At 62.6% G+C, this 81,883-nt stretch carries 76 protein-coding genes and 1 pseudogene (1 of these 77 running past the window's edge); 21 read left to right on the forward strand and 56 right to left on the reverse strand.

The features are described from left to right. The 7 genes from Q0105_RS14070 to Q0105_RS14100 all read left to right on the forward strand — a co-directional run. Positions 1-24 carry the end of a tetratricopeptide repeat protein gene (locus Q0105_RS14070; RefSeq protein ID WP_298212760.1) on the forward strand. Its footprint begins 3,921 nt before the window's first position, so the window shows 24 of its 3,945 coding nt (coding positions 3,922-3,945); its start codon lies off the left edge, out of view; its stop codon occupies positions 22-24. A 25-nt stretch (positions 25-49) separates the two neighbouring features. Then, on the forward strand, positions 50-595 hold the full coding sequence (locus tag Q0105_RS14075) for a penicillin-binding protein activator LpoB (RefSeq protein WP_298212761.1): 546 nt from the start codon (positions 50-52) through the stop codon (positions 593-595). A 26-nt stretch (positions 596-621) separates the two neighbouring features. After that, a complete protein-coding gene (locus Q0105_RS14080) occupies positions 622-2,013 on the forward strand; it encodes a PelD GGDEF domain-containing protein (protein WP_298212762.1) in 1,392 nt (463 codons plus the stop codon). Continuing rightward, the gene (locus Q0105_RS14085; protein ID WP_298212763.1) at positions 2,006-3,025 is read left to right on the forward strand and encodes a hypothetical protein; all 1,020 of its coding nucleotides are present in this window, start codon (positions 2,006-2,008) and stop codon (positions 3,023-3,025) included. Before Q0105_RS14080 ends, Q0105_RS14085 begins: the two co-directional genes overlap by 8 nt. Beyond that, positions 3,022-4,554 carry a GT4 family glycosyltransferase PelF gene (gene pelF, locus Q0105_RS14090; protein ID WP_298212764.1) on the forward strand — a complete coding sequence of 511 codons (1,533 nt, stop codon included), beginning with the start codon at positions 3,022-3,024 and terminating at the stop codon, positions 4,552-4,554. Before Q0105_RS14085 ends, pelF begins: the two co-directional genes overlap by 4 nt. Continuing rightward, on the forward strand, positions 4,554-5,927 hold the full coding sequence (gene pelG, locus Q0105_RS14095; protein WP_298212765.1) for an exopolysaccharide Pel transporter PelG: 1,374 nt from the start codon (positions 4,554-4,556) through the stop codon (positions 5,925-5,927). Before pelF ends, pelG begins: the two co-directional genes overlap by 1 nt. 103 nt (positions 5,928-6,030) lie before the next feature. Beyond that, positions 6,031-7,224, forward strand: coding sequence for a spherulation-specific family 4 protein (locus Q0105_RS14100; protein WP_298212766.1), 1,194 nt, complete (start codon positions 6,031-6,033; stop codon positions 7,222-7,224). On the opposite strand, the gene Q0105_RS14105 is transcribed toward Q0105_RS14100, so the two are convergent. From Q0105_RS14105 to Q0105_RS14140, 8 genes are all read right to left on the reverse strand, one after another. Continuing rightward, positions 7,221-8,075, reverse strand: coding sequence for a D-hexose-6-phosphate mutarotase (locus Q0105_RS14105; protein ID WP_298212767.1), 855 nt, complete (start codon positions 8,073-8,075; stop codon positions 7,221-7,223). The two genes, Q0105_RS14100 and Q0105_RS14105, sit on opposite strands and share 4 nt — an antisense overlap. After that, positions 8,068-8,811: a 1-(5-phosphoribosyl)-5-[(5-phosphoribosylamino)methylideneamino]imidazole-4-carboxamide isomerase gene (gene hisA, locus Q0105_RS14110; protein ID WP_298212768.1), complete on the reverse strand. Its 744-nt coding sequence runs from the start codon at positions 8,809-8,811 to the stop codon at positions 8,068-8,070. Before hisA ends, Q0105_RS14105 begins: the two co-directional genes overlap by 8 nt. Positions 8,812-8,901: 90 nt before the next feature. Continuing rightward, positions 8,902-9,570, reverse strand: coding sequence for an imidazole glycerol phosphate synthase subunit HisH (gene hisH, locus Q0105_RS14115; RefSeq protein ID WP_298212769.1), 669 nt, complete (start codon positions 9,568-9,570; stop codon positions 8,902-8,904). A 52-nt stretch (positions 9,571-9,622) separates the two neighbouring features. Further along, positions 9,623-10,258, reverse strand: coding sequence for an imidazoleglycerol-phosphate dehydratase HisB (hisB, locus tag Q0105_RS14120; RefSeq protein WP_298212770.1), 636 nt, complete (start codon positions 10,256-10,258; stop codon positions 9,623-9,625). Further along, a complete protein-coding gene (locus tag Q0105_RS14125) occupies positions 10,255-11,376 on the reverse strand; it encodes an aminotransferase class I/II-fold pyridoxal phosphate-dependent enzyme (protein ID WP_298212771.1) in 1,122 nt (373 codons plus the stop codon). The genes hisB and Q0105_RS14125 overlap by 4 nt, the downstream gene beginning before the upstream one ends. Next, on the reverse strand, positions 11,373-11,825 hold the full coding sequence (locus Q0105_RS14130; protein WP_298212772.1) for a PIN domain-containing protein: 453 nt from the start codon (positions 11,823-11,825) through the stop codon (positions 11,373-11,375). The genes Q0105_RS14125 and Q0105_RS14130 overlap by 4 nt, the downstream gene beginning before the upstream one ends. Continuing rightward, positions 11,822-12,046: a hypothetical protein gene (locus tag Q0105_RS14135; RefSeq protein WP_063459809.1), complete on the reverse strand. Its 225-nt coding sequence runs from the start codon at positions 12,044-12,046 to the stop codon at positions 11,822-11,824. The genes Q0105_RS14130 and Q0105_RS14135 overlap by 4 nt, the downstream gene beginning before the upstream one ends. A 63-nt stretch (positions 12,047-12,109) precedes the next feature. Beyond that, the gene (locus Q0105_RS14140; protein WP_298212773.1) at positions 12,110-13,558 is read right to left on the reverse strand and encodes a PLP-dependent aminotransferase family protein; all 1,449 of its coding nucleotides are present in this window, start codon (positions 13,556-13,558) and stop codon (positions 12,110-12,112) included. Between the two features lie 151 nt (positions 13,559-13,709). On the opposite strand from Q0105_RS14140, the gene Q0105_RS14145 reads away from it, so the two are divergent. Continuing rightward, a complete protein-coding gene (locus Q0105_RS14145) occupies positions 13,710-14,138 on the forward strand; it encodes a DUF2917 domain-containing protein (RefSeq protein WP_298212774.1) in 429 nt (142 codons plus the stop codon). On the opposite strand, the gene hisD is transcribed toward Q0105_RS14145, so the two are convergent. The 25 genes from hisD to Q0105_RS14270 form a co-directional block, all read right to left on the reverse strand. Further along, complete coding sequence (hisD, locus tag Q0105_RS14150) at positions 14,122-15,510, reverse strand: histidinol dehydrogenase (protein ID WP_298212775.1); 1,389 nt, start codon at positions 15,508-15,510, stop codon at positions 14,122-14,124. The two genes, Q0105_RS14145 and hisD, sit on opposite strands and share 17 nt — an antisense overlap. A 21-nt stretch (positions 15,511-15,531) precedes the next feature. Then, on the reverse strand, positions 15,532-16,179 hold the full coding sequence (hisG, locus tag Q0105_RS14155) for an ATP phosphoribosyltransferase (RefSeq protein WP_298212831.1): 648 nt from the start codon (positions 16,177-16,179) through the stop codon (positions 15,532-15,534). 11 nt (positions 16,180-16,190) lie between these two features. Beyond that, positions 16,191-17,477: a UDP-N-acetylglucosamine 1-carboxyvinyltransferase gene (gene murA / locus Q0105_RS14160; RefSeq protein ID WP_298212776.1), complete on the reverse strand. Its 1,287-nt coding sequence runs from the start codon at positions 17,475-17,477 to the stop codon at positions 16,191-16,193. A gap of 92 nt (positions 17,478-17,569) precedes the next feature. Next, complete coding sequence (locus tag Q0105_RS14165; protein WP_124510385.1) at positions 17,570-17,812, reverse strand: BolA family protein; 243 nt, start codon at positions 17,810-17,812, stop codon at positions 17,570-17,572. Positions 17,813-17,828: 16 nt separating this feature from the next. Further along, entirely contained in the window at positions 17,829-18,584 is a 756-nt protein-coding gene (locus tag Q0105_RS14170) for an ABC transporter permease (protein WP_298212777.1), read from the reverse strand. Further along, positions 18,581-19,519 carry an ABC transporter ATP-binding protein gene (locus Q0105_RS14175; RefSeq protein WP_298212778.1) on the reverse strand — a complete coding sequence of 313 codons (939 nt, stop codon included), beginning with the start codon at positions 19,517-19,519 and terminating at the stop codon, positions 18,581-18,583. The genes Q0105_RS14170 and Q0105_RS14175 overlap by 4 nt, the downstream gene beginning before the upstream one ends. Positions 19,520-19,595: 76 nt before the next feature. Next, a complete protein-coding gene (locus Q0105_RS14180) occupies positions 19,596-19,868 on the reverse strand; it encodes an STAS domain-containing protein (RefSeq protein WP_298212832.1) in 273 nt (90 codons plus the stop codon). A 31-nt stretch (positions 19,869-19,899) separates the two neighbouring features. Further along, entirely contained in the window at positions 19,900-20,568 is a 669-nt protein-coding gene (locus tag Q0105_RS14185) for a phospholipid-binding protein MlaC (protein ID WP_298212779.1), read from the reverse strand. A gap of 114 nt (positions 20,569-20,682) precedes the next feature. Beyond that, positions 20,683-21,474: a VacJ family lipoprotein gene (locus Q0105_RS14190; RefSeq protein WP_298212780.1), complete on the reverse strand. Its 792-nt coding sequence runs from the start codon at positions 21,472-21,474 to the stop codon at positions 20,683-20,685. After that, a complete protein-coding gene (gene mlaD / locus Q0105_RS14195) occupies positions 21,471-21,959 on the reverse strand; it encodes an outer membrane lipid asymmetry maintenance protein MlaD (protein WP_298212781.1) in 489 nt (162 codons plus the stop codon). The genes Q0105_RS14190 and mlaD overlap by 4 nt, the downstream gene beginning before the upstream one ends. A 36-nt stretch (positions 21,960-21,995) precedes the next feature. Then, entirely contained in the window at positions 21,996-22,778 is a 783-nt protein-coding gene (gene mlaE, locus Q0105_RS14200; RefSeq protein ID WP_298212782.1) for a lipid asymmetry maintenance ABC transporter permease subunit MlaE, read from the reverse strand. Beyond that, entirely contained in the window at positions 22,775-23,593 is an 819-nt protein-coding gene (locus Q0105_RS14205; protein ID WP_298212783.1) for an ABC transporter ATP-binding protein, read from the reverse strand. Before Q0105_RS14205 ends, mlaE begins: the two co-directional genes overlap by 4 nt. Before the next feature lie 317 nt (positions 23,594-23,910). Further along, entirely contained in the window at positions 23,911-25,389 is a 1,479-nt protein-coding gene (locus tag Q0105_RS14210; protein WP_298212784.1) for a glutamate synthase subunit beta, read from the reverse strand. Positions 25,390-25,437: 48 nt separating this feature from the next. Further along, on the reverse strand, positions 25,438-30,171 hold the full coding sequence (locus Q0105_RS14215; protein WP_298212785.1) for a glutamate synthase-related protein: 4,734 nt from the start codon (positions 30,169-30,171) through the stop codon (positions 25,438-25,440). A gap of 176 nt (positions 30,172-30,347) precedes the next feature. Next, positions 30,348-31,052 (reverse strand): transposase, encoded by a 705-nt coding sequence (locus Q0105_RS14220; protein WP_298212786.1) that lies wholly within the window; start codon positions 31,050-31,052, stop codon positions 30,348-30,350. 100 nt (positions 31,053-31,152) lie between these two features. Then, entirely contained in the window at positions 31,153-32,052 is a 900-nt protein-coding gene (locus Q0105_RS14225; protein WP_298212787.1) for an SAM-dependent methyltransferase, read from the reverse strand. A gap of 35 nt (positions 32,053-32,087) precedes the next feature. Then, positions 32,088-32,726 carry a DUF1415 domain-containing protein gene (locus Q0105_RS14230; RefSeq protein WP_298212788.1) on the reverse strand — a complete coding sequence of 213 codons (639 nt, stop codon included), beginning with the start codon at positions 32,724-32,726 and terminating at the stop codon, positions 32,088-32,090. 82 nt (positions 32,727-32,808) lie between these two features. Then, a complete protein-coding gene (locus Q0105_RS14235; protein WP_298212789.1) occupies positions 32,809-34,005 on the reverse strand; it encodes a deoxyguanosinetriphosphate triphosphohydrolase in 1,197 nt (398 codons plus the stop codon). A gap of 40 nt (positions 34,006-34,045) precedes the next feature. Next, on the reverse strand, positions 34,046-35,173 hold the full coding sequence (aroB, locus tag Q0105_RS14240) for a 3-dehydroquinate synthase (RefSeq protein WP_298212790.1): 1,128 nt from the start codon (positions 35,171-35,173) through the stop codon (positions 34,046-34,048). A gap of 291 nt (positions 35,174-35,464) precedes the next feature. Beyond that, positions 35,465-36,976, reverse strand: a complete 1,512-nt coding sequence (locus Q0105_RS14245; RefSeq protein WP_298212791.1) for a putative Ig domain-containing protein — start codon at positions 36,974-36,976, stop codon at positions 35,465-35,467. 17 nt (positions 36,977-36,993) lie between these two features. After that, positions 36,994-39,108, reverse strand: a complete 2,115-nt coding sequence (locus tag Q0105_RS14250; protein WP_298212833.1) for a type IV pilus secretin PilQ — start codon at positions 39,106-39,108, stop codon at positions 36,994-36,996. A 20-nt stretch (positions 39,109-39,128) separates the two neighbouring features. Then, the gene (locus Q0105_RS14255) at positions 39,129-39,671 is read right to left on the reverse strand and encodes a pilus assembly protein PilP (protein WP_298212792.1); all 543 of its coding nucleotides are present in this window, start codon (positions 39,669-39,671) and stop codon (positions 39,129-39,131) included. Further along, entirely contained in the window at positions 39,668-40,333 is a 666-nt protein-coding gene (locus tag Q0105_RS14260) for a type 4a pilus biogenesis protein PilO (protein WP_298212793.1), read from the reverse strand. The genes Q0105_RS14255 and Q0105_RS14260 overlap by 4 nt, the downstream gene beginning before the upstream one ends. 1 nt (position 40,334) lies before the next feature. After that, complete coding sequence (locus Q0105_RS14265; RefSeq protein WP_298212794.1) at positions 40,335-40,955, reverse strand: PilN domain-containing protein; 621 nt, start codon at positions 40,953-40,955, stop codon at positions 40,335-40,337. Beyond that, a complete protein-coding gene (locus Q0105_RS14270) occupies positions 40,952-42,031 on the reverse strand; it encodes a pilus assembly protein PilM (RefSeq protein ID WP_298212795.1) in 1,080 nt (359 codons plus the stop codon). Before Q0105_RS14270 ends, Q0105_RS14265 begins: the two co-directional genes overlap by 4 nt. Before the next feature lie 269 nt (positions 42,032-42,300). Here Q0105_RS14270 and Q0105_RS14275 point away from each other — a divergent pair, with 269 nt between their 5' ends. Further along, positions 42,301-44,697 (forward strand): penicillin-binding protein 1A, encoded by a 2,397-nt coding sequence (locus Q0105_RS14275; RefSeq protein ID WP_298212796.1) that lies wholly within the window; start codon positions 42,301-42,303, stop codon positions 44,695-44,697. A 46-nt stretch (positions 44,698-44,743) separates the two neighbouring features. Here the strand turns inward: Q0105_RS14275 and cyaY are convergent, their stop codons facing one another. After that, entirely contained in the window at positions 44,744-45,073 is a 330-nt protein-coding gene (gene cyaY, locus Q0105_RS14280) for an iron donor protein CyaY (protein ID WP_298212797.1), read from the reverse strand. A gap of 15 nt (positions 45,074-45,088) precedes the next feature. On the opposite strand from cyaY, the gene Q0105_RS14285 reads away from it, so the two are divergent. Both Q0105_RS14285 and Q0105_RS14290 read left to right on the forward strand, forming a co-directional pair. After that, on the forward strand, positions 45,089-45,298 hold the full coding sequence (locus Q0105_RS14285; RefSeq protein ID WP_298212798.1) for a lipoprotein: 210 nt from the start codon (positions 45,089-45,091) through the stop codon (positions 45,296-45,298). A gap of 121 nt (positions 45,299-45,419) precedes the next feature. Next, positions 45,420-46,247 (forward strand): MBL fold metallo-hydrolase, encoded by an 828-nt coding sequence (locus Q0105_RS14290; RefSeq protein ID WP_298212799.1) that lies wholly within the window; start codon positions 45,420-45,422, stop codon positions 46,245-46,247. A gap of 68 nt (positions 46,248-46,315) precedes the next feature. On the opposite strand, the gene Q0105_RS14295 is transcribed toward Q0105_RS14290, so the two are convergent. From Q0105_RS14295 to Q0105_RS14315, 5 genes are all read right to left on the reverse strand, one after another. Beyond that, positions 46,316-46,963, reverse strand: coding sequence for a protein-methionine-sulfoxide reductase heme-binding subunit MsrQ (locus tag Q0105_RS14295; RefSeq protein ID WP_298212800.1), 648 nt, complete (start codon positions 46,961-46,963; stop codon positions 46,316-46,318). A 76-nt stretch (positions 46,964-47,039) separates the two neighbouring features. Further along, positions 47,040-48,044, reverse strand: coding sequence for a protein-methionine-sulfoxide reductase catalytic subunit MsrP (gene msrP / locus Q0105_RS14300; protein ID WP_298212801.1), 1,005 nt, complete (start codon positions 48,042-48,044; stop codon positions 47,040-47,042). A 132-nt stretch (positions 48,045-48,176) separates the two neighbouring features. Then, positions 48,177-49,517: a c-type cytochrome biogenesis protein CcsB gene (ccsB, locus tag Q0105_RS14305; protein ID WP_298212802.1), complete on the reverse strand. Its 1,341-nt coding sequence runs from the start codon at positions 49,515-49,517 to the stop codon at positions 48,177-48,179. Next, positions 49,514-51,676 (reverse strand): cytochrome c biogenesis protein ResB, encoded by a 2,163-nt coding sequence (locus Q0105_RS14310; protein WP_298212803.1) that lies wholly within the window; start codon positions 51,674-51,676, stop codon positions 49,514-49,516. Before Q0105_RS14310 ends, ccsB begins: the two co-directional genes overlap by 4 nt. Positions 51,677-51,822: 146 nt before the next feature. After that, the gene (locus tag Q0105_RS14315) at positions 51,823-52,452 is read right to left on the reverse strand and encodes a c-type cytochrome (RefSeq protein WP_298212804.1); all 630 of its coding nucleotides are present in this window, start codon (positions 52,450-52,452) and stop codon (positions 51,823-51,825) included. An 85-nt stretch (positions 52,453-52,537) separates the two neighbouring features. Between Q0105_RS14315 and yihA the strand changes: the two genes are divergently transcribed. Beyond that, on the forward strand, positions 52,538-53,275 hold the full coding sequence (gene yihA, locus Q0105_RS14320; RefSeq protein ID WP_298212805.1) for a ribosome biogenesis GTP-binding protein YihA/YsxC: 738 nt from the start codon (positions 52,538-52,540) through the stop codon (positions 53,273-53,275). 50 nt (positions 53,276-53,325) lie between these two features. Further along, positions 53,326-54,246: an alpha/beta fold hydrolase gene (locus Q0105_RS14325; protein WP_298212806.1), complete on the forward strand. Its 921-nt coding sequence runs from the start codon at positions 53,326-53,328 to the stop codon at positions 54,244-54,246. A 70-nt stretch (positions 54,247-54,316) separates the two neighbouring features. Here the strand turns inward: Q0105_RS14325 and Q0105_RS14330 are convergent, their stop codons facing one another. Beyond that, positions 54,317-55,183, reverse strand: a complete 867-nt coding sequence (locus Q0105_RS14330) for a lipid A biosynthesis acyltransferase (RefSeq protein WP_298212834.1) — start codon at positions 55,181-55,183, stop codon at positions 54,317-54,319. Positions 55,184-55,188: 5 nt separating this feature from the next. After that, complete coding sequence (locus Q0105_RS14335; protein ID WP_298212807.1) at positions 55,189-56,043, reverse strand: lysophospholipid acyltransferase family protein; 855 nt, start codon at positions 56,041-56,043, stop codon at positions 55,189-55,191. Positions 56,044-56,175: 132 nt separating this feature from the next. Between Q0105_RS14335 and metK the strand changes: the two genes are divergently transcribed. The 3 genes from metK (at position 56,176) to Q0105_RS14350 (ending at position 58,960) form a co-directional block, all read left to right on the forward strand. Beyond that, positions 56,176-57,357 carry a methionine adenosyltransferase gene (gene metK / locus Q0105_RS14340; protein WP_298212808.1) on the forward strand — a complete coding sequence of 394 codons (1,182 nt, stop codon included), beginning with the start codon at positions 56,176-56,178 and terminating at the stop codon, positions 57,355-57,357. Positions 57,358-57,405: 48 nt separating this feature from the next. Next, a complete protein-coding gene (locus Q0105_RS14345; RefSeq protein ID WP_298212809.1) occupies positions 57,406-58,209 on the forward strand; it encodes an AraC family transcriptional regulator in 804 nt (267 codons plus the stop codon). Between the two features lie 127 nt (positions 58,210-58,336). Next, positions 58,337-58,960: a LysE family translocator gene (locus tag Q0105_RS14350; protein WP_366145929.1), complete on the forward strand. Its 624-nt coding sequence runs from the start codon at positions 58,337-58,339 to the stop codon at positions 58,958-58,960. A 21-nt stretch (positions 58,961-58,981) separates the two neighbouring features. Here the strand turns inward: Q0105_RS14350 and Q0105_RS14355 are convergent, their stop codons facing one another. Together Q0105_RS14355 and Q0105_RS14360 are read right to left on the reverse strand one after the other, a co-directional pair. Further along, positions 58,982-60,226 carry a diguanylate cyclase gene (locus Q0105_RS14355; protein WP_298212810.1) on the reverse strand — a complete coding sequence of 415 codons (1,245 nt, stop codon included), beginning with the start codon at positions 60,224-60,226 and terminating at the stop codon, positions 58,982-58,984. Positions 60,227-60,379: 153 nt separating this feature from the next. Then, positions 60,380-61,051: an NUDIX hydrolase gene (locus Q0105_RS14360; protein WP_298212811.1), complete on the reverse strand. Its 672-nt coding sequence runs from the start codon at positions 61,049-61,051 to the stop codon at positions 60,380-60,382. 143 nt (positions 61,052-61,194) lie between these two features. On the opposite strand from Q0105_RS14360, the gene Q0105_RS14365 reads away from it, so the two are divergent. From Q0105_RS14365 to Q0105_RS14380, 4 genes are all read left to right on the forward strand, one after another. Next, positions 61,195-62,034, forward strand: a complete 840-nt coding sequence (locus Q0105_RS14365) for a cysteine hydrolase (protein ID WP_298212812.1) — start codon at positions 61,195-61,197, stop codon at positions 62,032-62,034. Positions 62,035-62,079: 45 nt separating this feature from the next. Next, positions 62,080-63,273: a nicotinate phosphoribosyltransferase gene (gene pncB, locus Q0105_RS14370; RefSeq protein WP_298212813.1), complete on the forward strand. Its 1,194-nt coding sequence runs from the start codon at positions 62,080-62,082 to the stop codon at positions 63,271-63,273. 4 nt (positions 63,274-63,277) lie between these two features. Beyond that, positions 63,278-64,978, forward strand: coding sequence for an NAD+ synthase (locus Q0105_RS14375; RefSeq protein ID WP_298212814.1), 1,701 nt, complete (start codon positions 63,278-63,280; stop codon positions 64,976-64,978). A gap of 105 nt (positions 64,979-65,083) precedes the next feature. Then, on the forward strand, positions 65,084-66,118 hold the full coding sequence (locus tag Q0105_RS14380; RefSeq protein WP_298212815.1) for a bifunctional nicotinamide-nucleotide adenylyltransferase/Nudix hydroxylase: 1,035 nt from the start codon (positions 65,084-65,086) through the stop codon (positions 66,116-66,118). A 30-nt stretch (positions 66,119-66,148) separates the two neighbouring features. Here Q0105_RS14380 and Q0105_RS14385 read toward each other — a convergent pair whose 3' ends face one another. Together Q0105_RS14385 and Q0105_RS14390 are read right to left on the reverse strand one after the other, a co-directional pair. Next, complete coding sequence (locus Q0105_RS14385) at positions 66,149-67,036, reverse strand: amino acid ABC transporter substrate-binding protein (RefSeq protein ID WP_298212816.1); 888 nt, start codon at positions 67,034-67,036, stop codon at positions 66,149-66,151. 75 nt (positions 67,037-67,111) lie between these two features. Beyond that, complete coding sequence (locus Q0105_RS14390; protein ID WP_298212817.1) at positions 67,112-68,452, reverse strand: aspartate aminotransferase family protein; 1,341 nt, start codon at positions 68,450-68,452, stop codon at positions 67,112-67,114. Positions 68,453-68,744: 292 nt separating this feature from the next. Between Q0105_RS14390 and Q0105_RS14395 the strand changes: the two genes are divergently transcribed. Next, on the forward strand, positions 68,745-69,641 hold the full coding sequence (locus tag Q0105_RS14395; RefSeq protein WP_298212818.1) for a LysR family transcriptional regulator: 897 nt from the start codon (positions 68,745-68,747) through the stop codon (positions 69,639-69,641). A gap of 122 nt (positions 69,642-69,763) precedes the next feature. Here Q0105_RS14395 and Q0105_RS14400 read toward each other — a convergent pair whose 3' ends face one another. The 11 genes and pseudogenes from Q0105_RS14400 to Q0105_RS14450 form a co-directional block, all read right to left on the reverse strand. Continuing rightward, positions 69,764-71,020, reverse strand: coding sequence for a Zn-dependent hydrolase (locus Q0105_RS14400; protein ID WP_298212819.1), 1,257 nt, complete (start codon positions 71,018-71,020; stop codon positions 69,764-69,766). A 23-nt stretch (positions 71,021-71,043) separates the two neighbouring features. Continuing rightward, the gene (locus Q0105_RS14405) at positions 71,044-72,534 is read right to left on the reverse strand and encodes a M81 family metallopeptidase (RefSeq protein ID WP_298212820.1); all 1,491 of its coding nucleotides are present in this window, start codon (positions 72,532-72,534) and stop codon (positions 71,044-71,046) included. Between the two features lie 40 nt (positions 72,535-72,574). After that, complete coding sequence (locus tag Q0105_RS14410) at positions 72,575-73,276, reverse strand: ABC transporter ATP-binding protein (RefSeq protein WP_298212821.1); 702 nt, start codon at positions 73,274-73,276, stop codon at positions 72,575-72,577. Then, complete coding sequence (locus tag Q0105_RS14415) at positions 73,273-74,049, reverse strand: ABC transporter ATP-binding protein (RefSeq protein WP_298212822.1); 777 nt, start codon at positions 74,047-74,049, stop codon at positions 73,273-73,275. Before Q0105_RS14415 ends, Q0105_RS14410 begins: the two co-directional genes overlap by 4 nt. After that, positions 74,046-75,029, reverse strand: coding sequence for a branched-chain amino acid ABC transporter permease (locus Q0105_RS14420; protein WP_298212823.1), 984 nt, complete (start codon positions 75,027-75,029; stop codon positions 74,046-74,048). Before Q0105_RS14420 ends, Q0105_RS14415 begins: the two co-directional genes overlap by 4 nt. Positions 75,030-75,034: 5 nt before the next feature. After that, positions 75,035-75,895 carry a branched-chain amino acid ABC transporter permease gene (locus tag Q0105_RS14425; RefSeq protein ID WP_298212824.1) on the reverse strand — a complete coding sequence of 287 codons (861 nt, stop codon included), beginning with the start codon at positions 75,893-75,895 and terminating at the stop codon, positions 75,035-75,037. A 119-nt stretch (positions 75,896-76,014) separates the two neighbouring features. Next, positions 76,015-77,220 carry an ABC transporter substrate-binding protein gene (locus Q0105_RS14430; protein ID WP_298212825.1) on the reverse strand — a complete coding sequence of 402 codons (1,206 nt, stop codon included), beginning with the start codon at positions 77,218-77,220 and terminating at the stop codon, positions 76,015-76,017. A gap of 174 nt (positions 77,221-77,394) precedes the next feature. Then, a complete protein-coding gene (locus tag Q0105_RS14435) occupies positions 77,395-78,153 on the reverse strand; it encodes a response regulator transcription factor (RefSeq protein WP_298212826.1) in 759 nt (252 codons plus the stop codon). A 38-nt stretch (positions 78,154-78,191) separates the two neighbouring features. Continuing rightward, positions 78,192-80,204, reverse strand: coding sequence for an ATP-binding protein (locus Q0105_RS14440; RefSeq protein WP_298212827.1), 2,013 nt, complete (start codon positions 80,202-80,204; stop codon positions 78,192-78,194). An 89-nt stretch (positions 80,205-80,293) separates the two neighbouring features. Beyond that, positions 80,294-81,553, reverse strand: a complete 1,260-nt coding sequence (locus Q0105_RS14445) for a Zn-dependent hydrolase (protein WP_298212828.1) — start codon at positions 81,551-81,553, stop codon at positions 80,294-80,296. 171 nt (positions 81,554-81,724) lie between these two features. After that, positions 81,725-81,883, reverse strand: a pseudogene (locus tag Q0105_RS14450) (dihydropyrimidinase); the annotation flags it as partial.

Genomic DNA, 81,883 nt, shown 5'->3' on the forward strand with positions numbered 1-81,883 from the left:
GTCTCCTATCGCCTTCACTTTTAACCATCCTCCCACCAAAGGACTTCCCATGCGCTCGTTCCCTGCCCTGTTGGGCCGCATCTTCCTGCTTTTCACGGCTGCCGCGCTGTTCACTGCCTGTGGCACCACCGACCGTGGACGTTCGCCCGCGCTGGAGCGCCAGGCCACCTGGGTGGTGTTGCCATTTGCCAACCACACCGAAACCCCCCTGGCAGGCAACCGCGCCCAGGCCATTGCCGAAGCCATCCTGCACGCGCAAGGCGTGGGCCGGGTACTGCGCTACCAGGCCAGCACACAACAAGAGGCCCTGTTCGACGCCAGCGACGTCAAGCGCCAACAAGAAGCATTGGAGTGGGCGCGCGCTCAGCAGGCCCGCTACGCACTCACGGGTGCCGTGGACGAATGGCGCTACAAGGTGGGGGTTGACGGCGAGCCCGCCGCAGGCGTGACCTTGAGCATCATCGACCTGGCCTCGGGCGACACGATCTGGAGCGGCGCAGGCGGCAAGAGCGGCTGGAGCCGCGAAGCGCTCTCTGCCGTGGCGCAGAAACTGATCCGTGACCTGCTGCAAACGGGCCTGTCCTCGGCCCGCTGAATTTTTCCGTGATCCGCCACACCGACATGTCCAGCCAAGAATCAACGCAGCTACCCGCACCCAAAAGGCGGAGCACGGCTGCGGCCCAGGCCAAAGCGTCCAAGCTCTCCTTCAGCCCCTCCATGCTATTGGGCAAGCTCGCCACCACAGACGCGCGCCCCATGGTCATCGTGGGCGAGACGGTGCTGCTGTCGGTGCTGGCCATTGGACTGGGCCTGCTCGTGCACCCCGGCGATCCGCTATGGACGCAGGCCGCGTTCCCGTGGGCCTGGCTGGCACCGGTGATCGTGGCGTTGCGTTATGGGCCGCTCGCGGGCGTGGGGGGCGCCATCTTGCTACTGCTGAGCTGGTTGGCCCTCAACCTGGGGCAACACGACCAGTTTCCGCAGATCTACTTCCTGGGCGGACTGATCCTCGTGCTGCTGGTAGGCGAGTTCTCCAGCTTGTGGCAGGCCCGCACGCGGCGTGCCGAGGTCATGCAGATCTACCTCGATCAGCGCCTTGAACATTTGGTGCGGCAGTACTACCTGCTACGGCTTTCGCACGACCGGCTTGAACAGGAGTTGATCGGGCGGCCCATGTCCATGCGCGACGCGCTGGGCACACTACAAACCGCCACCGATACGAAGGAAGGCGCCAGCACGCTGCTGCGCCTGCTGTCGCAGTACTGCCAGCTCGAATCCGCAGCGCTCTACGCCGCCTCCGAAGACGCTCTCAACGACCAGCCCATCGCTCAGATCGGCAAGACCCCGCCGCTGCGGCTGCAGGATCCGTTGCTCAAGCAGGCCCGGGAAACCCGCAAGCTCTGCCACATCAGCCAAACCTTGGCCAATCAGCCTCACAGCCAGTACCTGGTGGCCGCTCCGTTGCTGGACCTGGGCGGCACCATCTACGGCATGCTGGTTGTGGAAGAAATGCCCTTCTTCTCGCTGCAAGACGAGAATTTGCAAACGGTGAACCTGCTTCTGGGCTACTACACCGATGGCCTGGCCACGCAGACGCTGGCCCAGCCCATCCTGGCCAAGTTGCCAGAATGCCCTGCGGACTTCGCCTTCGAGGCCCAGCGCCTGGTGCATGTGTACCGCACCACCAAGGTCAGCAGCGTGATCGTGGCGCTGGAGTTTCTGCCACGCGCCATCGAGCGCGAGCTGCCCGCGCAAATCATGCGCCTCAAGCGAGAGCTGGACGAGATCTGGTGGTACAAGAGCCCCGAGCGCCACGTCATTGCGCTGCTGATGCCCCTGGGCAGCCAAAGCACGGCCGACGGCTACCTCAACCGCGTGGAGCTATGGTGCCAGCAATTCAGCGGCAACTCGCTGGCCCACGAGGGCATCTTTCCGCACATCATTTCACTGAGCGGCGACTCCCCGCTCGGTACCCTGGAACGCATCCCGAGGCTGGCGCAAAACCATGCTTAGCCTCAAGCTCGGCCTCAGCGCCCTACTGCTCGAGCTGGGCGCCTGGAGCGGTCCGGTACTGCTGGACGACCATTCAAACGCCGCGCTGACCGTTTATCTGGTCAGCCACGGCGGCGCCAGCCTGTTGCTGGCTGTGATGCTATGGCCGCTGCTGCGCGTGGCGCAGGTCCAGCCTCGCTGGGCAGCGCTGGCAATCATCACGCTATTCAGTTTCGCGATCCCCATCGTCGGATTTGTGGGCATGATATTGGCGGTCATCATGGTGCGCATCTATCGCACCACCCACACGCCAGAAGACTTTGAATCGCTGCAACTGCCTGAATTCGACCTGCACCAGCGCATGCAAGGCAGTTTTCGGCAGGCAGGGTTGCGCTCGTTTCTGGGCAACGCACGTGCGCCCGCCACGGCCCGCATGAGCGCCATGGTGGCACTGCAATTCGTCTCGGGCCGTGTCGCCTCGCCGCTGCTGCGCACTGTGCTCAGCGACCCCAGCGAGGACTTGCGTTTGCTCGCCTACGGCATGCTCGATGCACTGGAAAAGCGCATCAACCGCGCCATCGACTCCGAACTCAAGGCGCTGGAAACAGCACGAAAACAAGAAGGAGGCACCACCCCAGGCCCCTTGGCACAAGAAGCCTGCCAGCGCTTGTCCGACCTGTACTGGGAACTGGTGTACCAACAACTGGTGCAAGGCGATCTGCGTGATCACGCCATCAAGCAGTCGCTGCACTACTGCGACCTGGTGCTGCTCGGCACCCCCTCGCACCCCCAGCTCACACTGCGGCGCGGCCGCCTGCTGCACGAGCAGGGCCAACTGGACGAAGCTGCGGCCCTGTACGACAAGGCACAGGCACTGGGCCTGCCCGCTACCCGGGTATTGCCTTACCAGGCCGAGTTGGCTTTCGAACGCAAGGACTACCTGCTGGCCCAGCAATTGGTACACGAACTGGGCCAATGGGATGCCCTGCCCCGGCTGCGGCCTGTGATTGACTACTGGAGCCGCGCACGATGATGCACCCCAAGGCCCAAAAGGCGGATGTGGCGCTGGTGCTGGAAGGCACGTTCCCCTACGTGAGCGGAGGCGTCTCCAGCTGGATCAACCAGATCATCCGTGCGTACCCCGAATACAGCTTCGCCATCGTTTTCCTGGGCAGCCAGCGCTCGGACTATGGCGAATTCCGCTACACCCTGCCGCCCAACGTGGTGCACTTTGAGGAACATTTCCTCTATGGCCACCTGCATGCCTCGGGCGAGCCCACCCGTCGTGCAGGTGATCGCGAAGCCTTCGAGATGGTGCGCTCGCTCATGCAGAGTTTCGAGCACCATGTCGATCCTCAGCAGGCGCTCAACCTGCTGCAGGAGATCACGCGCCAGATGCAACCCGGCGGCAAGCTCCAACTGGAGGATTTTCTCTACAGCGAGCGCGCCTGGGAGCTGATTTGCGACACCTACCGCCGCCACTGCACCGACCCCTCCTTCGTGGACTATTTCTGGACCGTGCGCATCATGTACCAGCCTTTGTGGATGCTGGCGCGCGTGGCGCAGCAGATGATCCCGGTGCGCACGACGCACTGTGCATCCACCGGCTACGCGGGGTTTCTGGGCGGACTGCTGCACCAGTTACATGGCACGCCGCTGATCCTCTCCGAGCACGGTATCTACACCAAGGAACGCAAGATCGATCTGTTCAAGAGCGAATGGATCCGTGACAACCGCAACGTGTTTCAGCGCGACCCGACGGAGCTGTCGTACTTCCGGCAAATGTGGATCCAGTTCTTTGAATGGCTGGGCCAATATTGCTACGCAGCAGCCGATCCGATCATTGCGCTGTATGAAGCCAACCGGCAACGCCAGATTGCCGACGGCGCCATACCCGAGCGCACCTTCAATATTCCGAACGGCATCCAATTGGCCCGCTTCGCCCCCCTGCGCAGCCAACGCCCACCGGAGCCACCACCCGTTCTGTGCCTGATTGGCCGCGTCGTTCCCATCAAGGACATCAAGACTTTCATCCGCGCAATGCGCCGCGTGGTCAACCAACTCCCGGCAGCCGAGGGCTGGATCGCCGGTCCCGCGGACGAAGATCCCGCCTATGCCCAGGAATGCGAAAACCTGGTGACCAGCCTGGGCCTGCAGGAACATGTGCGTTTTCTCGGGTTCCAGAAGGTGGAAGACCTCATGCCGCGCATCGGCCTGGTGGTACTGTCTTCCATCAGCGAGGCGCTTCCACTGGTCGTGCTGGAGGGTTACGCTGCGGGCGTGCCCGTGGTGACGACCGACGTGGGCTCGTGCCGCCAGCTTGTGGACGGCCTGGACGAAGACGACCGCGCCCTGGGCTCGTCAGGCCGCGTAGTGCCCATTGCCGACCCCCAACGCCTGGCCGACGCATCGCTCGAACTGCTGAAAGACACCCCCGCGTGGAATGCCGCAAGCCAGGCCGCCATTGCGCGCGTGGAGCGCTACTACACCGACACCATGATGTTCGACCGCTACCGCCGCGTCTATGAAGGCGCCCTGAACAGCAGCAAGGAGAAGCGCTAATGGCCGGCATCGGGTTTGAGCTGCGCCGCATGCTGCGCAGAAACACCTTGGTCAGCCTGGTGCAGGCTTATGCCTATGCAGGCGTGATCGGCTCCGGCCCGTGGGTGTTCTCCATCGTCGGCATTTTGCTGGTGGGTATCTTCAGCGCCAGTGTGGTGGTGCCATCGTTCCTGGTCACACAGTTCCAGACCTCGGTGACCTACTTGGTGGCTGCCAGCCTGATCCTCACGGGCATGGTGCAGTTGGCGTTCACACGTTTCGTTTCCGACCGCCTGTTCGAAAAGCGCCGTGACCTCATTTTGCCCAACCTGCATGGCTTGCTGATCGTGGTGCTGGCAGCGGCGAGCGTGCTGGGCATCGTGGGTCTGTTCGCGCTGCTGCCAGGCCAGGGCCTGATATACCGGCTGCTGATGCTGGCGGGCTTTGCCATCATGTGCGGCGTATGGGTGCTCACCATCTTGCTGTCGGGCATGAAACGCTACAAGGTCATCGTGGCGCTGTTTGGCCTGGCGTATGGCCTCATCGTGGTGGTGTCGCTGCTGCTGCGCCCCTGGGGGCTGGTGGGGCTGCTGGCGGGTTTCGTGGCGGGCAACTATGTGCTGCTGGCGGGCATGTGGTACCTGGTCATGCGGGAGTTCAACCCCGAAGGCCGCCTCTTCGCCTTTGATTTTGCGCGGCGCGAACTGCTGTACCCCTCGCTCATGCTCATCGGGCTGCTCTACAACGCGGGGGTGTGGGCCGACAAGTTCATGTTCTGGTACTTCCAGCCCACCTCGCAGGAGATCATCGGCGGGCTGCGGGCGTCGCTGATCTATGACCTGCCGGTGTTCCTGTCCTACCTGTCCATCATCCCGGGCATGGCCGTGTTCCTGGTGCGCATCGAGACCGATTTTGCCGAGTACTACGACCGCTTCTACGACGCCGTGCGCAGCGGTGGATCGCTGGAATACATCGAATCCATGCGCGACGAAATGGTGTACTCCATCCAGCAGGGCCTGGCCGAGATCGGCAAGATCCAGACGCTGGCCGTGCTCATCACCTTCGTGGCCGGGCCGTCCATTTTGTCAGCCCTGGGCATCTCGCGCCTGTACCTGCCGCTGCTGCAGGTTCAGGTGATCGGCGCGGGCCTGCAGGTGGGGCTGATGGCAATTCTCAACGTGTTCTTCTACCTCGATCAGCGGCGCATCGTGCTGATGCTTTGCCTGCAGTTTGTGCTGCTCAACATTGCGCTCACCGGCGTATCGCTGTGGTTTGGTGCGGCGCTGTATGGCTACGGCTTTGCGGTGGCCACGCTGCTAACGCTTTGCACAGGCCTGCTGCTGCTGTCACGCCAGCTCAATCGACTGGAATACGAGACTTTCATGCTGCAGTAACTGGCCGAAAATTCACAAAAGTTCACACGCGTTCGTTACAGTCGGAAGCGATGGTGCGGGCAGGGATGCCCAGCGCATCTCTCACCATACAAGGTACCCATCCATGCCGACCAAACGCCTTCCTCGCTCAGCCCGTGCCCCCGCCCGCTGGAGCCTCCTTTCTCTTGCCGGACTGATTGCGGCCTGTGGTGGCGGAGGTGGCGGCGGCGACACGCCACCACCCGCCAACGTGGCGATCCAGTTCACAGCCCCTGCCGCCGAAGAGGCATACACCGCAGGCTCAGCATTGGCGTTGAGTGCACGCGTTACCGAGAACGGCGCCAACGTGGCCGACGGCACCAGCGTGCATTTCTCCACAGGCACCGGCCCTGCCACCACCGGCCGTACCGTGGCGGGCACGGCAGCGGCATCGCTGACGGGCGTGGGCACCGGGCGGCAGCAGGTGCAGGCCTCCACCACTGTGGCGGGCAGCACTGCATCTGCTGTACTTACCCTCTACTTGCGGCCCGTGCCTTCTTCCCTGGAGGTGCTGGTGCCCGCGTACTTTGCCCCCACCGGCGCGGGCGCACCACACTGGGCGGCAATGACCAGCGGTGCAGCGGCTACGCCCGCCGTCAAGATCACGGCCATCCTCAACCCCGCCGACGGCCCCTCGAACCAGGCGGACGCCAATACCCGCCTCGCCGCCACACAGTTCGTGGCCGCAGGCGGCAAACTGGTGGGTTATGTGTTCACGGGCTATGGCACAGGTGGCAAATCGCTGGCCGCCATCAAGGCCGAGATCGATGCCTATTTCACCTTTTATGGGCGCGATCTGATCAGCGGCATCTTCCTGGACGAGATGGCGGCTACGGACAACCGGTTGGACTTCTACCGCGAGCTGTACCGCTACATCAAGGCCAAGGACGCCAGCCTGCGTGTGATTGGCAACCCCGGCATGCTGCCCACGGCGGGCTATGCCACCGTAGCCGATGTGCTCACGGTGTTTGAGGGCAAGAGCTCGCAATACAGCAGCTACAACCCCCGCACCCCGGATGCCGAATGGACCTACGCCCGCCCTAACGGCAGCCTGGCCACGCTGGTGCACAACACCGCTACCTGCGCGGCCATGCAGACGGCCGTGCAGGCATCGGCATCAGCACGTTACAACATGGGCATGGTGTACGTGACGCACCGCGAGTACGAGTTCGTCACCAACACCGGTAACCCCTGGCTGACCCTGCCCACGTATTGGACGGACTTGCTGCAGACGGTGCGCGCCGTCAATGTCCAGCAAGCGCTGCCAGCCTGCTCTTAAGACGGGAGCCAAAGCTCCTGCCACCCGGCCCAATGCTGGCCGGGGGCCAAGGTCACGGGGCTGTCGATCTGCCCGGCCTCGATGCACAGCATATGCCGGTAACCGTCGGCGGGCATGTCGGCCAGGCGGGTGCACAAAGCGGCACCCGGGTTCCACACCACAGTGCTGGCCAGCGACGGGCTTTGGCGGATGCGCATGCGGGGCTGACCGGCCTCGCACAGCTCCAGCGCGTGCGCCGGGGCGGTGAAGACGCTGTCGTACTCGCCCGCAATGGCCACGGCGCCCTGCTGTGTGCTGTGGGCATCGGTCACGGCATCCCAGCGGGCCATGCCGTTCAGGCCGTCGATCGTTGCCTGGGCAATGTCTTCCACCCGCAGGTAGGTGTGCAGCAGGCTGGTGAAGGCCCAGGCCTGGGCCGATGGGTTGTGCACCTGCAGCCCCACGCGCAGGCTGCCGGGCGCCAGGTCCACGCTCAACTGCGCTTCAAACGCCTGGGGCCACCATTGGCGGCTGCGTTCGTCGTCGTGCAGGCGCAGGGTCAGGCTGGATGGACTGGCGCTGTCGGCAGGCTGCCAGGCCAGGTTGCGCGCAAAGCCGTGTTTGGGCAAGGGGCCGCGCTGGTTGAACTGCGGAAAACACACAGGAATGCCGCCACGGATGGGGCTGTGGCCGTCCAGCACGGCGTGGGGGCTGAGGTACAGGCGCTCGCGCCCCGCAGCCATCCAGGAAAGCACTTGCGCACCATGCAGGGCCACCACCACCTCGTCACCACATGCGTGGCGCAGGCGCAAGCAGGGCTGGCCTGCGATGGGGATGGATTCGACGGTACAGCGCGCGGTGGCGTCAGGCATCGCCGAGTTCGTCGGCACGCGCTTGCGCTGCTGCGAAGTCGAGGTCACCCGAGTAGATGGCGCGACCGCAGATCACGCCTTCGACACCTTCGCTCTCGACCGCACACAACTGCTCGATGTCGGCCATGTTCGACAGGCCGCCCGAGGCGATCACGGGGATGGACAGCGCCTGCGCCAGCTTCACCGTGGCGTCGATGTTGATGCCCGAGAGCATGCCGTCGCGGCCGATGTCGGTGTAGATGATGGATTCGACGCCCCAGTCCTCAAACTTCTTGGCCAGGTCCACCACCTCGTGGCCGGTGAGCTTGCTCCAGCCATCGGTGGCGACCTTGCCGTCCTTGGCGTCCAGGCCCACGATGATGTGGCCGCCGAAGGCGCTGCAGGCGTCCTTGAGGAAGCCGGGGTTCTTCACGGCTGCCGTGCCGATGATCACGTAGCGCAGGCCACCGTCGATGTATTTTTCGATGGTGTCCAGGTCGCGAATACCGCCGCCGAGCTGCACCGGGATGTCGTCGCCCACTTCTTTGAGGATGGACTTGATGGCGCCGTAGTTCTTGGGCACGCCCGCGAAGGCGCCATTGAGGTCCACCAGGTGCAGGCGGCGTGCGCCCGCATCCACCCATTTGCGCGCCATGGCAGCCGGGTCTTCACCAAAGGTGGTGGATTGGTCCATATCGCCTTGTTTGAGGCGTACGCAGTGGCCGTCCTTGAGGTCGATGGCGGGGATGAGCAGCATGGTGGTGGTGGGGTTCGGGAGAAAAGGCCAAGTCGCGGCTCGGCCCGAACGGGGTGGTTAAGGGGAAAGGGTGACTACAAGAAAAAAGAATCAGGGATTCCAGTGCAGAAAGTTGCGGTACAGGGCCAAGCCGTGCTCCGCGCTCTTTTCCGGGTGGAATTGCGTGGCGAAAATATTATCGCGCGCAATGGCCGCTGCGAACAAACCGCCGTAGTCGGCCTGCCCTGCGCAGTGGGCCGCTTGCTGCGGCACCGCGTAGAAACTGTGCACGAAATAGAAGTAACTGTTGTCGGGCACACCAGCCCACACGGGGTGCACGGCGCCACCGTGCGCCATCTGGCGCACCTGGTTCCAGCCCATCTGGGGCACCTTGTAGCGGCTGCCGTCTGGCTGGGTACGGCCCGCCAGGTCGAACTTGAGCACATCGCCATGGATCAGGGAGAGGCCGGGGGTGTCGCCCTCGGCGCTGTGGTCCAGCAGCATCTGCATGCCCACACACACGCCGAACATGGGCTTGCTGGCGGCGGCTTCGAGCACGGATTCCTGCAGGCCCGATTCGCGCAGCTCGCGCATGCAGTCGGGCATGGCGCCCTGCCCTGGCAGCACGATGCGCTGGGCAGCGCGCACGTCCTCGGGGCGCTGGGTGACCACCACGGTCCAGCCCGTACCCTCGGCGGCGGCCAACACGGCCTGCGACACCGAGCGCAAGTTGCCCATGCCGTAATCAACCACCGCAACGGTTTTTGCTTCTATATTCATAGCTGCTAGCGCTTATCCATCAAGCGCTAGCGCCCGATTTGATCTAAAAATTTCACAAAGAACCCTTGGTGGACGGGATGACGCCCGCAGAGCGCGGGTCGCGCTCCAGCGCCGCACGCAACGTGCGCCCGAAGGCCTTGAAGATGGTTTCGCACTGGTGGTGGGCATTGAAGCCCTTGAGGTTGTCGATGTGCAGCGTCACGCCCGCGTGGTTCACAAAACCCTGGAAGAACTCGAACACCAGTTGCGTATCGAGCTGACCGATGCTGCCAGAGGTGAACTTCACATCCATGTGCAAACCGGGGCGGCCCGAGAAATCGACCACCACGCGCGAGAGCGCTTCGTCGAGCGGCACATAGGCGTGGCCGTAGCGGCGAATGCCCTTTTTGTCGCCCACGGCGCGCGCAAACGCCTGGCCGAGGGTGATGCCCACGTCTTCCACGGTGTGGTGGCCGTCGATGTGCAGGTCGCCCTCGCAGTCGATGTCCAGGTCGATCAGCCCGTGGCGGGCGATCTGGTCGAGCATGTGGTCGAAGAAGCCGATGCCCGTGTGCAGCTTGGCCTGGCCGGTGCCGTCGAGATTGATGCGCACGCGGATGCGTGTCTCGGCGGTGTTGCGGTTGACCTCGGCGATGCGGTCGGCCATCGGGTCGGACGGGGTGGAAGGTACGAGTGCGGAGGAGGTCATAGGGAGGCCTGCAGGGCAGCCAGCATCTGCGTGTTGTCTTCGGTGCAGCCCACCGTGAGGCGCAGGCAGTTGACCAGCATGGGATGCATTGTAGAAACGTTCTTGACGAGAACCTTGCGGTTTTTCATACCCTCGTAGGCCTTGGCGGAATCCGCCACACGCACAAGCACCATGTTGGCCTCGCTGTCCCAGCATTTTTCAATGCCGGGCATCTGGCGCAGCGCTTCAACCAGTGTGGTGCGCGCGGCACGCAACTCGAAGGCCTGGGCGGCAAACACGTCGGCGTGCTCCAGCGCAAACAGCGCGGCTTCGCAGTTGAGCACGCTCACGTTGTAGGGCGGGCGCACCTTGTCAATCTCGCTCACAAAGGCGGCGGGGCCGATGAGGTAGCCCAGGCGCACACCCGCCAGGCCAAACTTGCTGAGCGTGCGCATAAGCAACACATGCGCGTTGCGTGCGGGCTCGGCGCGCATGCGGTCGATGAAGGTGCGGCTGGCAAAGGGCTGGTAGGCCTCATCCATCACCACGATGCCGCCTTGGGCACCTGCGGCGTCGATGATGCGCTGCACCGCGCCCTCGTCCCACAGCGTGGCCGTGGGGTTGTTGGGGTAGGCGATGTAGGTGATGGCAGGCTGGTGCTGGGCGATGGCGGCCAGCATGGCGGGCTCGTCCAGTTCGAAATCGGGCGTGAGCGGCACACCCACAAAGTCCAGGCCCTGCAGTTGCGCCGACAGCGGGTACATCACGAAGCCCGGCATGGGGGCGAGCATGGTGGCGCGCTGCCCGGTACCCGGCTGCGCGCAGGCCAGGGCCAGCAGGGTGATGAGTTCGTCCGACCCATTGCCCAGCACGATGCCGTAGCCCTCGGGCATGCCGGCGTACTTGGCGAGGGCAGCCTTCAGGTCCAACAACCGGTCACCCGGATAGCGATTGAGCGCCACTGCGCCCAGGCGCTGGCCCAGCGCAGCCTGCAGGTGCGCGGGCAGGCGGAACGGGTTCTCCATCGCATCCATCTTGAGCATGCCGGTGGAGGGCTGCACGCCGTAAGCGTGCATGGCGCGCACGTCGGGGCGGATGCGGGCCAGGGCCTGGAGGGGAGACGACGCAGGAGTAGTCATTCGGTGGTGTCCAGTTCGTTGGGGATGAGAAGAAAAGGGTTGATGGGCCGCACGGCGTCCAGCGGCTGGTCGTGCGGCAGCGCCTCGGTGAGCAAGTAGCGGCAGCCCTGCTGGTGGGCGGACGAGAGGATGAGTGCATCCCAGTAGCCCAGGCGGTAGCGGTCCTGCAGGTCCCAGGCGCCATCCACGGTGTACGCATCAAGGTGCGGCGGCAGCCACACGCGCAGGCGGCGCACCTGGGCGCGCACCTGCTGCAGCACCTGTGGGCCGTCAAAACGCTGGATCGCCTGGTTGTACAACTCGTTGAGCACTTGCGAGCTGATGCGGCCGCTGCGCGTCTGCCAGCAGAAGCTGACCCATTCGCGGGCGCGGGCCTGGCGGACCGGGTCACGGTCATCCACGCTGGCGAGCAGTATCTCGGTGTCGATAAAGATGGGGACGGTGCTCATCGCAAAAACAAGGTCTCGCGCGGAACGTATGGGCCACTCGATGCGCCCCAGGACTCAAAACCCAGCGCCTCGCGCATGGCCTGGGCGTAGGCGTCTTCCTGGCGCATTTTTTCAGCCAGCCATTCACCAAGCAAGCGCGACACGCTGCTGCCGCGTTTGGCGGCTTCCACGCGCACCCATTCGGCTACGGCGTCGTCCATGGTGACGGTGACGTTTTTCATGGGAGTCATATTACACGAACTTCGTGCAACACGAAGTTCGTGTTGTATTTATCGATACCTTGCCTACGCTGCCTGCCGCTGGCTTTGCAGCATGCGCGTGGCCATGTCGCCCACGGTGCGCAGCGCCGCCAGGTGCGCGGGTGACCAGTCACCACCCACCCCGATGCGCAGGCAATTGCGAAAGCGCCCGCTGGTGCTGAACACGGTGCCGGGTGCAATCAATATCTTTTTCTCCAGGCAGGCCTCGTGGAGCTGTACGGAGTCGAGCGCACGTGGCAGCTCCAGCCACAGCAGCAGGCCGCCGGGCGGGTCGCTCACGCGCGTGCCCTGCGGAAAATGCGCCGCAATGATGTGGCGCACCTCGTCCATGCGCGCCGCCACACCCGCGCGCAACTGGCGCATGGCCGCCGCGTGGCCCGCCTGGGTGATGAGGTCGGCCAGCGCCAGCTCCAGCACGGCCGACTGTCCGCCCGCCTGCAGGTCCTTGATGCCGCGCACCTTCTCGGTCCAGCGGCCCGCCTCCAGCCAGCCCAGGCGCAGGCCCGGCGCCAGCGTTTTGGAGAACGAATCGCACAGCATCACATGGCCCGTGGTGTCGTACGACTTGACGGTGCGGCGCATCTCATCCACCTCGACCAGGTCGTTGTAGATCGCGTCCTCGATCACCGCCATGCCGTGGCGCGCCGCCATCTGCGCCAGGCGTTTGCGCTCGGCCTGTGGCATGCAACTGCCCAGCGGGTTGCTCAGCGTGGGCACGGCCATCACGGCCTTGACGGGCTGAGTGTCCAGCGCGAGCTGCAGTGCGTCGAGCGACAGGCCGTGGCGCGGGTGGGTGGGGATCTCCAGCGCCTTGAGGTGCAGACCCTGCAGCACCTCCAGAAACGAGAAATGTGTGGGCGACTCCAGCGCCACCACGTCGCCCGGCTGGGTCACGGCGCGCAGGCACAGCGCAATGCTGTCCATGCAGCCGCCGGTGATCACGATGTTCTCGGGGTCCAGGCTGCAGCCCAGGCTGACGGCATAGCGCGCAAGCGCCCGGCGGGCGTCCTCGTGCCCGGCGGAGGTGGGGTAGGTGCACAGCAAATTGCGGTGGCGCTGCGCGGCGCGCACCACGGCGCGGCGCACGCGGTCGGGGTTGAACAGCTCGAAGCCCGGCGTGCCGCTGCTGAAGGAGATCATGTCCTCAGGCTGGTTGCGCCCCAGAATGCGCTGGCCCAGCCAGTCCACCGCCACCTCACGCGGACGGCGCAGGGCGCGCGGTGTGCTCGGCTCGGGCAGGCTCACGGGCCGCGCCGCCACAAAAAAGCCCGAGCGCGGGCGCGCGGTGATCAGGCGCGCATCCTCCAGCCAGTGGTAGGCCTGCACCACCGTGGTCTGCGCCACCGCATGCTGGCGCGCCAGCTCGCGCACCGACGGCAGCTTTTCGCCGCGCGCCAGGGTGCCATTACGGATCAGCTGCGCGAGCTGCTCGGCGATCTGCAGGTACAGCGGGGGTGCGTCATCGGTGGCCATGCCGCATTCTGTACTGGCACTTTGATTGATGGACAGTACAGAGGCACGCCAGTGCGTACAGTACAGATGGATCAGTTTGCGGTTCTGTACTGGCCCAAATGGTCCGTGCCTGTAGCTGGCGGTGCGCGGCAGGTGGCCGCACAGTGAAGGCATGAACTCGCTGCACACCCCCACCCCGCCGTCGCCCGCTCTGCCTACGCAGCCAGCGGTCCCCCTCACCCTGCAATGGAAGCGCCAGCCACTGCCACCCCTGCAGGCCGTCCAGGTGCTGGACTTCCGCGCGGGCGACATTGCCCTGCTCGAAGTGGAACAAGGCCGCGTCTGGGTGACCTGCGATGGCCTGCTGGAAGACTATTTTCTGGAGGCCGGCCAGCGCCTGTCGTTCACCGGCCCGGTGCGGCTGCGCGTAAGCGCCGAGGGCCATCGGCCCGCGCACCTGAACTGGGCAAAGCGCCGGGCGGAAAGTGCCGCCTACTCGCCAGCACCCGCAGGCGCATTGCAACCGAAAACCGCTGCGCCAACGCCCGCGCCGGGCGCCCTGCCCCACGGCGCAATGAACGCGATCAGCGGCGCGGCTTGACGGGGGTTTTGAGCCGCATCTCGGCGGCTTGCGCGTGGGCCTGCAGGCCCTCGCCATAGGCCAGCTCGGCGGCGATGGTACCCAGCACCTGGGCACCGGCCTCGCTCACCTCGATGAGGCTGCTGCGTTTTTGGAAGTCATACACACCCAGCGGCGAGCTGAAGCGTGCCGTGCCGCTGGTGGGCAGCACGTGGTTAGGGCCTGCGCAGTAGTCGCCCAGGCTCTCGGAGGTGTAGGCGCCCAGAAAGATCGCGCCCGCATGGCGCAGCAGAGGCTCCCAACGGTGCGGGTCGTTGCTGCTCACCTCCAGGTGTTCCGGCGCGATGCGGTTGCTGATGGCGCAGGCTTCTTCCATGTCCTTGGTGAGGATCAGCGCGCCCCGACCGGTGAGGCTCTTGGCGATGATCTCGGCACGAGGCATGGTGGGCAGCAGGCGGTCGATCTCGCGCTGCACGGCTTCGATATAGGCGGCGTCGGGGCACAGCAGGATGCTCTGGGCCAGTTCGTCGTGTTCGGCCTGGCTGAAGAGGTCCATCGCCACCCAGTCGGGCGGTGTGCTGCCGTCGGCCAGCACCAGAATTTCACTCGGGCCCGCGATCATGTCGATGCCCACGGTGCCGAACACGCGCTTCTTGGCGCTGGCCACATAGGCGTTGCCGGGGCCGGTGATTTTGTCCACCTTCGGAATCGTGGACGTGCCGTAGGCCAGCGCGGCCACAGCCTGCGCGCCGCCGATGGTGAAGGCACGGGTGACACCGGCCACATAGGCTGCGGCCAGCACCAGCTCGTTGCGCTCGCCCTTGCTGGATGCTGCCTGGTCGCCAGATCCACCGGTCGCCACGCTGCCGCGCACGGGCGTGGGCACAACCATGATGATTTCCTGCACGCCTGCCACATGGGCCGGGATGGCGTTCATCAGCAGGCTCGATGGGTAGGCGGCCTTGCCGCCGGGTACGTAGATGCCCACGCGGTCGAGCGGCGTGACCTTCTGGCCCAGCAGGGTGCCGTCTTCGTCGCGGTAGCTCCAGCTCTCGCCCGAGGCTTTTTTCTGCGCCTCGTGGTAGCTGCGCACGCGTTTGGCAGCCGCCTGCAGGGCGTCGCGCTGGGCCTGAGGAATGGCGTCGAATGCAGCCTTGAAGTCGGCCTGGGTCAGTTCCAGCGCCGCCATGTCAGGGGCCGCGAGGCCGTCGAAACGGGCGGTGTACTCCAGCACGGCGGCGTCGCCACGCTTTTGCACGTCGGCCAGGATGTCGGCCACTCGCTGCTCAATGGCCGCGTCGGTGTCGGCAGACCAATGCAGGCGGGCTGCAAAATCAGCCTCAAAAGTGGCCGCAGTGGTTGACAGACGGGCGGGAGCAGCTACCAAAGTCATAGTATCAATCGAAGAAAAAATTCAATTCTTGTTGGCCGGAATGGCCGCAGCAAACGCATCAATGATGCGGCGCAGCGGCGCCTGCTTGAGCTTGAGCGCGGCCTGGTTGACCACGAGGTAGGAGCTGATGTCCATGATGCGTTCGACCTCCACCAGGTGGTTGGCCTTGAGCGTGTTGCCGGTGGAAACCAGGTCGACGATGGCGTCGGCCAGGCCGGTCAGCGGCGCCAGCTCCATGCTGCCGTAGAGCTTGACCATGTCCACGTGCACGCCCTTGCTCGCGAAGAAGTCGCGGGCGATGCTGGTGTATTTAGTAGCCACGTTCAGGCGCGAGCCCTGCTTGACGGCGCGCTCGTAGTCGAAGTCGTTGCGCACAGCCACGCTCACACGGCACTTGGCGATTTGCAGGTCGAGCGGCTGGTACAGGCCCTGGCCACCGTGTTCGATAAGGGTGTCCTTGCCGGTCACGCCGATGTCGGCGCCGCCGTATTGCACGTAGGTGGGCACATCGGTGGCACGCACCAGCACCACACGCACGTTGGGTTGGTTGGTGGGCAGAATGAGTTTGCGCGATTTTTCGGGGTCTTCCAGCACCTCGATGCCAGCGGCGGCCAGCAGGGGCAGGGTTTCGTCGAAGATGCGGCCCTTGGAAAGCGCCAGGGTGATCATGTTGCTGCTGCTCATGCTTTTACTCGCTCGATGTCCGCGCCGATGCCGCGCAGTTTGGCTTCCATGCAGTCGTAGCCCCGATCCAGGTGGTAGATGCGGTCCACCACGGTTTCGCCGTCGGCCACCAGGCCCGCGATGACCAGGCTGGCCGAGGCGCGCAGGTCAGTGGCCATCACGCTGGCGCCCGACAGGCGGCTGGACGTGGTGCCCAGGCCTTCGATCACGGCCACCTTGCCATCGACCTGGATCTTGGCACCCAGGCGCACCAGCTCATTGACATGCATGAAGCGGTTTTCAAATATTGTTTCGGTCACCGTGGCCGTGCCCTGGGCGATGCAGTTGAGCGCCATGAACTGGGCCTGCATGTCAGTGGGGAAGCCTGGGTATTCGGTGGTGCGAAAGCCCTGAGCCTTGAGCGTGGCGCCGCCAGGGCTTTGCACGCGGATGCCACCTTCAACCGCCTGCACCTGGGCACCGGCCTCACGCAGCTTCTCGACCACGGCGTCGAGGTGGTCGGCGCGCCCGTGGCGCAGCAGCACGTCGCCACCCGCCGCAGCCACGGCGCACAAGAAAGTGCCTGCCTCAATGCGGTCGGCCACCACGCGGTGGGTGCAGCCGTGGAGCTTGTCCACGCCCTGGATGCGGATGCGGCTGGTGCCGTGGCCTTCGATCTTTGCGCCCATGGCGATCAGCATCTCGGCCAGGTCGGAAATCTCGGGCTCTTGCGCAGCGTTTTCGAGCACTGTCTCGCCCTCGGCCAAGGCGGCGGCCATGAGGAAGTTTTCGGTGCCCGTCACCGTGACCATGTCGGTGGTGATGCGCGCGCCCTTCAGGCGCGTCCAGCCTGCGGGCAGCTTGGCGATCATGTAGCCGTGCTCGACCACGATCTCGGCGCCCATGGCGGCCATGCCCTTGATGTGCTGGTCGACTGGGCGCGAGCCGATGGCGCAGCCGCCGGGCAGCGACACCGTGGCCTCGCCAAAACGCGCCAGCAGCGGGCCCAGCGCCAGCACCGAGGCGCGCATGGTCTTGACCAGCTCGTAGGGGGCCTCAGGCGTGTTCAGACCGCTGGCGTCAATGCGCACCGTGCCGTCGTCGGCGCGCTCTGCAGTCACGCCCATGTTGCGGATGAGCTTGAGCATGGTGCTCACATCCTGCAGCTGGGGCACGTTGAGCAGGGTCACGGGCTCGGCCGTGAGCAGCGCCGCGCACAACTCCGGCAAGGCGGCGTTCTTGGCGCCGGACACCAGCACCTCGCCTTGCAAGCTGCGTCCGCCGCGAATCAGGAGTTTGTCCATGTCAAGTCACCAGAATATGAATAAAAATCGGCTCTAGCGCTTATTCATAAAGCGCCAGTAGCTATCAATAAGTGAGTAAAAGGCTTGCCGCTTTATGGCGCCTGTGCCGCCCATTCGGCGGGGGTGAAGGTCTTCATCGACAGCGCATGCACTTCGTCGGTGTGCATTTTGGCGCCCAGCGTGGCGTACACACGCTGGTGGCGCTGGATGGCGCGCTTGCCTTCGAACTCGGCCGAGACGATGGTGGCGTACCAGTGGCGGCCGTCGCCTTCGAGCGTGATGTGTTCGCAGGCCAGGCCGGCGGCGATGAGGTCTTTGAGTTGGTCAGCGGTCATGGAGGGGCGCTCGGAATCAGTTTCGAATTTTGTAGCCGGTGCGCAGCAGGTGCACGGCGAGAAAGCTCACGCCCAGCCAGGCGATGCCCACGATGCCGAGGCTGAGCCAGGGCGAGGTATCGCTCTGGCCGAAGAAGCCATAGCGGAAACCGTCAATCATGTAGAAAAACGGGTTGAGGTGGCTCACGGCCTGCCAGAACGGCGGCAGCGACTGGATGGAATAGAACACGCCCGACAAGAAGGTCATGGGCACGATGATGAAGTTCTGGAACGCGGCCATCTGGTCGAACTTGTCGGCCCACAGCCCCGCGATCAGCCCCAGCGTGGCCAGCAAGGCCGCCCCGAGGAGGGCAAAGGCCAGTATCCACAGCGGCGCAGCAAACTCAGGCTGCGCAAACGCCAGGGTGACGATAAACACCCCGAGCCCCACCATCAGCCCGCGCACCACGGACGAGCCCACATAGGCCACGAACCAGGCCCAGTGCGACAACGGCGTGAGCAGCACAAACACCAGGCTGCCCATGATCTTGCTCTGGATCAGGCTCGACGAGCTGTTGGCGAACGCGTTTTGCAGCACGCTCATCATCACCAGGCCCGGCACCAAAAACGCGGTGTAGCTGATGCGGTCGTAGACCTTCACATGGTCTTCGAGCACATGGCCAAAGATCAGCAAATACAACACGGCCGTGAGCACGGGCGCGGCCACGGTCTGAAAGCCGACCTTCCAGAACCGCAAAATCTCTTTGTAAAACAGGGTTTGCCAGCCGGTCATAGCGCGACCTCCGACAGGGGAATGTTCGAAGCCGACGTGCCCGACATCACCTGCAGGAACACGTCTTCCAGGTCGGGGCGGCGGATTTCCATGTCCTGCACCTCGACGCCCGCCACGCGCAGCGCGGCCAGGTGGCTTTCAATCTCTGCGGCATCCTGCGCGGGCAGTTGCACGATGCGCCCGGTGACCCGCGCCAACACCGCCAAGGCCGGTGGCAGCGCGGCATCGGTCTTGAACTGCAGCACGCTGCCCGAGGCCGCCTTGAGCAGGTCGGAGGTGCGGTTGAGCGCCACCACCTGCCCCGCCTTGAGCATGGCGATGCGGTTGCACAGGGCTTCGGCCTCTTCGAGGTAATGGGTGGTGAGCAGCACGGTGTGCCCCTCCTTGTTCAGGCGGGCGACAAAATGCCACAGGGTCTGGCGCAGTTCCACATCGACACCCGCCGTGGGTTCGTCGAGCACGATGATGGGCGGCTTGTGCACCAGCGCCTGCGCCACCAGCACGCGGCGCTTCATGCCGCCCGACAGCTGGCGCATGTTGGCATTGGCCTTGTCGGCCAGGCCCAGGTTCTCCAGCAGTTCGTCGATCCAGGCGTCGTTGTTCTTCACGCCAAAGTAGCCGGACTGGATGCGCAGCGATTCGCGCACGTTGAAAAAGGGGTCGAACACCAGCTCTTGCGGCACGATGCCCAGCTTGCGGCGTGCATCGGCATACTGGGCCTGCACGTCGCTGCCCTGCACCAGCACTCTTCCGTGAGTCGCGCGCGCCAGGCCCGCCAGAATGCTGATGAGGGTGGTTTTACCGGCGCCGTTGGGGCCAAGGAGCCCGAAGAACTCGCCCTCTTCGATGTCCAGGTTGACCTGGTTCAGCGCCTGAAAAGGGCCTTTGGGCGTGGCAAAGGTCTTGGAGATGGCTTGGAATGAGACTGCGGGCATGAACCCCCGATTTTACGGCCTGGGGCACAAACGCGCTGCGGCGCGCCCTGCAATGCGCCGCCCTGCCGTACGTCAGTCAGTGCACTGCGGGCAGAAGATCGGCCACGCCGTACAGCCCCGCCATGCTCGCCAGCGCGGGCGGCAGGCCCTGCACGGCGAAGGTCTTGCGCTCAGACAGCGCCTCGCGCCGGCATTCCAGCAGCACGGCCAAGGCCGAGGTGTCGAACACGGCCAGGGCATGGGCATCCACCACCACCGCACTTTGGCGGTGCACCCGAAGCCCCTGCATCAGCATGCGCAGGCAGGCCGTGGCCTGACGGTGGGTGATTTCGGATGGCAGAACCAGCATGGACATGGGGTGTTCTCCGGCTTTGAACCTCTTAGCCCTTGGCGGCGTTGGTCTTGTTGCGCGACACCAGCGTGTCGATCAGGCCATCGATGCCCTTGGCGTTGATTTCCTGCGCGAACTGGCCCCGGTAGGTTTCCACCAACCACACACCGAGCACGTTCAGGTTGTAGATCTTCCAGCCTGCGCCGTCGCCGGGGGTTTTCTCCAGTCGGTAGTCGAGCTGGATGGGGTCACCCCGGCCCACGATCTCGGTGCGCACCAGCACGTCCTTGTCCTCTGCCGCCGCGCGCAGGGGTTTGACCTGGATGCTTTGGTCGTTGACCTGGGCCAGCGCACCCGCATAGGTGCGCACCAGCAGGATCTTGAACTCATCCTGCAGCCGCTTCTGCTGCTCTGGCGTGGCCTGGCGCCAGCCGGGGCCCACGGCAGCGGCCGTCATGCGGCGGAAATTGACGTTGGGCATCACCGTCTTGTCCACCAGCGCGATCACCTTGGCCAGATCACCGTTCTGGATGGATTTGTCGGCCTTGACGGTGTTGAGCACGTCGGCGGACAGGCGCTTGATCAGCGCATCGGGCGCCTCGTCGGCCGCCAGGGCCACCCCAGGCAGACCCAGCGACACACTGGCGGCCAGACCCAGGGACAGGGCGATGCGCCCCAGGATACGTCGGTTCATCATCATCATTTTTTTGGCTTTCATCGGCGCGGGCTTGTGCCCGTCAAATCATTGTGGCGGCCTTGTCCGGCCCGTGTGCGTCGCGGCGGTTGCGTATTGCAAGCAAGTGCAACAGCCCTGCCAGGCGGTCTGGATGCCTTATTGCGGTGGCTCTTCGGGCAGTATGCCGCCGCTGGAATTGCCGTCGTCGCCGTCATCCCCGTTGTTCGCATCTCCCGCCTGGTTGCGCACCTGCAAGTACACGTCGCGTGTAAAGCTGTATTTGTCCAGCGCCGCGCTGTCGAGCACCGCACCGGCGCGCAGCAGGTTGGAGCGCACATCCACCGCACGCAGGGCATACAGCGAATTGCGGGCCGACACCGGGTCCACATAGGACAACGGATTGCCATTGAAATCCACGAGCAGCGCGAACGCATCGCGCACGGTGGAGGGCCCCAGGACAGGCAGCACAAAATAGGGCCCCGTGTCCACGCCCCAGCGGCCCAGCGTCAGGCCAAAATCCTGCCGGTAGCGCTCAATGCCCAACTCGCTGGCAATGTCCAGCACGCCGCCCAGGCCCATGAAGGTGTTCACGTTCACGCGCATGAAGCTGGACGCAGCCGCCTCGCCGCGCAGTTGCAGCACGTTGTTCACGAACGACCAGACATCGCCGAGGTTGGCAAAGAAGTTGCTGACGCCCGTGCGCACAGGCGCTGGCGTGGCCTCCTTATAGGCAATCGCCACGGGTTTAAGCACCAGCGCATCGACATGTTCATTGAAGTTGGTCATGCTGCGGTTGTAGGACTCCAGCGGGTCACGCGGGTCGGGGTTCGCCACCGTGGCGCACCCTGTAAGCAGCAAAGCGCCCAGCAAAAGCCCCAGGTAAACCGCCCAGCGCGAAATCGGAGTGGCGCGGGAGGCCGCGCGCGTGCAATGTAGGTTGTTCGTCATTTTTTGCCACCTGTCCCAGCAGGTTTGCCGCCGTCTTCGGCCTTGCTGTAAAGAAACTGTCCAATGAGGTTTTCAAGCACCACGGCCGACTGGGTGGCGGTGACCGTGTCACCCTCCACCAGGTTTTTTTCGTCTGCACCGGCTTCGATGCCGATGTACTGCTCGCCCAGCAGGCCGCTGGTGAGTATCTTGAGCGAGCTATCTTTAGGAAAACCAAAGCGATTTTCCATCGCCAGGGTGACCCGCGCCTGGAAGATCTTGTCGTCGAAAGTGATGGACTCCACACGCCCGACCACGACGCCCGCGCTGCGCACCGCCGCCTGGGGCTTGAGCCCGCCGATGTTGTCAAAACGGGCCGTGATGCGATAGCCCGACTGGAAATTGAGGCTCAGCAGGTTGGCCGACTGCAGCGCCAGAAACACCAGCGCCACCGTGCCGAGCATGACGAAGAGCCCTACCCAGAGATCGTTTTTGGAGCGTTGCATTGTTGGAGATTCCTTCACCTACCGGCTTTGCCGGCGTCAGATACTGAACATCAGGGCCGTGAGCACGAAGTCCAGTGCCAGCACCGCCAGGGACGCCATGACCACCGTGCGCGTGGTGGCACGCGACACGCCCTCGGGCGTGGGTTTGGCCACATAGCCTTGCAACAGTGCCACAAAGGTCACGGTGAAACCGAAGACCACACTTTTGAGCACGCCGTTGCCCAGGTCTTTCCAGACATCGACGCCGCCCTGCATCTGGCTCCAGAAGGCCCCAGGGTCGATGCCAATCATGAGCACGCCCACCATCCATCCACCGATGATGCCCACCGCGCTGAACACCGCCGCCAGCAAAGGCATGGTGATCACCCCGGCCCAGAAGCGTGGGGCCAGAATGCGCCGCACCGGGTCCACCGCCATCATTTCCATCGCACTGAGCTGTTCGCCCGCGCGCATCAGGCCGATCTCGGCCGTGAGCGAGGTACCGGCGCGGCCCGCGAACAGCAGCGCCGTGACCACCGGCCCCAGCTCGCGCACCAGGCTCAGGGCCACGAGCAGGCCCAGGGCTTCCGACGAGCCATAACGTTGCAGTGTGTAGTAGCCCTGCAGCCCCAGCACAAAACCCACGAACAGGCCCGAAACCGCAATGATCGCCAGCGAGTAGTTGCCCAGAAAATGGATCTGATCGCGCACCAGCCCAGGCCGCAAAAAGGTCGCTCCGGCCAGTCGCACCAGTTGAAAAAACAGGCGCGCGCCCATGCCGATGTCCGCCAGCTTCTGGCGCACGGCAAAACCAACATCCGAGGGCTTGTACCAGCTCATGACACACGCCCCGCGATCGGACCGAAGTCCTCGGCCACCGCCGGGCCTGGGTAGTGGAATGGCACCGGCCCCGTGGGCAAGGCGTTCACGAACTGGTGCACCAGTGGGTCTTGGCTGGCACGCACTTCCTCGGGGGTGCCCTGGGCTGCCACCACGCCCTCGCCCAGGATGATCACGTGGTCCGCCAACCGGAAGGTTTCTTCCAGATCGTGCGAAACCACGATACTGGTCAGGCCCATGGCGTCGTTGAGCTGGCGGATCAGCTGCGCCGCCGTGCCCAGCGAAATCGGGTCCAGGCCCGCAAAGGGTTCGTCGTACATGACCAGCTCTGGGTCGAGCACGATCGCGCGCGCCAGCGCCACACGGCGCGCCATGCCGCCGGATATCTGACTGGGCGACAGGTCGCGGGCACCGCGCAGGCCCACCGCATGCAGTTTCATGAGCACCACGTCACGGATCAGGGCTTCGGACAAATCCGTGTGCTCGCGCAGCGGAAACGCCACGTTCTCGAACACGGACAGGTCGGTGAACAGCGCCCCGAACTGGAACAGCATGCCCATGCGTCGGCGCGCGGCATACAGGGCCTGGACATCCATGCCGCCCACGTCATGCCCGTCGAACAGCACCTGGCCGCTCTGGGCCTTCTGCTGCCCGCCGATCAGGCGCAGCACCGTGGTCTTGCCGCCGCCCGACGCCCCCATGAGCGCCGTGACCTTGCCACGCGGCACCGCCAGCGTGACGTCGCGCAGGATGACCCGGTCACCGTACGAGAAGGTGACGTTGCGCAGTTCGGCGAGAAAGGACGACTCGGGCATGCAAAGAAAAAGGGTTGTGAAAATCCAGGGCCCACCCGCATGGCACCGGCCCGCCCCCAGCGGGATCGAGCAAGAATGGTAGCCGAAAATACAAACATACATTCATGTATGTTTGTAAAGATTGATGTATGGATGCGGGCCTGCAATGCAGCAAGCACCGAGGCAACCCCGGATTGACAGGGTTCCCGATTGTGCCAACAAAGCACCAGAACCGCTGGCCCCGTGGTTTTCCCGCATCGGACGGGCACTTTGCAAGGCATGCCCCCAGAAGAAACGGCGCCCGAGGGCGCCGTTGAATGGACAAAACCTGCCTGCAATCAGCGGGGCAAATCCGAGTAGCCCATAAGGAACTCGTCCACCGCGCGGGCGGCCTGGCGGCCTTCGCGGATGGCCCAGACCACCAGCGACTGGCCCCGGCGAATGTCACCGGCCGCAAACACCTTGGGCACGTTGGTGGCGTAGCCGCCGTCGAACTCGGTGCTGGCGCGGGCGTTACCACGGGCGTCCTTGTCCACACCAAAGGCGTCGAGCACCGCGGCCACGGGGCTCACAAAGCCCATGGCCAGCAGCACCAGGTCGGCCTGGTAGTGTTTTTCGGTGCCGGGCACCTCGATCAGCTTGCCGTCCTTGAACTCGACCTGCACGGTGGTCAGGCTCTTGACCTTGCCCTTTTCGCCCGTGAACTCCTTGGTGGAGATGGCGAACTCGCGCACACAGCCTTCGTCGTGGCTGGAGCTGGTGCGCAGCTTGAGCGGCCAGTAAGGCCAGGTCAGCGGGCGGTTCTCCACCTCGGGGGGCTGGGGCATCACCTCGAACTGGGTCACGCTGGCCGCACCATGGCGGTTGCTGGTGCCCACGCAATCGCTGCCGGTGTCGCCGCCACCGATCACGATGACATGCTTGCCCGTGGCCAGGATCTGGCCCTTGAGCTTGTCGCCCGCGTTGACCTTGTTCTGCTGGGGCAAAAACTCCATCGCAAAGTGGATGCCATCGAGGTCTCGGCCAGGCACGGGCAGGTCGCGCGATTGCTCTGCGCCACCGGTCAGCAGCACGGCGTCGAACTCCTTGTTCAACTGCTCGGGCGTGATGGTTTCCTTGGCCCAGTTGGTGACCTTGGAGCCCTTGCCCAGGCCGTCCTTGGCCGCGCCCACAAACACGCTGGTGCGAATGACCACACCTTCGGCCTCGAGCTGCTTGGCGCGGCGGTCAATGTGCGACTTCTCCATCTTGAAGTCGGGAATGCCGTAGCGCAGCAGGCCGCCCACGCGGTCGTTCTTCTCAAACAGCGTGACGCTGTGGCCAGCACGTGCCAGTTGCTGGGCTGCGGCCAGGCCTGCGGGGCCAGAGCCCACCACGGCAACCTTCTTGCCCGTCTGGTGCTTGGCCGGGCGGGGCTTGACCCAGCCCTCTTCCCAGGCGCGATCGATGATCGCGTGCTCGATGGACTTGATGCCCACGGCGTCGTCGTTCACGTTGAGCACACAAGCCGCCTCGCAGGGCGCGGGGCAGATGCGGCCGGTGAACTCGGGGAAGTTGTTGGTGCTGTGCAGCACCTCGATCGCGCTCTTCCAGTCCTGGTGGTACACCAGGTCGTTGAAGTCCGGAATGATGTTGTTGACCGGGCAGCCGTTGTTGCAGAACGGCGTGCCGCAGTCCATGCAGCGCGCGCCCTGCACCTTGGCCTGGGCGCTGTCGAGCCCGATGACGAATTCCTTGTAGTGCTTCAAGCGCTCGGGCACGGGCTTGTAGCCCTCTTCGATGCGCTCGTATTCCATGAAGCCGGTAGTTTTTCCCATGACGGTGTCCTTGTTTATGAATGCTGTGCGAAGGTCTGCGGGGTCGCCTTATTTGGCTGGCACCGCTTCATTTTTGGGAGCAGCTACCGCTGGTGTAGCGGACTCCTCCAGCACTTTCCGTTCATAAATTTCAGACAACGCACGCTTGTACTCGGTCGGGAAGACCTTGACGAACTTGCCGCGCGATGCCGCCCAGTTGTCCAGCAGCTCGCGCGCGCGCTTGCTGCCCGTCCAGCGGTTGTGGTCTTCCAGCAGCTTCTTGAGCTGGGCTTCGTCGGTCTGGCCGTTGTGCCAGATGGCGCGTGGCACGGTGGCCTCTTGCTCCGAGCCCGGCAGGATGCGCTCGAGCGTAACCATGGACAGGTTGCAGCGCGTGTCGAACTGGCCGTCTTCATCGTAGACGTAGGCGACGCCGCCGCTCATGCCCGCCGCGAAGTTGCGGCCGGTCTTGCCCAGCACCAGCACGGTGCCACCGGTCATGTATTCACAACCGTGGTCGCCCGTGCCTTCCACCACAGCCGTGGCACCCGACAGGCGCACCGCAAAACGCTCACCCGCCACGCCGCTGAAGAAGGCTTCACCCGTGGTGGCGCCGTACATCACCGTGTTGCCCACGATGGTGTTGCGCACTGCGTCGCCACGGAAGTCGATGCTGGGGCGCACGATGACGCGGCCACCCGACAGGCCCTTGCCCGTGTAGTCGTTGGCATCGCCAATCAGGTACAGCGTGATGCCACGCGTGAGGAACGCGCCGAACGACTGGCCGCCCGTGCCTTCGAGCTGGATGCGGATGGTGTCGTCTGGCAGGCCTTCGGGGTGGGCACGTGTCACGGCACCCGAGAGCATGGCGCCCACAGAGCGGTTCACGTTGCGCGCCACTTCGATGAACTGCACGCGCTCGCCCTTGTCAATGGCGGGGCGGCTGCGCTCGATGAGCTTGCGGTCCAGCGTGTGCTCGATGTTGTGGTCTTGCACATCCACGTGGAAGCGTGGCACCTCGGCGGGCACATTGGGCTGGGCGAACAGGCGGCCAAAATCCAGGCCACGCGCCTTCCAGTGGGAGAGGCCAGCGCGCATGTCGAGCAGGTCGGTGCGGCCAATCAGATCGTCGAACTTCTTGATGCCCAGCTGGGCCATGATCTGGCGCACTTCTTCAGCGATGAAGAAGAAGTAGTTCACCACATGCTCGGGCTTGCCCGAGAATTTCTTGCGCAGCTCGGGGTCTTGCGTGGCCACGCCCACGGGGCAGGTGTTGAGGTGGCACTTGCGCATCATGATGCAGCCTTCCACCACCAGCGGTGCAGTGGCGAAGCCGAATTCATCGGCACCCAGCAGCGCGCCGATGGCGACGTCGCGGCCGGTCTTCATCTGGCCGTCGGCCTGCACCCGAATGCGGCCGCGCAGGCGGTTGAGCACCAGCGTTTGCTGGGTCTCGGCCAGGCCGATTTCCCAGGGGCCGCCGCAATGCTTGATGGACGACCAGGGCGATGCGCCCGTGCCGCCATCGTGCCCGGCGATCACGACATGGTCGCTCTTGCACTTGGCCACGCCTGCAGCGATGGTGCCCACACCCACTTCGGACACCAGCTTGACGCTGATACCGGCATGGGGTGCGACGTTCTTCAGATCGTGGATCAGTTGGGCCAAGTCCTCGATGGAGTAGATGTCGTGGTGGGGTGGTGGCGAGATCAGGCCCACACCGGGCACGCTGTGGCGCAGCTTGCCGATGTAGTTGGAGACCTTGCCGCCTGGCAGTTGGCCGCCCTCGCCGGGCTTGGCGCCCTGGGCCATCTTGATCTGGATCTGGTCAGCCGACGACAGGTATTCGGCGGTGACGCCAAAGCGACCCGAAGCCACCTGCTTGATGCGGCTGCGCAGCGAGTCGCCGTCCAGCAAAGGCAGATCGACTTCTACGTTCTCCACACCGATCACGCTCTTGAGCGTGTCGCCCTTCTTGATCGGGATGCCCTTGAGCTCGTTGCGGTAGCGCGCTGCGTCTTCGCCGCCCTCACCGGTGTTGCTCTTGCCGCCGATGCGGTTCATGGCCACGGCCAGCGTGGCATGGGCCTCGGTGGAGATGGAGCCGAGCGACATGGCGCCGGTTGCAAAACGCTTGACGATCTCCTTGGCGGGCTCGACTTCGTCGATGGAGATGGCCTTGGCGGGGTCGATCTTGAACTCGAACAGGCCGCGCAGCGTCATGTGGCGCTTGCTCTGGTCGTTGATCAGTTGGGCGTACTCTTTGTACGTGTTCCAGTTGTTGGCACGCGTGCTGTGCTGCAGCTTGGCAATCGCGTCAGGCGTCCACATGTGGTCTTCGCCGCGGGCGCGCCAGGCGTATTCGCCGCCCGCATCCAGCATGGTTTCGAGCACGGGGTCGTCACCAAAGGCCGCCTTGTGCATGCGGATGGCTTCTTCGGCGATTTCAAACACGCCGATGCCTTCCACGCGGCTGGCCGTGCCGGTGAAATACTTGCCCACGGTTTCCGTGTTCAAGCCGATGGCCTCGAACAGTTGGGCGCCGCAGTAGCTCATGTAGGTGCTCACGCCCATCTTGGACATGATCTTGGACAGGCCCTTGCCAATCGCCTTGACGTAGTTGTAGATGGCCTTGTCGGCCGACAGGTCGCCGCCCAGATCCTTGTGCATCTCGGCCAGGGTTTCCATGGCGAGGTAGGGGTGCACGGCCTCGGCGCCGTAGCCAGCCAACACGGCAAAGTGGTGCACTTCGCGCGCGGTACCGGTCTCGACCACCAAACCCGTTGTAGTGCGCAAGCCCGCACCCACCAGGTGCTGGTGAATGGCCGACAGCGCCAGCAGCGCGGGGATGGCCACTTGTGTGGCGCTCACGGCGCGGTCGCTGATGATCAGGATGTTGGCGCCGCCCTTGATGGCGTCCACAGCCTGCGCGCACAACGAGGCGAGCTTGGCTTCCACGCCTTCACGGCCCCAGTCCAGCGGGTAGGTGATATCGATGGTCGCGCTCTTGAACTTGCCCTGCGTGTAGCGCTCGATGTCGCGCAGCTTCGCCATGTCGGCAAAGTCGAGCACGGGTTGACTCACCTCGAGCCGCATCGGCGGGTTGACCTGGTTGATGTCCAGCAGGTTGGGTTTGGGGCCGATGAAGCTGTTGAGCGACATCACGATGGCCTCGCGGATCGGGTCGATCGGCGGGTTCGTCACTTGCGCAAACAACTGCTTGAAATAGTTGTACAGCGGCTTGTTTTTGCCCGACAGCACAGCCAGCGGGCTGTCGTTGCCCATGGAGCCAATGCCTTCTTCGCCGTTCTTGGCCATGGGGGCCATCAGGAACTTGATGTCTTCCTGCGTGTAGCCAAAGGCCTGCTGGCGGTCCAGCAAGGGCAGATCAGCGGCCTGGGGCGCAGCGGCCTCGGCACCGGCTTCGATGCTGTCGAGCTTGATGCGCAGGTTCTCGATCCACTGCTTGTAGGGCTTGGTGTTGACGACGTTGGCTTTCAGCTCGTCGTCATCGATCATGCGGCCTTGTTCCAGGTCGATCAGGAACATCTTGCCGGGCTGCAGGCGCCACTTGCGCACGATCTTGTTCTCAGGAATGGGCAGCACGCCCGATTCAGAGCCCATGATGACCAGGTCGTCGTCGGTGATGCAGTAGCGCGATGGGCGCAGGCCGTTGCGGTCCAGCGTGGCGCCGATCTGGCGGCCATCGGTGAACACGATGGAGGCAGGGCCGTCCCAGGGCTCCAGCATCGCGGCGTGGTACTCATAGAAGGCGCGGCGGCGCTCGTCCATGGTGGTGTGCTGCTCCCAGGGCTCGGGGATCATCATCATCACTGCCTGGCTGATGGGGTAGCCCGCCATGGTCAGCAGCTCCAGGCAGTTGTCGAACGTGGCGGTGTCGGACTGGTCGGCAAAGCTGATGGGGTAGAGCTTTTGCAGATCGGCCGCAAGCACGGGCGAGGCCATCACGCCTTCGCGCGCCTTCATCCAGTTGTAGTTGCCCTTGACGGTGTTGATTTCACCGTTGTGCGCCACATAGCGGTAGGGGTGGGCCAGCGGCCACTCGGGGAAGGTGTTGGTGGAAAAACGCTGGTGCACCAGGCCGATGGCCGAAATGCAACGCTCGTCCGACAGGTCCTTGTAGTACACGCCCACCTGGTCGGCCAGCAGCAGGCCCTTGTAAACCACGGTGCGGCTGGACATGGACGGAACGTAGTATTCCTTGCTGTGCTTGAGCTTGAGCGCCTGGATGTTGGCGCTGGCCGTCTTGCGGATCACGTACAGCTTGCGCTCCAGAGCATCCTGCACGATCACATCGTTGCCACGGCCGATGAACACCTGGCGCAGGATGGGCTCCTTCTTGCGTACGGTGGGGGACATGGGCATGTCCACATTCACCGGCACATCACGCCAGCCCAGCAGCACCTGGCCTTCGGCCTTGATGGCGCGCTCCATTTCCTGCTCGCAGGCCAGACGGGAGGCGTGCTCCTTGGGCAGGAAGATCATGCCGACGCCGTATTCACCAGCAGCGGGCAAGGTCACGCCTTGCTTGGCCATTTCTTCACGGTACAGCGCGTCAGGGATCTGGATCAGGATACCTGCGCCATCACCCATCAGCGGGTCGGCACCCACGGCGCCACGGTGGTCGATGTTTTCCAGGATCTTCAGGGCCTGCGTCACGATGTCGTGGCGCTTGATGCCCTTGATGTGGGCCACAAACCCGAGGCCGCAGGCGTCGTGTTCGTTACCCGATGAATACAAACCGTGTTGTTGCAGATGCTGGATCTCGGCAGCCGTGGTCATGGCGCACTCCTCATATTTTTTCGCAGGGAGTGGAAGATTAGTGCATTGCAACATGCTTTGGCAAGCATATTAATTAGGGTCGGATTCTATTTAATAACCAAGCAGCGCAGTTTGATATTTTATTAGGGACATATCTAAATTGATAGCAATCTAGCCAATAAAACAAAGCGCAAGGGCTAATTTTCTTCTGTATTTTTTGTACTCTTGGGGCGCCCCGCCTGCCCCTGCACAACCCGACGTGGTGTCTGTTTTTGCAAACCCTCGATGAATTCGGCATCGCCCAGGGCCCACCCGCTCAGGGCCGAAGCCGTGAGCGCCGTCTGCTCCAGCGACCCGATCCCCGTCTGCACCAGCGCCGCATAGGCCGCCTCGCGGGCAAACGGTGTATTGCCCAGCGCCCAGTACAAGGCGTGGGGAGTGAGCAGCCGATCGTTGCGCACGCCGCGCCAATGGGCATGGCTGGACCATGGGTAGTCCGCCGTATTCGCCACCAGCCCTGCCCTCACCGGGTTGAGATCCAGGTACACCATGCAAGGCAGCAGGTACTTGTCAGGCTGTAACACGGTGGACCGGTAGCGCCCCTCCCACAGGGTGCCGGTGCGCCCATGGCGGCGGTTGAAATACTGCACATAGCGCCGCCCCACAGCCTGCATCATCTGCGGCAGCGCCTCGGGAGCCGAAGGGGTGACCAGCAGGTGAAAGTGGTTGTCCATGAGTACATAGGCATGGACAGCCACCCCGTGCCGGAGCGCGTTGTCGGCCAGCAGGCCGAGCATGGCCTCGAAGTCTTCACCATCCTGAAAAATAGGCTGGCGGTTGTTGCCACGCTGGATCACGTGGTGCAAGTGGCCTGGCAGGGTCAGGCGTGGAAGGCGGGCCATGGGCGGTGGTCAATGAATGCGATGCGCGCCATCATAGACCCGTCCCCAATTTCAGAAATCAGCCCGGCACGGGGTCGCCCCTGAAGCACAAGCGAAGCCTTCAGCCAGCGACTACCTCTGCCACATCGGCAGCGCTCAGCCCAAAGCGGGGCCCCAAGGCGCTCTCCAGCCCAAACTCGACCAGGATGGCACGCAGCCGCTCGGCCGCGCTGCGCTTTTTCTGGCCGGTGTAGCGGGCAATGATGAGTTCGTTCTTCATGCTGTGCTCCCAGCCCACCAGCTCCGTCACCGTCACCTGGTAGCCGCTGGCCTCCAGGTACAGGCAGCGCAGCACATTGGTCACCTGGCTGCCCAGCTCGCGGGTGTGCAACGGGTGCCGCCACAGCTCTGCCAGGGGCGTGCGCGCCAGTTGCAAGGCCTTGCCTTGGCGCAGGCAGGCGGCCATTTCGGCCTGGCAGCAAGGCACCAACACCATGGCACGCGCCTTCTTTTGCAAGCCAAAGGCAATGGCATCGTCCGTGGCGGTATCGCAGGCGTGCAGGGCCGTAACCACGTCGATCTGCGCGGGCAGCTCGTCGGCATCCGAAGATTCGGCCACCGACAGATTGAGAAAAGACATGCGGCCAAAATCCAGCCGCTGCGCCAGTTGGCGGGATTTTTCCACCAGTTCGGCCCGGGTTTCGACGCCATAGATATGGCCACGGCCCAGGGCTTTGAAATAGAGGTCGTACAGGATGAACCCGAGGTACGACTTGCCAGCACCGTGATCGGCAAGGGTTGGCCCGCCGCTGCCTGACGAAAGCTCTGCCAGCAACGGCTCGATGAAGTTGAACAGGTGATACACCTGCTTGAGCTTGCGCCGCGAGTCCTGGTTCAGGCGCCCCTCGCGGGTGAGGATGTGCAGCTCCTTGAGCAGCTCGACCGACTGCCCCGGCCGCAGCTCCGACAGCTCTGGGGCCGGCGCTTTGACCGGGGCCGGGCTCTTTTGGCCGGAAACCATCGGTGGTGTACGGGCCGCTTTTGGCTTTTTCATCGTCATCGGTCGCTCCCACCGCTTGCGTCCGGGGCCTCCGTCGTCTGCACTGAGGACTCCGTCGCCCCCACATCCAGCGCCCGCCAGCCCTCCATGCCCAGCGCCTCCAGAACTTCCATGTTCCGCTCGAAAATCATCTCCGCCTCAGGAAACACTTCGACAGCCCGGTCGATGCTGTCCTCTCGCAGAAGGTGCAAGGTGGGATAGGGCGAGCGGTTCGTACAGTTGGTCACATCGTCTACTTCTGTGCCCGCAAACTGGAACTGGGGGTGAAAGCTTGCGATCTGCAGGGTGCCGCCCAGGTCCAGTTCGTCGAGCAGGTCTTCGGCGTCACCCAAGAAATCATTGAAATCCAGAAAATCCCGCAAGCAGTTCGGCGCAATCAGCAAGGTGGTGTCGCGCACCTCAGTGGAAGCTGCATGTAGTGCCAGCAGCTCCTCGCGCAACAACGCCAGCAGCACTGACGGATCTTCGGCGAGCGTCACCGCATAGTGGACCTGCCCTTTCACATGCACGCCCTTGGCAAAGGGGCACAGATTGAGCCCTATCACGGCCTTCTCCAGCCATCTGACGGTATCTTGCACGGACTGGGCTGCCAAGTCTGGTGCGCCCATGAGGGAACTGGAAAGAGGGGAAGTCATGGGGCGCGGGCGCAAAGGGGAGCAGGGGTTGATTTTACCGGGGCCGCTCAGAGCCACCCATGGTGCTCGGCGGATGGTCAGATCACCCGTCCAGCATGCGACGCCCCGTCAACCGTTCATGCTCTCGCGCAGCAAAACGATCGGTCATGCCCGCAATAAAGTCGGCCACAGCCCTGGCGCGCACCGAGGCATCCCCGGCCAGGGCCTGCTGCGCAAACGCAGCCTTCATCTCTTGCGGTGCCGCAAAATAGGCGGCGAAAAGGTCTCGCACGATTTCTTGGGCGCGGCCCGTGGTCTCCATCACCTGAGGGTGGCGGTACAGGTGCCTGAACAGAAACTGCTTGAGCGCCTTGGAATGCTCACGCATCGCATCGCTAAAAAGCACCAGCGGGGGCAATTGGCGCACCGCATCCGCGCTGGTCGGTGCATGCCGCAGTAAGGCCGACTGCGTCGCATCGATCACGTCGTATACCTGGGCGCTGAGCATCCGCCGGATCGCCTCGAACAACAGGCGCCTTTGCAACGACGGCTGCGCGAGATCGGGGTACTCGGCCTGCGCCGCAGCCCGGTACTGATCGAACAAGGGCACATCCTGCAACTGCGCCAAAGTGATCAACCCGGAGCGCACGCCATCATCAATGTCGTGTGCGTTATAGGCAATCTCATCGGCCAGGTTGCACAACTGCGCCTCCAGGCTGGGCTGCTCCCGGCGCAGAAACCGCCCCGCCACACCACCAGGCTCAGCCTCTTCCAGTTGCTGGGCATGCAAGCGAGAGCAGTGCTTGAGGACCCCCTCCCGCGTCTCGAACGTGAGATTGAGGCCGTCGTATTGGGGGTAACGTTCCTCCAACTGATCCACCACCCGCAGGCTTTGCAGATTGTGCTCAAACCCGCCGTACTGCGCCATGCAGCCATGCAAGGCATCCTGCCCCGCATGCCCAAACGGCGTGTGCCCCAGATCATGGGCCAGCGAAATCGCCTCCACCAGATCCTCGTTGATACGCAAGGAGCGGGCAATGGAACGCCCCAACTGCGCGACCTCTAGCGAGTGGGTCAACCGGGTCCGGAACAGGTCTCCTTCGTGGTTGAGAAACACCTGCGTCTTATAGACCAACCGTCGAAACGCCGTCGAATGCACGATCCGGTCACGGTCCCGCTGGTACTCGGTGCGCGTGGGCGCAGGGTGCTCGGGGTGCCGCCGCCCGCGAGTCTGCGCAGGGTCCGACGCACAGGGTGATAAGTCAGAACTTTGAATCAAAACAGTCGATTGCGCCCGCATAACAAGCGCAAACAGCTATAAATTTAATAGCAATTAATTGTCACTGACAGCAGGCATCAATGACCTCGCGCACCAGCGCATCCGGCGCGGCACGCACCACGGCCTTGCCCGGCCCATCAATCAATACAAAGCGGATTTCCCCACCTTCAGACTTTTTGTCGACACGCATCAACTCCAGATAGCGACCCGCATTGTCCGTTGTATCCAAAACAGGTCCCTTGATAGGCAAACCCGCCCGCTGGATCAAGACAGTCAACCGCTGGACAAACACCTCATCGACAAGGCCCAACCGGCGCGACAGTTCAGCCGCCATCACCATGCCCGCCGCAACCCCTTCGCCATGCAGCCAAACTCCATAACCCATGCCCGCCTCGATGGCATGGCCAAAGGTATGGCCGAAATTGAGAATGGCGCGCAGGCCGGTTTCTTTTTCGTCCTGGTTCACCACCCATGCCTTGATTTCGCAACTGCGCTGAACAACATGGGCAAGCGCCGTCCTGTCCTTTGCCAATACCGCATCCATGGACTCTTCAAGCCATTCCATGAACTGGACATCTGCAATAGGGCCGTATTTGATGACCTCGGCCAAACCCGCACTGAGTTCGCGGGCGGGCAAAGTGTCCAACGTGCTCAGGTCGCAAACCACCAACTGAGGCTGATAAAACGCCCCAATCATGTTTTTGCCCAATGGGTGGTTGATAGCTGTTTTACCGCCTACGGAGGAGTCCACCTGGGCGAGCAGCGTGGTGGGCACTTGCACGAAGGGAACTCCACGCATATAGCTAGCGGCGGCAAACCCCGTCATATCGCCTACAACCCCACCACCCAAGGCGAATAACACGACTTTGCGATCGCAGCCATTGGATAGCAACACATCAAAAATCAACTGCAGAGTTTGCCAATTCTTGTGCTCCTCGCCATCCGGCAACCTCACCTCATATATTGCAGAGAATCGACTCTGAAGTGTTGACCGCAACAACGTCGCATATAGCGGGGCCACAGTCGTGTTGGAAACGATGAGCGCGGAGTCAGAACCAGATAGCCCTTTATAGATTTCCGCACTCGAAAGCACCTTGTCGCCAATAACAACAGGGTAACTGCGCTCATCCAGATTGATCAGAACACTCCTCGCCAAGGAGGCGCTAAATGGACCCACGTCTATATTCATCTATAAAACCCCCTTCAACATACAGAATCATCTATTGCAAATCAACATTGAAAAACAAATAGTACTCAAACCTTTAAGACGAATCATTTCAAGTGAAATTTCAGCTGTCTAAATTATCAGCAAGCACACTTGAGAAGCTCCTAACAGAAAAATGTCTTTTGACAAAAAAACAAAATCCCCGATAAAAATCGAGGATTTATCAAAAAGAAGAACGAATGCATATCCCACATCCGCTCAGCCCTTCATTAAGTCCAAGCACCTGATAGACAGGCGCCTGGACGGCCTTTTACATCACGGGCATGTTATTACAGGGACGCTAGTAGCATCTCCCACCACCTCGACCGATACCTGGCGAGTAACAACCTTGGTGCCACGCGTTGCAGTCACTAGGAAAGTATGCTTACCGCAAGTAGCCGGCGTGCCCGTAACAAAGCCCGTATTTCCGGTGGTCGCTGAACTCAGCCATGCGGGCAAGAGCTGGAAATTCCAAGCAATAGCCACGGCCGGATCTCCACCACTTGCAGAGAACGAATAGAGATACGACCTGCTCTTTGTTGCATTAGGCAATGTGCACGCTGTATTAACGTCAGCTGAGCATCCATTGATGGTAAAGACAAATGGATCGAGCGGCAGCGCGCCAGTCACAGTTAACGTAACAGTGTTTGTCACCGTAGCACCTACTGCATCAGTCACGGTGGCTGCAACGGTATAAGAACCAGGAGCGGCAAGAGGCGTCCCGCTAATAACCCCAGAACTGCTTATACTCAAACCGGGCGGCAACCCTCCAACTGCAGACCAACTATATGGGGGCACCCCCCCCGAAGCCGACAAGACGGCGGCAAACGGCAGGCCATTAGGTACAGCGTAGGTTGCTGCAGCAAAGGCAAGTGGCGCCGATGCCACTGCATCCACAACATTTACAGCTGTTAATGAATACACAGGATCTTGAATACCATTTTGAACATTATTATCAAAACGATCTGTCACAAGCTCCAGCAGAATTACCCCAGCACTCGGGCCACTTGACAAAGAAAAAAGTCCGATACCACCTGAGGTACTAACCTGCACGACGCCACCGGATTGATTGCCGGCCAAAATTTTTGCCCCTGACGAAGCGCCAAATGATCGAATGCTCACTTGCAAATTTGCGGCATCTGAATTAGGCACAGGCTGATTGGCCTCATCCATCAAAAACGCCTGTAAACCAACATTATTCCGTATATCGGAAGTATTATTTTGCGAGCCCAAATACCCCGGAGCTTGCGCAGTTGCCCGCACACTAGCTGGCTTACCAGTTGCACCGCCTCCGACAAAAATATCAACGCTTGCGCTACGAATTTTTTTATCTCGAGGGTCGGTAACAGAGCAAGTTATCCGAGCCGTCCCAATTTGGTTGCCTGCATGAAAATGAAATGAGGCTGCACCACTGTTTGCGCCCAATGTCACTGAGCGGTATGCCAATGGATTTTTCTTTTCATCCTCATGCTCCGATTTTCCATCCAAATAATACAGAGCACCCGAATCCAAGCCAACGAGATTACAACCAAATATCTCTTCCCCTCCAGGGATTAAAGTGCTTCCTTGGCGCGCCTCTACATAGAGTACAGTGGTATACGCGGAATACGCTCCCATTCCGGCAGGTTGATTGGCAATATTTAAAGGCAACTGCGTCTTAGCAGCCCGCAATGTGATGGTATATGGCTCATTAGTAGTCCCAGAGCTGCCGCCGCCGCCGCCGCACGCAGCCAGCGCACTTGCCGCAGCCAGCAGAAGCAGATTTTTCAAAAGCTTATTCATTTCCATTCTATTCTCCAACCAATTTAACGTGCAGGTCCGCGATCCGAAATCACCTTCGGAGTAATAAAAACCAACATCTCACGTTTCGTGGACTCCTTCGTTCTACTTTTGAACAAATTCCCCACCACGGGAACATCACCCAAGAGAGGAATTTTATTCTCTTGATTCGTTTCTTCCATTTCAAAAATCCCACCAATTACAACTGTTCCACCATTTTCAACTAGAATCTGAGTTTTGACGTGTTTGGTATCAATAGCAACACCTTGCGTGGTCGTCTCACCTCGGCTGTCTTTGTTCACATCTAAATCCAGAATAATATTACCCTCTGGCGTGATCTGAGGCGTCACCTCAAGTTTGAGCACCGCTTTTTTGAATGCCAGAGTGGTTGCTCCATTTGGCGCAGTCACCGAATATGGATATTCGGTTCCTTGCTCAATCAATGCTTTGGTCTGGTCCGCAGTAATAATTCGCGGACTGGATACTATACGCCCCTTGCCATCGGCCTCCATGGCAGATAACTCCAATGTAAGGAATCTGTTGGCTGCCGAATTGAAAATCGAGAGGGCAAAACTACCCACGCTACTCACATTCGAAAGACTAGCAGGAAGATTGACAAAGTTTCCATTGCTACTTGTCGTCCCGCCTGCACCACTGGATGACACCGCATTTTCGTAAGAAGACCCGAATGCTACCCTGCTGCTTCCGCCGAGGCCATAACCACCATCACCGCCTCGATTGGCGCGAAGGTCAGCCCCTCCCAGCCTCACTCCGAGCGATCGACCAAAAGAATCTCGCGCCTCCACAATGCGCGCCTCAATGAGTACTTGGCGAACGGCAACATCCAAACTTGCCAGCAACAACCGTACCTCCTCCAATTTACTCGCTGTATCGGTTACAAAAAGTTGGTTGGTTCTAGGCTCTGAAATTGCGCTTCCACGCTCTGAGAGAAACCTGGTAGAAGGGCCTCCACTAGTGCTACCGGAAGAGGTCGTCAGCTGCGTAATAATATCGGACGCCTTTGCGTAGTTCATCTGAAAGGCTTGCGTCTTAAGCGGCTCTAACTTCTGTATCGCTTGCGCAGCCTCAAAGTCCTTTTTCGTACGCGCGTCTATTTCATCTTTCGGTGCTATCCACAAAACCGAGCCCGTTTTTCGCATACCAAGGCCCTTGGCATCCATAATAATTTGAAGGGCCTGATCCCAAGGTACATCTTTCAAACGCAAGGTAAGGGCTCCCGTCACGGTATCTGACGTCACGATATTAAAATTCGTGAAATCTGCAATGACTTGCAGCAAGGACCTCACTTCAATATTCTGGAAATTCAATGAGAGTTTTTCTCCAGAATATCCAGGACCTTGGGTCAACTTGCTGAGATCGACCTTCTTTTGCCGGACTTCCACGACGAACTGATTATCACTTTGGTACGCGCTGTGCTCCCAATCGCCCGTGGATTCAATCAACAGTCGCACACGCTCGCCTGATTGGGTGGCAGTGACCATTTGCACAGGTGTCCCAAAATCAGCCACATCAAGACGGCGACGCAACCCTTCCGGCAATGATGAACGCATAAAGTCCACAACAATGCCTTTTGATTGCTGCTGAAGATCGACGCCAACTTGATTATTGGCCAGATTCACCACTACCCGCCCAGATCCGTCTGCTCCACGACGGAAGTCGACATCCTTTAAGGGCAATACATCAGCGTTGTGACCATCAGCAAAGACAGTGGCAGAAGAAGTCGATACAGCAGATGCGCCCACTACGGAATCCAGCGACAAGATCAACGTTTTGCCTTGGATATCCGCCTTATAGGATGCAGCGGACTTTAGATTCAAGACGATGCGAGAACGCTCACCCGCTTGAACAATGTTGACAGATCTCAAATTGCCAAGATTGACCTCATACACCGACTTCCCGGTTGCGTTTGTTACACCTTGAAAATCAAGAGCAATTCGTGCAGGGGACTGCGTAGCGAATCCAGTGGGAACACCCGGCAGTGTGTCGGAGAAATCGATCCGCAAGACTTCAACCCCACTTTGCACGCTGGCGGAGACTGCATTAATTGCCCCCTGGGCAGCAGCCCCAAAGGAAAATACTGCGACAGAAAGACCGATAGCGGCACTGCGGCAATGATCCATAAAAAAACTACTAATGTATTTCATTTTTTACCCTCTTGCAGCTCAAGCGAGGTTGAGCGCTCCATCCAGTCCCCGGTTGCGTCCTGCGCTATTTCACGCAATTGAATCGAAGTTTCGTTAATTCGAACAATTTTCCCGTAGTTCTGCCCCAAGTAGTTTCCCACCTTGACCTGATAAATCAAGTTATCAACCTTCAACAATGCGGTAGGCGTTCCCGTTTTATTAAGACTTCCCACCATCACCATAGCATCCAGAGGGAACGACTCCAAAGGTTCCTTGCGGCGCGACATTTCAGGGGCGATCAATGCAGCGTTTGATGCTACCTGAGCTGAATCGCGACGCAATGCTTGTGTCAATTTAATCGGATTGAATGGCTCGATTGCCCCATCCTGAGAATAAGATTCCGGGATAAATTTTTTCGGTTCTATTATGGGAGTAATACTTGGTTTTGCATTGGCTCGCTGATCCGCCATCCAGAGTCGCAGTTCATCCTCCCCTGATGAAATACACCCAACCAAAGCCAAGGGATACAACACAAAGATCGCAGCACGCAGCAATTTCATTCTTTTGCTCCTCCTGCTTTTTTCTGCGCTTGAATCTCCTCAGGATCCAAGTACCTGAAAGTACGCGCAGTAGCATCCATTGTCAGTACGTCGCGAGCATTCGGCGAAATCGACATATTACTCAGCGTCACAATACGGGAAAGATGCGCAATATCAGAAGCGAAAGCTCCAATGTCATGATATCGACCTGTTACCCGAATCGATATAGGTAGCTCAGCATAATAATCTCGTGCGACTACTTGACCAGGCTTAAAAAGCTCAAACTGCAAACTCCTGCCTAAGCCAGACTGATTGATATCAGAAAGTAGCGCCGCCATTTCTGCCTTGCTTGGCAACTGCTTCTCCAATTGAATAACATACTGTTGAATCTGCTCTCGCTGCTTCTTCAACGCATCCAAGCTAACGGCTTTCACCAGTTTCTTTTGATAATCAGCGCGCAAAGCGACTTCTTTGTTGCGCTCCCCCTCTAACTCCACCTCATATTCTTTCAAGAAGGCAAACCATGAAACAGCCGCAACAGCCCCGGCAATGAAAATACACAATAACACCTTGGGCAAGACGGGCCAAAGAGAGGGGTCTTTGGTATCCAGATTTTTGAACTGCCGCTGAACAACATCTAGTTGCTGAGCGAAGTCAATCGACTTTTCTTTTTTTGTCGCCATCTCACTTCCCTCCGGCCGACGATGCCGCCGCATTGGCGGCCGCTATTGACTTCTGAGCATCGCTCGCGCGAACCAGCTGGAACCTGAGATTAAAAGAAGCCACTCGCCGTTGATCACGTTGGTTCAGAGATATCGTGCTGGCAGTAATTTCGCTCAATTCCGGTTTATCCAACCAAGGCGTGTTATTGGCAAGGTTGCGCAACAATTCAGAAATCCGCTCATTCGATTGCGCCATGCCCTGCATCGTAATTGTTTGATCCGCCTGTTTGATCGCGGTGATATACACACCATCCGGCAATTGCTTAACCAACTCGGTCAACAAGTGGACAGGTAGGTTTCTGTCTGACTGAAGATCTTCCACGGCCTTCTGACGAGCCCTCAGTGAAGCAATTTCGTCTTCGATGGTGGCAATTTCTTTGATTTGCCCTTCCAGAATCTTGATTTCTTGCTGAAGAAAACTATTCTTGCTCTGCTGATCGGTGATCATCATCTGAAACCACCAATAGATAGCACCAGCAATTACCAGCCCGATGAGGAGCGAGGCAAACATCGTGGCCTGAAAGGCCTCTTTGCGGCGCTTGCGGGCCTCCTCGCGGTGAGGTAGTAAGTTAATCAAAATCACTGCAAGAACCTCCGCATAGCCAGACCGCAAGAGGTCAAGTAAGACGGCGCCTCACGCACCATTTTTTTCAATCGGACGGAACTTCCGATTTCCATCCCATCAAACGGATTCACTGCGCTGCAAGCGAAACCTGTCTGTTGGGTGACCGCCTCGGTCAAACCAGGCAAAGGCGCCGATCCGCCCGCAAGCATGATGTGGTCCACGCGGTTGTGGGGCGTGCTGGTAAAGAAGAACTGCAATGCCCGGCCGATTTCCTGGGCCATGCTGTCCACAAATGGACGGAGTACCGCCGATTGATAGTCCTCTGGCAGATCCCCGCTGCGTTTTTTGCTTTCAGCCTCTTCCACCGAAAACCCATACTGGCGCACGATCAGTTGGGTCAGCTGAGCCCCGCCAAATGCTTGATCGCGGTCATAGAGAACTTCTTCGTTGCGAATGACCTGCATGCTGGTAGTCAACGCGCCCACTTCGAAAAGGGCCACCATGGCGTCCACGCCTTTGTTGGGCAGCGCTTCGATCAGTCGTCCCGCAGCCAGGCGCGATGCATGCGACTCGATATCGACAACCACGGGCTTCAAACCCGCAGCTTCAGCCAAGCCTTGCCGGTCCTGAACCTTTTCACGCCGCGAGGCCGCGATGAGCACATCTATATCACCGGGAGCACTCTTGCTCGGCCCGACCACGCAGAAGTCCAGACTCACTTCGTCCAGAGAAAACGGGATGTATTGATTGGCTTCAGACTCGACCTGTACCTCAAGCTCCTGCTCCGTCATGCCACCGGGCAACGTGATCTTCTTGGTGATCACGGCTGAAGGCGGCAGCGCCAGAGCGACGTTTTTGGTTCTAGTGCCGCTTTTTTTGACGAGCCGCCGCAAGGCATCCGCAACCTCGTCGAATTTTTCGATATTGCCGTCCGTGATCCAACCGCGTTCCAGCGGTTCGATGGCACAACGCTCCAGAACCAGGCCGCCTGCTTTATCACGCCCCAACTCCACCAGCTTGACGCTGGAAGAACTGATGTCGATTCCCAGCAGCGGAGCAGACTGGCGACTGAACAAAGACCCCATTGAGATCAAGATTGGTCCCCTGTAACTTGCCAAAATGAGGCAACAAAACTTAACACTTCACATGAATGCTATCAGTAAGATAGTTCTCCGGCAAAGATTTTTCCCGTTGTAACGTCTTTGGAGCGTTGCCAAAAGCAGACGAAATTTCGACCCTTGGCAATACCATTTGGCATGCGCGGAACGCCTTTCGGCGGCCCTGGCATACGCCGGATTTGAGATTTCCAGGAACCCCGGGGCAGACATTTTTATAATGAGCGGCCTTACCCATCCGGAGCGATATGCCGCCCTCTCCATCGAAGTCTTCCGACAAGTCGGACACATCCTCCGCTCGCACCCTGCCCACCTGGCTTCGCTGGTTGCTCCGTTTCACCCTGTGGATGGCCGGGCTTGCCGCGGCAGGCGCCATCGGGCTGGCACTGGTGATCGCAGTCGCCCTGTCGGTGGCCTATCCCAATCTTCCCGACATCTCCGACCTGGCGGACTATCGCCCCAAGCTCCCCCTGCGAGTCTATTCAGCGGAAGGAGCCCTGCTGGGCGAGTTCGGGGAAGAGCGCCGAAACCTCACGCCCATTGGAGAGATTCCAAAGGTCATGAAAGACGCCGTCCTGGCGATCGAAGACTCCCGCTTCTTTCAGCACGGCGGCGTGGACTACAAGGGTGTATTGCGCGCTGCGCTGGCCAATTTGGGCCGTGTAAAAAGCCAGGGGGCTTCGACCATCACAATGCAGGTAGCCCGAAATGTTTATCTGTCATCAGAGAAAACCTTTACGCGCAAAATTTACGAAATCTTACTGACATTCAAATTGGAGCACTTACTGACCAAGGATCAGATTCTTGAGATTTACATGAATCAGATTTACTTGGGCAATAGGGCCTATGGTTTTGCTGCGGCCTCTGAGGCTTATTTTGGTAAACCGCTGAAATCCCTGTCCATCGCAGAAGCCGCCATGCTGGCGGGCTTGCCCAAGGCACCATCGGCCTACAACCCCATCAGCAACCCCAAACGCGCCCGTGTCCGGCAACAGTACATCATCGAGCGCATGGAAGAGAACGGTTTCATCACCGCGGAGCAGGCAGCAGAGGCCAAAAAGGAAGAACTCAAGATCCGCACGGGCCCGGACAACACGCGCATCCACGCCGAGTACGTGGCCGAGATGGCGCGCCAACTGATCTTCACGCAGTACGGCAACGAGGCCTATACACGCGGCCTCAATGTCTACACCACCCTCAATGCAGCAGAGCAGGAAGCCGCCTATGCTGCCTTGCGCCGGGGGATCATGGATTACGAGCGGCGCCAGCACTACCGGGGGCCCGAGAAGTTCGTGAACCTGCCCACGGCACCACAGGAGGTGGAAGACGCCATTGACGACGCTCTGGCCAACCACCCCGACAACGGAGACGTGTTGTCTGCCGTGGTGCTGGAGGCGTCGGCGCGCAAGATCGTTGCCGCGCGCGCTAACGGAGACACGCTCGAGATCACCGGCGACGGCCTCAAGCCCGCGCAGTCCGGCCTGAGCGACAAGGCTCCGCCCAACATCAAGATTCGCCGGGGCGCCGTGATCCGTGTGGTGAAGATGCCCAAGAACACCTGGGAAATCACGCAATTGCCCGAGGTGGAAGGCGCCTTCGTCGCTCTCGACCCGCGCAACGGATCCATCCGCGCGCTGGTCGGCGGTTTTGACTTTGACAAGAACAAGTTCAACCACGCAGCGCAGGCCTGGCGCCAGCCCGGCTCCAGCTTCAAGCCGTTTATTTATTCTGCGGCCCTCGAAAAGGGCTTCACGCCCGCCACCGTCATCAACGATGCGCCGCTCTTCTTTGATGCAGGCGTCACCGGCGGCCAACCTTGGGAACCCAAGAACTATGACGGCAAATACGACGGCCCGATGAGCATGCGCACCGGGCTGGCCAAGTCCAAGAACATGATCTCGATCCGCATCTTGCAGGCCGTGGGCCCAAAAACGGCGCAGGAATGGGTCGGCCGCTTTGGCTTCGACCCCGAGAAACACCCCGCCTACCTGACCATGGCGCTGGGCGCGGGCTCCGTCACGCCGCTGCAGATGGCATCCGCCTACTCGGTGTTTGCCAATGGGGGCTACCGCGTGAACCCCTGGCTGATCGCCAAGGTCACCGACCACAAGGGCCGGGTGATCTCCGAGACCACGCCCCCCGTCACCAGCGAGCAGCCGCGCGCCATCGACGCCCGCAACGCCTTCATCATGAGCAGCCTTCTGCAGGAAGTGACGCGCTCCGGGACAGCCGCCCGCGCCCAGGCCACCCTCAAGCGCCCCGATTTGTACGGGAAAACCGGCACCACCAACGATTCGGTTGATGCCTGGTTTGCGGGCTTTCAGCCCAGCATCGCAGCCGTCACCTGGATTGGCTATGACACACCGCGCAACCTGGGCAGCCGCGAGACCGGCGGCGGGCTCAGCCTGCCCGTCTGGATCAGCTTCATGGAGCGGGCTCTCAAGGGCGTGCCCGTGATGGAGCCCACAGTGCCCGCCGGGGTCGTCAACGTGGGCGGGGAATGGTTCTACGACGAATACGCCCGCAGCGCAGGGGTGTCCAGCGTCGGGCTGGAGGACCACCGCTCCACCGCGCCTGCGGTAACACCCCAGGCGCCGCCACCCTCCGAAGAGCGCAGCCGCATTCTCGACCTGTTCCGCAACTGAGCATTGCCCTGCTGCGGGGCAGGGCGGCTATCCCGCCGCCCTGCTCTCAGGCGGAGAATGGCAAAGGCACGCCCGCCTGCTGCGTCGCGTCTCGGCTCAGGCATGCGAAGAACTCGCCTGCGCCCTTGGTGTCTTGCCACGCGCTGCCGTCAAAACGGTAGTGATATCCGCCCGAGCGCGCAGCCATCCAAACCTCGTGCAGCGGCTTTTGCAGATTGATGATGATCTGGCTGCGGTTGGGAAAAGTCAGCGTCACCATGCCCCCCGAGCGCTGGCTGTCCACATCGGCATCCGTGGTGTCATTGATGCGATCGCAACTGCGCTCTACGGCCGCCAGCAGTTGTTCGGAGTGGTCCATGAATTCGAGGTCGGTCATTATTACAATTTGCGCATGTTGAAAGCTCCCCAAATTCTAGTCAGGTCGCTTGTCCTTGCTGCCAGTGCGGCGGCCCTTCTGGGCTGCGGCCAGCGGGGTCCGCTGTACCTTCCGGCAGGGCCTGCAGCCGCCCAACGGGCCACCTTGCCCGAGACACTGAACCCCAGCGGCGGTAACAACAACGCCGTGCAGGCGCCTTCTCCCTCTGCGTCTCAGCCCCGCTGATACCGGGGCGCCCCCCATGGCTTGGGCATTGCGCAGGCAAGGCCATGTCGCTTGATATCTATCAAGCACAAGTTTGAAGGGCAATCGTACAGTCCATGTTTTATTGCACTGCAGCATTGACATGGCCATCGAACTCTACCGCGACAAGAATCACGCTTGCCTGATGTTCACCGACCTCATCGAGGAGGACGGCCAGGCCGTGCAGGCCAATCAGTTTTTGATCGTCGATGACGACACGGGCGCCATCATCGACCCCGGCGGCAACTTGGCATTCAACGAGCTGTTCATGGGGATGACCAAGCATTTCCCGCCCCACAAGCTCTCGTACCTGATCGCCTCGCACGCCGACCCCGACATCATTGCCTCGCTCGACCGGTGGATGACCAGCACCAAGGCAGATCTGGTGATCTCCCGCGTGTGGGAGCGCTTCGCGCCCCACTTCACCAAGGTGGGTAAAACGGAAAACCGCGTGATCGGTGTGCCGGACGGCGGTGGCCACCTGCCCCTGGGCCGCCACGAACTGGTGCTGCTGCCCGCGCACTTCATGCACTCCGAAGGCAACTTCCATTTCTACGACCCCGTCAGCCGCATCCTGTTCACGGGCGACCTTGCGGTGTCGATGATGTCGGGCGCCGAAGCCAGCGTGCCAGTGACAAACCTCAAGCCACACATCCCGCTCATGGAGGGCTTTCACCGCCGCTACATGGTGTCCAACAAAATCCTGCGCCTGTGGGTGCGCATGGCGCGGCAGCTCGACATCTCCATGCTGGTGCCGCAGCACGGGGCTCCGATCATGGGCAAGGAGGCCATCAATGACTTCTTTGAATGGATCGACAACCTGATGTGCGGTATCGACCTGTTCGATGACCGGGCCTACCAGATTCCCACGGAACGCATCGACCCCGTCACCCGGCAGATGCGTCCGGCATCGCGTGCCGCCAGCGCATAGGCATCAAATTAGCCCCTAGCGCTTGATGAATAAGCGCAACGAGCTACAAAATTTATAGCATTCGTGCATTAACGCGAACCCACAGGCGCGCGCCCAGTGGCGGCGGTTGGCGCGGGCCGCCGCTTGCGCAACTGGTGCCACACACGCCAGCCCAGCAACACGCCCAAAACGGCTGCGTACACAGCCACCTCGCCAAAATCATTCTTGCCCGCGCGCATCCAGAAGAAATGCAGCACGGCCAACCCAGCCACGGCGTACACCGCACGGTGCAGCGCCTGCCAGCGTTTACCCCCCAAGGCCTTGATGGCCCGGTTGAACGAGGTAGCGGCCAGCAGCGCCAGCAGCAGCAGGGCCAGCGACCCCACCAGGATGAAGGGCCGCTTGGCAATGTCGCGCAGGATGTCCGGCACGTCAAAACCCATGTCGAACCAGCTGTAGCTCAGCAGGTGCAGCACCCCGTAGAAAAACACGAACAGGCCCAACATGCGCCGAAAACGCGCCAGCTGCGGGGTTGCCGTGATCACGCGCAGCGGCGTCACAGCCAGCACCAGGCACAGCGCCCGCAGCGTCCAGTCGCCCGTCGCACGGATCAACGCCTCCGCCGGGTTGGCGCCCAACTGGTTCGTGACCGCCGCCACCACCAGCCACGCCAGGGGGAGCAGGCACAGCACGAACACCAGGGGCTTGGCGGCGGGATGGAGCAATAGTTTGCGCATGGCAAGTCGGAGGGTCGGGGCCAGTCCAGGGCAGAGGGGGCAGTAAGAACGCGTGTTTACGGTCTCAAAGCCGTCGTCAATAGAACTTCTTGAGGTCCATGCCCGCGTACAACTGACCCACCTGGGCTTCGTAGCCGTTGAACATCAATGTCTTGCGCTTCTTGGCGAACAGGCCGTCTTCGCCAATGCGCCGCTCAGTGGCCTGGCTCCAGCGGGGGTGGTCCACCTCGGGGTTCACGTTCGAATAAAAGCCGTATTCCTGCTTGGCCGCCTTGTTCCAGGCTGTGCCGGGCTCTTTTTCGACAAAGCGGATCTTGACGATGCTCTTGGCGCTCTTAAAGCCGTACTTCCACGGCACCACCAGGCGCACAGGCGCGCCGTTCTGATTGGGCAGCACCTCGCCATACATGCCGAAGGCCAGCAATGTGAGCGGGTTCATGGCCTCGTCCAAACGCAGGCCTTCCACATAGGGCCAGTCGAGCACGCGCGAGCCTACATAGGGCATGGTGGCCTTGTCGGCCAGGGTCACGAACTCCACATACTTGGCGCTGCCTTGCGGCTCCACGCGCTTGATGAGTTCGGCCAGCGAATACCCCACCCAGGGGATGACCATGGACCAGCCCTCCACGCAGCGCAGACGGTAGATGCGCTCTTCTTGCGCGCTGAGCTTGATCAGGTCTTCGATGCCGTACTTGCCAGGCTTCTTGACCAGGCCCTCGACCTCCACCGTCCAAGGCGTGGTCTTGAGGGTGTGGGCATTGCGCGCCGGGTCGGCCTTGTCGGTGCCGAACTCGTAGAAGTTGTTGTAGGTGCTCGCGTCCTTGTAGTCGGTGAGCTTTTCCATCGCCATGGCCCCCGCCACGGCCGACTTGCCCCCCGCCAGCGCAGCCAGCTTGCCAGGGCGTGCCACGGCGGCCTGCTGCGCCAGGGCCTCTCGGCCGGCCCACGCCGCCAGCGCTGCGCCCGCAGCGCCGCCCGCCATGAGCCTGAGCATCTGGCGGCGGTCTTCATAAACCGAACGTGGGGTGATGTCGGAGGAATGCGGGTGGTTAAACCCTGTGTCGCGCGATGGAATCAGCATGGGGAGGGCTCCGGTCGTCTCGGGTTAGAACAGCTGTGCGGTAGAGCAGAACAATGTTTAGTTCGTTCCCTGGCCCGCCCAGGTTACACCGGTGCCGTTTTTATTGCCGAGCGCCCCCGAAGCACCCCTGCGTCAGAGCGTGCCGTAGCTGTGCAGCCCGGAGAGGAACATGTTCACGCCCAAAAACGCGAAGGTAGTCACCGCCAGCCCCACCAGCGCCCACCAGGCGGACACGGTGCCGCGCAGCCCCTTCATGAGGCGCATGTGCAGCCAGGCGGCGTAGTTGAGCCAGACGATCAGCGCCCAGGTCTCCTTCGGGTCCCAGCTCCAGTAGCCGCCCCAGGCCTCGGCGGCCCACAGCGCGCCCAGCACGGTGGCAATGGTGAAGAACGCAAAGCCCACGGCGATGGACTTGTACATCACGTCGTCCAGGATCTCGAACGAGGGCAGGCGCGCCGCAATGCGCTTGCGGCCCAGCAGGATGCTCGCCACGATGAGGGCCGAGATACCGAAGTACACCATCCAGTAGCTGCCGCCGTTCTCGGTGGCACCCTGGCGGAACACGATGGGCTCGAAGCACAGCACCACGCCCAGCAGCCACAGCGGCGCCAGCTTGTACCAACGGGTTTCAGTGGCCTGCTGTTTGATCAGGTAGGCAAACGCCACCATTGCGGCCAGGGCAAAGGTGCCGTAGCCGATGAAGTTGGCGGGCACGTGCAGCTTCATCCACCAGCTCTTGAGCGCGGGCACCAGGGGCTGGATCTCGTGCGCCTCGCGCACCACGGTGTACCAGAGCAAAAAGCCCACGGCTGCGCTCACCACCAGCATCACAAAGCCGCCCAGCGCGCGCGTGTCGTACTGCTCTTCGTAATACAGGTAGAACGCCGCCGTCATCCAGCAGAACAGCACAAACACCTCGTAGAGGTTGCTCACCGGGATGTGGCCGATGTCCGGGCCGATGAGGTAGCTCTCGTACCAGCGCACCATCGTGCCGATGAGCGCCATGGCCACAGCGACCCAGGCCACGCGCGAGCCCAGCAGGCTCATGGTGCGGCCTTCGCCGCGCGAGAACATGCCGATCCAGTAGAACGCCGTGCTGATGAAGAACAGCATGCTCATCCACAAAATGGCGGACTGGCTCGACAGGAAATACTTGAGGCCGAACACCGCGTCGGCCCGCGCCAGGTTGCCCGCGCCGTCTTGCTGGTAGAGCCAGATGGCCATCAGCGCCACCGCCGCCACGATGAGCATCAGCGCACGCAGCGGCCGCCAGAACCAGCCCAGCCACACGGTGCAAGGGATGGCGCCCAGCAGAATGCCTTTTTCATACCCATCCATGAAGCTGCCGTATCGCTGCAGCGCATAGAGGCCGCCCACGGCCACGATGGCGGCAAACAGCCAGTCGAACCAGTTGCGGCGGGCGAAGAAACCCTCGTTCAGGGTGATCGTGGTGGTTGTCGTGGCGGTGTTCATGCGTGGCCTTGGCGGGGCTGGGCCCCGATCAGTTTCTGTGCGAGCTCTACAAACTCCTGGTCGCCGTCCATGGTCTTGCGGTTGGTGGACAGGGCCATGGTGGCGTGGGTGCCGCCCTCCTGGGGCGCCACCCAGACCCATACGCGCCGCTCGCGCACGTAGAGCATGGCAAAAATGCCCAGGATCAGCAAGGCGCAGCCCAGATAGACAACATTCTTGCCGGGGGCTCGCGCCACCTGGAACACGCTGGCCTGCACCTGGGTGAAGTCCTTGAGCTCAAAAACCAGGGGAGCGGGGTAGATTTGCGCGTCGCTCAGCGAGAGCACGGCCTGGGTCATAAAGCCCTGGGTGTGATCGTCCTGCGGCAGCGGTGGCAAGCCGACCTGCTTGCGCGAGAGCTGGGCCACTTCAAACAGGGTGCCGTTCAAAATCCGCACCAGCACCTCGCCAGCGCGCGCGCGCTCAGCCTCGGGCACATTGGCTTCCATGAAATCCGAAATCGCCTGCAGCCCGCCCGTGGGCTTGCCATCGACCATGCCCTGGCCCGCAAACAGCGCCAGCGCGCGCCCGGCCGACTGCTGCAACTGCTCGACCAGTTCGGGGCGCGACGCATCCAGCGCCTGCGCTACATAGCTGCGCACCGCTTTCTCGCGCGCTTCGGGGTTGGCCAGCGCGGCCTTCATGCGCATGAAGCCATCCATGCTGCCCTTGTCGTCGGCAGGCACGCGCAGGTAGCGAAAGGGCTCGGACGGCGATTCACGCACGCCGAGCAAAAACACCGGCACGCCATCCCCCGTGTCCACCGGCAGCATGTAGTTGTGGAACTCGCGGGCCTGGCCTGCAGCGTCGCGCAGCTTGTAGCTCACGCTGGGGCCTACATTGCGCAGCTCTTTTTTGGTCACCGTCTTGTTGGCCGCGCCCAGGCGCGACTCGACCGACTCGCGCAGATCCACCTTGCGCACATCCGCGCCACTGCCGCTGCTGCCAGGGCCTGTTTCACCGAAGTTCTCGACGTTGATGGTGCGCAGGGCGGTGAATTCCAGCGTCATCGTGTCGCCGCCCGGTGCTCCACCCTGGTTGGTGAGCTGCGTGGAGCCGCCCACCACGCCGTCCACGTCAAACGACTTGGCGCCCGCCACCATGGGCACGGCGCGCAGCTTGAGCTGCGAGCCGCCGTCGTCAAAGCTCGACTGGTAGATCTCAACGCCCTTGTAACTGGCCGGGTGGTTCACTTCGACGCGCGCGGGCGTCTTCTCGCCCGTGGCCTTGTCGTGGATGACGATCTCGCTGGCGAACAGCTTGGGCATGCCGGTGGAGTAATGCTCCACGATGAACTTCTTGAGTTCGATGGCAAAGGGCAAATCCTGCAGCAGCACGCCGTCGGACTGGTTCAGGATGGCCGTGCTCGACTGTGTGCCCTCGGCCACCAGCAGGTTGCCACGGAAGGTGGGGTTGCGCTCGGACAGTCGGTGCTCCGGCTTCACGTCCGCAATCAGCCCGCCGCCCGCATAGACCGACTTGCCGCCCAGCAGCATCTGGGCGCGCACGATGAGGTCGCCATCCAGCAGGCCGCCAATGCAGATCAGCACGATGGCGCTGTGCGCGGCGATGTAGCCGATCTTGTTGGCCGCACCGGCCTTGGCCGCCACCATCCAGCCCGTGCCGGGGCCTGCAGCGGTGTCGCGCTGCTGCAGGCGCACCTTCCAGCCGCCACCGGCCAGCATGGTGCCAATGCGGCGTGCCTCCACCTCGGGCGACGCGGCCAGATCGGCCTGCGCCTTGTGGTGAAAGGCCTTGAGGCTTTGCTCGCGGATGTTCTCTTTGTAGGTCTTGAGGTCCGCCAGGATCTTGGGCGTGTTGCGCGCAATACACAACGTGGTGCTGATCACCAAAAACGCCAGGATCAGCAAAAACCACCAGGCGCTGTACACCGCGTTGAGCTGGATGGCGCCAAACAGCTCGGCCCAGAACGGCCCGAACTGGTTGACATAGTTGACCGCTGGTTCGTGCTGCTTGAGCACCGTGCCGATCACCGAGGCGATGCAGATCACCGTGAGCAAGGAAATGGCGAACCGCATCGAAGACAGCAGCTCAACCCCGGCGCGCAAGGCGGCCGAGCCAGACTGGACGCGAAGGCCCTGGGTGTTGTCGTCGGACATGGATGGAAACGAGGGCTGCGAGGCGCGAAAGAGCGAAAGAAAAAGGGCGGGGCCATCTTTGCGATGGTCCCGCCCTTTTTGGGGTTGTTATTGGCGGTTGGTTCCGTGCGGTCCGGTCAAGCAGTCCGCTATTTGACGCAAATCAATCAGCGCAGGCCGGCGATGTAATCCGCCACGGCCTTGATTTCCTTGTCGTTCAGCTTGGCCGCCACCTGGGTCATCTGGGTGCTGTTGGCGCGCGAGCCGTCGCGGAACTTGTTCAGTTGCAAGACCGTGTAGTCGGCATGCTGGCCCGACAGGCGGGGGTATTGTGCAGGGATGCCCGCGCCGTTGGGGCTGTGGCAGCCCGCGCAGGCGGCGATGTTGCGGTCCTGGATGCCGCCGCGGTAGATGCGTTCGCCCAGGGCGACCAGATCCTTGTCCTTGGCAAAACCGGGCTTGGCGGGCTTGGAGGCCACCCAGTAGGCAATGTTGCGCATGTCTTCGTCCGACAAAGTGGAGGCGAAGCCCTTCATGACGGGGTCGTTGCGCTTGCCCGACTTGAATTCCTGCAATTGCTTGACCAGGTATTCCGGGTGCTGCTGCGACAGCTTGGGATTGGCCGCAATGGCCGAGTTACCGTCTGCGGCGTGGCAGGCAGCACACACGGCAGTGAAGCTGGCCTCGCCTTTGACGAGATCCGGCTTGGCCGCTTTGGGGGCATCGCCCGCCGCAAAGGCCGAGAAAACAGGTGCTGCCAGTGCGGCAGCCGTCAGCAAAGAGGCGAGCAACTTCATATCGAGGGTGTATGTTTATGTGCGCAAAACCCCGCGATTCTACAATGAGGCTTCTTTGTATCCCTAGGAACCTGTTTCCTCCCCCATGACGACCTCCCCCACCGCGCCAGTTGCTGGCTCCCTCCCGCCCGCACCCGACGCCAAGATCGCCATGGGCTGGATGCACACCGCCAAATTTCTCACGACGGCCGCGCAGTTGCACCACCTGCCGCCCATCGACGTGCCCGAAATCGCCTTCGTGGGCCGCTCCAACGCGGGCAAATCCACCTGTATCAACACGCTCACGCAGCAAAAGCAGCTGGCGTTTGCCTCCAAAAAGCCCGGCCGCACACAGCACATCAACCTGTTTTCGCTGGGCAAACAGGGCGTGACCGACGCCGTGCTGGCCGACCTGCCCGGCTATGGCTATGCCGCAGTGTCGCGCTCGGACAAGGTGCGCTGGCAGCAGGTGATGGTGAACTATCTGGTCAGCCGCCCCGGCCTCACCGGCATCGTGCTGCTGTGCGACCCGCGCCTGGGCCTGACCGAGCTGGACGAAGCCCTGCTCGAAGTGGTGCGCCCACGCGTCGAAGAAGGGCTGAAGTTCCTCATCGTGCTGACCAAGGCCGACAAGCTCACCCGCGCCGAGCAGGCCAAGGTGCTGTCCATTACGCGACTGAATGCGGGCGGCGGCGAGGTGAAGATGTTCTCTGCCCTCAAGAAGCAAGGGGTGGACGAGGTAGCGCAGTTGCTGTGGCAGTGGGCCCACCCGGTGCAGGCAGCGCCCGAGGAGCCCCCTGCAGCGCCCGCCGCCCCTGCCGATGAGGATTCACAGCAAAATTAGGCTCTAGCGCTTATAAATCAAGCGCTAGCAGCTATTAAATGCATAGCGCCATGATTCAAAGCCACGCCATCACCCTCCCCCACGGGATCACCCTGCACTGCCGCGTGAGCGGTGCAGCGGGCCGCCCGGTGCTGCTGTTTTTGCACGGATTCCCCGAAGGCGCCTTCATCTGGGACGAGCTGCTGACGCACTTTGCCCGCCCGGAAAACGGCGGCTACCGCTGCGTGGCGCCTTATCTGCGCGGGTTTGGCCCCTCCAGCAGCCCGGCCGAGGTAGAGGCCTACCGCGCCAAACACCTGGTGCAGGATCTTGCCGCGCTGATTGCCCACGAATGCCCCGGCGGCACGCTGGAATGCCTGGTGGCGCACGACTGGGGCGGCGCCGTGGCCTGGAACCTGGCCAACCAGCAACCCCAGCTCATGAAGCGGCTGGCCATCTTCAACTCCCCGCACCCAGGGGCCTTCTTGCGCGAGCTGCAGCACAACCCGGCCCAGCAGGCGGGCAGCCAGTACATGCACTTCCTGTGCCGCCCGGATGCCGAGACGTTGCTGGCGGACGACAACTTTCGGCGCCTGTTCGGCTTTTTCGACGCCCCGGACGGCAGCGCCCCCGCCTGGCTGACGGACAGCGTGCGCGCCCAGTACCGCGCCCTGTGGCAACAGGGCCTGACCGGCGCCTGCAACTACTACCGCGCCAGCCCGCTGCGCCCGCCACGCCAAAATGGCAGTGAGAGCGACAACAGCGTGCAAGCCATCACCCTGCCCGAAAGCATGCTCACGGTGACCGTTCCCACCCTGGTGTTGTGGGGCATGAACGACCCCGCCCTGCTGCCCGGCCTGCTCGACGGCCTGCCCGGCTGGGTGCCACAACTGCAATTGCACCGCGTGGAGGGCGCATCGCACTGGATCGTGCACGAGCAGCCCGAGCGTGTGGCGATGGAGTTGCAGCGCTTTTTACATCAAAAAGCATAGCTGCTTGCGCTTTATTTATAAGCGCTGGCTGCCATTTTTGCCATTGAATTCCCAACCTCCTGGCAAGGCCTCAGTACACCGAATCCTCGCCCTCAGGCCGCGTCTTGAAACGCTTGTGCACCCAGTAATACTGCTCGGGCATGGTGTCGATCACGGCCTGCAACTCGCGGTTCATGCGCGCGGTGTCGGCCTCGGCGTCATCGGTGGGGTAATGGCCCCAAGCGGGCGACACCTCGGCCACGTAGCCGGTGGGCGTCATGCGCGAATACACCCCCACCACCTTGGCCCGCCCCAGCCGTGCAAAGCGCGACAGCGACGGAATGGTGGCCGCCGTGACACCGTAGAACGGCACGAACACCGAGTCGTTGCGGCCATAGTCCATGTCGGGCAACAAATACAGCAAGCCGCCCTTGCGCAGATTGGCGATGATGGGTTTCACGCCGTCGTTGCGGTTGAGCATGCGCACATCGCCAAAACGCTGGCGACCGTCCATGAACCACGCATCCACCGCCGGATCGGGGTGGGTGGCAAAAATGGACGTAAACGCACGGCCCGTGTTCAGCGGCAACGCCAGCCCGCCCGCGTCCATGCCGTAGAAGTGCGGCGCAAACAGGATGGTGGGCGTATCGCCGTCCAGCTCATGGACCGCGCCAGCAAGGCGCACGCGCTGCTCCACTACCGCACGCGGTGCGGCCCAAAGCCAGCTGCGGTCCAGCCAGGTCTGGCAGAAAACGACGAAGCTCGCCCGCGCCACGGCACGGCGGCGCGCTTCGCTCCAATCCGGGAAACACAGCGCCAGATTGCGCAGCGCCACCTTGCGCCGCGGCGCCACCAGCACAAAAGCCACCTGCCCCAGCACCCAGCCCATGCCCCGCAACACAGGCAGGGGCAACAGCGCCAGCACGCGCATGAACCACACGCCCAAACGGCCCGTCAGCCCCTTCATTGCTCGGCCCCCGCCGCAGGCGCGGCGTCGCCACGCGGCTGCTTGTAGCGGGCATAGCCCCACAGATACTGCTCGGGGCACTGGCGGATAAGGTGTTCCATGGCCTGGTTTGTCTGCAAGACGGCAAGCTCCAGCTGCTCAGACAGCGGCTGCGCCAGCGGTTCGAAATGGGTGACAAAACCACGCCCCCACGACAAGCGCTCGCAGCGCACCAGCACGATGGCCGCGCCCGTTTGCTGGGCCAGGCGCACGGCCAAGGTCATGGTGTAGGCGTCGCGGCCAAAAAAAGCTGCCCAGTGGCCCTGCCCGGCAGGCGGCACCTGGTCGGGCAGCAGGCCCACGGCCTCGCCCCGGCGCAGGGCCTTGATCATCTGGCGCACGCCCGCCAGCGTGGTGGGCACGGCCTGCATGCCGGGGCGGTTGCGCGCGGTTTCCATCACCTTGGCCAGCCAGGGCTGGCGCGCTGGGCGGTAAAGCACCGTGATCGGGCCGCGCTCAGCACTCCAGCGCCGCGCCACCGTCTGGGCCGACAGCTCAAAACACCCTTGGTGCGGCGTGAGAAGCAAAATGCCACGCCCAGCCGCATAAGCCTGCTCTACACACGCTTCGCCCTCGATGCGGCTGGGCAGTGGCGCACCCAGCCACAGGCGCGGCAGCTCGGCCACCATGCGGCCCGCGTGGGCCACGGCGGCACGCACCGCGCCAAACGAATACCCCGCCAGCGCCGAGTTCGCCAAAAAACGGCGCCGATAGGTGGGCGACGCACAAAAAGCCACCCAACCCATGGCCGCGCCCATGATGTGAAGCAACCACAACGGAAATACGGAAAAGAATCGGAAGACGACTGGCATTAAAATGTGGGGGTCGCTGAGTTAAATGAGCAACTTGCAGGGCGACGGTAAAAAAATCTGCTAAAGCGTTCGCCAAAACTCCTTCGGGGTGAGGGCAACGCCCCAAATGCCGGAACACAGGAGTTTATTCAAATGGCGAACGACTTTCTCTTTACCTCGGAATCCGTCTCCGAAGGCCATCCCGACAAGGTGGCCGACCAGATCTCGGACGCGATTCTCGACGCGATCTTCACGCAAGACCCCCGCAGCCGTGTCGCCGCCGAGACGCTGACCAACACAGGCCTCGTGGTACTGGCGGGCGAGATCACCACCAACGCCCACGTGGACTACATCCAGGTGGCGCGCGACACCATCAAGCGCATCGGCTACGACAACACCGACTACGGCATCGACTACAAGGGCTGCGCGGTGATGGTCTGCTACGACAAGCAGAGCAACGACATCGCCCAGGGCGTGGACCACGCAAGCGACGACCACCTGAACACCGGCGCTGGCGACCAAGGCCTGATGTTCGGCTACGCCTGCGACGAAACGCCTGAGCTGATGCCCGCGCCCATCTACTACGCCCACCGCCTGGTGGAGCGCCAGGCCCAGTTGCGCAAGGACGGCCGCCTGCCCTTTTTGCGCCCCGACGCCAAGAGCCAGGTGACCATGCGTTATGTGGACGGCAAGCCCCACAGCATCGACACCGTGGTGCTCTCCACCCAGCACAGCCCCGACCAGAGCGAGTCGCAGACAAAGATGAAGGCCTCGTTCACCGAAGCCATCATCGAAGAAATCATCAAGCCCGTGCTGCCCAAAGAGTGGCTGCAAGACACGCGCTACCTGATCAACCCCACGGGCCGCTTCGTCATCGGCGGCCCCCAGGGCGACTGCGGCCTCACCGGCCGCAAGATCATCGTGGACACCTACGGCGGTGCCTGCCCCCACGGCGGCGGCGCCTTCAGCGGCAAAGATCCAACAAAGGTGGACCGCTCGGCCGCCTACGCCGCGCGCTACGTGGCCAAGAACATCGTGGCGGCCGGCCTGGCCCGCCAGTGCCAGATCCAGGTGGCCTACGCCATCGGCGTGGCCGAGCCGATGAACATCACGGTCTACACCGAAGGCACGGGCGTGATCTCCGACGAGCGCCTGGCAGCGCTGGTGCGGGAGCATTTCGACCTGCGCCCCAAGGGCATCATCCAGATGCTGGACCTGCTGCGCCCCATCTACGAAAAGACGGCGGCCTATGGGCACTTTGGGCGTGAAGAGCCTGAGTTCAGTTGGGAGAAGACCGATAAAGCTGCTGCACTGCGTGCAGCAGCAGGGCTGTAAGCCCTCCGCGCGAGCAGCGCGAGAGCGCCAAAAGCAGCAAAGCGATTCATGGGCCTGCAACCCTCGCCCCCTCGCTTTTGGCGCGATCCGGCACTTCCTTTCGTTGAAAGCCGGAGCGCCATCGACAGCCGCGCCTGCTATCGACCGCACACCCACGCCACGTATTCCATAGGGGTGGTGGATGCTGGCACCAGCGTCTTCGCATCCGGTGGCCACAGCGTGCGCCTGATGGCAGGCACGCTGGTGGCTGTGCCCGCAGGCTGCGTGCATGCCTGCAACCCGGCGCCAGACGGGCCATGGAGCTACCAGATGCTCCATCTGGATGCGGCCTGGCTCGAAAGCACATTGGCACAAGCCAACGCCCCGCGCAGCCCCAGCCACGCGCTGGTACTGCGCGCCCCCTCGGCCTACGAGGCGTTCTGCGCGCTCAATCGCCAGCTATTTTCCGATGTGCCCACCGCCGACAAAGAGGCCGCGCTGACAAAATTCCTTGTGCAAGGCGCTTGGCGTTCAGGCGACGTGCTTGCCCTGTCCCCTTGCACCACCTCCGGACGGCTTGCGCGCGTGCAAGCCTTGTTGCAAGCACGATACGCAGAGCCGTTGCCGCTTTCCACCTTAGCCCAGGCCGCCAACATGGCGCCGCATACGCTGGTCCGTGCGTTTCGCGCCGCAACGGGGCTGACGCCCCATGCCTACCAATTGGACCTGCGCATCAACGCGGCGCGCGGGCTGCTGCGCGTGGGCAGCGCCCCTGCCGCTGTGGCGCACGAGCTGGGTTTTTACGATCAGAGCCATTTTCAGAACGCGTTCAAACAGCGGGTGGCGGCCACGCCAGGCGACTACCGGCGCTGATACCGCACCCGCTGGCTCTGCACTGCAAGCGCTGCACAGCCAGCAATTTTTTCCAATACAGCAGCGTAGCCTGCCCACGACACTGCACGCCGCGCGACGGGGGTCGCGCCACACAAAAGGCGCTGCATTGATCGAACAATTTCTCATGGTGGCAGGGGCCCACTTTCTCGCCCTGCTGAGCCCCGGCCCGGATTTTTTCCTCATCGTGCGCACGGCGCTGCTCCATGGATGGCGGCGTGCCAGCGGCATCTGTGTCGGGGTGGCTCTGGGCAACGGCTTGTTCATCGGCTTGGCATGGGCTGGCCTGTCCGCCATCCAACCGGGCAGTCCTGCCTTCACGATCCTGCAATGGGCCGGCAGCCTATACCTCGCGTGGCTCGGCTGGCAGTTGCTGCGCTCGCCTGGCACCTCCATCACGGTGGATGGGAGCACCCACGGCGCCCCGCGCCCCGGTTGGGGGCAAGGCCTGCGCATGGGGCTGGCCTCGGCCCTGCTCAACCCGAAGAATGCGCTCTTCTATGCCAGCCTGTTCTCCTTGCTGGCAGGAACGCCCCGCAGCCTGCAGGCGCTCTACGGGGTATGGATGGTGAGCGTCGTTCTGGGCTGGGATCTGCTGGTGGCCGCGGCGGCCGGACACCGCGCTGTGGTCGAGCGCTTCGCGCGGCATCTGCGGTCTATCGAACGGGTCACCGGCGCCACACTGCTGCTCATCGCCGTGGGCGTGGCCACCCAAGCTCTGGCAAACCGATGAAACACGGCCCTGCGCCGCAAGTCAAGCCACCGCGTCCTGCGCCTGCACCACACAATTGCGCCCGCTGGACTTGGCCTTGTACAGCGCCGTGTCCGCGCGCTTGATGAGTGCGTGGCTGTCTTCCTGGTGGTCCCAGGTGGCCACGCCAAAGCTGGCGCTCACATGGCCCACGGAGTCAAACGGCGTGCCTGCAATGCGCTCGCGCACTGCCTCGGCCATCGCCATGGCGGCGTCCATGGGGGTTTCTTTGAGCAAGATGATGAACTCCTCGCCGCCAAAACGCGCCGCGCAGTCGGACGAGCGCAGCAGCTCGCGCACGCGCAGCGCCGTGTTCTTGAGCACCACGTCCCCCGAGTCGTGCCCGAAGGTGTCGTTGATGCGCTTGAAGAAGTCGAGGTCGAACATCACCACCGACAGGCTGCTTTTTTTGGTGCGTGTGTCGGCCATTTCTACCTCCAGTTGCTCAAAAAAGCGGCGGCGATTGACCAGGTCGGTAAGAAAGTCCTTGGTCGCCAAGTCTTCCAGCTTGACATTGAGCCGCGCCATGGGCTCGATCACCAGCGACGAGAGCGAGAGGTTGAGCACCACGAACAACAACGCAAAGCTGGCCACCATCGCCGCCATCACGGTATTGAAGGTCTGGCGCGCTTTCTCCAGCGGGAAATACATCGGCACCTTGACCACCTGAATGCCCACCGTCTCGTTCATGCCCCAGCCAAAACCGTTCTTGTCACCATAAATTTTGAGCATGGTGGGCGGCGCGACGGCAGGGGTGCTGTGGCAGGCCATGCACTGGGGCTGCTTGATGGTGATGGGGCGCGCCACATACATGGCGCGGTGTGTGCCCTCACCCACCTCGCCCGTCACCTCTTTTTTGTGGTCGACGCGGCCCTCACGGAAGTCGCTGATGACGCGCTCCTCCCACTCGGTGGCGCGGTCGCGCAGGTTGGTGGGGTTGAGCACCGCCTCTTTGTACTCAAAGCCGGGGAAACGGCTCTGCAGGCGACGCAGCGTCTCGGTGGCGGCGTAGGCGGGCACGGTCTGCGGTAGAAACTTTTCGGCCAGCGTCACATCCAGGTGCGGCTTGACGAGTTCGGTGGTGTAGTCACGGATGGCCATGGCCGCGTGCATCATGATCTGCGACTTGTGCTGCACCTCCTCGATGGCCGCCTGCTGCAAGAAACGGTGAACATAAACGCCCGCACCCAGCACCGCCAGCAGCAGCACGCCGGCCAGCACCAGATTGAATTTGAGCCGCAAAGACATGGATATCTTTCAGAGCGTTTTGGCGGAGGTCTCGCAGCGGCCCCTATAGCCCATCTTGCGCGCATCCGCTTTGATCGTGGGAAACATCAGGTTACGTTGTGCCAGATTTACGGGCAACAGTCCAATGTTTCGTGGTGGCGCGGCCTGCGGCTGCTACAAACCGCGCACGCTCAGCGACAAATGGCGCCGGTAAGCGGGGCGCACCCGGTACAACTGCGCAGGCCGGTGGGCACCACCGGTCTGCAAGGCACCGGGCACCGGTTCCAGCATGTCAAGCTCGTCCATCTTGCGGCGAAAGCTCACCTTGTTGACCGGCTCGCCCAGCACCGCCTCGTACACCGCCTGCAACTGCGGCAGCGTGAATGGCTCGGCGCACAGGTGCACGGGCATGGACGAATACTGGCTTTTGCTGCGCAGGCGGGCCACGGCGGCATCGACCATGGCGCGGTGATCGAAAGGCAGCGCGGGCACATCAGTCACCGGCACCAGTGTGAGGGGCGAGCCCGCCAGCAGCGCGGGCGGAACCAGCGCGCAATACACCACGGCCAGCGACCAGCCACGCGGATCGCGCACCGGGCCGGAGAAGGTGGCCAATTGCTCCAGGTACGGGCTTTGCAGCCCTGCCTTGTCGTGCAGCACGCGGGCAGCGCTGGCCGCTGTATCGGCATCCTCATCGGCATGGACATAGCCACCGGGCAGCGCCAGCGCCCCGGCGAACGGAGGCCGATCGCGCCGCAGCAGCGCCACCTGTAGCGCGCCCTCGTGCAAGGTCAGCAGGACCACGTCCACGGTACAGATCACGGAGCGGGCAGAGGGTTCGGTCATTGGCACAAGTTTGTCACAAAAATGGACGAACAGGACCACGCTCATCAAACCCTATTGCAGAGTGACACATGTTTTTTCAATTTAGTTAGTTTATTTTTTTTACTAACAAGCTTACACTGGGCACACCAACGAAGGAGAAGACCATGGCCCGCAACATCCAGCTTCTGGTGATCGACCCCCAAAACGACTTCTGCGACCTGCCCGCAGCGTATCGCCCCGCAGGCAGCGCGCCCAGCCTGCCCGTGGCGGGCGCCCATGCCGACATGCAGCGCCTGGCTGCCTTCATCCGCGCCCAGGGCATGGCACTTGACGCCATCACCATCACGCTCGACTCCCACCAGCGTTTCGACATCGCCCATCCCGGCTTCTGGCAGACCGGCGCCGGTGCGGATGTGGCGCCCTTCACCCCCATCACCGCCGCCCAGGTGCGCGCGGGCGACTACCTGCCGCGCAACCCCCCCGCCCTGGCACGCACCCTGCAGTACCTGGACGCCCTGGAAACCCAGGGCCGCTACACACTGATGGTGTGGCCCGTGCACTGCGAGATAGGCAGTTGGGGCCATGGCGTGCACGCCGACGTGTTGGCCGCTTGCGGCGCGTGGCAATTGCAACGCCAGCGCGCGGTGCGCAACGTGTTCAAAGGCACCAACCCCTGGACAGAGCACTACAGCGCCATCGAGGCCGAAGTGCCCGATGCCGACGACGAAAGCACCGCGCTCAACACCACCCTGCTGCAGTCGCTGGGCCAGGCCGATGTGCTGCTGATTGCAGGCGAGGCCAGCAGCCACTGCGTGCGCTCGACCACCGAACACATCGTGCTGCACCTGCCGCGCCTGTTGCCGGGCTGGTTGGCCAGCCGCATCGTGCTGCTGACCGATGGCATGAGCCCGGTGGGCGGGTTCGATGCGCAGCACCAGGCGTTTCTGCAGGCCATGCGCACCGCAGGGGCGCAGTTGGCCACCATGAACGAAATAAGGCTCTAGCGCTTATTCATCAAGCACTAATAGCTATAAATTTAGGAGCAAACAATGAATCCCGTCATCACCAGCCTGCTCGACACCGACCTCTACAAGTTCACCATGTGGCAGGCGCTGCTGCACCGCCATCCGCAAACCCAAAGCGAGTACCGCTTTGTGTGCCGCAACACCCCGGCCTACCCGCTGGCCGAGCTGCTGCCCGAGGTAAACACCGCGCTGGACCACCTGTGCACGCTGCGCTTCACGGCGGACGAACTGGCCTACGTGGCCGGGCTGCGCTACATCAAGAGCGACTTCGTGGACTTTCTGCGCATCTTCCAGTTTCAGCGCAGCTTCATCAACGCCTGGGCCGAGGGCGACCAGTTGCACATCGTGGCGCGCGGCCCGCAGGTGCATGTGATGGGTTTCGAGATCTTCGTGCTGGCCATCGTCAACGAGCTGTACTTCCGCCGCTGTGACGCCGGGCAGGCCCTGGCCAACGGCCGCGAACGCCTGGCCGCCAAGGTGCAACAGCTACAGGCGCTGGCCCAGCAGGCCACGCTGCGCCACCCTTTCGAGCTGTTCGACTTTGGCCTGCGCCGCCGCTACAGCGGGGCCTGGCAGCGCGAGGTGGTGCAGACCTTTGCCACACAAACACCGCAGTGGTTCAAAGGCACCAGCAACGTGCTGCTGGCGCGCGACCTGGGCCTGGTGCCCATCGGCACCATGGCGCACGAATACCTGCAGACCTACCAGGCGCTGGGCGTGCGCCTGCGTGATTTTCAAAAGGCCGCGCTCGAAAACTGGGTGCAGGAATACCGGGGCGACCTCGGCATTGCGCTGACCGACACCGTGGGCATGGACGCCTTTCTGGCCGACTTCGACCTCTACTTCGCCAAGCTGTTCGACGGCCTGCGCCACGACTCGGGCGACCCGGTGGCCTGGGGCGAAAAGGCCCTGGCCCACTACGTCCGCCTGCGCATCGACGCACACACCAAGCGGCTGGTGTTCTCCGACGGCCTTGACCTCCCACGCGCCCTCATGCTCTACCGCCACTTTGGCGACCGCACCCAACTGGGGTTTGGCATTGGCACCAACCTGACCAACGACATGGGCGCAGACCACAAGCCGCTGAACATCGTGATGAAGCTCACCCACGCCAACGGGCAGCCCGTGGCCAAGCTGTCAGACACACCGGGCAAGACGCTGTGCGACGATGAAACGTATTTGGCCTACTTGCGCCAAGTCTTCAACGTGAAAGACTGACACCATGCTCTGCATCACCATCGCCCAGCTCAACTTCACCGTCGGCGACATCGAAGGCAACGTGGCCCGCATGGTGGCCGCCGCCCAACAGGCCGCCAGCGACCAATCCGACCTGATCGTTTTCAGCGAACTCGCGCTGTGTGGCTACTACCCCGGCGACATGCTGGAGGAAGGCGCCTTCCAACAACGCATCGAAGCGGGTCTGGCCGCGCTGCAACGCGCATCCGCCGAGCTGCCGCAACTGCACTGGGTAGTGGGCGCCCCCACGCCCGCGCGCGGGCCCGGCAAGCGCCTGCACAACAGCCTGCTGGTGCTGCAGGGCGGCGCCGTGCGCCTGCAATACGCCAAGCAACTGCTGCCCACCTACAACATCTTTGACGAACGCCGCCACTTCGAGCCCGGCCCCGACGTGGCCAAGGTGCTGCGCATCGGCAGCGCACAGGTGGGCCTCTTGATCTGCGAAGACGGCTGGAACGACCACGGCGCCGACTACGCCACCAATCCCTTCGAGCGCCTGCGCGACGCCGCGCCCGACCTGGTGGTCAGCATCAACGCCAGCCCCAGCCACATTGGCAAGCGCGAGCAGCGCCACCAGATTTTTGGCGACGCCGCGCGCCGCCACGGCCTGCCCATCCTGTACGTGAACCAGATCGGCGGGCACGACCAGGTGGTGTACGACGGCGCCTCGTTCGCGGCCGAGCCCGATGCAGGCATCGTGTTTGAAGCCCAGCGGTTTGTGGAAGACGTGCGCACGCTGCAGTTCGACAACGGCCACTTTCTGACAGCCGACGGAGAACGTCCCGCCCCCGTGTCCGCACGCGGCCTGCCCACCATGGATTTTTACCGCCAGCAGATCGTGCTGGGCCTCTCGGACTACGCACGGCGCTGCGGCTTCAAACAAGTAGTGGTGGGCAGCTCGGGCGGCATCGACAGCGCGCTCACGCTGGCGCTGGCGGCCGAGGCGCTGGGTGCGGACAACGTGGTGGGCATCACCATGCCATCGCGCTACTCCAGCAGCGGCTCGGTCGATGACTCGGTGGCGCTGTGCAAAAACCTGGGCGTGCAGCTCTTCACACACCCGATCGCCGAACTGGTAGCGGGCTACGCGCAGCAGTTCGAGGCCAGCTTTGGCCCACCGCTGGCGGGCCTGCCGCTCGAAAACCTGCAGGCGCGCATTCGCGGCACGGTGCTGATGGAATATTCCAATGCCTTCGGCCACCTGCTGCTCACCACGGGCAACAAATCGGAAATATCGGTGGGCTATTGCACGCTCTACGGCGACACCAACGGCGGCCTGGGCCTGATCGGAGACCTCTACAAGACCGAGGTGTTTGCCCTCTCACGCCACGTCAACGAACACGCCGGGCGTGCGCTGATTCCGCAGTCCATCATCGACAAGGAGCCCTCTGCCGAGTTGGCCCCCGGCCAACGCGATGTGGACAGCCTGCCGCCCTACCCCGTACTTGATGAGGTGCTCAAGCTGCTCATTGAAGGCGACCGCCTTTCTGCCGCTGAGCACGCGGCAGCGCAGACCTTTGTGGCGCAGTTGCAGGCCGACGACGCGGGCCGCGCCTTGGTGCAGCGCGTGCGCATGATGGTGGCGCGCAACGAATACAAACGCCGCCAGGCCCCGCCCATCGTGCGCGTGCGGGCACGGGCCTTTGGCAGCGGGCGGCAGATGCCAATTGCCGCGCGCTATGTGTGAATTGCCAATCGATTAAAATCACTACAAAAATGATAGCTGCTAGCGCTTGATAGATAAGCGCCAGGGGTCAAAATTATCAAAACCCTCATCCGGTAACGCTGACATATGCTCGACACCGCCATCTACATCGGGCGTTTTGAACCCGTGCACAGCGGCCACATGGCGCTGCTGCAGCGTGCGCTGGACAGCGCCCCGCAGGTCATCGTCGTGATCGGTTCGGCCTGGCAGGCCCGCTCACCCAAAAACCCCTTCACCTGGCAAGAGCGCGAGGCCATGCTGCGTGGCGCCCTGCCCGCCGCCGACCAGGCCCGCGTGCAGGTGCTCCCCATGCGCGACCACTACAACGAAGCCGTGTGGGTGCAGGCCGTGCGCAGCGGTGTGGAGCAGCTCACGTCGCCCGGCGCGCGCATCGGGCTGGTGGGCCACTTCAAGGACGCCACCAGCGGCTACCTGAGCGCTTTTCCCAACTGGCAGCTCATCCACATGGAGCGCCAGGGCCGCATCGACGCCACCGCCATCCGCGACGCATACTTTGGCGCGACGCCCGCCACGGTGCGCACCGCGCTGGCGCCGCTGACGGGCGAGATCCCTGAAAGCACCCTGGCCGCCCTGGAGCGTTTTGCACAAACCCCATACTACCCCGCGCTGCAGGAGGAATGGCGCATGCTGCGCGGCTACCGCGAGGCCTGGGCCGCCGCGCCCTACCCGCCCGTGTTCGTAACGGTGGACGCCGTGCTGCGCTGCCAGAACCACGTGCTGCTCATCCGCCGTGCCCACGCCCCCGGCAAGGGCCAACTGGCTGTGCCCGGCGGCTTCATCGAGCAGCGCGAAACCGTGTGGCAGTCGTGCCTGCGCGAGCTGGTGGAAGAAACCCACTGCCACCTGCCCGAGGCCACCATGCGCGCCGCGCTGCAGTCGGTGGCCGTGTTCGACCACCCTGACCGCAGCCAACGCGGGCGCACGCTCACCCATGCGCACTACTTTGATTTGGGCGACGCACCGTTTCCGGTGGTGCAGGCCGATGACGACGCAATGCTGGTGCAGTGGACGCGCATCGACCAGCTTGCGGGTTTGGAAGAGGAATTCTTTGAAGACCACTTCCACATGCTGGACCACTTTTTTGGCATCACCCGTGGCTGATGCCCCACCCGCACGCGGCCCGGCTGGCTCTTACTTGGTGTCGTAGGCTTCCGCAGGGTCGTCATTGGGCGCGGCGAAGGCCGCCTTGAGCGAAGCCCCCATGGGGATGCCCACAATGGCCGACGACGGCGGAATGGGCTGCAGGAACCACTTGTTGTAGAGCTGCTCCAGCGCACCCGAGGCCATCATTTTCTTGATCGCATCGTCCACCGCTTGCTTGAAACGCGGATCATCCTTGCGCAGCATGATGCTGAGCGGCTCCACCCCCAGGGGCTTGCCAACAATCTTGTAATCCTGAGGATTCTTCGAATTGGCGATGTTCCCGGCCAGGGTGTTGTCGTCCATGGCAAAAGCGTCGGCTCGGCCGGATTCAAGCAGCAGGAAGCTGTCCGAATGGTCCTTGCCAAAAAGCACCGTGAAGACCGCTCCCTTCTCGCTTTCGAGCTTGCGCAGGCGCTGAACCAGCGTGGTGCCCGTGGTCGTGACCACCGTCTTGCCCGCCAGTTGCTCCAGCGACTGAATGCCCGAGGATGCCTTGACGGCAATCCGCGCCTCCGTCACGTAGGTGGTCACTGCAAAGGCCACCTGCTGCTTGCGCACGGCGGTGTTGCTGGTGGAGCCACATTCGATGTCGATGGTGCCGTTTTGCAGCAGCGGCATGCGGTTTTGCGAGGTGACCGGCATGTACTTGATCGTGGCCTTGGGCAACAGCGCCCCTAGCACCCGCTCGCACAACTCCACGTGGTAGCCGATGAACTTCTCACGGCCCAGCAGGTAGGACAGGGGCGGGGACGATTCGCGCGCCCCCATCACGATGCTGCCCGAGGCCATGGCCTTGGCCAATGTGTCGCTGCTCTGCGCTCCAGCCCCCAGGCTGATCGCCGCAATCAATCCCACTCCAACGGATTTCAGGTTCATGCTTGTCTCCTTGTTTTGTAATGAATGAACAGCGGCGGCGGCGGTTGTTGTGTTGTCCCGCCGCCTCGCCAGGCGCTATTTGCGCCGCGCGATCTCGTCCAGGCTCTCGCGCAGGGCCTGGTCCAGGATGTCAACGCCGCGGTCGATTTCCGCGTGTGTGGTCGTCAGCGGCGGTGCAATGCGCCACACCGAGCCGCGCTCGGGGCGGCGCCGGATGTTCATGCTCAGGCCCAGCGCAAAACACTTCTTGGTGGTGAGGGCGCCCAGTTCGTGGAACGGCAGGCGGGACTCACGGTCCTGCACCAGCTCCACGCCCAGCAGCATGCCCTCGCCGCGCACATCGCCAATGGCCTCGTAGCGCTGCTGCAACTCCTGCAGCCGGCCACGCAGGTAGGCGCCTGTGGTTCTGGCACGCTCGATGAGCTGCTCTTTCTGGATCGTCTCCAGCACCGCCAGGCCCACCGTGGCGGGCAACGGGTCCGAGACATGGCTCGTGTAGAAGGTGAAGCCCTTCTCATGCACGTCCTGCTCAATCTTGGCCGTGGTGATGGTGGCGGCCAGCGGCAAGCCCCCGCCCATCGTCTTGGACACGCTCATGATGTCGGGCACCACGCCGAAAAAGTCGGCGGCGTGGCGATGGCCGATGCGGCCGAAGGCTGTCTGCGCCTCATCAAAAATAAGCAGCATGCCGCGCTCGTCGGCGGCACGGCGCAGCGCCTGCATGTAGGACTTGGGCGGCACCAGCACACCACCTGCGCTGATGATGGGCTCGATGATGATGGCCGCTCGGCGGCCGGTGGAGGCCATGTCGTACATCTTCAGGCCCAGCTCCAGGCAAGCCAGCGCCGATTCTTCGCCCGACATGCCAGCAATGTAGGGCCGATAGGCATTCGGCTCGGGCATCACGTGCACGCCAGGCACATGCACGCCATAGCCCTTGCGGTCGCTCGCGAACGAGACAGCGCTGGTGCCGCCCGTCACACCGTGCCAGGAGCCACCCACAGCCAGAATCTCGTAGCCCCCGGTGTACATCTTGGCCATGCGCAGCGCCACTTCGTTGCTCTCCGAGCCGGTGTTGACGAAGATGGACTTGCGCAGCGGCTCGGGCATCCAGTCGCGCGCCAGGGTAGCGCCCAGCTCGGCCACAACCTCGGGGATCATCCCGCTGAACATGTGAAAGGCCTTTTCACCGGCCTCATGCACCGCGCGCACGATGGCCGGGTGGTTGTGGCCAATCGTGGCGCACATCTGGCCCGACGTGAAATCAAGAATCTCGCGCCCCGTGTCGTCGATCACGATGCAGCCCTTGGCACTGCGAAACAGATTGGGAAAGGTGTCGCCGCCGTAGCGCACCAGAAACTCCTGCGCGGCTTCCCGCAGCCCTTGGTTCGCCACCTGCCCTTGTTGCATGTCCATCATCAGTCCTCGCTGGTTTCGTTGATGGGTTCATGATGTGGGAGCCTCTTCGGCACGTCCAATGTCAAGATCACATGGCACGCCCATGCGCCGCTTGCATGGGCCTTGTGTATTCCACATGGAAGGTGATCACATAGGCATGGAAGATAACTAAACCTAGAAATGGCAGCTGACCGCTTGGTTCTTTTCGGCAGACCACTGAAATCGAGCCGTGACTGCTCCGTTGACGTTCACCTGTGGGGTGAGCACGCTATGCATCCGCCGTTTCTAGATTTAAAAGCGAGGCCGCGTAATGGACACCCGATGGATTCAAGACTTCGTGACCTTGGCAGAGGTCGGTAATTTCACGCGCGCAGCAGAGGTGCGCAACGTCTCGCAGGCCGCGTTCAGCCGCCGCATCCAGGCGCTGGAGCAATGGCTGGGCGCCAAGCTCATCGACCGCACGGTGTTCCCCACGCGGCTGACGGATGCGGGCGAGCGCTTCAGAGGCGTGGCGGTCGATCTGCTCAGCCAGATCACCGAAGCCAAGGCCGACATCGGCGACGTGCCCTCGCGCAACCACCTGCGCATCGCCATGCCTTATGCACTGGTCACAGCCCGGCTGCCGGGCTGGTGGCAGGCCTGGGCCAACGGCGCGGCCCTGAGCTGCAGCGTGGAGGTAGGCAATGTGCACGACACGGTTTCGGCACTGAGTGCGGGCTCGGTGGACCTGCTGATTTGTTATCACCAGGCCACGCACCCCGTGCAGCTCGACGAGGCACGCTTTGAGCGCCACGACATCGGCACCGAAACCATCCGCCCCTACGCCTCACGCGCACTGGTGCAAAACGGCCGTGCGGCGCTGCCAGGCACTGCCGCAGAGCCGATTCCCCTGCTCATGTATTCACCCACCGTGTACTTTGCCCGCGTTGTGGAGGCCGCCATCGAGAACGCGCCACGCAAGCTGTTCGGCTTCCGCGCTTTCGAGGTGGAAATGTCCGACGCCCTGGGCGCACTCGCCGGGCACGATCTGGGCGTGGCCTGGCTGCCCGCCAGCTCCTTTCACGAAGGCCGACTGGGCGACCTGGTGGCCGTGGGGGACGGCGACTGGGACATCGACGTCTCCATCGTCGCCTACCGCTCCAAGGGCCACGCGCGCCGCGCTGTCTCGCAGGTCTGGGAACGCATCGTCGCTACGGGCCAGGGCTGAAGCGCCCCACAACACAACCAGGCCACAAGCTGCACCAGAGTCGGCGCACTACACGGCGGATTAGCAAAAAATAGCCTCCAGCGCTTATTCATCAAGCGCAAGCAGCTACTATTTTTATAGCATCAAGTTCCTGCCCGCTCCAGCATGGCATGCAACAACACATTGCACCCCGCCTCAATGTGCTCTGGCTTGGCGTCCTCTATCTCGTTGTGGCTGATCCCGTCCTTGCACGGGATGAAGATCATCCCGCTGGGCGCCAGCTTGGCCATGTACACCGCGTCATGCCCCGCTCCCGACACTGCGGGCATGTGGCTGTAGCCCAGCTTCTTGGCCGCTCGGCCCACGGCGTCTACACATTCGGGGTGGAAGAGTTGTGCGGGGTAGCTGGACACCATCTCGATCTTCACGTCCACGCCATGCTCTTGCGCCACCTGGGCGGCAAAGGTTTTGACCTCCTGGGCCATCTGGTCCACCAGCGTGTCGGTGCTGTTGCGCAGGTCGATGCTGAATTTGACCCGGCCGGGGATGACGTTGCGGCTGTTGGGGAACACTTGCACCATGCCCACGGTGCCTCGCCCGTGGGGCGGGTGGCGGTGGGCTGCAGCGACCACGTCTTGCATGATGCGGGTGGCGGCCAGCAGGGCGTCTTTGCGCAGGGCCATGGGGGTGGGGCCTGCGTGGGCTTCCATGCCGGTGACGGTGCAGTCGAACCAGCGGATGCCCAGCACGCCGCTGACCACGCCGATGGTCTTGTCGTTGTCTTCGAGCACGGGGCCTTGTTCGATGTGGGTTTCGAAGTAGGCGCCGATGGGGTGGTCGCCGGGTTCTTGGTCGCCCACGTAGTCGATGCGTTCGAGCTCGCCTTTCACGGTTTTGCCTTCGGTGTCGGTGGCGGCGTAGGCGTGCTCCAGGGTGAAGGCTTTGGCAAAGACGCCGGAGCCCATCATCACGGGCACGAAGCGCGATCCTTCTTCGTTGGTCCAGAAGGCGACTTCGATGGGGGCTTCGGTTTGTATGCCGTGGTCGTTCAGGGTGCGCACGACTTCGATGCCGGCCAGCACGCCGTAGTTGCCGTCGAACTTGCCGCCGGTGGGCTGGGTGTCGATGTGGCTGCCGGTCATGATGGGGGGCAGGCTGTTGTTGCGCCCTGGGCGGCGCATGAAGCCGTTGCCGATCTTGTCGATGGTCACCGTCATGCCCGCTTCGCGCGCCCAGCGGGTGACGAGGTCGCGGCCTTGTTTGTCCAGGTCGGTGAGGGTGAGGCGGCACACGCCGCCTTTGGGCGTGGCGCCGATCTGGGCCAGCTCCATCAGGGAGGACCACAGGCGATCGCCGTTGATGCGCAGGTTGTCAGTGGCGGGGTTGGCTTGGGTGCTCATGGGACCTCCAGAAAAAAGGGGAATCAATCAGCCAAGACAGGCACCGCATCCAGCGGATACACCGGCCGGCGCAGGTTCTCGAACGGGAACAGTCGGTAGTCCGAACTCGTGGCGCCTGGGCTGTCGCACTCGACCAGGCCTGCCGACAAAGGCACGAACACCGGGCGGCAGTACATGCGCGACTTGAGCAGCAGGTAGCGATAGGCCGTCGGGTCCAGGCCCACGCAGGCAAAAACGCCCAGGTCCCACGGCTCGTGCGGCTGCTCGACCACCACGATCTGCGTGTCGCCCGCATCCAACCAGACAGCACGCCCCATAGAACACCGCTGACCCGTGTAGATAGGCCCGCTCACGGTGTAACTGCCATCGCTGATGGCGCGCACCGCGCCTTGCACCAGCACGGGTTCTTTGGCCAGCCCCAGCCGGGTGAGAGGCACTTTGTTGCCAAGGCGGACCGACACCTGGGCGCCCACACCCGCCGCGATGAGCTGGTCCACGGCTTCGGGGTCACACAACGGGCCGGTGGCAATGCCCGCCAGGCCCCGCTGCCACGCAGCCTGCAGCACATCCATGGTGTCGCAGGTGCCCCCGGACATGCAGTTGTCACTGTGGTCCAGCAGCAGCACGGGCTTGCTGGTGCCCAGCGCAAGCGCCTCGGCCCGCGCAAAAGCTTCGGTCAATGGCTCGCTGGCATACACATAGCCTGCGCGCTCGGCCCAGATCTGGTCGGCCACACGGTCCAGGGCGGCAGCCCCCAAGGCCTCGCCATGGGGGCTGCGCTCCACGGTGGCCACCACGCACACGCAAGGCGCCTCGATATCGGCCAGCGAGAAGCCCGCAAAGACGGTCATGGCAGGCACGCCTTCTTCCTCAGCCCGGCGTGCCGACGCCACCGCTGCCGCCATTGCACCGCCCAGCGTGGTGCTGCGCAGCGTGTGGCTGAGCAGCGGCAGGGGCCGCCAGCGCACCGCATACCGGCGCCCTTGCTGCAGCATCTGCAGCACCAGACGCGCGGCATGTTCGCCGGTCTCGTACATGTCCACATGCGGATAGGTCTTGAACCCCACCATGACGTCGGCGTTATCGATCATTTTCTGCGTGATGTTGCCGTGCAGATCGAGTGCTACCCCCAGTGGTACACCGGGTGCCGCAGCACGCACGCGTGCGAGCAGATCACCCTCTCCGTCCGAGGTGTTCTGCGCCACCATAGCGCCATGCAGGTCGAGGAAGATGGCATCGCAGCCTTCAGCAGCCGCCGCCACGATGCGGTTGGCGAGCGCATCGTAGGCATCGGCATGCACGGGGCCGCTCGGGTTGGCCATGGCCGAAACCGGCGTGACGCACTCGGCACCCACGCGCTGGGCCGCGTCGATGAAAGCCGCCATCGCGGTGCGCATACCGCTGTTGGCCTGGAAGGCCGCTGCATCGTAGTCCGGTGCAAACGCCTGCAGGGGGGTTGGCACCGGAGAAAAGGTGTTGGTCTCGTGGTTCAGACGTGCGATCAGAAACTTCATGCGTAGCCCTTGGTTCAATGCTGCGTCAGCCATTCACCCATCAGACAAGGCCCACGCCCAGGTAACGGTCCTTGACCTCTTCATCAGCCAGAAAGGCTGCGTTGTCGGCGGTATAGACGATGCGCCCCTGCTCCAGGATGCAGTGCCGGTCGGCCAGTTGGGTACAGACCTCCAGGTTCTGCTCGACCAGCAGGATCGCCACGCCCGCCGTCTTGATGGTCTTGAGCTGGGCGACGATCTCCTCCACGATGACGGGAGCCAGACCTTCCACCGGCTCGTCGAGCATGAGCAGCTTGGGGTCGTTCATCAACGCGCGGCCGATGGCCAACATCTGCTGCTCGCCGCCCGACAACTGCCCTCCACCATTGCGCTTCCGCTCCTTGAGCCGGGGGAAAATCCGGTACACGTCGTCCAGTTGCCAGGGCGAGCGTTTGCGCAGGCCGAGCAACAGGTTTTCTTCCACGGTCAGCAGCTTGAAGATGCCACGGTGCTCGGGCACCAGGCATACGCCCTGTCGGGCAATGGCATGAGGTGGCAGGCCCTGCACAGGTTTGCCAAAGAAGGTCACACGGCCCTGGGTGGGGGGCACCACCCCGGCAATACTCTTGAGCGTGGTCGTCTTGCCCGCGCCGTTGCGCCCGAGCAGGGTGACCAGTTCGCCATCGCCTACCTGAAACCCCACTCCCTGCAACACATGGCTCTTGCCATAGTGCGCATGCAGGCTGTCAACATCAAGAATCATGCCTTGCCTCCGGTAATCATGTTGCCCAGGTAGGCCGCGCGCACGCGGTCGTCGCTGCGGATGTCGTGCGGCATGCCTTCGGCCAGCACTCGGCCCAGTTGCATCACCGTGACGGTGTCCGAGATGTCCATCACGATGTTCATGTTGTGCTCGATCAGCACCACGGTGTGCTCATCGCGCAGGCTTTTGATCAGACGCTTCATGTCATCGAGGTCATCGATACCCATGCCCGACGTGGGCTCGTCCAGAAAGATGGCCTTGGGCCGGGCGGCCAAGGCCATGCCCACCTCCAGGCGACGCTGCTGGCCGTGCGACAAATTGCCCGCCGGGATATCGGCCAGGCTCTCCAGTCCCACTTTGGCCAGCACCGAGTCCACCACCTGCGACAGCGCCCGCGGCCCCACCGGCTCATGCCAGGGGTTCAGTGCGCGCGCGGGTGCCACGCCCTGTGCGCCCAAGCGCAGGTTCTCGCGCACCGGCAGGCTCAGGAACAGGCTGGTCACCTGGAACGACCGCGCGATACCGCGCTGCACGCGCCGGTAGTCGGGTTCGTGCGTGACATCCTGGCCATCAAACAGGATCCGTCCGCCGCTGACCGTCTTGGTCCCGGTGAGCATGTGGAACAGGGTGGTCTTGCCCGCACCGTTAGGGCCGATCACGGAATGCACCGTGTTTGCACGCACCCGCAGGCTCACGCCACCCAGCGCAGCAAACTTTCCATAGTGCTTCTCGACATCAATGGCTTCCAGCAGGATGGGGGCCTTGGGGCTCATGCCTGTTCTCCTTTGGCTGCGGGAGCGACAGCAGGCTGGCGGCGGCCTGCAAGTTTTTGCCAGATCGTTTCACCCAGGCCCCACAGCCCTCGCTGCATCCAGAGGCTGACCGCCATCAGCGCAAGACCCAGGAGCAACAGCCAGCGAGGCCACAGTTGCGACAGCCAGTCGGCCAGCAACAGATAGAACGCCGACCCCAGCAACGAAGCGAACAGGTTGCCGGTGCCGCCGATCACGGTCATCACCAAGATCATCTCGCTGGTGTGGTATTCAGCATTGGACAGCGGCGCAAGGCCAGTCATCATGGCGTGCAGCGCACCGGCCAAGCCTGTAACAGCGCCCGAGATCACGAATGCCTGCAGCTTGAGCAGCCGAAGGTTGTAACCAATGGCCGCGGCACGCTCTTCGTTGTCGCGCACGGCCAGCAAGGTGCGACCAAAGGTGGAACGCGACACCTTGAGCAGCAGCCAGAACACCACCAGAAAGATCACCGAGATAAACCCGTAGAACTGCCATGGCGACTCCAGCGTCCACAGGTCCGCGCCCAGAATGGACAGATTGGGCCGAGGAATGTCCATCAGCCCGTTGTCGCCCCCGGTCAGGCCTGTGGCTGTGTAGGCGATGAAATAGAACATCTGCGCGAAGGCCAGGGTCAACATCACGAAGTACGTGCCGCGCTGGCGGATAGCCACCCAGCCCACCACTGCGGCGCCCAACGCCCCCATCGCCGTGGCCAGCAGCAATGCCAGCGGCATAGGCACAGGCCAGCGGGTCAGCATCAAGGCGACGGTATAGCTGCCCAAGCCGAAGAAGATGCCCTGGCCGAACGACAACAAGCCCGTGAAGCCCAGCAGCAAGTTACAGCCCATGGCCGCGAGCCCGAATATAAGCACCTCGCTCGCCAGTGAGCCCGACTGCATCATCAGCGGCATGCCCACTACCACCAGCGCTGCAAACAAGAAATGCGTGTAGTTTTTCATGGGATTCACTCCTTGCGGCCCAAGAGACCATGGGGACGCAACAGCAGCACGGCAGCCATGGCGACATAAATCATCAGGCGCGCGCCCTCCGGCCAAAGCGTGCTCATGACGCTTTGCACGATGCCGATCATCAGCCCGCCCAGCAGCGCGCCGCTGAAACTGCCCATGCCGCCCACCACCACCACCACAAAGGCCACCGCAAGGGCCTCAACGCCCATGAAGGGCTCCGCACCCCGGATCGGTGACGCCAGCACCCCGGCCAGCGCTGCCGTTGCCGCCCCCAGTCCAAACACCAGGCTGAAGATGCGCAGCACGTTGATGCCAAGCAGCGAAACCATCTCGGTCGATTCACTGCCCGCACGCACGGCACTACCCAGGCGCGTTCCTTCCAGCACCCACCACAGCAAAACGGCCAGCACGGCGGTAAAACCGATCACAAAAAGCCGGTACTTGGGATACACAAAGCTGCCCCACATCACCACCCCCTGAAGCATGTCAGGCACAGCCACGCTGTCTCCCAGCGGCCCCCACTGCAGGATCACCAGCTCCTGCACCACCAACGCCAAGCCCACCGTCACGAGAATGTGAAACTCGTGGTCGGTGGCATACACATGGCGCAGGATGAGCTTCTCCGTGGCCCAACCGATGGCGCCCACTACCAGCGGCACCACCACTAGGGCCAGCCAGAAGCTCATACCCCAGCGCGTCATCTGATAGCAGAAGTACGCCCCGATCAGATAGAAAGCGCCATGCGCGAAGTTCACGAATCGCAGCAAGCCAAAAACAATGGACAGGCCGACTGCCAACAAGAAATACAGCATGCCGATGCCGATTCCGTTGATGACCTGTAGCAGGTAGATGTTCATAAAGTGCTCAGCCAGAGGGCCGCCAGCGGCACCCTACCGGGACCGCTGAGGCTCTTGAGGATTGGGGCAATCGCAACGCTTGGACGAGGCAGTGCTCAGCCCCGCAAGCGCCAGCGGCATTAGGCGCGTTTGCAGCCTGTCTGGTCGATGGGCAGGAACGACTTGCCCGAGCTGAGCACGTCCACGTAGTCATCCTTGTTCTTCATCTTGGACTTGGCCTTGCCCTTGAGCAGGTAGTAGTTTTTGAGTACCTGGTGGTCTGCCTTCCGCACCTCTTCCTCGCCCGTGAGCCCCTGGTACTTGTGTCCCTCCAGCGCGGCGATCACGGCCTTCTGCTCCACCGTGCCGGCCTTGATGATTCCATCGATCAGCAACTTGGTGCAGATATAAGACCCCGCCAGGCTGTAGTTGGGGTTCATCTTGAGCTTGTCGTTAGTGCGCTTGACGAGATCGCGGTTGAGTTCGGAATCCACCGTGTGCCAGTACTGGGCACCAAAGTAGATACCGTCACACAGATCGGCCCCCAGCGATTCGAACTGCTCCAGCCCCGAGGCCCAAGCCACCAGGATCGTCATGTTCTTGTGCATGCCAAAGCTCACCGCCTGGCGCAGAGTGTCTGCGCACTGCGCACCAAAGTTAAGCAGCAGCAACACATCGGGTTTAGCGGCCAGCGCGTTGGTGATGTAGCCGCTGAACTCTTTTTCGGTGAGCGAGTGGTAGCTGTTACCGACATGCTCGATACCCTTTTCCTTGAAAATATTCTTGGCCGCCGATAGCAGACCATCGCCAAACACATACTGCGGCGTGATGGTGTACCAGCGCTTGGCCTTGGGCATGGACTCGATCAGCGGACGCACGGTTTGTTCGATGGCTCCAAACGTGGGCACCGACCAGCGGAAGGTAGCGGCGTTGCAGTCCGAACCGGTGATTTCATCGGCGCCAGCAGTGGTCACGAACAATCCACCAGCCTTCTCGGCCTCCTTGCCCATGGCCAGGGCTTCACCCGACAAGATGCCACCTGCGAAGAAGCGAGCACCCTGCTGCTGTGCAGCCTCCTGCACCTTGCGCACGGCTGTGGCAGGCTTGCCCTCGGTGTCCAGTAACGTGTAGGCCAGGGGCCGATTGAGGGCCTTGCCATATTGCTCAATGGCCAGGCGCATGCCTATGTCGGCAAACTTTCCATTGGCCGCGAACGGACCGGACATCGGCACCGGACAACCAAACTGGATGGAACCCGTCGCCTGCGCAAAGGCGCTGCGGGTCAAGCCGATGGACGCGGACAGTGCACTCAGTGCCGAGGCTTGCAGGAGATGACGACGTTGCATGAAGGGCTCCAAAAGATAGGAAGTGAGGATCGATGTATGCCACCTCCATGGTGTGCGCCAAACTCCCTTCGCGGTCTTTCAGAACCTTTCATTTGGATTCAACAAGAGGCAGGGTTAACCCGGCATGTGCGTCCTCTGTCGGCGCAGGCAAAGCAACGCCGTGCAACCCTGCGGTCAGTGCAACGGTTGAGTGTCCTGCGCGAGCTGCGCAGTGGCCGTGAACGCGTAGCCGATCTGGTGCAGCGTCTTGACCGGCAGGGGCTCTGCAAACGCCTCGGCTGCCTTTTTGCGCAGCCGCGTGAGCAGCAGGTTCAACCGCTCGGCCCCGTTCTGTGCACGCGCACCGAACAAGTAGGTGCCGAGGTCGCGCTTGGGCACCGGCTGGCCGTCGGCACGCATCAGTTGCTGCAAAAACATGAACTCATGGGTGGTTAATTGCAGGCACTTCCCCTGCGGCGATGACAGCACCCAATCCTTGATCGCCAGCACCCAGCACGCTGGCTGCGCAATGGACGCTGGCGCAGCACCTACCGCAACCTCTGGGTTCGCAGAAGCCCTGGGTGCCAGACGGTTCGCCGTAGCATCGATGTTGGCCGCTAACTCCAACAGATTGACGGGCTTGACCAAATAACGATCTGCCCCGGCCCGCATGCCCGCAAGCCGGTCGTTGAGTGAGTCGCGGGCGCTGAGGATGATCACACCTACCTCGGGTCTGGACTTGAGCAGTGACGCCACGCTGAGCCCATCCTCACCGGGCAGGCCCAAATCCAGGATCACCACATCGACCGGCTGGACAGTAAACCCCTTGTAGAACGCCTCGGCGCTGCACGCACCCCACACGCTATAGCCCGAGTCGAGCAGGAACTCCTCGATGCAGTGCAACTGGTCGGAGTCATCCTCCACGATGGCGATGCTGGGCTTGGAATGGGTCATGTTGCAAATACCTCCGGAGACCGTCCGGGAGGCAACATTCATGCCACCGGTACTGCCGTCAACGGAATGTCGATCACAAAGCGCATGCCCTGGGGTTGGCGCGCCTGCAGCTGAACAGCCCCACCATGCAGATCGACGATGCGTTTTACCAAAGCCAGCCCCAATCCGGCACCGGGTTTGCCCTCTGCCGTGCGCCCGCGGCGGTACTTCTCAAACACCCGTTGCTGGTCTTCCAGCGGAATACCGGGACCCTCGTCCTCGATGGCGAAACGGCACAGATCCCCTTCGCGATGCACGCTGAGGGACACCGTCGTACCAGCTTCGGAATATTTGAACGCGTTGGACAGCACGTTCATGAGCATTACGCGCAGCAGCACCGGATCGCCGTTCAACGCTGGGAGCTCTGGCTCCACCTCCAGGTGCAACGGGTGCTCGGCAGACAACTGCCCGCCGTTTTCAGCCACCCATAGGCACAACGCCCCCACGTCGACGGGCGCTGGCTCCACGATGAAGTTGTGGCTATCGATACGGTCTTGGGTCAGGCAATTGTCAAAGAAGTAGCTCAGTCGCGCGGAGCCCCGCAAGATGCGCTGTGCTAACGCCTGCTGCGCAGGCGCATCCCTGGACCGCAACGCAAGCAGTTGCCCGGCGGTATTGATCACCGCCAGCGGTGAGCGCACCTCATGCGACAGCATTGCAATGAAGTGGCGCTGGTCGGTCAACGTCTGTTCAATGGAAGCCACCGCACTCTCCAGTTCCTGCGTGCGCTGCGCCACCATCTGCTCCAGGTCCTCGGCATGCTCCTTCAAGTGACCGGCCATGTGGCCCATCGCGTCCGCCAGCTGCCGTAGTTCACGGATGGGGCTGGACTTCGGCGCCTTGGCATTCCAGTCAGCTTGCGTCAACCGGATGGCCCAGTCACTGAGCACTTGCAGGGGCCGCACCAACCGGCTGGCCACGAACAGTGAAAAAAGCACCGACGCCAACATGACCGCCGCCGTGGTGTAAATCGTGTTGCGCAACACCCCGCGCAAAGGCGTGTTGAATCGGCTCTCGGGCAGGATGATCGCCATGGTCAGCACGGGGCCACGGTTCAGTGCATGTGTCCACCAACGCGCCAGATGGCGCACGCCATCGACCTCCATGAATTGGGTGCCCTCGGATTCACCGCGATGCAGAATGTGCTGGCCCAGTGCGCGCATCACGGGATCGCTGGTCTGGTCTATGCGCGTGCGGCGTCCATTCGCCAGCACCTCTACACCCGCGGCCGGGTTGTGCGATGACATCGCCAGCAATTCCCCAGATGCCTCCGCCAAAAAAGCCCGCCCGCCCGATTCAGCAGCCAAACCTGCCAGGAACTCATTGAGCTGCGACAACGCCACGTCGGCCGTAACCACCCCCATCAGCTGCCCATCACGCGAGCGCACGGGCGCCGAGATGCCCATGCCGATTCCGTCATATGCACCCTGCGCATCGTTGATCAGATAGCGGTAGGGGGCGTACCACGAGACCCCATCGTTGGCTATTGCGGACTGGTACCAGGGGCGGGTGCGTGCATCGAAGCCCACTTCGCTGCGCGAGATCAGCGATGGCTGGCGAGTCACGGGGTCGACACGCAGCACCTCCATGGCGCGGCCGTCGCTGACCCGGGCGCGCAGCATGCGTGGCGCGCGATCGTCACCCAGGGGTGGCCGACTGCCAGCGTAATACTGGCCGTCGGGCATACCCATGGAAATGAATGTCAGTTGTGGCTGCTGGTCAATCTGTAGCATGAACTGGCGCATCAGCACATCGGGCTGCCGCACCAGCAGGTACCCTGCGCGCACCTGTTCAACGTTGAACGCTACCACCCTCTGTGGAACATCGAAGAACGAGACCACCTTCTCGCGCACGCGGCCCGACACCTCATCGGCCAACTGCAATGCAAACTCTTCCATCGCCACAACGGCCGAGCGATAAAACAGGCTGCCGCTGGCCAGAACGATGGGCAGCAACACTGCCAACAGTGCGAATGTGAGAAAACTGCGCAGCGCGATGCGGCGAGCAAACATGGAACAACCCGAGTGTGTTGGCGGTGTGGGTGGCCCCGTCGGGGCAATCTTGCGACGCCCCGTATTCAATCACACGGCTTGCATCAGATTCAGATCACCTTAGCCCGCTCCAGCATGGCATGCAGCAACACATTGCACCCCGCCTCAATGTGCTCTGGCTTGGCGTCCTCTATCTCGTTGTGGCTGATCCCGTCCTTGCACGGGATGAAGATCATCCCGCTGGGCGCCAGCTTGGCCATGTACACCGCGTCATGCCCCGCTCCCGACACTGCGGGCATGTGGCTGTAGCCCAGCTTCTTGGCCGCTCGGCCCACGGCGTCTACACATTCGGGGTGGAAGAGTTGTGCGGGGTAGCTGGACACCATCTCGATCTTCACGTCCACGCCATGCTCTTGCGCCACCTGGGCGGCAAAGGTTTTGACCTCCTGGGCCATCTGGTCCACCAGCGTGTCGGTGCTGTTGCGCAGGTCGATGCTGAATTTGACCCGGCCGGGGATGACGTTGCGGCTGTTGGGGAACACTTGCACCATGCCCACGGTGCCTCGCCCGTGGGGCGGGTGGCGGTGGGCTGCAGCGACCACGTCTTGCATGATGCGGGTGGCGGCCAGCAGGGCGTCTTTGCGCAGGGCCATGGGGGTGGGGCCTGCGTGGGCTTCCATGCCGGTGACGGTGCAGTCGAACCAGCGGATGCCCAGCACGCCGCTGACCACGCCGATGGTCTTGTCGTTGTCTTCGAGCACGGGGCCTTGTTCGATGTGGGTTTCGAAGTAGGCGCCGATGGGGTGGTCGCCGGGTTCTTGGTCGCCCACGTAGTCGATGCGTTCGAGCTCGCCTTTCACGGTTTTGCCTTCGGTGTCGGTGGCGGCGTAGGCGTGCTCCAGGGTGAAGGCTTTGGCAAAGACGCCGGAGCCCATCATCACGGGCACGAAGCGCGATCCTTCTTCGTTGGTCCAGAAGGCGACTTCGATGGGGGCTTCGGTTTGTATGCCGTGGTCGTTCAGGGTGCGCACGACTTCGATGCCGGCCAGCACGCCGTAGTTGCCGTCGAACTTGCCGCCGGTGGGCTGGGTGTCGATGTGGCTGCCGGTCATGATGGGGGGCAGGCTGTTGTTGCGCCCTGGGCGGCGCATGAAGCCGTTGCCGATCTTGTCGATGGTCACCGTCATGCCCGCTTCGCGCGCCCAGCGGGTGACGAGGTCGCGGCCTTGTTTGTCCAGGTCGGTGAGGGTGAGGCGGCACACGCCGCCTTTGGGCGTGGCGCCGATCTGGGCCAGCTCCATCAGGGAGGACCACAGGCGATCGCCGTTGATGCGCAGGTTGTCAGTGGCGGGGTTGGCTTGGGTGCTCATGATGTTCTCCTGAGGATGTCTGAGATGCTGAATGCTTCAACCGCCGTTCGGGCTGAGCCTGTCGAAGCCGGGGGGCAGTGGCTGCCTTCGACAAGCTCAGGCCGAACGGCTTGAGGGCGTTTCGGAGCTGTGGAAATCGCCACCCTCCGTCCGCTTGCGGTTCGCTCCGCTTCAGCCACGCGCCACCGCCGTGGGAGCCAGGTCCTGCGCCCGTTTTTGCACGGCCTGGAAGTTGGCCCCAAACGCGGGGCGCTTGATGTAGCGGCCTTTGCCAGGCTCGGCCCGCAGGTCGCCGTTGGCAAACACCACACGCCCCTGGCTGACGGTGTG

It is taken from the genome of Acidovorax sp. (genome assembly GCF_027492855.1).
Lineage (GTDB): Bacteria > Pseudomonadota > Gammaproteobacteria > Burkholderiales > Burkholderiaceae_C > Acidovorax.

What these genes read in the sequence shown, in the direction of transcription:
- Q0105_RS14075 (WP_298212761.1), top strand. Translation starts at nt 50, where the DNA reads ATGCGCTCGTTCCCTGCCCTGTTGGGCCGCATCTTCCTGCTTTTCACG.
- Q0105_RS14080 (WP_298212762.1), top strand. Translation starts at nt 622, where the DNA reads ATGTCCAGCCAAGAATCAACGCAGCTACCCGCACCCAAAAGGCGGAGC.
- Q0105_RS14085 (WP_298212763.1), top strand. Translation starts at nt 2,006, where the DNA reads ATGCTTAGCCTCAAGCTCGGCCTCAGCGCCCTACTGCTCGAGCTGGGC.
- pelF (WP_298212764.1), top strand. Translation starts at nt 3,022, where the DNA reads ATGATGCACCCCAAGGCCCAAAAGGCGGATGTGGCGCTGGTGCTGGAA.
- pelG (WP_298212765.1), top strand. Translation starts at nt 4,554, where the DNA reads ATGGCCGGCATCGGGTTTGAGCTGCGCCGCATGCTGCGCAGAAACACC.
- Q0105_RS14100 (WP_298212766.1), top strand. Translation starts at nt 6,031, where the DNA reads ATGCCGACCAAACGCCTTCCTCGCTCAGCCCGTGCCCCCGCCCGCTGG.
- Q0105_RS14105 (WP_298212767.1), bottom strand. Translation starts at nt 8,075, where the DNA reads ATGCCTGACGCCACCGCGCGCTGTACCGTCGAATCCATCCCCATCGCA.
- hisA (WP_298212768.1), bottom strand. Translation starts at nt 8,811, where the DNA reads ATGCTGCTCATCCCCGCCATCGACCTCAAGGACGGCCACTGCGTACGC.
- hisH (WP_298212769.1), bottom strand. Translation starts at nt 9,570, where the DNA reads ATGAATATAGAAGCAAAAACCGTTGCGGTGGTTGATTACGGCATGGGC.
- hisB (WP_298212770.1), bottom strand. Translation starts at nt 10,258, where the DNA reads ATGACCTCCTCCGCACTCGTACCTTCCACCCCGTCCGACCCGATGGCC.
- Q0105_RS14125 (WP_298212771.1), bottom strand. Translation starts at nt 11,376, where the DNA reads ATGACTACTCCTGCGTCGTCTCCCCTCCAGGCCCTGGCCCGCATCCGC.
- Q0105_RS14130 (WP_298212772.1), bottom strand. Translation starts at nt 11,825, where the DNA reads ATGAGCACCGTCCCCATCTTTATCGACACCGAGATACTGCTCGCCAGC.
- Q0105_RS14135 (WP_063459809.1), bottom strand. Translation starts at nt 12,046, where the DNA reads ATGAAAAACGTCACCGTCACCATGGACGACGCCGTAGCCGAATGGGTG.
- Q0105_RS14140 (WP_298212773.1), bottom strand. Translation starts at nt 13,558, where the DNA reads ATGGCCACCGATGACGCACCCCCGCTGTACCTGCAGATCGCCGAGCAG.
- Q0105_RS14145 (WP_298212774.1), top strand. Translation starts at nt 13,710, where the DNA reads ATGAACTCGCTGCACACCCCCACCCCGCCGTCGCCCGCTCTGCCTACG.
- hisD (WP_298212775.1), bottom strand. Translation starts at nt 15,510, where the DNA reads ATGACTTTGGTAGCTGCTCCCGCCCGTCTGTCAACCACTGCGGCCACT.
- hisG (WP_298212831.1), bottom strand. Translation starts at nt 16,179, where the DNA reads ATGATCACCCTGGCGCTTTCCAAGGGCCGCATCTTCGACGAAACCCTG.
- murA (WP_298212776.1), bottom strand. Translation starts at nt 17,477, where the DNA reads ATGGACAAACTCCTGATTCGCGGCGGACGCAGCTTGCAAGGCGAGGTG.
- Q0105_RS14165 (WP_124510385.1), bottom strand. Translation starts at nt 17,812, where the DNA reads ATGACCGCTGACCAACTCAAAGACCTCATCGCCGCCGGCCTGGCCTGC.
- Q0105_RS14170 (WP_298212777.1), bottom strand. Translation starts at nt 18,584, where the DNA reads ATGACCGGCTGGCAAACCCTGTTTTACAAAGAGATTTTGCGGTTCTGG.
- Q0105_RS14175 (WP_298212778.1), bottom strand. Translation starts at nt 19,519, where the DNA reads ATGCCCGCAGTCTCATTCCAAGCCATCTCCAAGACCTTTGCCACGCCC.
- Q0105_RS14180 (WP_298212832.1), bottom strand. Translation starts at nt 19,868, where the DNA reads ATGCTGGTTCTGCCATCCGAAATCACCCACCGTCAGGCCACGGCCTGC.
- Q0105_RS14185 (WP_298212779.1), bottom strand. Translation starts at nt 20,568, where the DNA reads ATGAAAGCCAAAAAAATGATGATGATGAACCGACGTATCCTGGGGCGC.
- Q0105_RS14190 (WP_298212780.1), bottom strand. Translation starts at nt 21,474, where the DNA reads ATGACGAACAACCTACATTGCACGCGCGCGGCCTCCCGCGCCACTCCG.
- mlaD (WP_298212781.1), bottom strand. Translation starts at nt 21,959, where the DNA reads ATGCAACGCTCCAAAAACGATCTCTGGGTAGGGCTCTTCGTCATGCTC.
- mlaE (WP_298212782.1), bottom strand. Translation starts at nt 22,778, where the DNA reads ATGAGCTGGTACAAGCCCTCGGATGTTGGTTTTGCCGTGCGCCAGAAG.
- Q0105_RS14205 (WP_298212783.1), bottom strand. Translation starts at nt 23,593, where the DNA reads ATGCCCGAGTCGTCCTTTCTCGCCGAACTGCGCAACGTCACCTTCTCG.
- Q0105_RS14210 (WP_298212784.1), bottom strand. Translation starts at nt 25,389, where the DNA reads ATGGGAAAAACTACCGGCTTCATGGAATACGAGCGCATCGAAGAGGGC.
- Q0105_RS14215 (WP_298212785.1), bottom strand. Translation starts at nt 30,171, where the DNA reads ATGACCACGGCTGCCGAGATCCAGCATCTGCAACAACACGGTTTGTAT.
- Q0105_RS14220 (WP_298212786.1), bottom strand. Translation starts at nt 31,052, where the DNA reads ATGGCCCGCCTTCCACGCCTGACCCTGCCAGGCCACTTGCACCACGTG.
- Q0105_RS14225 (WP_298212787.1), bottom strand. Translation starts at nt 32,052, where the DNA reads ATGGTTTCCGGCCAAAAGAGCCCGGCCCCGGTCAAAGCGCCGGCCCCA.
- Q0105_RS14230 (WP_298212788.1), bottom strand. Translation starts at nt 32,726, where the DNA reads ATGACTTCCCCTCTTTCCAGTTCCCTCATGGGCGCACCAGACTTGGCA.
- Q0105_RS14235 (WP_298212789.1), bottom strand. Translation starts at nt 34,005, where the DNA reads ATGCGGGCGCAATCGACTGTTTTGATTCAAAGTTCTGACTTATCACCC.
- aroB (WP_298212790.1), bottom strand. Translation starts at nt 35,173, where the DNA reads ATGAATATAGACGTGGGTCCATTTAGCGCCTCCTTGGCGAGGAGTGTT.
- Q0105_RS14245 (WP_298212791.1), bottom strand. Translation starts at nt 36,976, where the DNA reads ATGGAAATGAATAAGCTTTTGAAAAATCTGCTTCTGCTGGCTGCGGCA.
- Q0105_RS14250 (WP_298212833.1), bottom strand. Translation starts at nt 39,108, where the DNA reads ATGGATCATTGCCGCAGTGCCGCTATCGGTCTTTCTGTCGCAGTATTT.
- Q0105_RS14255 (WP_298212792.1), bottom strand. Translation starts at nt 39,671, where the DNA reads ATGAAATTGCTGCGTGCTGCGATCTTTGTGTTGTATCCCTTGGCTTTG.
- Q0105_RS14260 (WP_298212793.1), bottom strand. Translation starts at nt 40,333, where the DNA reads ATGGCGACAAAAAAAGAAAAGTCGATTGACTTCGCTCAGCAACTAGAT.
- Q0105_RS14275 (WP_298212796.1), top strand. Translation starts at nt 42,301, where the DNA reads ATGCCGCCCTCTCCATCGAAGTCTTCCGACAAGTCGGACACATCCTCC.
- cyaY (WP_298212797.1), bottom strand. Translation starts at nt 45,073, where the DNA reads ATGACCGACCTCGAATTCATGGACCACTCCGAACAACTGCTGGCGGCC.
- Q0105_RS14285 (WP_298212798.1), top strand. Translation starts at nt 45,089, where the DNA reads ATGTTGAAAGCTCCCCAAATTCTAGTCAGGTCGCTTGTCCTTGCTGCC.
- Q0105_RS14290 (WP_298212799.1), top strand. Translation starts at nt 45,420, where the DNA reads ATGGCCATCGAACTCTACCGCGACAAGAATCACGCTTGCCTGATGTTC.
- Q0105_RS14295 (WP_298212800.1), bottom strand. Translation starts at nt 46,963, where the DNA reads ATGCGCAAACTATTGCTCCATCCCGCCGCCAAGCCCCTGGTGTTCGTG.
- msrP (WP_298212801.1), bottom strand. Translation starts at nt 48,044, where the DNA reads ATGCTGATTCCATCGCGCGACACAGGGTTTAACCACCCGCATTCCTCC.
- ccsB (WP_298212802.1), bottom strand. Translation starts at nt 49,517, where the DNA reads ATGAACACCGCCACGACAACCACCACGATCACCCTGAACGAGGGTTTC.
- Q0105_RS14310 (WP_298212803.1), bottom strand. Translation starts at nt 51,676, where the DNA reads ATGTCCGACGACAACACCCAGGGCCTTCGCGTCCAGTCTGGCTCGGCC.
- Q0105_RS14315 (WP_298212804.1), bottom strand. Translation starts at nt 52,452, where the DNA reads ATGAAGTTGCTCGCCTCTTTGCTGACGGCTGCCGCACTGGCAGCACCT.
- yihA (WP_298212805.1), top strand. Translation starts at nt 52,538, where the DNA reads ATGACGACCTCCCCCACCGCGCCAGTTGCTGGCTCCCTCCCGCCCGCA.
- Q0105_RS14325 (WP_298212806.1), top strand. Translation starts at nt 53,326, where the DNA reads ATGATTCAAAGCCACGCCATCACCCTCCCCCACGGGATCACCCTGCAC.
- Q0105_RS14335 (WP_298212807.1), bottom strand. Translation starts at nt 56,043, where the DNA reads ATGCCAGTCGTCTTCCGATTCTTTTCCGTATTTCCGTTGTGGTTGCTT.
- metK (WP_298212808.1), top strand. Translation starts at nt 56,176, where the DNA reads ATGGCGAACGACTTTCTCTTTACCTCGGAATCCGTCTCCGAAGGCCAT.
- Q0105_RS14345 (WP_298212809.1), top strand. Translation starts at nt 57,406, where the DNA reads ATGGGCCTGCAACCCTCGCCCCCTCGCTTTTGGCGCGATCCGGCACTT.
- Q0105_RS14355 (WP_298212810.1), bottom strand. Translation starts at nt 60,226, where the DNA reads ATGTCTTTGCGGCTCAAATTCAATCTGGTGCTGGCCGGCGTGCTGCTG.
- Q0105_RS14360 (WP_298212811.1), bottom strand. Translation starts at nt 61,051, where the DNA reads ATGACCGAACCCTCTGCCCGCTCCGTGATCTGTACCGTGGACGTGGTC.
- Q0105_RS14365 (WP_298212812.1), top strand. Translation starts at nt 61,195, where the DNA reads ATGGCCCGCAACATCCAGCTTCTGGTGATCGACCCCCAAAACGACTTC.
- pncB (WP_298212813.1), top strand. Translation starts at nt 62,080, where the DNA reads ATGAATCCCGTCATCACCAGCCTGCTCGACACCGACCTCTACAAGTTC.
- Q0105_RS14375 (WP_298212814.1), top strand. Translation starts at nt 63,278, where the DNA reads ATGCTCTGCATCACCATCGCCCAGCTCAACTTCACCGTCGGCGACATC.
- Q0105_RS14380 (WP_298212815.1), top strand. Translation starts at nt 65,084, where the DNA reads ATGCTCGACACCGCCATCTACATCGGGCGTTTTGAACCCGTGCACAGC.
- Q0105_RS14385 (WP_298212816.1), bottom strand. Translation starts at nt 67,036, where the DNA reads ATGAACCTGAAATCCGTTGGAGTGGGATTGATTGCGGCGATCAGCCTG.
- Q0105_RS14390 (WP_298212817.1), bottom strand. Translation starts at nt 68,452, where the DNA reads ATGGACATGCAACAAGGGCAGGTGGCGAACCAAGGGCTGCGGGAAGCC.
- Q0105_RS14395 (WP_298212818.1), top strand. Translation starts at nt 68,745, where the DNA reads ATGGACACCCGATGGATTCAAGACTTCGTGACCTTGGCAGAGGTCGGT.
- Q0105_RS14400 (WP_298212819.1), bottom strand. Translation starts at nt 71,020, where the DNA reads ATGAGCACCCAAGCCAACCCCGCCACTGACAACCTGCGCATCAACGGC.
- Q0105_RS14405 (WP_298212820.1), bottom strand. Translation starts at nt 72,534, where the DNA reads ATGAAGTTTCTGATCGCACGTCTGAACCACGAGACCAACACCTTTTCT.
- Q0105_RS14410 (WP_298212821.1), bottom strand. Translation starts at nt 73,276, where the DNA reads ATGATTCTTGATGTTGACAGCCTGCATGCGCACTATGGCAAGAGCCAT.
- Q0105_RS14415 (WP_298212822.1), bottom strand. Translation starts at nt 74,049, where the DNA reads ATGAGCCCCAAGGCCCCCATCCTGCTGGAAGCCATTGATGTCGAGAAG.
- Q0105_RS14420 (WP_298212823.1), bottom strand. Translation starts at nt 75,029, where the DNA reads ATGAAAAACTACACGCATTTCTTGTTTGCAGCGCTGGTGGTAGTGGGC.
- Q0105_RS14425 (WP_298212824.1), bottom strand. Translation starts at nt 75,895, where the DNA reads ATGAACATCTACCTGCTACAGGTCATCAACGGAATCGGCATCGGCATG.
- Q0105_RS14430 (WP_298212825.1), bottom strand. Translation starts at nt 77,220, where the DNA reads ATGCAACGTCGTCATCTCCTGCAAGCCTCGGCACTGAGTGCACTGTCC.
- Q0105_RS14435 (WP_298212826.1), bottom strand. Translation starts at nt 78,153, where the DNA reads ATGACCCATTCCAAGCCCAGCATCGCCATCGTGGAGGATGACTCCGAC.
- Q0105_RS14440 (WP_298212827.1), bottom strand. Translation starts at nt 80,204, where the DNA reads ATGTTTGCTCGCCGCATCGCGCTGCGCAGTTTTCTCACATTCGCACTG.
- Q0105_RS14445 (WP_298212828.1), bottom strand. Translation starts at nt 81,553, where the DNA reads ATGAGCACCCAAGCCAACCCCGCCACTGACAACCTGCGCATCAACGGC.